A 110,255-nucleotide genomic window follows, 5' to 3' on the forward strand; every position below is an offset into this window, starting at 1 on the left:
TGCCTCCATGCAAATCACACGAATAGCAGAACCTCAAAAGCGTTCCGTGTAAACACTCCCCCCCTTGAGGGGGAGATGCCCGGCAGGGCAGAGGGGGGTAACCTGGGCTCCGACCCATCCCTACCGCCGCAAACTCCCCAAAATCCCGCGCACCAGCGCCCTCCCAAGCGACGACGCCACGGTCCGCGCGACGGACTTCATCGCCGCCTCCGCCACCGTTTCGCGCTGATAGCCGGTGCGGCCCTTCGGCTGCTTCGGGGCGGACTGCGCCGCCGGTTCCTCGTCGCCGAAGCCGGGCAATGTCCAGCGGCTGCCGCCGGCGGGTTTTTCCTCGGGCTGGGCGTCCGCCTGTTCCTGTGCGGCGGCCGAATCGGCGGCCTTCTTAGCGCGCGCCATCAGGATCTCGTAGGCCGACTCGCGGTCGAAATCCTCGTCATAGAGGCCGGCGACGGGGCTGACCTTCATGATGTCCTGCCGCTCGGCCTCCGTCACCGGGCCAAGGCGCGAGGCCGGCGGGCGGATGAGCGTGCGCTCGACCATCGAGGGCGCGCCCTTGCCTTCGAGCGTCGAGACCAGCGCCTCGCCGGTGCCGAGATTGGTGATGACCTCGGCGCAGTTGAAATCCGGATTGGGGCGGAAGGTGTCGGCGGCGGTCTTCACCGCCTTCTGTTCGCGCGGCGTATAGGCGCGCAGCGCATGCTGCACGCGGTTGCCGAGCTGGGCGAGCACGGTTTCCGGTACATCGAGCGGGTTCTGCGTGACGAAATAGACGCCCACACCCTTGGAGCGGATGAGGCGCACGACCTGCTCGACACGCTCTGTCAGCACCTTCGGCGCATCGTTGAACAGCAGGTGCGCCTCGTCGAAGAAGAAGACCAGCTTCGGCTTTTCCGGATCGCCCACTTCCGGCAGCACCTCGAAGAGCTCGGACAGCATCCAGAGCAGGAAGGTGCCGTAGAGGCGCGGGTTCATCATCAGCTTATCGGCGGCCAGCACCGAGATCGCGCCGCGCCCGTCATTGGTGGTGCGCATGATGTCGGAAATCTTCAGCGCCGGCTCGCCGAAGAACTGTTCGGCGCCCTGCTGTTCGAGGATCAGCAATTCGCGCTGGATCGAGCCGACGGAGGCCTTGGAGATGAAGCCGAACTGGTTGGAGAGCGTCGAGGCATTCTCGCCCATATAGTTGAGAAGCGCCTGGAAATCCTTGAGATCGAGCAGCGGCAGGCCGCCCTGGTCGGCGATCTTGAAGGCGATGTTGATCACACCTTCCTGCGCATCCGTGGCGTTCATCAGGCGCGACAGCAGCAGCGGCCCCATCTCGGAGATGGTGGTGCGCACCCGGTGGCCCTTCTCGCCGTAGAGATCCCAGAAGATCACCGGGAATTCCTGGAATTCATAAGGGGTGAGGCCGATCTGGTCGGCGCGCTTCTGGAGAAAATCCTTGGGCTCGCCGATGGCGCCGATGCCGGAAAGGTCGCCCTTCACGTCGGCGCAGAATACCGGCACGCCGGCATTGGAAAAGCCTTCCGCGAGGATCTGCAAGGTCACCGTCTTGCCGGTGCCGGTCGCGCCCGTCACGAGGCCGTGGCGGTTGCCGAATTTCAGGTCGAGATATTCCGGCTTGTTGTTCGTATCGTCCGGCTTGCGGCTGGTGCCGATATAGAGCTTTCCGTCCTGAAGAATCGATTCCGTCACGTTGAAACTCCCTGAAGCCATTCGACCCGGGTGGGGGCGGATTACCGCGCCATCCCAAGTTTTCATTGAATCGTCTCAGGCAGGTTATAAGGATAGTCCGGCACGGGAACAACACGCTTTCAAAGGGCTCCCCGCCCTGCCGTTGAAGGCCCGCGCGCCCGGCTTGAGTTTGCCGGAGAATTCATTTACCTTGACGTCAACGTCAATTTCCCTCGGAGGGTTTTCCATGAACGAACTCGTCACCCGCGTTGCCGATGCCGCCGGCATCGATGCGGCTCTCGCTGAAAAGGCCATCGGCATGATGCTCGGCTTCCTGCAGCGCGAAGCGGCCGACGGCCCGGTCGCCCGCATGATCGAAAGCATTCCCGGCGCCTCCGAGCTCGTCGCCCAGTACAATGGCGAAGGCACAGGCGGCGGCGGTCTGCTCGGCGGCCTGATGAGCGCGATCGGCGGCGGTGGCGTCATGGGCCTCGGCCAGCAGCTGATGAGCGAGGGCCTCGGCATGGGCGAAATCACCGGCCTTGCCAAGGAAACCATGGCGGTTGCCCGCGAACATGCCGGCGCCGACGTGGTCGACGAAGTCGTCGCCTCCGTGCCGGGCCTCAGCCAGTTCGTCTAAAAAGTTTCTAGAGCGAACGCCGCCGCGCGAACATCAGCGCGGCGGTGAACACCACGAGGATGAGGCCGACCGAGAGCGGTCCGGCCTTCGGGCCGCCGGCCTCCATGATCGCGCCTGTCATGCTCGATCCGGCACCGCTGCCGGCTGCATAGGCCAGCGCAAAGGCCGCACTTCCCGCCACCAGCATCGCGCCGTTGTAGCGCTCGCCGAGCATGGTGAGCGCGCAGGTATAGAGCGAGAAGGCCGCCGTTCCCATCAGCGCGAAGACCGACAGGATGGCGAGTTCCGATTCCATCGACGGCAGGATGAGATAGCTCCCCGCCGCCACGCTGACAGCGACCATGGCGACGCGCTCGCGCGGCAGGCGATCGAGCAGCATGCCGATAAACGGCTGGGCGATCGCCGTCGGTAGCGCCAGCACGGTCACGCTGATCGCGGCAAAAGCTTCCGTGTGCCCCATTTTCACGAAATAGACCGGCATGGCGGAGATCGCCGCAATATCGGCGAAACCGAAGACGAAGACCATGCCGACGAGCAGCGGTGCCGCCCGGAAGAAGCGGAAGACGTCGCCGGTCGACGACGGTTCCGGCACCGTGCGGGTGGAGAACATCAGCATGGCGGTGGCAAAGGCAACGATCGCCAGATAGACGGCCGTCAGCGCGAAGCCGAACCCGCCTTCGCTGCCGAGCAGCGGAATGGCGAGCGGCCCCGCGGCAAAACCGGCGCACATGCCGGCGCCATAGATGCCGGAGACGCGGCCGCGCAGCCGGTCCGGGCAGGCGGCGTTCAACCACGCCTCGCCGAGCATGAAGATGAGGCTGGCAAAAAAGCCGAGCAGGAAACGCGCGACGAACCACACGCCAAAGGAATCGAAGGCGGCAAAGGTGGCGAGGCAGAACGAGCAGCCGATGAGGCTCGCGACGATCAGCCGGTCGGCCCGCCAGCGCGCGGTGAGGCTGCCGAGCAGCAGCGTCGAAGCGGCGAGGCCGCCGGCGAAGGCCAGCGCATTGACGCCGATCAGCGCCGGCGAGAATCCGCGCGCCTCCAGCGTCAGCGAGATCAGCGGATAGGTGAGCCCCTGCGCCACGGAAAAGGCGGTGACGCCGAGGATGACGGCGGCAATGGCCGGCCAATCCGGCGCGAAGACGGTGGGGGACGAGGACGACATGGAGGGCTCCCTGCGCCGCATTTCGGCGCGCACCCTCCATATCGGATCGGACCCCTGATTGGGAAGAGGCCGCTCAGCCGATCACGCGCAGCAGCGCGCGCAGGATTTCGCCCATGCGGGCATGGGTGATGCCGTTGCGCACATCCGCCGCGCGGTGCACCACCACGAGATCGAGCGCTTCTATGACGATGACATACTGCCCGCCGGCACCGCTGGCATAGAAGATCGGCCATTCCGTGCTGAGGCTGTCGCCCGGCGCATTCGCCTCCGCCGTCCACCAGAGATAGCCGTAGCCCCGCCCGCCGCCAAGGTCGCTCCATGCCGTGGTGCTATCCCGGACCCATTGTTCGGGCAGGATCCGGCGCTGTTCCCAGAGGCCGCGCTTGAGGAAGAGATGGCCGACGCGGGCGAGGTCGCGGCCGGACAGGCGCATCTTGTAGACCGGATGAAGCGATTCCGGGCCAGGAACGTCGAAAATGTCCTCCGCTGCAAAATCCTGCATCTCCAGCGGTTCGGCGACGAATTTCTGGAAAGCCTCTGCAAGCGTGCGGCCAGTCTCCTGCCGGTAGATCGTGCCGAGCACGTTGAAATCCCAGTTGTTGTAGTACCAGAAGGTGCCGGGTGGGTGGCTGCTGCGCGCGGGTCTTCCCGGCTCCATGCCGTAGACGCAGGGGTGGTAGATGCCGGAGCGGGATTTCAGGAGGTCGGCGATGGTCGCCTGTTTTTCCACCGGCGTCAGTGGCGAGAGATCATCGATGCCGAGGTCTTCGAGCGTGGCATCGAGGTCGATTTCCCCCGCTTCGATGGCGATGCCGTACAGGATGCCGATCAACGATTTTCGCACCGAGGCGACGCTTGAGCGGTGGGCGTGATGGCCGCGCTCGAAGAGCACGCGGCCGTTGCGGACGGCAAGCAGGGCCGTAGAGCCGCCCGCGGCGAGCAGGGTATCGAGATCGTCCAACAGGGCCTCCTCGCGGGTGGAGAATCGGAGGCCAAGTCTGGCATTTCCGGGCATGAAAATCTCCCGCGGCCTGAACCGCGGGAGAGGGTTTGCAGGCGATCAGGCCGCCTGGTCCCAGGCCGGCGCAAGGCCATCCGGGCTGACGATGCGGCCGTCCGGGCGGGCGAGCCCGTGGATGCGCGCCATCTCGTCGGGCGTCAGCGCGAAGTCGAAGATCGCGAGGTTCTCGGCAAGCCGGCTTTCCGTCGCGGTCTTGGTCAGCGCCACGACATCCGGCTGCTGGATCAGCCAGCGCAGCACGACCTGCGCCGCCGATTTGCCATGCGCCGCGCCGATCTCCTTCAGCACCGCCTCTTTCGGCACCTTGCCGTCCGCCATGGCGTAGTAAGCGGTCAGCGCCATGCCGTGGGTCGCGGCCGCCTCCAGCACCTTCGTCTGGTCGAGATAGGGATGGTACTCGACCTGGTTGGTGGCGAGTGGCGCGGCGCTGAGACGAACGGCATCCGCCATCAACGCGCTGTTGAAATTGCTGACGCCGATATGTTTCGTCAGCCCGCGTTCGTGCACGGCGTTGAGTTCGCCGATCTGGTCTGCGAGCGGCACCGCGTCGTTCGGCCAGTGCAGCAGCAGGAGGTCGACATGGTCGGTCCTGAGCTTGGCGAGGCTTTCCTCAACGGAGGCGGCGAACTTGTCCTTGCCGTAATTCGCCACCCAGACCTTGGTGGTGAGGAAGATTTCGGAGCGGGCGACGCCCGAATTCTGGATGGCCTCGCCGACGGCTGCCTCGTTTTCATAGATCTGCGCGGTATCGACATGGCGGAAGCCGGTGGCGAGCGCCTTCGGCAGGATGGAGAGGACTTCGGCTTCCGGCATGCGGAACGTGCCGAAGCCGAGCTGGGGAATGTTTGCGCCATTGGCGTTGACGGTTTTCATGGGGGTTTCCTTTCGAGTGGATGAAAAATTCAGGCCGGCTGGCAGGCGGCGTCGGGCTGGCGGCTTTCGCGCCGGTCGAGTGCGCCGCTGGCGAGCGTCAGGCCGAGGGCGGCGGCGACCAGGATGGCGCCGACCCAGGGCGTGGCGCCGAGGCCCAGCGACGAGGCGACGACCAGCCCGCCGATCCAGGCACCGGCGGCGATGCCGAGGTTGAAGGCGGCGATGTTGAGCGCCGAGGCGACGTCGACGGCGGCCGGGCGGTGACGCTTGGCGATATCGACCACATAGAGCTGGAGGCCCGGCACGGTGGCGAAGGACAGGAAGCCGAGGGCAGCAAGCGTGACCAGCGCCAGAACCGGCGAAGGCGCGGTGAAGGTGAGCGCCACCAGCACGATGGCCTGGGCGACGAAGAGCACGGCGAGCGCCTTCACCGGATCGCGGTCCGCCACCTTGCCGCCGACGATATTGCCGAAGGCGATGGCTGCGCCATAAAGCACGAGCACGAGGCTGACCGTGTTGGCGCTGAAGCCGGTGATTTCCTGCAGCAGCGGCGAGAGGAAGGTGAAGGTGACGAAGGTGCCGCCATAACCGAGCGCCGTCATGGCGAAGACGATGAGCAGGCGGCCCGAGCCGAGCACGCGCACCTGTTCCAGGAGGCCCGCCGGCTTTTCACGACGCAGGTTCGAAGGCAGCAGCAGGGCGATGGCCGCAAAGGCGACGAGGCCGAGTGCAGCAACAGCCCAGAAGGTGGCGCGCCAGCCAAAGGTCTGGCCGATGAAGGTGCCGAGCGGCACGCCGGTGACGATGGCGACCGTCAGGCCCATGAACATCATGGCGATGGCGGAAGCCCGGCGGTCCGGCGCGACGAGATCGGCGGCAATGGTGGCGCCGACGGAGAAGAACACGCCGTGCGCGAAGGCGGAGAGCACCCGGCCGGCGAGCAGCATGCCATAGCTCGGCGCGAGCGCTGCCAGCACATTGCCGGCGATGAAGAGGGCCATGAGGCCGATGAGCAGCGGCTTGCGGCCGAGCTTGCCGGTGAGCGCCGTCAGGATAGGCGCGCCAAAGGTGACGCCGAGCGCGTAGACGGAGACGATGAGGCCGGCGAGCGGCAGGGTGATGTCGAGGTCGGTGGCGACGGTCGGCAGGAGGCCGACGATGACGAATTCGGTGGTGCCGATCGCGTAGGCCGCGACGGTCAGGGCAAAGAGGGCGAGTGGCATGGCGGTTCCCTGCGCGCGGTCTTGGGTCCGCGCGGCTTGGCTGGGTTGCGATGTTGGTTCGGGGAGGAATATGGGGCAAAGCCACTTGCCCGTGAATGAGGCATAGTGGATAAGCATATGTGAATTGGATTCAAAGGCGGGACATGGACAACCGGGCCGGCGAAATGGAGGTCTTCGTGCTGGCGGCGGAGCTGAAGAGCTTTTCCGCCGCGGGCCGCAAGCTGCGCCTGTCGCCCTCGGCGATCAGCAAGCTCGTCACCCGCATCGAGGATCGGCTCGGCGCGCGCCTCATCGTGCGCACGACGCGGCGGCTGGAGCTGACGCCGGAAGGCGAGGTCTATCTCGGCCGCGCACGCGCCATCCTCGCGGAAATCGCCGAGACGGAGCGCATCGTGGCGGAAGGTGCGCGCGTGGTGCCGCGCGGCGCGCTGCGGGTGAACGCCTCGGTCGGCTTCGGTGAGCGCTACATCCTGCCGCTCGTGCCGGATTTCCTGGCGCTCTATCCGGAAATCGAGCTCGACCTGACGCTGACCGACGGCGTCATCGACGTGATCGGCGAGCGCGCCGACGTCGCCATCCGCTCCGGCCCCTTGCGCGATTCATCCTTGAAGGCGCGAAAACTGCTCGAAAGCGGCAAGGCCGTCATCGCCGCCCCGGCATATCTCGAAAAGCATGGCACGCCGCAGCACCCATCCGAGCTCACGTCCCACAATTGCCTGCGCTTCAACTTCCGCCGCAGCATGGACGACTGGCCCTTCCTGTCGGCGGACGGCCAGACCGTGGAGGCCTATGACATTACCGGCAACATGCTGGTCTCCAGCGGCGCCATCCAGCGCCAGCTCTGCCTCGACGGCGTCGGCCTCGCCCGCATCGGCCGTTTTCATATCGAACCGGATATCGTGTCCGGCCGGCTGGTGCCGCTACTGGAAGCCTTCAACCCCGGCGACATCGAGGTCGTCCACGCCGTCTTCGCCGGCCACGAGCACCTCGCGGCCCGCATCCGGGCGTTCATCGATTTTCTGGTGGAGAAGATTTGAGGGGGCAGCGCCGTCGCACCCCCCTCTGCCCTGCCGGGCATCTCCCCCTCAAGGGGGGAGATTGGCAAGAGGCAAGCACATTGCACACCTTGCAACGTCACTGATGAGCGAAACGATGCTCCATCCGATCTCCCCCCTTGAGGGGGAGATGCCCGGCAGGGCAGAGGGGGGTGCGACGGCGCAGACACCAGACGTTTACTTCTTAACCGCCACAATAAAAAGCCGCGGAAACCGCAACAGCCGCCGCCCGTCCGCCATCGGCGCATAAGCCTTGGCGATGCGGCTCTCGTAGTCGGCGAGGAAGCCGTTGCGTTCCTCAGCCGGGATGCGATCGAGATAGGGGCGCAAGCCCGTGCTCTTGACCCATTCGACGATCGCTGCCGCATCCGCCATCGGGTGGTTGTAGGCGGTGTGCCAGACGTCGACGCGGGCCGCCTTCGGGCCGAGTGCGTCCATATAGACGGCGGGCGCGGGCAGTGGCTTTCGCCTTGGCGTGCCATTGGCAAAGTGGTTGCGCCAAGGGTCAGAAAACGCGCTTTCCTCCATCAGCATATGCGACGGTTCGGAAAGATTGTCCGGCATCTGCACGGCGAGCACGCCGCCGGGGCGCAGGCCGTCCATCAGGGTCGTCAGGACGGCTATATGATCGGGCAGCCACTGGAACACGGCATTGGCGAAGAGCAGGGCGGCCGGCTCGTGCGGCCGCCATTTCGCAAGGTCGCATTCGACGAAATCGACGCCCGGCAACCGCTCGCGCGCCGCCCGCAGCATGTCCGCCGCATTGTCGACGCCACGCACGCCGCGGCCGGGAAAGCGCTCTACCAGCAGTTCCGTCGAATTGCCGGGGCCGCAACCGAGGTCGTAGACCGTGCCGGCCACGAGATCGGCCGGCACCTGGTTGAGGAGGTCGCGGGCGGGCCGCGTGCGTTCGTCTTCGAATTTCAGGTATTGTGCCGCGGACCAGGCCATTCAGAGACTTTCGAGCGAGCGCAGGATCAGCGCCGGGCCGAGATCGAAATACTCGTCCGGCATGTCGTTGCGGTTGATCCAGACGGTGCGGAAGCCAAATTTCGTGGCGCCCGCAATGTCCCAGCGGTTGGAGGACTGGAAGGAGACGGCATCCGGATAGAGCCGGTAATTCGTCGTCACGAGATCGTAGACGGCGGGCGCCGTCTTGTAGGTCTTCAGCGCGTCGACGGAAAAGATGTCGTCGATGACGGTGTCGAGCGCGGCGTTCTTCACCGCGGAGGCGAGCATAGCGGGCGAACCGTTGGAGAGAATGGCGATATGCGCGCCGCGGCTCTTCAGCGCCTTCAGCACGGCCGGCACTTCCGGGTAGCAGTCGAGCTTCCAGTAGGCATCGAGCAGCTTCTGGCGCAGCGCCGGATCGACGCCACCGATGCGCTTGAACGTGAAGTCCAGCGCCTGTTCGGTGAGCTGCCAGAAATCGGCGTAAGAGCCCATCAGCGCCCGCGTCCAGGAATATTCCAGCTGCTTGGCGCGCCAGACCTCGGAAAAGCTCTGGTAGTTCGGCCCCACATCGCCCGCATGGCGGCGCACCGCCGCATGCACGTCGAACAACGTGCCATAGGCGTCGAAGACATAGGCGGCATGGGCCATGGGCGGCGATTCCTTATCAGCATTCTCACCGGCGATTGGCTGTCATCCGCTGGTGAATGTCAATTGTACAGCTTGCCCCTCATCCGCCTGCCGCGACCTTCACCCCGCAAGCGGGGCGAAGGGAAGGATGCGCCGTTTTCCCCAAACGGCAAGCGCCAGACTTGGGGAGAAGCCTATCCACATCTCCCTTCGTCCCGCTTGCGGGGAGAAGGTCGCGGCAGCGGGATGAGGGGCTTTGCGAGGCTGAGCCTCATAATCCCTCAGAACCGCGTAATCACGCTGATCCCGAGATCCGTCGCCTTGTCCATCGCCATCAGCGCCGGCACCGCCTCGTCGAGGCTGATATGGCGGCCGATCAGTTTTTGCGGGGCGAGCTTGCCGCCGGCGATCATTGCCAGCATGGCGTCGTAACGCCAGGCCTGCATGCCGTGGCTGCCATAGATTTCCAGCTCGTGGCCGATGACCTGCGCCATCGGGATCTGCGGCTTGGCATGGTCTGCGAGCATCAGGCCGACCTGCACATGCCGCCCGCGCCGGCGCAGGTTCTTGATCGAGTTGAAGCAGGTGACGGGCGAGCCCAGCGCATCCACCGAGGCATGCGCGCCCCCACCGGTGATCTCGCGCACCGCCTCCGCCACATCGGCGACGTCGCGGGCATTGACGGTCGCGACGGCCCCCATCTGCCTGGCAAAGGCCAGCTTCTCGTCGGAAATGTCGATGGCGATGGGGTTGGCGCCAAGGGCCGCCGCGATCATGATCGCCGACAGCCCCACGCCGCCGCAGCCATGCACCGCCACCCATTCGCCGCCCGTCACCCGCGCCTGGTCGACGATGGCGCGAAACGAGGTGGCGAAGCGGCAGCCGAGGCTCGCGGCCGTCGCATAGTCGATCGCGTCCGGCAGGTGCACGAGATTGTGGTCGGCATAGTCGATCGCGACATATTCGGCAAAGGAGCCCCAATGGGTGAAGCCCGGCTGGAACTGCTCTTCGCAAATCTGCTGGTTGCCCGAGCGGCACTCGCCGCAATGGCCGCAGCCGGAAACGAAGGGCACCGTGACCCGCTCGCCCACGCGAAAGCGGCTGACTGCGCTCCCCGTCGCCACCACCCGGCCGGCAAGTTCGTGGCCCGGCACATGCGGCAGGCGGATATCCGGATCATGCCCCATCCAGCCATGCCAGTCGCTGCGGCAAAGCCCGGTCGCCTCCACCTGGATCACCACGCCGCCGGGCGTGGGCGTCGGGTCCGGCAGGGTGCGGATCTCCGGTGTCGCCTCGAAGGCCTCGTAATACATCGCGCGCATGTCGGTTCTCCCTTTATGCTTGTATGGCATGCGCCCACCGGGCTCTCAACCGGCTGACCCATGACAAGCCCTGATACATCCATTCAACATCTTGAATGGACAAGTGCCGCGCGCTGTCGGAAGGCATTTGCGACTTGACCGGCCCGCCCGCTCGGGCCTTGATGGGCGAAAAGGAGTAGAAAAATGCCAGTCGATACCGCACCCCGCTCGACGACCTGGACCTTCGTGGATGGCGAATGGATTTCGGGCAACCCGCCGCTCATCGGCCCCACCTCGCATGCCATGTGGCTCGGCTCGACCGTCTTCGACGGCGCGCGCTGGTTCGACGGCATCGCGCCGGACCTCGATCTCCATTGCCAGCGCGTCAACCGCTCCGCCGAAGCGCTCGGGCTGAAGGCGGCGGTCGGCGCCGATGAGATCGAGGCGCTCGCCTGGGAGGGCGTGCAAAAGTTCGACGGCAAGACGGCGATCTACATCAAGCCGATGTACTGGGCCGAGCACGGCTCCCCCACCAGCGTCGTGGCGCCGGATCCGGACTCGACCCGCTTCGCGCTCTGCCTGTTCGAAGCCTCGATGGGCGATCCGAAGGCCGCATCCTCGCTCACGCTCTCGCCCTTCCGCCGCCCGACGGTCGAATGCATGCCGACGGATGCCAAGGCCGGCTGCCTCTATCCGAACAATGCCCGCATGCTGGTGGAGGCCCGCAAGCGCGGCTTCGACAATGCGCTGGTGCGCGACATGCTGGGCAATGTCGCCGAAACCGCCTCGTCCAACATCTTCATGGTGAAGGACGGCGTCGTCTTCACGCCGGCCGCCAACCGCACCTTCCTTGCCGGCATCACGCGCAGCCGCGTCATCGGCCTCTTGAAGGACGCCGGCTTCGAGGTGGTGGAAACCACGCTGACGCTCGCGGACTTCGAGACGGCCGACGAGATCTTCACCTCCGGCAATTATTCCAAGGTGGTGCCGGTGACGCGGCTCGACGACCGCAATCTCCAGCCCGGCCCGATCACCGCCAAGGCCCGCGACCTCTATTTCGACTGGGCGCATTCGAACGGCGACGCCTGAGACAAGAGAGCCGGCCGAAAGGCCGGCTTTTGCACATGCGCCCGTCTCAGATATATGCAAGCGCACTACCTCTCCTCCGTCATCCTCGGGCTCGACCCGAGGATCCATGCCACATGGACAGCGCGTGCCGTGGAGGTGGATCCTCGGGTCAAGCCCGAGGATGATGGAGGAGAGGGGCGTGGCGGCTTTAGAGCACGGGCGCCTGGTGAAGCTTAGCGTTCTATTCCTGCCCCGTCTCGTCCACCGTCTTGTTGTCGCCCGTCGCCGCGCGTTCTGCCGCGGCGGCCTCGCGCTCGCTTTCGCGCACCACATGCAGGAACTCGGCGGCGATGGCGGGTGTCACCTGCACCGTCTTCTTCTGCTTGTCGTAGACGCAGACATAGGTGACCTGGCTCTTCGATTCCGGCGAAAGGCCCTCGATCGCGGCAATGCCGAAGGATTCGGTGCCCGTCGGCTCGACGAAGACGGTCGGCGTGCCGAGCGCTTCCGGCAGGCTCGCCACGCAGCTCTTCTCCACGTCGGCGCGGAATTCCTCCCAGGCATCCGGCGACGAGGCGTGGGCGGCGGACGCGGCGAGCGAGAGGGCGAGGGCGGTAAGCGGAAGGACGCGCATGGGATGCTCCGGATTGGTGGGTGTCGGACAAAATGTCCCGAATCGGTTTTCGTTCCGCTTCGTCATTGATCTGACACGGAAAACCGGAAGGATTTTGTCCGATGTCAGGAAAATTTGGAACTTGGGCGGTTGCCTCTGCCGATTGCCGCTCCTATGTTCCGCTCACGGATTTCATTGAAAAAAATTTCCGTCGCCAGAGCAGTTCCAGCAAAAGTGCGGAACGCGGTTTTGCGTTCGGAATTGCGTCTAAACAAAGAGGAGACACCACGATGGCTTTCGAACTTCCGCCGCTTCCCTATGATTACGATGCGCTTGCGCCCTTCATGTCGCGCGAAACGCTCGAATATCACCACGACAAGCACCACAAGGCCTATGTCGACAACGGCAACAAGCTGGCGGAGGAAGCGGGCCTCGCGGACCTCTCCCTCGAAGAGATCGTCAAGAAGTCCTATGGCACCAACCAGGGCCTCTTCAACAATGCCGGCCAGCACTACAACCACGTCCATTTCTGGAAGTGGCTGAAGAAGGGCGGCGGCGGCAAGAGCCTGCCGGGCGCGCTCCAGACCGCGATCGACAGCGATCTCGGCGGCTACGACAAGTTCAAGGCCGATTTCATCGCCGCCGGTACCACGCAGTTCGGCTCCGGCTGGGCCTGGCTCTCCGTCAAGGACGGCAAGCTCGCCATCTCCAAGACCCCGAACGGCGAAAACCCGCTGGTCCATGGCGCAGAGCCGATCCTCGGCGTCGATGTCTGGGAACACTCCTATTACATCGACTACCGCAACGCCCGCCCGAAGTACCTCGAAGCCTTCGTCGACAGCCTGATCAACTGGGACTACGTCCTGGAGCGCTACGAAGCCGCGACGAAGTAAGCCGCTTCGCTTTTTTCGAATTTGTGGAAACCCCGGTCGGAAACGGCCGGGGTTTTTCTTTTGGGGTCGTTACGTTAGCATGTACGCATGGCCAGCACGACGATGACGATCCGCGTCAGCGCGGACCTTAGAGAAAAGCTCGACAGGCTGGCGGTGGACACGCGGCGCAGCCGATCCGTCCTCATAGCTGAGGCGGTTTCCGTCTATGTCGCCCGAGAACTCGCGATTGTCGACGGTGTCAACCAGGGTTTGGAAGACGTGCGCAGCGGGCGCACGATTTCCCATGAGAACGCCATGTCCGAACTCGACTCCGCTATCCTGAGGGCGTGATTGGCGAAGCGAGGAATGGCCGGAATAGCTGCCTCACCCCGCACTCCGCTGGTTCTCCGCCCAGCCTGAAATCCACGCCTGCCTCAGCCTGTCGCCTTCGCCGCGGAAATGCGCGCCCGTTGCCTCGCAGGCTTCCACGCGGTCGGCGCGGAAGTTGCGGATGGCTTTGCGCAATTCGCACCAAGCGACGATGTTGGCTGTTTCGGAATAGTAGATGAGGGCGATGGGGCGGATGGTGCGCTCGGTGCCGCGGGCATATTCGTCGCGGTAGTCGATCACCAGCTTTTCCTCGTCGCGGATCGCGCGGCGCACGGTGGCGAGGTCGATGCCCTCCGGCTGCGGCCGCGTCGTGCCCCAGGCGTGCAGCGCGCGGGCCGAAAGCGTCTGGCGCAGCGGCGGCGGCACGGCACCGGCGATCTTGTCGCCGACGCGGCGGGCGGCGGCGCGCAGCTCCGTATCGCCGGTACGCTCCAGCAGTGCCAGCGCCAGAACCACCGCCTCCGTCTCCTCGATGGAGAACATCAGCGGCGGCAGGTCGAAGCCGGGGCGCAGGATATAGCCGATGCCGCGCTCCCCCTCGACCGGCACGCGCATCGCCTGAAGGGCGGCGATGTCGCGGTAGATCGAGCGCACCGTCACCTCCAGCCGCTCGGCGATCTCGGCTCCGGTAACGGGCTTGCGGGCAAGCCGCAGGATCTGGATGATCTCGAACAGCCGCGAGGCCTTGCGCATGGTCGTCTCCATTACAACTGACACATCCCTGTCAGTTGGCCTTCGTTATAGCACGCTTCAAGCGCTTGAAACAAAAGGAAGCACGGCGCTTCCGAGCGGTTTATGGTAACGGACAACTGACATGACCTACGGCGAAAACCTCTGGCTCTTCTTCCTGCTGGTCTCCGGCATCATCATCGTGCCGGGCATGGACATGGTCTTCGTGCTCGCAAGCTCGCTTTCCGGCGGGCGCAAGGCCGGCTTGTCGGCGACCTTCGGCATCATGGCGGGCGGGCTCGTGCATACGCTCTATGCGGCGCTCGGCGTCGGCATGCTGCTGCATTTCGCGCCGAACCTGTTCAATATCCTGCTGGTGCTGGGCGCCGCCTATGTCGCCTGGATCGGCTGGCAGCTCTTCCGATCGTCGATCACCATCGATGCGGTCGACAGCCTCGACCGGCGGGGCATGCTGACCCGCTTCCGCCAGGGCGCGCTGACCAGCCTGATGAACCCGAAGGCCTATCTCTTCATGCTCGCCGTCTTCCCACAGTTCCTACGCCCGGAATTCGGCCCGCTGTGGCGGCAGGCGATGGTCATGCTGCTGATGATCTGGGTGACGCAGCTTGCGGTCTACGGCGGGCTGGCGCTTGCCGCCGCCCGCAGCCGCGATGCGCTGATCGGCAGCCCAGCGGCCACCCGCTTCATCGGCCGCGCGGCGGGCGTGCTGCTGGTGGCGATCGCGGCGTTTACATTGTGGCGGGGCTGGGGCGCCTTGTGAGACGCGGCAGCACGCCGTCGCGGCCAAGAAGGCCGAGCCAGGTCGCGAGGATGACGACGGGCGCGACCGGCCAGCCGAGGAGGCTGAGCAGGGGCATGACCAGCGGCACGAAGGCGAGGCAGACCAGGGCGAAGCGCAAGGCGAGGGACGACGGCCTGCGATCGATCCAGAGCACGGCGGATGCGACGAGCGCTACCAGATCGTAGCTCGCCAGATAGGGCATGACCATGGCGGTGGCAAAGACCGTGCTCGCCGCGCGCGCCTCCGGCTGGTCGAGGCGCAAAAGGCTGACGCCGAAGAGAAGGAGCGCCAGCACCGCAAAGGGCAGGTGGACGGCGAACGCCGTCGTCGCGCCAAAATCCAGGCTGCGGATCGCGCCGAAGACGGTGGGCATCATATGGAGGAACAGGCCCGTCAGTTCCTTCATGACATGCACCTGGTAGGGCGTGACATAGTGGAAGAACCCCGCCCAGGCCTCGATGCCGAACAGGGCGACGGAGAGCAGGAAGAGGGCCAGCGCCGTCACGACGGCGCTGGCAATGGCTGGCCACCGGCGCTCCCACAGCAAGAGCAGGGGAAGCAGCACGCCGAGCTGCGGCTTGACCGTCAAAAGCCCGAAGAAGATGCCCGCCAGCACCGGCCGGCTGTCGCGAAGCGCAAGGCCGGCGATCAGCAGCGCGCCAAGCAGGAAGCCGTTCTGCACCACGTAAGCGTTCGTAAGCGCGACCGGCAGCAGAAGGAGAAGCTGCCATCCCTTCATCTGCCGGGCGGCAAGGTGCAGCGCGCCGCACAGCAGGAGAAAGGTTACGGTCAGGAAGAGGATGAGGGCGGTCTTGTAGGCGAAAAGCCCGAGCGGCAGTATTAGCAGCAGGTAATGCGGCGGATAGCTCCAGGCGCGCCAGGGATAATCGGCACCGAACAGCGCCCGCAGATGCGCAAGATAGCTTTCATGCGGGCCGAAGACGTCGAGCGCGCGGCCTTCCAGCGCCAGCCGCGCCGCCATCCAGTAATTGGCGAAGTCCTTGTCCGTCCAGTGCAATGTCAGCGTGCCGGGGTCGATGACCAGCATCACGACGAAGACCGCGCCGACGATCGTGGCGAGAAGGGTGACGGAGAACAGGGGGGAGGCGGCTTTTCGCATGCGGGACCCCTCGGGGCGACACTTGCGAAAAACCTGCCACGCCGAGGTTAAGGAACGCTTCATGTAGCAGCGGTAAGGCGGCGCTTTCGCGACAGGTTCCATCAAAAAGATTTTACTGTCTGGAATCGTTCAAAATGCAATCATGCTCATGCATCGTTAAACCGGCGGCGCGGAAACAACCGGCCGCCAGCAATCGGGAGAACTTGATGAAGTTCAGGACATTGGCGGCCGCGGCCGTGCTTGCGGCCATCGGCGCCGGCGCGGTCATCGCGGCGGACGAACCGCAGGTCGTGCGCCAGGGCATGATGAAGAGTGTGGGCGGTGCCATGGGCGCGCTCGCCGGCATTGCCAAGGGCGAGAAGCCCTATGACGCGGAGATCGTCAAGGCATCGCTGACCACGATCAGCGAAGTCGGCAAGGCTTTCCCGGACCAGTTCCCGGCCGGCTCCGAGACGGGCCATGAAACCGAAGCGAGCCCGAAGATCTGGGAAGCGATGGACGACTTCAAGGCCAAGGCGGCGAAGCTCGGCGCGGATGCCGACACGGTGCTCGCCAGCATGCCCGCCGACCAGGCGGGCGTGGGTGCCGCCCTCGGCACGCTCGGCCCGAATTGCGGAGGCTGTCATGAGGTCTACCGCCTGAAGAACTAGGCGCGGTAGGCCGGCTCCACCCCAGAAAAACAAGCACTGTCCCGGCCTCCGTCCGGGGCGGTGCGTTGACGTTTCAATCCGCAAGGACAGGATCGCGCAGGCGGCGAGAGGGAATGGCTCATGGCACTGAAAAAACTCCTCGGCGGGATCGTCGTGCTGGGCGCGCTCGGCGCGGGCGCCTTTGTCTTCCTCACGGCGCCCGAGCGGCTGCCGGCGGAGACCTGGGCCGCAGCGGGCGAACCGGATCTCGCGAACGGTGAACGCATCTTCCATGCCGGCGGCTGTTCGAGCTGTCATGCGGCGCCGGGTGCGGCGGACGACCAGAAGCTGGTGCTGGCCGGCGGGCTGGCGCTGAAGAGCCCCTTCGGCACCTTCCACGCGCCGAACATTTCACCGGACGAGACGGCAGGCATCGGGGCGTGGACGCTGGCGCAATTCGGCGACGCCATGAAGCGCGGCACCGGCCGCGACGGCGAACATCTCTACCCGTCCTTCCCCTACGCCTCCTATGCGCGCATGACCGTGAAGGACATCAACGACCTTTACGGCTACCTCAAGACCCTGCCGAAGAGCACGAATGTCGCGCCCGGGCACGAGCTGCCGTTCCCGTTCAACATCCGCCTGGCGCTCGGCGGCTGGAAGTTCCTCTACCTGAACGAGGCGCCGCGCGTCGAACTGGCGAATGCCGACGAGACGGTCAAGCGCGGCCAGTATCTCGTCGAAGGCCCCGGCCATTGCGGCGAATGCCACACGCCGCGCGACATGCTGGGTGGGCTGAAGACCGACCAGTGGCTGGCCGGCGGGCCGAACCCGGAAGGCGAGGGTCGCGTGCCCAACATCACGCCGGCCGAGGGCGGCTTCGGCAGCTGGAGCGCCGGCGACATCGCCAACTACCTCGAAACCGGCTTCACCCCCGACTTCGACAGCGTCGGCGGCGCCATGGTTTCGGTGCAGAAGAACATGGCGCAACTCCCCAAGGAAGACCGCGACGCCATCGCCGCCTATCTGAAGGCGATTCCGGCGCGGTGAACCGGCATGATCAGGCCGATGCCTTTCGATGTTCGTCGCCGTACATGCCGAGATAGCCGAACAGTTCGTCCGAGCCGAGGCCGATGGCGTCGAGGATTTCTCGGGCAAAGCTGACGGGGGCGGCACCCGAGGCGGTGATGACGCCGCGGTCGCGCACGGCCTGCGGCTGGTTGCGGTAGAGCGCTTCGCCGCGATAGGCGGGGCCGACCTGTTTCATCTGCCCGGCGAAATTGCCGGTATGGGCGCGGTCGTCGAGGAGGCCGAGGCGGGCGAGTTCCAGCGTGGCGTCGCAGATCCCGGCGACGGGCTTGCCGGCGGCCACGAAACGCCCGACCGGAGCCGAAAGGTCGGGCGCGGCATCCGATTGCCAGATCGTGCCGCCGCAGAGCACCAGCACGTCGAAACCGTCGGGCGACACCGCTTCCACCGCCCCGGCTGAACTGATGGAGACGCCGCCGAGCGAGGTGACGCCGACGCCGCCGGGCGTCAGCACCACGGTTTCCGCCCCGCAGTCGCCGCGCGCCGTCGCCATCAGCAGCCCGCATTCCCAGTCGGCGTAACCCTCCGTCAGAACGATTGCCAGTCGCTTCGCCATGATGGCCTCCTCTTGTCGTGGCGCTTCAGCCCAGCGCCTGTACGTAGCGCATGCCGGTGACCGGGCCGGCGCGGAAATTCATCTGCTCGTAGAAGCGGTGCGCGCCGAAATTGCCGGTCGCGGCACTCACGGAAAGGTAGCCGCAGCCGGCAATGCGGGCGTGCTCGCGGGCGCGGGAAACGAGGTGGCGGCCGATGCCGTGGCCGCGATTGTCCTTGCGCACGAAGATCTGGTGCAGCTCCATGCCGCGCAGGCCTTCGAGCGCGCGGTAGAGCGGCACGAGCAGCGCGTAGCCGATCAGCCGGCCGCCGGCTTCGGCCACTAGGGCCGTAACCCAGGGATTGTTGCCGAACAGGTCGCGGTCGAGATCGGCGGCGGAGATCCTGGCGGTGTCGCCGTGGCATTCGGCATGCAGGGCGATCATGTCGAGGATCTGCTGCAGGTCGCCCGGGCGCGCGGCGCGGATGGTCAGCATCGGCGGGCGTTCGAGGGCGTTCGGTTCAAGCTTGATGACGGTATTGTGCATTTCGGGCTCCTTCGGTTTTCTGCCATCAGGTGCCTTAGAAACAACAAAGCCGCCTGACGGCGGCTTGTTGACATGATCAATCAGCCGCTCCTTATCGGAACAGCCAAAAATACGTTGCGGCGATGTGCGTGCTCTTGATCATGGACGCGATATTCTCCGTTTCGCGCCGTTTGTCAATTGGTCCACTGCAAGAAAGATGCGGGACAAAATTGGGATGAAAGCGGAGACTGGTCAGGCCTCCGCTTCCTCCGTGCCGGCGGCGGCTTGCCCTGCCGCCGTGCCTGCCTGCGGGTTCTCGTCGATGCCCAGCTGTTGCTTCATGGCGCGGCGGATCTCTTCCTCGATCGCGTCGCGCGCTTCCGGCGGAAGGGCCGCGAGGCTCTCCTCCGTCAGGCCCATCTCCTCCAGCATTTCCTTGCGCAGGCGCTCGGCCGGCGTCATCTTGGAAAGCTCCATGAATTCCGCGACGAGGCTGTCGCTGCCCTCGTCGGCCTTGTCGAGCTTGGCCTGCGTCAGCCACAGGGCGTTAGCGAAACCAGAGGAGATCGGCGCGGTGGGGCTGACGGTGGGGATGTTGCGGGCGGAAGAACCGCCGCCGCCCATGCCGCTGTAGAGGCTGTCGTCGCTGGTCGGGGTGCGCGGCTTGCCGAGCGTGTAGGCGGAAAGCATGCTGCCGTCGATCTTCATGCAAATGGCTCCCTGAAACAACTTTAGGGAACCCTAGCGGTTGCAGCTTTTGCGAGACTTGCCGGTCCTTACACCTCACTCTCGACGCGGCCCGCGCCGAGGCGGACGACATGGTCGGCGGGCGCGATGACGCTTTTGCGGTGGGTGACGGCAAGGATGGTGACGTCGCCGGCAAGGCCGCGGATATGCTGCATGATTCCCGCCTCCGTCGCCTCGTCCAGCGCGGAGCTCGCCTCGTCGAGAAAGAGGAATTCCGGATCGGCATAGAGCGCGCGGGCAATGGCGATGCGCTGCCGCTCGCCGCCCGAAAGCTTCATGCCGCGCTCGCCGACCATCGTCGCAAAACCTTCCGGCAGGCCCTCGATGGAGGGCAGAATTGCCGCTTTTTCGGCGGCACGCTTCAGCCGCGCCGCGTCCATTTCGCGGCCGAGCACGATGTTGACGGCGAGCGTGTCGTTGAGCAGCACCGCCTCCTGCGGCACGATGCCGACGGCGCCATACCAGTCGCGCTGGGAAACGCTGTCGAGATCGACGCCATCGACGGTGATGCGGCCGCTTGCAGGGCGGATCGATTTCAGCACGAGGCGCAGCAGCGTCGATTTGCCGGAGCCGGTCTCGCCGACGAGATAGGTGATGCGGCCGCGCTCGGCGGCAAAGCTGATATTCTCGATGCCGCGGCCGTTTTCATGGGCGTAGGAGACATCCTCGAAGGCGAGCCGGCCCTCGCCGGACGAGAAGCCGCCGCCGGTCGCCGCGTCCGGCTCCTCCGGTGCTGCCCAGATGCGGGCGAGCGGCAGCAGGTTTGCGCGGGCGCGCACCAAGTCGTCGATCGCATGGCCGATCATCTCGAAGGGCTGGTTGAGCTGCAAAAGCAGCGTGTTGAACAGCACGACATCGCCGACGCTGAACTCGCCTGCCCGGTAGCGCGGCAGGAGCAGCAGGAAGGTGACGACGAACTGCACGGCAAGCCCCGCGCCCATCAGCGACGAATAGCCGATGCGCCGGCGGCAGAAGGTGATCCAGTTGTCGCGCTCCTCTCCGGCCTTTTCGGAAAAGCGCGCCTGCATCCAGCCATGGCTGCCGAAATGGCGCAGCGTCTCCATCGCCGTCATGGCATTGCCGACGAATTTCGCGTTCTCCTGCCCGGCCTTGATCGCGTCGTCGAGATATTTGCGCGTGCGGTGGTTGGCGACGGCGGTGAGCGTGATGAAGGCGCCGCCATAGGCAAGAACGATCAGCACGACTTCGAGGTTGATCGTCGCGCCGAGCATGACGAGGGCGAGCGCAATCTGTGTGGCGCCGGGAATGAACACGATCAGGGCGAGCTGCGCGAGCGTCATCATCGCGCCTTCGCCGCGCTGCCCGGCGCTTTCGATCTCGGCGGGATTGTGCTCGGTGAAGAAGGCGGCGCTCTTCTTCAGCAGCCGTTCGAAGAGGCTCGTGCTGGCGATGAAGCTGAGGTTCTGCGCGCTCATGAAGGAGAGGTACTGCACCATGTTCTGAAGCGCGGCGGATGCGCCGATCAGCACGGCATAGAGCACGAACCCCGCCGCCAGCACCTCGGCGAAACGGTCGGCCGTCAATGTATCGACGAGGCGCGAGAACAGATAGGGCGCGGCCACGGAGGAGATCGCCGAGAGGAAGACGATCGCCGCGACGAGCGCCAGCAGGCCGCGCGACGAGCGCCAGTAATTGACGAGAACATGCTTTACCGGCGCGGCGATCAGCCGCCAGTCGTCCTTCATGGGCGAACCTCCAGGGGAGCGTAGAAAGGCCGGCGCGGGGAGGCAACCCGCGCCGGCTGAAGCAGACCGGCAGGCTGTTACGGCAGCGTATAGGCGATGACGTAGTCGCCGGGCTTGGTGCCGACGGAGCCGTGGCCGCCGGCGACGATCAGGACGTACTGCTTCTGGCCGACCGTGTAGGTCATCGGCGTCGCCTGGCCGCCGGCGGGAAGGCGGGCTTCCCACAGCTGGTTGCCGCTGGTCACGTCATAGGCGCGCAGGTAATCGTCGACCGCGGCGCCGAGGAAGGCGAGGCCGCCCTTGGTGATGATCGGGCCGCCGATGCCGGGCACGCCGACCTTGAAGGGCAGCGGCAGCGGCGTCATGTCCATGACCGTGCCGTTCTTGTGCTTGTAGGCGATCTTGCCGGTGGCAAGGTCGGCACCCGCGACATAGCCCCATGGCGGCGCCTGGCAGGGAATGCCGAGCGGCCCGAGGAACGGCCCCATGAAGACGCCGTAGGGCGCGCCGTCATTGCGGTTGAGGCCCTGTTCGGAGCCCTTCTCGTCCTGGCCCTTCGGCGGGATCTGGTCACGCGGCACGAGGCGGGAGGTGAAGGCGAGGTAGGTCGGCATGCCGAACATCACCTGCCGCTCCGGATCGACCGCGACGGAGCCCCAGTTGAACGTGCCAAAATTGCCCGGATAGACGATCGTGCCTTCCAGCGACGGCGGCGTGTAGCGGCCCTCGTATTTCATCGACAGGAAGTCGATGCGGCAGGCCAGCTGATCGAACATGGTGATGCCCCACATGTTCTTCTCGGTCAGCGGCGGGGGCGAGAAGGTGAGGTCGGAGATCGGCTGGGTGGGCGCGGTGAAATCCTCCGGGATGGCCCCGGTGGGCGCCGGTATTTCCTTGATCCCGATGATCGGCTCGCCTGTGCGCCGGTCGAGCACGTAGATGTCGCCCTGCTTGGTCGGGCCGACGAGGGCGGGAATGGTGGCGCCCTCGCGGGTGATGTCGATCAGCGCCGGCTGGGCCGGCACGTCCATGTCCCAGAGGTCATGATGCACCGTCTGGCGCACCCAGCGCATCGCGCCGGTCTTGATGTCGAGCGCGACGATGGAGGACGAATACTTCTCGACATGCTCGCTGCGGCCCATGCCGAGCTGGTCGGGCACGCGGTTGCCGAGCGGGATGTAGACGAGGCCGAGCGCCTCGTCATAGCTGAAGACCGACCAGGAATTCGGCGAGTTGACGGTATAGACTTGGCCTTCCGGCAGCGGCGTCGTGACGTCCGGATTGCCGGAATCCCAGTTCCAGACGAGCGCGCCGGAATTGACGTCGAAGGCGCGGATGACGCCCGATTGCGACTGGGTCGAATAGTTGTCGTTGACCGCGCCGCCGATGATGATCTTGCCGTCGGTGATGACCGGCGGCGAGGTGGAATAGTAGTAGCCGGCCGGGTTGAAAGGCATGCCCTGTTCGAGCTGCAGCACGCCGTTCTGGGCGAAGCTGGTGCAGACGTCGCCGGTCTCTGCGTCGAGCGCGATCAGGCGGGCATCCGAGGTGGGCAGGTAGACGCGGGTGGCGCAGGTCGTGCCGGCGGTGGCGGCCGGATCGGCATAATAGGTCACGCCGCGGCAGGTCTGGTGCTGGCGGTCCGGGTTCATGCCGGAGTTGGAATCGTATTTCCACTTCTCCTTGCCGGTCGACGCATCGAGCGCGATCGCCCAATTGTGCGGCGTGCACATGTAGAGCGTGTCGCCCACCTTCAGCGGCGTCACCTGGTAGGTGGTCTCGCCGACGTCGTCGGGCAGCTTCACGTCGCCGGTCTGGTATTGCCAGGCGACTTGCAGCGTCGAAACATTGTCCGTGTTGATCTGGTCGAGCGGCGAATAGCGCTGGCCATATTGCGTGCGGCCATACTGGTGCCACTCGCCGGCGGGCACATTGCCGCCGAGTGCAGGCGTGGCGTTGACGATATCGGTCGGCAGGTCGCCGGCCATGTCATGCGGGTCCTGCGTCAGCGAAAAGCCGGCAACGCCGATGGCGACGAGCACGGCGACGGCAAGCGGCAGGGCGGAGGCGGCATAGCTCGTGCCGGTGGGGCTGGCAAAACCGAGCGGCCGGCGGATGGCGGGCAGCATCAGCCACAGGCCGAGCAGCACGATGACGCCGCCGCGCGGGCCGAGCTGCCACCAGTCGAAGCCGACTTCCCAGATGCCCCAGCCGAGCGAGCCGAGAATGATCAGCGCATAGAGCCACAGCGCCGCGCTGGAGCGGCGCACAAGCAGGATGGCAGTGACGATGAAGGCAATGCCGGTGACGAGGTAATAGGGGCTGCCGCCGAGCGACAGCAGCCACCCGCCTCCGCCCGTCAGCACCAATCCGATGATGGCGAAGAGGGCGGCGGTCAGCGTGAGCAACATGGCAGTCTCCGTTAGCGATGCCGGCCGGGGGAGGAGGGGGCCGACATGACGTCCGGCTCAAGGAGGGACGTGGGAGAAATTAGGGCGGAGCCGGGATGCTTCAATGCTGCCGCATTTCTAGTTTTTGCGCAATCTCTACTTGTAAACCGCCTCACGTTCCGCAGAAGGTTGCCGTGATCTCCTCGCCCGGTTTGGGCGGTTCGCCATAGGCGGCGAAGGCCGGCTGGTCCTCGTAGGGCCTGGAAAGCAGGTCGTTCAGCGCCTCGAACAGCGAGAAATCGCCATGGTCGATCGCCGCATTCAGCGCCTCCTCGACCTTGTGGTTGCGCGGGATGAAGGCCGGGTTGACCTTGCGCATCGCCGCCGCGCGGTCCTGCGGCGCGGTGGCATCCTGCGACAACCGGTCGCGCCAGGCGGCAAGCCATGGCGTCAGTGCATTCGGATCCTCAAGCAATCTACCGAGTGCGGCATCCGCCGCGCCGTCTTCAGCGGCCTCGGCGAGGCGCCGGAAGGCGAGCGTATAGTCGGCCTTCTGCTCGTAGAGGATCACGAGAAGGTCGCGGATCAGCGCCTGGTCGATCTCCTGCTCGATGTCGCCGAGGCCGGTCTTGGCGCGGATCACCGCCTTCCAGTGCTCCTGGAACCGTTCCATGAAGCGGGTGACGGCGGCGTTCGCCGCTTCCAGCGCCTTGTCCTCGTTCTCGTCGAGGATCGCCAGCATCGCCTCTGCGAGCCGTGCGATGTTCCATTGGCCGATCGCCGGCTGGTTGCCGAAGGCGTAGCGCCCGTGCTGATCGATCGAGGAATAGACAGTGCGCGGGTCGTAGCGGTCCATGAAGGCGCAGGGGCCGAAGTCGATCGTCTCGCCCGAAATCGTCATGTTGTCCGTGTTCATCACGCCATGGATGAAGCCGACGCCGAGCCATTTGGCGATCAGCGCCGCCTGCCGGTCGGCCACCGCGTCGAGCAGCGCGAGATAGGGTTTTTCGGCGCCCTTGAGGTCCGGATAATGCCGGTCGATGACATGGTCGGCGAGCACGCGCACATTCTCGGTCTCGCCGCGCGCCGCAAAGAACTGGAAGGTGCCGACGCGGATATGGCTGGCGGCGACGCGGGTGAAGACGGCGCCCGGCAGCACCCGGTCGCGATAGACAGCCTGGCCGGTGGCGACGGCGGCGAGCGCCCGCGTCGTCGGGATGCCGAGCGCATGCATGGCCTCGCTGATGATATATTCGCGCAGCACCGGCCCGAGCGCCGCCCGCCCGTCGCCACGCCGCGAATAGGGCGTCTGGCCGGCGCCCTTCAACTGGATGTCGCGGCGCCTGCCGTTGCGGTCGATCGCTTCGGCAAGCAGGATGGCCCGGCCATCGCCGAGCCGCGGCACGAACTGGCCGAACTGGTGGCCGGCATAGGCCATGGCGAGCGGCAGTCCGCCGGGCAGGGCCACATTGCCGGAGAAATAGCCCGCGCCATGCCGCTCCAGCGCGTCGGCGTCGAGGCCGAGTTCCTGCGCCAGCGCCCGGTTGAACTTGATCACCCGCGGCGCTTCCACCGGCGTCGGATCGACGGGTGCGAAAAAGATGTCCGGCAGGCGTGCATAGCTGTTGTCGAAGGCGAATGCCTCGCGCATGGGCTTCGGGTTGCTTGCCTCGTTCATCACGTCCTCGTCCGGCTTTTTTCTCGTCTTCTATAGGTAGCGACTGGCGACAGGAATGAAAGGGTCTGTCCGCTTGTCGCCCTTTGGGCGGGGTGCTACCGTCTCGGGTGGAATTTGCCCGTCCGCCAATTTGGGGGTTTTGACAGGATGCGTTACCTCGCCCTCGTTTTCCTCTTCCCGTCGCTCGCCTTCGCCCAAAGCTGCGACCCCTGGAGCGCCGGCATGTCGGAGGAGGAAGAGGGGCGCATCATGATGGCCTCCGTCTGCCAGGCTGCCGGCGGCGAGACCTATGATCTCTTCCTGAAATGCGGCGCGGAAGGTGAGCTTTCCCTGCGCTTCCTCGTGCAGGCGGCGGATTTTCCGCCGGGCGACGGGCCGGAGTTTTTAAGCCCGCTGCGCCTCACCGTCGATGGCGAGGCCTTCGATCAGCCAGCGCACCACGAGGCAATGGACAATGCGATGGTCAGCGATTTCCCGATCAAGGGGCCGCTCGTCGCGCGCCTGAAGGCCGGCAAGACGCTCACCGTCGCCTATCCCGAAACGAAACTGCCGCCGGTCGACTTTCCGCTCAAGGGATCGAAGGCGGCGATCGACACGCTGGTGGCCGCCTGCACCGGCTCCTGACGGCAGATCCCCGTTTTGTCCCGCCGGGGCCTTGCGGGCCAAGCGAAGATCGAATTTCATAACCCACTGAATAAGCAGGCGGTGTCGTCCGTCCCTTTCTTCAGCATGTAATGGGTGAGCGAATTTCCGGTTGCCGGCGTACCGGCCGCCTCGGTCATGTCCTCAGGGAGGGTATCGTGCAGCGGACTATCCATCGGTTGATCGGGGCGCTTGCCGCCTGTCTGTTTTTCCTCGCAGCGCCCGCGGCCTTCGCCGCCGAACGCTACGCGCTCATCATCGGCAATGCGGAATACGAGGATGCCGAGCCGCTGGAAAACCCGTTGAACGACGTCGACCTCGTCGGCGAGGCGCTGGAGCGGGCGGATTTCTCCGTGACGCGCGTCACCGATGCCGACCATCTCGGCATGCTCTCGGCGCTCAACAACTTCACCCGGGTGGCCGAAAAGGTCGAAAACCCGGTGCTCTTCGTCTATTTCTCCGGTTATGCGGTGCAGATCGACGGCGACAACTACCTGCTGCCGACCGACGCCTCGGGCCGCACGCTGACGGGCCTGCGCAACCGCTCGCTCGCCGTTTCCGAGGTCACCGCGACGCTGCGCAAGCTCGGCACCGGCCTCAAGGTCGTGCTGTTCGATGCCGCGCATGACAACCCGTTCGTGCTGCTGCGCGACATCCAGGACGGCCTTGCCGAGCCGAAGAATGCCGACGGCATCCACTATGCCTATGCGTCGGCGCCCGGCACGACCTACGACTACGAGGGCACGCCGATCAGCCCCTTCGCCTCCGCCTTCGTCGATGCGATCAGCATTCCCGGCATCGTGCTGGAAGACGCCTTCCGCAAGGTCGGCGAGATCGTCAAGGAGCGCAGCAAGGGCAAGCAGGAGACCTGGCAGAGCGATGCCGACTACGGCAAGTTCGCGCTGAGCGCCAAGGACGCCAAGGTCGACGAGGCGGAAATCGCCTTCTACGAATTCGCCTCGCTCGCCGACAACCGCGAGGCCTATGACCGCTATCTCAGCCGCTATCCGGAAGGCGTCTTCGCCTATATCGCCCAGCGCAAGATCGACCTTCTCGGCCGCCGCTTCGAGGGCGACCACGAGGACACCGGCGAGATGCCCATTCTCTCGGTGTCCAACGACCGGCACGATCCCTGCGGTCGGCTCGAATTCGGCGGCAACCAGCGCGACCGCCGCCTCTCCGACGTCTACAAGGACGGCCAGCTCGTGCTGATCGATTTCAGCTTCTGGTATCCGCCGGAAAAGTGCGACTACCTCTCTTATTTCTCGACCGTCTATTCGCATGAGCGCCTGCGCAACATCATCACCTCGGCCAGCATTCCCGAGCGCCAGATCTATGTGGCGACCGAGGATGACCTGAGCCCCAGCGAGGAACGCGCGATCTACGACTATTTCGACGAGGACCGCCGCGGCTATTCGCAGTCGCTGATGTTCCGCGCGATCAACGAGGAGCGCCGCCACGGGCTCGGCATCGCGGTGAAGACGCCGGACGACAATGCCCGCGAATATGTCGATGAAGTCGAATGCGGCGACGGTTGCCTGCGCTTCCGCGGCCTCGTGCGCTTCCGCGACAACAGCGTGCGCTCGCTGGAGGACTACGAGTTCGAATTCGTCGACGTGCGCCGCCTCGGCTTCTACGACAAGTATCGTGATGCGCTGCGCGACTTCCCGCACGACGAACACGCGTCGAACGACAGCGCAAGCCATGACACCAAGACGGACAGCTACGACAGCGCCTCAAGCCATGAGACGAAGACGGACGCCTATGGCGAAAGCGCGTCGTCGAGCCACGACGACGGCTACGGTTCGGATGCCGACCCGTACCGGTCGTCGCGCTCGGTCGGCGGCTGGGATATCGTCGCGGACTTCTCCGACGACCGCCGCTTCCTGAACTGCCGCGCCATCCGCCGCAGCGGCGACGACCGCTATGCCGCCTTCCGCTGGTACGACGACGGCCACGTCACCTTCGGCTTCCAGGACACGTCCTACGACTATGCGGACGACTACACGAAGGACGCGAAATACTGGATCGACGACGGCCAGGGCTACGACGTCAGCGGCAAATCCTACGGCCAACGCGAAATCGCCTACGACCTCGGCAAGGACCGCTCGGTCATCGACGCCCTGAAACGCGGCAACCACATCCGGATCGGGGATGTGGAGACGAGCCTGAAGGGATCGAGCGCGATGCTGAACGACTTGCAGGAATGCGTGGGGGCGTTCCGGTAGGGAGCGCAAGATTTCACGGCGCGTTAAAGGGGACGGCTTATTGTCCCGATAGACTGGAGATCAAAGACAGACCTCCAGTCTATTCTCGATACGAAGCGTGGGATCCAGGCGATTGTTGTACCTGCTCTTTGGACTACTCATCCTGGGCGCCGTGATCGTCGTAAAATGGGATCTTACGGACCCGGTCACGCATCGCTTGAGAGAGTCGAACGAGGAAAACCGCGTTGGATACGCGCTGCTTACGCTCGTCTTCATCGCGGCTGCAGCCGCGATGGTTTTTGCCCACGCACTTCGATGATGGCTGGCTGAAAGGCCCTGAGCCTTCCAGCCCTTGATGCCAAATCCTACATCTTCCCCGCAACCTTGATCGCAAACGCATACTCGAACGCGATCTCCTCCAGCCGCTGGAAGCGCCCCGACGCGCCGCCGTGGCCGGCGCCCATGTTGGTCTTGAGGAGGATGGGTTCGTTGCCGGTGGTCTTTTCGCGCAGCTTGGCGACCCACTTGGTGGGCTCCCAGTAGGTGACGCGGGGGTCGGTGAGGCCGGAGAGCGCGAGGATGGCGGGGTAGGGTTTCGCCTCGACATTGTCGTAGGGCGAGTAGCTGGCCATCAGCTGGTAGAAATCCTTGCTGTCGATCGGGTTGCCCCATTCGGGCCATTCCGGCGGGGTCAGCGGCAGGGTGTCGTCGAGCATGGTGTTGAGCACGTCGACGAAGGGCACGGCGGCGATGATGCCGCCGAATTTCTCCGGCGCCATGTTGGCGATCGCCCCCATCAGCATGCCGCCGGCTGAGCCGCCCTCGGCGACGATCTTCGCGTAGGACGTGAACTTCTCTTGATTCAGATAGTCGGCGGCGGCGATGAAGTCCTTGAACGTGTTGGTCTTCCTGTCCATCTTGCCGTTTTCGTACCAGGCAAAACCCTTGTCCTTGCCGCCGCGGATATGGGCGATGGCATAGACGAAGCCGCGGTCGACGAGCGACAGGCAATTGGTGTTGAAGGACGCCGGAATGGTGATGCCGTAGGCGCCGTAGCCGTAGAGCAAGCAGGGCGCGGAGCCGTCGAGCGGCGTATCCTTGCGGTAGAGCAGGGTGACCGGCACCTGCTCGCCGTCGAAGGTGGGGGCGAAGACGCGGCGGGTAATATAGTCGTCCGGATTGTGGCCGGAGGGCACTTCCTGGGTCTTGAGCAACGTGCGCTCGCGCGTCGCCATGTTGTAGTCGAAGAGCTGCGAGGGCGTCGTCATCGAGGAATAGGAGAAGCGGATGACGTCCGTGTCGTATTCCGCAGCGCCCGAGAGGCCGAGCGAATAGGCTTCCTCCGCAAAGGCGATGGCGTGTTCCTCGCCGCTCTTGCGGTCGCGCACGACGATGCGCGGCAGGCCCTCGTGGCGCTCCAGCCAGATGAGGTGGCGGGCATAGGCCATGTGGTTGAGGATCAGCGTGCCGGCGCGATGGGGCACGACCTCCATCCAGTTCTCGCGACCCGGCGCCGTCACCGGCGTCTGCATGATCTTGAAGTCCTTGGCGCCGTCGGCATTGGTGAGGATGTAGAAGACGTCGCCGCCCTCCGTCATCGCATATTCGAGCCCGGTCTGGCGCGGTGTCACGATGACGGGCGTCGCGAGCAGATCCTTGGTCGAGAGCAGGCGGTATTCGCTCGTTTCGTGGTCATGGATGTCGATATAGATGTAATCGTCGATCAGCGAACCGCCGACCGACATGAAGAAGCCCGCATCCTTCTCCTCGTAGACCAGCCGATCGTTCTCCTGGCGCTCGCCGAGGATGTGGTGGAAGATTTTCGAGGGCCGGTGGTTCTCGTCCAGCGCGGTGTAGAAGAAGCTCTTCGCATCCGGCGCCCAGACGCCGTCGCCGCCGGTATTGTCGAGCGTGTCGGAACGGTCCTCGCCGGTCGCAAGATCGCGCACGCGCAGCGTGAAATATTCCGAGCCCTTGTCGTCATAACCCCAGATGCCGAGCGAATGGTCGGTGGAATGGCTGATGCCGGCAAGCCGGAAATAGTCCTTGCCGGAGGCTTCTTTGTCACCGTCCAGCAGCAGCTTGCGGTCGCCGCCCTCGCGCGGTTCGCGGAAGTAGCGCGGCTGCTCGCCGCCGGTGACATAGGACGTGCCATAGGCGAAGGGACCGTCCTTCATCGGCACGGAGCTGTCATCCTCCTTGATGCGGCCGCGCATCTCGGCAAACAGCACCTTCTGCAGCGCTTCCGTGTCGGCCATCGCCGCCGTCATATAGGCGTTCTCCGCCTCCAGATGGGTGCGGATTTCCGGCTGGAGGATGGTGGGATCCTTGAACATCGCCTGCCAGTTCTCGTCGCGGAACCAGGCATAATCGTCGGTGCGGGTGATGCCGTGACGGGTATCGGAGAGGGGCTTCTTGGCGGCGACGGGGGCGGCGGGCAGGTTTTGGAAGACGGACACAGTATCACTCCGGCAAATCGCTAGGCGGGATCAAACAGATAGTGAGCCCGGGCGCAGGCATCAAGCAAAGCTTTTGCGCGTCGGCGAGATACCCCCTCTGCCCTGCCGGGCATCTCCCCCTCAAGGGGTGAGATCGGCAAGACGCTGGAACATCGCTCAATCAGCAACGCTGGAGATAGGCGAAACGATGCCTCATCCGATCTCCCCCCTTGAGGGGGAGATGCCCGGCAGGGCAGAGGGGGGAGCCGCGGCGTCAACCCGGTAGGTTGCGCTTGTTGGCCTTGCGCTTGGCGGGGCGCAGTTCGTCGGCGATGGTCATGCCGATGATCGACAGCGGCAGGGCCAGCATCGCGCCGGCGGCGCCCCACATCCAGGTCCAGAAGATGATGGCGGTGAAGATGATGAAGGCGTTGACCTCCAGCCGCTTGCCCATCACCGCCGGCATGACGAGGTTTTCCATGGCAAGGTGCACGAGGAAGAAGGCGAGCGCCGGCATCAGACCCATCATCAGCGTCTCGTGCGTCAGCACGCCGGCGGTGGCGAGCGCGATCGTCATCAGCGTCACGCCGAGGAAGGGCACGAAGGAGGACAGGAACGCGAAGAGCCCCCAGAGCGCCGGCATGGCAAGCCCGCCACCCCAGGTGATCAGGGCGGTGACCACGCCGAGCGCGCCATAGACGAGGGCGGCGGTCGCGAAATAATAGCCGAGCGCGCTGTCGATGGCGTTCATGATGCGAATGGTGGTGAGCCGCTGGCCGCGGCGCGGGAAGGCCATGATGATCATCTGCCGAAGCTTCAGCCGTGCCGAGAGGAAGAGCACGAGGGCGGCGAAGAAGATCATGCCCTGCAGGAGAGCGGGCGTAAGGCTTGAGGACAGGATGCCGAGAATGCTGCCGGTGTTCTCCAGCACCTTCTCCATCGTCATCCCGCCGCTCTGAAAGGTTTCGTGGCTGATGTTTAGCCAGCCAAGGCGGGAAAACAGCGGCGTGATGCGGTCATAGGCGCCGCGCACGAGATCCGGCGCATTGGCGGCGAGCTGGGTGATAGGGTCGGCGAGTAGACCCACCAGGAAGAACAGGCCAAGCCCGAACAGGCCGGCGAGCAGCAGCGCCGTCGGCAGCGGCGGGATACCGAACTCGTTCAACTTCTCCGCGGCGACGCCGAAGATGAGACCAGTCACCACGGCGAGACAAAGCGGAATGAGGATCGGCGCCATCAGATAGACGACGGCCATCGCCATGATCGCGAAGATGCCGATCGCAGCCCAGGCGGCGGCGATGTCGAGGCCGTAACGGCGCGGCGCGTCCTCGCGAAGGTTCTTTTCGAGGTCGATGCTGCCCCGCAAGAGTCGCCGTTCAGCCGGTTTTCCTAGAATTTCGTGCATGTCACGTTCCCCGATCCGCGCCTGAAACGCCCGGGCAAGGTGGAAGTTCCATAAGAGGTCGCTTGAAACCGCTGGTGGGTTGTCATGTGTCGTGAAATGGCCATATTGCCCGCCGACCCCGAATTGAAGCGTCGCGAATGACGAGACCAAGAGGAGGCAGACAGGTGAAACGGCAGGCAATCGGGCTTCAAATCGCCCTTTGCACCTTGGTTCTTGCGCCGATGGCGGCATCGCCGGCTTTGGCGATCGATGCCCGGCTGCGCAGTCAACTCGAAAAGCTGACGCCGGAAGAGCGGCTGGAACAGCGCTGCGACATGGAGGCGATGGACCAGATCGGCGACGGCAAGGGCGGCTTTCGCCCGGACAAGGTGATCGCCTATGCGTTCGGCGACCCGAAGCTCGACGGCACCACCATCAAGACGCGCGGCGCGGTGTTCCGCAGCAAGGGCGAGTGGTATCGGCTGTCCTACAAATGCGAGGCGAGCGCCGACCGGCTGGAGGTCCACGCCTTCAAGTACAAGGTCGGCGACGTGGTGCCGCACGAGGACTGGGCGGCGCATTATCTCTACGACTGAGGGTCGGCCTGCGCGAAATGCGCCATCTGGCCGTCATGGGCGCGCTTGAAGGCAGGGCGCGCGCAGATGCGCTCGACATAGGCTCGTAGCGCCGGGAAATCGCCGGCCGCCTTGACCTTCGGCACGCGAAGCACGTCGGCCATCAGCAGATCGGCGACGGTAAACCGTCCGGCCGCGAGCCATTCGCGCTCCGCCAGCACGGCCTCCAGATGTGTCAGGCGCTGGAGCACCCAGCCTTCGAGCGGGTTGTCCGCGCCCTTGGACAGGCCGATGAACCACCACGGGACCGTCACCATCTCAATGGAATTGAGCGCCGCAATCGTCCATTCCAGCGTTTCCGCCTCGCCCTTGCGGTCGGTCGGCATCAGTGTTTCGCTTTTCCGGGCCAGATAGAGAAGACAGGCACCGCTTTCGAAGACATCGATATCGCCGTCCTCCAGGAACGGCACCTGGCCGAACGGCTGGCGGGCAAAATGCTCCGCGCCGCGGTGGTGAAACGAGACGGAGCGGACGTCATAGTCGAGGCCGGCTTCTTCGCAGGCCCAGCGCAGCCTGAGGTCGCGAACAAAACCGCGCGGACCGGATTTGCCGCCCGGCACCCAGTCATATGTCCAGATCGTCAATGGCTCGGTCATGCTGCCTCTCCCTTAGCTACGCCCAAAATCGACGAAAACGGCGTTTCCTGCAAAACACCGTTTTCACCGATCTGGTTCCGGGAAGGCAATGGCTATGCCGTCGTTCAGGCCGAGAGCTTGAGGCCGATGCCCCAGGGATCGACGAGAGAAACCGTGTCGCCGGAGCGCGTGGTGGCGATCGCCAGTTCATCGAGCTTCTTCAGGGCACCGTCCAGTTTCGCCGGATCGTTGAAGCGGATCGTGTAGTCGGCAAGGCCGGTCATGCCCGCCTGGCGCTTCGGCTGGCCGCTCGAATTCCAGACATTGGCCGCGACATGGTGGTGGTACTTGCCGGTGGCGAAGAAGCTCGCGCCCGGATAGGTCGTCATGATGTCGAGGCCGAGCACGTCGTGGAAGAAGGCGTTGGCTTCGGGGATGTTCGAGACCTGGAGGTGGATATGGCCGATCACCGTGCCGTTTTCCTGGCCCGTCCAGCCGTCCTTCGGCGCCTCGTCATAGAGCGCCTGCAAATCGAGCCGGTGCGTCGCCATCTTCACCGTGCCGTCGGCAACGTAGGTCCATTCGGTGCGGTCGCGGTCACGATAGATCTCGATGCCGTTGCCTTCGGGATCGTCGAGATAGATCGCCTCGCTGACGAGGTGGTCCGAGGCGCCGGTGAGCGGCACGTTGTTTTGCGCGGCATGCGCCAGCCAGCGGCCGAGCTCCTTGCGGTTCGGCACCAGGAAGGCGGTGTGGAAGAGGCCCGGCGCATTGCGCGGCGCGCGGGCGGCATTGCTGCCGGTCGTCAGCGTCAGGAGCGGCCGGCCGGCAACGCCGAGCGTTTCGCCTGAGGCGGATGTTTCGAGAACGGTCAGGCCCATCGCCTGCTGGTAGAAGGCCGACACCATCGGCAGGTCGACGACCGTCAGGTGCGAATGGTCGACGAAGGCCGGCATGGCGACGGCGTGGCTCGGCTGGGTGGTGGTGTCGGTCATGGTGGCGGTCTCCGCGCGAATGGGGCCGGCCTTGCTTGCGGCGATGCCCGCGGCGGCAGCGCCGAGGAATGTCCGTCTGTCGAGGTCCGTCATGGTCTGTTTCCCGTTTCGGTTTCCCCTGGAAACCGTTCTGTTGGAGCGGACTATGACGGAAGGACTGCGTTCACGAAAGCCGGCGGTTCGGCGATTTACTGTCAACATGGCGTTGACGATGGCATTCGGGAACTTGATTCCGATCAATGCCGTTTCCCCTGCGCGATGCCAATTTCGGCACCTGTTGAAACCAAGGGAGACCGGTATCGTGATGGATCTGGCGCAGTACAAGGACATTCTTCTCACCCGCAAGCGCGAGCTCCAGGGCCGGCTCGACAGGATCGAGAAGGACCTCGACACGCTGAAGAGCGGCGACAGCGCCGATCGCGCCATCGAACGCGAGAACGACGAGGTGCTGGAGGAATTCGGCACGAACGGCCTCAGGGAAATCGGGGCGATCGACGCAGCGCTCGACCGCTTTGCCGCCGGAACCTTCGGCAACTGCGCCAAATGCGGCGCGCCGATTTCGCCCGCGCGGCTGGCGGCAGTGCCGCATGCGGCGCTGTGCGAGGCCTGCATCGCCGAGCGGTGAAAAGGGCCTCCCCGTCACGCGGCAAAGTCACGCGGCAAATTTTTGTGATCCGCAGGCGCTTGCCCGTCCGTGCCAAACCCGCCACCATGGCGGAGGATGAATGCAGGACCAGCCGCAGTGGAAATCAAGGGCGTCAAGTGGAACTATGACCGGTACGAGGTGATCGCCGACGGCATCGTGCATGGTGTCGGCGTGGTCTTCGCGCTGATCGGCGTGACGGCCCTGATCTTCTATGCCACCGTCTGGGCCTCCAGCGGGCAGCTTGCGGCGGCCTGGGTCTATGGCGTCGGCCTCGTGCTCGCGCTCGCCACGTCCTTCGCCTACAATCTCTGGCCGGTCTCCAGGGTAAAATGGCACCTGCGCCGCTTCGACCATTCGGCGATCTTCGTGCTGATCGCCGCCACCTATACGCCCTTCCTCCAGCGCGGCATCGACGAGCCTTTCCTCGCCGGCATGCTCGTCTTCATGTGGGTGATGGCGGTGGCGGGCGTGGTCCTGAAATTCTTCTTTCCCGGCCGCTACGACCGGCTCGCGATCCTCATCTATCTCGGCATGGGCTGGAGCGGTGTCTTTGCCGCCGGTCCGCTCACGACGCACCTCTCGGCCGCCACGCTGATCCTGATCGTCGTGGGTGGCGTGCTCTATTCGGTCGGCGTCGTCTTCCACGTCTGGGAGAAGCTGCGCTTCCAGAACGCCATCTGGCACGGCTTCGTCGTGGCCGCCGCCGCCGTGCACTATTCGGCCGTCGTCACCAGCGTCGTCTCAGGCATCTGACTACTGCGCCGCGGGGGCTGTCCCTTGCGCATTGGTGCAGCCTTCCGCCGGATGCAGCGATTTCACCAGCCGCCCGACGAGCGGCGAAATCTCCGCCTTCATCGACTGCGGATAGTCCAGCACGAAGGTGGCGACCGCGTCGTCGCAGAGTGCGATGACCCGGTGGTAGAGGATGGAATCGACCAGCGTGCCGGAAAGGCTTGCCCAGCCCGCCGTCTGCCGGTCGTAGCTGAGATCCCAGCCCTCCTGCTGGTAGGTGGTGCGCCGGTCGGCGACCTCCTCCTCGAACGGGCCGGCCGTCAGGTAATGCGCCCAGACGCGCAGCTCCGCATCGCCATTCCTGTAAGTCCGTCCATCGCCATTGTCGGCCTCCTGGACGAGTGTGAAGCCCGGCGGGATTTCGACCGCAAAGCCGTAGCGCGCATTGACATAGGGCTCCCATTCCGCGGCAAGGGCGGAGGCGGGCAGGAGCAGAAGGAACAGAAAGAGGAAGCGTTGCACGTTCGATTACTCGCTGTGGACGTGATAAGCATAACGGACAAAGGCGGGCGTTTCATCGCCGAGCCGGCAATCAGGCTGGACAGGTTTCCCGCTCCTCCTGTAAGCCATGCAGGCAAAGCCGGGGGGACTATGGACATTACGATACGCGACGCCGCGGAGGCTGACCTCCCCGGCATTCTGGATATCTACAACGATGCCGTCGCCAACACCACGGCGATCTGGAACGAGGCCGAGGTCGACCTCGCCAATCGCAAGGCGTGGTTTGCCGCGCGGCGCGAGCAGGGCTTCCCGATCCTCGTCGCCGTGCGCGGCCGGCAGATCGTCGGCTACGCCTCCTACGGCGACTGGCGCGCCTTCGACGGCTTCCGCCACACGGTCGAACATTCCGTCTATGTGCGCGGCGACGCACGCGGCACGGGCACCGGAAAACGCCTGATGAAGGCGCTGGTCGACCGGGCGAGCTTCAACGGCATCCATGTCATGGTGGGCTGTATCGAGGCGGAGAACGCCGCCTCGATCAAACTGCACGAAAAGCTCGGTTTCCGCACCGTCGGGCGCTTCAGCGAGGTCGGCATCAAGTTCGGCCGCTGGTTGGACCTGACCTGTATGGAACTGAAAGTCCCCAAGCGTTGATCAGTCGGGATCGAAGCTGAGCGCGACCCCGTTCATGCAGTAGCGCAGGCCCGTTGGCGGCGGACCGTCGGGGAAGACGTGGCCGAGATGGGCGTCGCAATCCGTGCAGCGGATTTCCGTGCGCGTCATGCCATAGGAATGGTCCGAATGGTCGGCGACCGCGCCGGGCTCGATCGGCTGGTAGAAGCTCGGCCAGCCGGTGCCGGAATTGTATTTCGTTTCCGACCGGTAGAGCGCCCTGTTGCAACAGATGCAGCGATAGGTGCCCTTCTTCGACAGGTCGAAATCCGGGCTGGAAAAGGCCCGCTCCGTGCCGTGTTCGCGCGTGACGCGGAACTGTTCCGGCGTCAGGACCTGCCGCCACTCTTCCTTCGTCTTGTTGACCTTCAATGTCGTCGTGTCGCTCATGGCGTCCTCCTGTTGCCCCATAGATAGGACGCGAATTGCGGCAAGACAATTGGGCGGAGCGTCCCATTGCAAGACTCGCAATGGATAAGGTTTTGCGCTAAGGTAATACCGGTTTCGAAAATGGTATTACCGAGGTTTCCATGGGCACGACAGTAACGAGCAAGGGGCAAGTGACGATCCCCAAGGCCGTGCGCGATTTCCTGGGCATCGGCCCGGGCAGCAAGGTCGAGTTCCAGCGGGTCAAGGATGGCAGCGTGGTCGTCGTGCCGCTGGGGGAAGGGCGGCCCGAAAGCCGGTTCGCGCGGCTGCGCGGCCATGCCGGCGCGGGCATGACGACGGATGAGATCATGGCCCTGACGCGCGGCGACGACTGACATGTATCTGGTCGACACCAACGTGCTGCTCGACCTGGTGACGGAGGACCCCGCCTGGGCCGCCTGGTCGATGGCCGAGCTGGAGGCGTCGGCGCTTCTCGGTCCTCTCGCCATCAACGACGTGGTCTACGCCGAATTGTCCGTGCGCTATCGCGATATCGCCGATCTCGACGCGATGATCGCCCTTGCGGAACTGGATCACCTTGCCATTCCCCGGGAGGCGCTGTTCCTCGCCGGCAAGGCGTTCCAGGCCTATCGCAAGGCTGGCGGCAACCGCACCGGCGTGCTGCCGGATTTCTTCATCGGCGCCCATGCCGCCGTCGCGGGGCTGACGCTGATCACCCGCGATGCCGGGCGCTACCGCAGCTATTTCCCGAAGCTCGCACTTCGCACGCCGGACGGTGGCGACCATCAAGCTGGGTGAAAACGCCGCGCCCTTGCTGTTCAAGGGTGGTGATTTCACCAATACCGACGTAGAAACGGCGTTCTGACATATTCGAGAACGACGGGCGAAGCCCGCGCATGAAGGATGGGGATGACACCGGACACGATGGGCCTGACCTTCCTTGCCTTCTGTCTGCCGTTTCTCGGCGCGCTCGTCGCGCCGGCTCTGACAAGGGTGCTCGGCCACAAGGCCGCCTGGCCGCTGGCGCTCATCCCGCTTGCCATCTTCCTCCATTTCCTCGGGTTCAACGCGGAGGTCTCGCGCGGCGAAATCGTCACCGGCGGTTATGCCTGGGTGCCGGCCTATAATGTCAGCTTCTCCTGGCTGATTGACGGGCTGTCGCTCGCGTTCCTGCTGTTGATCTCCGGCATCGGCACGCTGATCGTGCTCTATTCCGGCGGCTACCTGAAGGGGCACAGGCACCAGGGCCGGTTCTTCTCCTTCATCCTGATGTTCATGGGCTCGATGCTGGGCCTCGTCGCCTCCGACAGCTTCCTGATGCTCTTCATCTTCTGGGAGCTGACCTCGATCACCTCCTTCCTGCTGATCGGTTTCGACCATGCGCGCGAAGCCTCGCGCCGTGCCGCCTTGCAGGCGCTGATCGTGACGGGCGGCGGCGGGTTGTTCCTGCTGGCGGGGCTGCTGCTCATCTGGAATGTCACGGATGTGACGCAGCTCTCGCTGCTGATGTCCTTTGGCGCTGAGGTGCGGGCGAGCCCGTTCTACCTGTCGATCCTGTTCCTCATCCTCGGCGGCGCCTTCACCAAGTCGGCGCAGTTCCCGTTCCATTTCTGGCTGCCGAACGCCATGGAGGCGCCGACCCCGGTCTCCGCCTACCTGCATTCCGCCACCATGGTGAAGGCCGGCGTCTATCTCCTGATGCGGCTCAATCCCGTCATGGGCGATACCGCCGCCTGGGAGACGATCCTGCCGGCTTTCGGCGGGCTCACCCTGCTCGTCGGCGCCGTGCTCGCCATCCGCCAGACCGACCTCAAGCTGATGCTTGCCTATACGACGGTCGCCTCGCTTGGCCTGCTGGTCATGCTGACCGGCTTCGGCTCGCAGCATGCGGTGGCCGCCGCCGCGCTCTATCTCGTGGCGCATTCGCTGTTCAAGGGCGCGCTGTTCATGGTCGCCGGCCTGATCGACCACGAGACCGGCACGCGCGACATCACCAAGCTCGGCGGCCTGCGGCGCGCCATGCCCGTCACCTTCCTCGCGGCGCTGCTGGCAGCGCTCTCGATGGGTGGCCTGCCGCCGTTCTTCGGCTTCCTCGCCAAGGAAGAAGTCTATGCCGCGCTCGCCGGCGGCAATATCCGGGCGATCGCCTATACGGCCGCCGCCATCATCGGCAACGGCCTGATGTTCGCCGTCGCCTTCGCCGTGGCGCTGAAACCCTTCCTCGGGCCGCCCGTCAAGACGCCGAAACAGGCCCATGAGGGGCCGGTGCTGCTGTGGATCGGCCCGATGCTGCTGGCGGTCAAAGGGCTGGTCATCGGCCTCTTCTCCGCCACCACCCATCTGCTGTTGACCTCACCGCTCGCCTCCGCCATCGCCGGCAAGCCGGAGACGATCAGCATTTCCGCCATGCCGCATTTCGGCGTGGCCTTCGTGCTGTCGCTCGCCACCATCACCGTCGGCGTCCTGGTCTTCCTCTCGCTGGACAAGGTGCGCGCGGCGGTGGACGGGCTGATCGAGGATATCGGCTGGGGGCCGGACAAGGGTTTTGACCAGGCGATGCGCGGCCTCGTGCGCCTGTCGTCCGCCGTCAGCCGCCTGGCCCAGCCGGGGCTGATGGAAATCTACATGACGGCGACCTTCATCGTCATCGCGCTCGCACTGCTCGTGCCGCCGTTCGTCTATGGCGAATGGCCGCGCCTGCCGGTCTGGCCGGCCAATGTGCCGTTCCATGAGCTGGCCGTCATGGCGCTCGCGGTCGTCGGCATCGGCGCGGTGCTGGCGGCGGAAAACCGCCTGACGGCCATCGTCGCGCTCGGCATCCAGGGCTTTTGCGTCGCCGTGCTTTTCCTGCTCTTCGGCGCGCCGGACCTCGCCTTCACCCAGTTCATGATCGAGACGCTGTCGGTCGTCATCCTCGCGCTGGTCATGACCCGGCTGAAGCTGACGCCGCGCGACCGCCGGCCGCTGCGCGAAAAAATCCCGGATGCGGTGATCGCCATCGCCTGCGGCCTCGGCTTCTCGCTCTATCTTTTGAAGGTCACGCAGGGCCGTTTCGACACGGCGCTCACCGATTTCTTCAACCTTTATTCCAAGACCATCGCCCACGGCGCGAATGTGGTGAACGTCATCATCGTCGATTTCCGCGGCACGGACACGCTGGGCGAGATCGCCGTCGTGATGGTGACGGGGCTGGCGATCCTGTCGATCATTCGCGTCAGGGCAGGGAGGAAGGCGTGATGGCAGGAGTTCGCCGTTACCCCCCTCTGGCCTGCCGGCCATCTCCCCCTCAAGGGGGGAGATCGGCAAGGGGCGGGCTCATTGCTTCCTTACAAGCGTCTCTGTTTGGCGATGCCTCTCCCCATCGATCTCCCCCCTTGAGGGGGAGATGGCCGGCAGGCCAGAGGGGGGTGCTGCGGCACGCCCGCGCCGGAGGATCGTGCCCATGAACACCCTCATCTTCCGGACCATCGCCCCCTTCCTCACCGCTCTCATGGTGCTCTTCTCGCTCTTCGTGCTCCTGCGCGGCCATAACGAGCCGGGCGGCGGGTTCATCGGCGGGCTGATCGCGGTGTCGGCCTTCGCGATCTACGGCATCGCCAACGGCGTTGCCGCCGTGCGCCAGGCGCTGTGGTTCCATCCGATGGCGATTGCGGCCTTCGGGCTGTTCACCGCCTGCATCGCCGGCCTGCTGTCCTTCGTCTTCGCCGTGCCCTTCATGACGGGGCTGTGGGCCTATCCGACGATCCTCGGCGTCGAGATCCCGCTGTCCAGCGTCATGCTGTTCGATGCCGGCGTCTATCTCGTCGTGGTCGGCTCGATCACCTCCATCGCGCTGGCGCTCGAAGCGGGGGACGACGCCTGATGGAGCTTCTGTTCGTCATCCTGATCGGCCTTTTCTTCGCCGCCGCCGTCTATCTGATGCTGTCGAAATTCCTCGTGCGCGTGCTGCTCGGCGTCGTGCTGCTCGGCAATGCGGTGAACCTCTCGCTCTTCACCAATGGCCGCATCCTGCGCGACGTGCCGCCGATCATCCCGGCCGGCCACGACGTGCCGGCGACGCTGACCGCCAATCCGCTGCCGCAGGCACTCATCCTGACGGCGATCGTCATTTCCTTCTCCTTCTTCGCCTTCCTGCTGGTGCTGGTTTACCGCGCCTATCAGGATCTCGGCACCGACAACGCCAACGAGATGCGCGTCGCCGAGCCGGAGAACGATCCCCTCCCGCCCACCGGCTACTGACAGGAACCGCCCCGCCAATGGCCGTCAATCCCGCCGATCTCTCCGCAGCCTTCGTCATGACCCCGGTCGCGCCCGCCGACTGGCTGGTCGTGCTGCCGCCTGCCTGGTGCATGCTCGCCGGCGCCGTGCTCTTGATGCTGCGCAAATCCGTTCGCCTGCAGGCGATGATCGCCATTCCGGCACTCGCCGTGCTGGTCCTTGTCGATGCGCTGCTGCTGGCGCATGTCTCGCAGAATGGTCCCGTCACCATGGTCATGGGCCGCTGGCTGCCGCCCTTCGGCATCGCGTTCACGGCAGACCTGACAGGCGTGCTCTTCGCGCTCACCGGCGCCGTCGTGGCACTGGCCGGCAGCGTGCATGCGCTCTCCGACATCGACGGCACGGGCCGGCGCTATGGTTTCTATCCGTTCCTGCTCCTGCTGATGGCCGGCGTTTCCGGCGCCTTCCTGACGGGCGATATCTTCAACCTCTACGTCTGGTTCGAGGTGCTGCTGATCTCGTCCTTCGGGCTCATCGTGCTCGGCTCGGAAGCCCGGCAGATCGACGGCGCGATCAAATACGCCTTCCTCAACCTCGTCGCGACGACACTGTTCCTCATCGCCACCGGCTATCTCTACGGCATCTTCGGCACGCTCAACATGGCCGATATCGCGACGAAGGCCGCCGCCGGCCGTGCTGACCTGCCGCTGATGACGCTCGCGACCCTCTACCTCGTCGCCTTCGGTATGAAGGCCGCCGCCTTCCCGGTGAATTTCTGGCTGCCGGCCTCCTATCACACGCCGCGCGTGGTGGTGTCGGCGCTGTTTGCCGGTCTTTTGACCAAGGTCGGCATCTATGCGCTGCTGCGCACGCTGATCATGCTGTTTCCGATCGAGCGCGAGGAACTGAGCTTCGTCATCGCGCTTGCCGGTGTCGCGACCATGCTTGTCGGCGCGCTCGGCGCACTTGGCCAGAGCGATATCCGCCGGCTGCTCGGTTACGTCGTCATCTCCGGCATCGGCGTCATGCTGGTCGGGCTTTCGCTCGGCAGCCCCGGCGGCGTCGGCGGCGCGATCTTCTACGCGCTGCATTCCATGGTGGTGATGACGGCGCTCTACATGGTGGCGGGCCTCGCCGGGCGTCTTACCGGCACGTTCGATCTCAATCGGCTCGGCGGGCTCCATACAAGGTCAGTGCTGTTTTCCACGCTGTCGCTGGCGCTGTTCTTCGCCGTCTCCGGCCTGCCGCCGTTTTCCGGTTTCTGGCCGAAGGTCATGGTGGCGAAGGCGGCGATGGACATCGGCGCGTGGTGGCTGGTGGCCGCGGTCTTCCTGACCGGCTTCCTGACGACCATCGCGCTCGGCCGCGTCTTCGCGCTCGCCTACTGGCGCCCCGCGGGCGAGGCGCTGCCGGACGCGGCCATTCCGGCCAGCGCTCTCCTGCCGCTTGTGGCGCTCACGGCGCTGACGGTGGGCTTCGGCCTGTTCCCGAACGCGCTGCTCGCGACCATCCAGCATGCCGCGCAGGGCCTTGCCGATCCGCGCGCCTATATCGGTTCCGTCTTTCCGGGGGTGAACTAGATGCGGCCCGCTGTCATCATTGCGGTGTTCACCGCCTTCTGGCTCGCCGTTTCCGGCAGTTTCACCATCCCAAACCTGCTGCTCGGCATCGCTGCCAGCGCGCTTTCGCTGGTGCTCATACGTGGCCGCGCCCGCTCGGAAGGCCGGCGTCTCCGGCCTTTGAAAGTGTTGTCGCTGCTGGTGCTGTTCATCAAGGAGCTGGCGCTGTCAGCCTGGAAGGTCGCCATCCTGGTGGCGAGCCCGAAGATGGCGCTGAAGCCCGGCATCTTCGCTTTTCCGCTGACGCTGGACCGCGATTTCGAGATCACGCTGCTCGCCAACCTCATCACGCTGACGCCGGGCACGCTCTCGGTCGATGTCTCCGAGGACCGCCGCGTGCTCTATGTGCACGCGCTCGACTGCTCCGATCCGGTCGCCACGCGGCGCGATATTGCCAACGGCTTCGAGAAGAAGATCATGGAGGCCTTCCGCTGATGGGTGCTCAAACCGTCATTTCCGTCGCCTCGACGATCGCGCTCTTCCTGATGTGCGCCGCCTTCTTCCTGACCGCCTGGCGCATCATCAAGGGGCCGACGCTGCCGGACCGGATCGTCGCGCTCGACATGCTGGTAGCGATCGCCATCGGCTTCATCGCCGTCATCGCCATCCGCACCGGCTTCAACCTCTATATCGACATCGCCATCGCGCTCGGCCTCGTCGGTTTTCTCGCCACCGTCGCCTTTGCGCGCTTCATCCTGAGCCAGGGCATGCAGCCGGGCGAGGCGGGCTCGCCGGATGGCGAGGTTTTGCGCAAGGGCCTACGGCACACCAAGCCCGGCAAGGCGAGGAGGGCACGCTGATGCTGGATCTCGTTGTCGCCCTCGTCGTCGCCGTCATGCTGGTCGCGGGCGGCATCTTCACCTTCCTGGCGGCCCTCGGCCTCGTGCGGCTGCCGGATGTCTATACGCGCATGCATGCCGCCTCGAAGGCGGGCACGGTCGGTTCGGGCCTCATGCTGCTCGCGGCCGGCCTGCATTCGCTCGATGTGGCGATCTTCACCCGAGCGCTGGCGGGCTTCGTGTTCTTCGTGCTGACGGCGCCGGTCGCCGCCCATCTCGTCGCCAAGGCGGCGCATGGCGCAGGCTATCGCCTGACACGCCACACGGTGATCGATGAAATGCGCGACGCACGCGAGCGAGCGGGAAAGAAGCGTTGACAAACGGTTGAAAGGACGACCCTTAAAATTTGTAGTATCTGCTAATTTTCTTGGGGATGATTTCTATATTAAAAGCTCTCGTTTTATTTCTGCAAAATAATACTGGACATTGAATTGAAGAATGATATTTCAGACCAAGTAAAGTATTCGGGTTGATTTAGCTTGCGCATGGTTTTCCTGTCTAGGTTGAGTTCGTGCGGTATTCATGCCGATTCGGTATATGTACCGGCAAGAGCTTCTGCGTGATGGGTCGCCGCCGTAGTCGAAAGTTATATTGACGGAAATGTCCCGTTTTCGGCGGGGTGAGCATTATTCTGCCATATGATCGCCCGACAAGCACGCTTTGCCGCAAATTTGATGTCCAGGCCGATGGATAGGGCCATCGACCTTCGTTTTGTCCGACAGGAGAAAGAAATGACCGAAACAACCCTTGGCGCCGGCTCCAATCTGCTCGTGGAACTGACTGCCGATATCGTCGCCGCCTATGTCGGCAACCATGTCGTGCCGGTTTCCGAGCTGCCGGGCCTGATCGCCGACGTGCATGCCGCGCTCAACAACACGACGCAGCCGGTTGCCGCCGTCGAAGCGCCTGTGGTCGCCGAAAAGCCGAAGCCGCCGGTGCCGGTGCGCAAGTCCGTGCAGAACGACTACATCATCTGCCTGGAAGACGGCCAGAAGTTCAAGTCGCTGAAGCGCCACCTGATGACCCATTACGGCATGACCCCGGAAGAATACCGCGAAAAGTGGGACCTGCCGGCCGACTACCCGATGGTCGCCCCGGCCTATGCCGAAGCGCGCTCGCGCCTCGCCAAGGAAATGGGCCTCGGCCAGCGCCGTAAGGGCAAATAAGCACCGCATTGTCGATGAGATTGCAAAGCCGGAGCCGCGAGGCCCCGGCTTTTTGCGTTCTGGAGCCTCGTCGCCCCATCGTGGAGGAATAAATCCCTAGATCGGGGATGCATGTCGCAAATTTATTAAGAAATTCAATGCATGGTTGTGGCTTTGGGCTTCATTCATCCCCGTCCGTCCTCTAGGGTGTATGAATAAATTCCTATAAACAGGAGTGGCCAGTCATGCACCAGTTCATCGTTCCCCAGCGGCGCCCGTCTCCCGAGGCGCAATCCTGCCCCGGTCCGGCACCGGAAAACAAGAGTGCGGGCGCTGGGCAGGGGGTGCCGCGCGCCCGCAAGGCCATGCGTGAGCCGGCGGTTCCCTCCGTCCCGCCCGGCATCGCCTGCCGGATCGTGCGCCAGCTTGTGCTGGAGATGACCGCCGTTGCCAGCGACCGGCCGCTCTGGCGCCGCGACAGCCGGCGCTCCACCTGCCATGTGCGCCAGATCGCCATGTATGTCTGCCACGTCGTGCTCAGCCTCTCGCTCTCCGATATCGGCGCCGCCTATGGCCGCGACCGCACGACGGTCGGCCATGCCTGCAACGTGGTGGAGGATCGCCGCGACGATATGGCCTTCGACGCCTTCGTCTCGGCAATCGAGCGCGTCGTGCTCTCGGTCTTCGGTCCGGCGGGGATCGGTAGCCATGAGTGAGGCGGGACGTAAGGTTGCCGATGATCTCGCGAGGCTCCTCCGCTTCGTGCTGGCGGCAGGCGAGGTGAACATCGCCGAAAGCGATGTGCTGGTGGCCGGCGACGGGCGCAGGCAGCCGCTACTGCCAGCCGTACTGGCGCAAGCGCTGCGGCTCGGCCTCGTCAGCCGCACCGGCGAAAAGCTTGCCGCAACGCCAGAGGCGCGTGCCCACCTGAAGCGCCGGCTCTGCGACGCGGAGACACCCTTTGCCGGCCAGCACCGCGACATGGAGGCGGTGGTGGTGATGCGTGATGGGGCGCGGGAGAAGGCCTTTGCCAACCGGCTCGAATCACCGCTCGCGGCGCTGGCGCGGCTGAAGGAGAAGACGGGCGATGCCTATTTGCCGGAAACCGCCATTGCCGCCGGCGAGCGGCTGCACGCCGATTTCACGCGCGGCGGCCTCCAGCCGCGTTTGACCATGTCCTGGGAGCCCCGCGTCGCCAGCCGCCAGAAGGGCGAAGCGGGGGCGGGGCGCGAACTGACCGACACGGCGCTCGCCGCCCGCCTGCGCGTCGCCCGCGCCATCGAGGCGATCGGCCCGGAGCTTTCCGGCGTGGCGCTCGATGTCTGCTGCTTCATGAAGGGGCTGGAGATGGTGGAACGCGAACGGCAATGGCCGGCCCGCTCGGCCAAGCTGATGCTGCGGGCCTCGCTGATGGCGCTTGCGCGGCATTATGCACCGGCGGCACCGGCTGCGCGGCGGGCGCATATGTGGGGGGCGGAGGGGTACCGGCCGGAGATTTCGGGGTGAGGGTATTTATTGGGGAATGAGACGTTCCAGCAATTCAATCTCCCCCCTTGTGGGGGAGATGCCCGGCAGGGCAGAGGGGGGTATGCGTCCCTCTCAAACGCCGATATGCCGCACCGCCGCCACCCCCCTCTGTCGCCTTCGGCGACATCTCCCTCACAAGGGGGGAGATCACTGGGAGTTTGCCGCGCCGTTTCGAAGATGAAGGCCGTTAAGCAGCCACTCGCATCGCCGCCTCTTCGCGGATGCGCTTCACCATGGACCGCAGCCCATTCGCCCGCTGCGACGACAGGTGCTCCACCAGCCCGATCTCGTTGAACGTATCGATCGCATCCAGCGCTGCGATCTCCGAGGCGTGTTTGCCGGAATAGATCGCGAGCACGATGGCCACGAGGCCGCGCACGATATGGGCGTCCGAATCGCCCTCGAAGGTCATCACCGGATCGGCGCCGTCGTCCGTATGGCTGACGAGCCAGACCTGGCTGGCGCAGCCCTGTACCTTGTTGGCGGCCGTGCGCTTGTCTTCGGAAATATCCGGCAATGCCTTGCCGAGCTCGATGACATAGCGGTAGCGGTCCTCCCATTCTTCAAGGTAGGCGAAGTCGTCGATGATCTGTTGAAGCGTGGCCATGTCGGTTCCGTCTGCGGCTTTGGCTTTCATATAGGGGAGGAAGCCCGGAATTTGAACCGGAATCCGTATCCACAAAAAGAAACGCCGCATGGAACGGATCCATACGGCGGTTGCAGGGGCAACGAGTCAGGCAGGCAGAAATTTTAAAGAGCAATTCCAGCAAAAGTGTCGTGCGGTTTTGCGTTCGGAATTGCGTGAAACAGAAGGGCGATCAGTTCAGCTCTTGTGGTCAGGGCGGCGCGTCGGAATGGCGATGGTGCCGGTGATCACCTCGTCGTCGGCGTCGATGGCGGCGACATCCGGCAGCGGCTGGTCGAGCGCTTCCTTGGCGACCGGGTCGGCCTTTGCGGTCGCGCTGCCCTCTTCGGCAAACTGGGTATCGAGGAACTGGTAGGCGATGCGGGCGCCTTCGCGGGCCCGGTGGCCGAGGGCGACGAAGGTTTCAGCACCCTTCTCGCAGACGTCCGGCTTCTCCAGGCACATGGCGGTGACGTAGTGCAGCGCCTCGCTTGCGGCATTGAAGGTATCGCCGATCTCGACGCTCGGACCCTTCTCCAGCTTCGCGGAGGATTCCGCGTCGATGAAGGGGAGCAGGACGAGAACCATGGAGAACCAGAACGTTCCCTTGATCAGAAACCACATCGCTTGCCATCCTTGTTATAGGGCCTCGGCTCTTTGCGGCCTTCGGCTTTCGTGTTGGTCCTTGGCGAACCGTTGATGCGAGAATAGGGGCCGGAAGGAAATTCCCCTTTTCAGGAATCACTCAGGTTTTGCCCAGATTTAAGTAAAATGCGACCTATCGGCAGCTTTACCGGCATTTGAGGCAGATTTTAGCGATTGCCGTTAAGGATGATGGCGGAGCGCACTGGCGGTGCGCCCCGGAATGCCGGGAAGGGGCGTTCCGCGATGTTGCCCCAGAGGTTAATACGAACAGAAAAATGCCGCAAAATGAGGCGCTTACGCCCCGTTAACCACGCCGGACGAATGGCCGGTGGATTGCCCCGAAATGGGACTTTTCGGGCTTTTCGGACCCTTTCAGGCCCCTGTCGTTTATTCTTTCCTTAAGTCGCCGATGCGATTTTGGGCTCACACAAAAGAACATAAACGGCAGGGTTTTGCATTGCGCCAATTGACCACCATCGCTGACAGAATGGCCGCCCGCCTGGGCGCCGTTGCGGGCGTTGCTGGCGCGCATGCCGCCGATGAACGCCCGTCCGCTTCCCTGCGCGCGACGACGCTCGCCCTTCTGGCCGCCGTGCCCGGCCTGCCGCTCGCCTTCTCCGCCGTCATGCCCGCGTCCACGGCGCTGCCGGCCGGCGTCGCGCTGGTGGGTGCCGGCGCGCTGCTTGCCGCCGCCGCGACCTCCGCCTGGCCGGTGAAGCCGACCCAGCCGAAGGTAACGCAGATTGACGACGCGCCTGTTACAGAGCCGGCGCCGACCTCTCCTTATGATCTCTTCGCGGGCCTCGTGACGCTGCATGATGCGCGCGGTTTCGTCACCGCCGTGCATGGCCGCGACCGCGCCGACATGCTGGCCTGGATGCGCGACCCGATGGGCCGCGGCTATCTCGACCAGATCCACGTTTCCGACCGCCTCGGTTTCATCGCCGCCATCGACCGCCTGCGCCAGGGCGGCGTGCGCGAGACGGTGGACGTGCGCATCGACCGCCCGCGCATGCAGGCGGATGCCGAACAGTTCACGCATATGCGCGTGGAAATGACGGCGCTGTGCGGCGCGGATGGCGCGCTTGCCGCCGTCGTTGCCCAGTCGCGCGACGTGTCCGACGAGGCCGTACTGCGCACCGAAAGCGCGCGCAAGACCGCGCAGGCCGAATCGGCCAACGATGCCAAGACCCGTTTCCTGGCGGCTGTCAGCCATGAGCTGCGCACGCCGCTCAACGCCATCCTCGGCTTCTCCGACATCCTGACCGGCGAATATTTCGGCAAGCTGGAAAACGACCGCCAGCGCGAATATGTGGCGCTGATCCACCAGTCGGGCTCGCACCTCCTGTCGGTGGTCAACACCATGCTGGACGTTTCGAAGATCGAGGCCGGCCGCTACGAGCTGCTGACGGAACCCTTCATCGTCGCCGACAGCGTCAAGGCCTGCGAGCAGATGCTCGGCCTCCAGGCGCGCGAAAAGGGCATCAAGCTGACGAGCCGCGTGCCGCGCGCCATCGGCGAGGCCGTGGCCGACCAGCGGGCGATCCAGCAGATCCTCATCAACCTCGTCGGCAATGCGATCAAGTTCACCGATCGCGGCGGCGTCGTCACCATCGATGCGGCGCGCGAGGGCAAGGACCTGCTCTTGACCGTCAGCGATACCGGCATCGGCATTCCGGCCGACAAGCTGGCGCTGATCGGCCAGCCCTTCATGCAGGTGCAGAACGAATATACCCGCAAATACGAGGGCACCGGTCTCGGCCTGTCGCTGGTCAAGGGTCTGGTCGCGCTGCATGGCGGCAGCTTCGTCATCCAGAGCCGGCCGGGCGAGGGTACGGTCATCACCATCCGCGTGCCGGCGGACGGCTCCGGCGTGGCGCGCGAAGGCGACCCGCGGCCGACCACGGCATCCACCGTCGATTTCCCGCCGCGCCTTGCGGCTGCCATTGAGACCGTTTACGAGCCGTCGCTGGATGGCAAGGACACGAACGATGAACGCGCACGTCAGAAGACAGCCTGAGCGGCGGCCGCAAGGCCAGGCCCGCAAGGGCCGATCCGGCACTCGCGCCGAGCCGCAGCGCAGGCCCAATATCGTCATCACCGGGCTCGCAGCACTAGGCGGCCTTGCCGCGCGCCATCCCAGCACTGTCGGCGGCACCTGCGCCTTCCTGGTCGTCTTCTCCTTCGTGGCGGCCAATGCGCTGTGGTACCAGCCGGGCGGCCATCCCGCACCTTTCCTGAAAATGCGCTCGGCCGACAATTCGCTGGGCTTCACCGCCACAAAGCCGGAACCGCACGACGTGACGACCTTCGTCATCGAGCGCGAGGGCGAAGCGCAGGACCTGCCGGAGGTCACCGACGTGACGCCCGCAGAGCGGCCGTTCGACGAGGTGGCGAAGGTCATCGAGAACAAGCCTGCGCGCACGCAGGCCGAGGAAGAGGTGGACCCCGTCGCCGCCGCCATCATGGAGGCGGAAGCCGATCCCGGCGTCACCTCCGCGGTGGCAAAGCCGGTGCCGAGCGAGCTGGTGATGAAGATCCAGAAGGGTCTGAGCAACATCGCCTATACGGATATCGCCGTCGACGGGCTGATCGGCGAGAAGACGCGCACCGCCATCCGCCACTTCGAGAAGCACTATCGCCTGCCGGTGACCGGCGAGCCGAACGAGCAGGTGCTGGCCAAGCTCAAGGATATCGGCGCGCTCTGAGCTTTCCTGCTTTTCGCAATGCGGGAATGCGACCAAAGTCGTACGCCTACGACAGGCTTTTCCGTAAAGCATCCATTAACCATGTCTGCCGGATGATCCTTCGATAATCTGGAGGATCGTCGAGCCATGTCCAACGCTGCCCTGCGTGAGACTGCGCATAACCCGGAAGAGGACATGCCGGAGCGGCAGGCGGATGCCGCGGTGCTGCGCCGCGTCGTGGGGGCGCTTGCCGCCGAGGCGTCGGACCTCGGCCTGCACCTCGTCGACATTGCCGGCTCCATCCAGGACACCGCCGCGCAATCACGCGAACATGCGACGCTCTTCACCCGGCTGACGCAATCGGCAACGGCGATCGCCAGCGCCAATGGCGGCATCGCCCGCGCGCTGGGCGAGACGGACCAGCTGGCCGCGAGTGCCCGAAAGGTGCTGGGCGAGCAGGCGGTGCAGCTCGACGGTTCGATTGCCGCCATCGACCACATGGTGACGGCCTCCAACGAGATCGGCACGGAGATTTCCGCCTTTGCCGTGGCGCTTGCCGATGTCGGGCGGCTGGCGGATGCGATCGGCACGATTGCGCGGCAGACCAACCTTCTAGCGCTCAATGCCGCCATCGAGGCGGCGCGGGCGGGCGATGCCGGCAAGGGTTTTGCCGTGGTGGCGGCGGAGGTGCGGGCGCTGTCGCTGGAAACATCGAATACGACCGCCTCCATCCAGAAGACATTGCAGGAACTGCGCGCGCGCATCGACCGGCTGGAAGCGGCGGGCGAGGGCGCGCGCGTTTCCGCCGAGGGCGTGAAGGCGACGGCCTCTGACGTGCAGGGCTCGTTTGCCGGCGTGGAAGAGGTCATGTCGAAGATCCTCGACAGCGCCTCGTCGTTGGCCGCGACGACGGGCGCGGTGGACAAGGAATGCAGCGAATTCGCCCGGTCGATCGGCGCGGCCTCGGCGGAAATCATCCGCTCCAACACGGTGCTGCAGGGCGCCTCCGGCAAGGTCGGCGAGGTCGTGACGATTTCCGAGCGCATCATCCAGGCGACGGCGAGTGCGGGCATCGAGACGCCGGACAGCCCCTATATCAACCTCGTCCAGGCGCTTGCCGACGAGGTTTCCGCGCGCTTTTCCGCGGCCGTGCTGAGCGGCGAGATCGGCATGGACGCGCTGTTTGACCGGCAGTACAGGCCGATCGCCGGCAGCGATCCGGTGCAGATGATGACGCGCTTTACCGATTTCACCGATCGCGTGCTGCCGGCCATCCAGGAACCGGCGGTGGCGACGGACGAGCGCATCGCCTTCTGCGCGGCGATCGACGACCAGGGCTACCTGCCGACGCACAACCGCAAATTCTCCGAGCCGCAGCGCTCCGGCGACCCCGCCTGGAACACCGCCAACTGCCGCAACCGCCGCATCTTCAACGACCGCGTCGGCCTCGCCGCCGGCCGCAACAAGGAACCCTTCCTCGTCCAGACCTACCGCCGCGACATGGGCGGCGGGCAGTTCGTGTTGATGAAGGACATTTCGGCGCCCATCACGGTCAACGGGCGGCACTGGGGTGGATTGCGGTTGGCGATCCGGGTTTAGAGGCTGCGGGTGTCCGCATCGTTTGGCGCTGCCCCTCATCCGCCTGCCGGCACCTTCTCCCCGCAAGCGGGGCGAAGGGAGTTGGGGCACTGTCCGCGCCTTGCCTCCACGGTCCTGTCTTTCGAAAGCGGATCGGCATATGCCTTCTCCCCGCTTGCGGGGAGAAGGTCGCGGCAGCGGGATGAGGGGCTTCCATTACCTCTCGCGATTGCCCCGCGGCTTCGCGCCGTGTAAGCCGCCACCATGCGTCTTCGCTCCGACATCTTCGTTTCCGCCCTGATGCGCCGCGTCTTTGCCCGCGGTGATTTTGCGGCTGTCGAGGTGAAGGGGGCGGAGGAGGCGGGGGCGGTGTTCGTGCGGCAGATGTTTCGCGACGGGCGGGAAAGCCTGCATGCGCCGGCGCCGCAGAGTTTTTTCGAGGCGGACGAGACGGGAATGCGGCTGTTCGAGACGCGGCTTACGCGTGTCGAGGCGCAGTTGGTGGCGGAGGCGATTGCGCGCGAGCGGCGTTTCGATGGCGATCTTTGGGTGGTTTCGGTCGAGACGGACGAACTGGGCGACCTGATCGACTTTGCGGTTGCCGAGCCGAAGGATGACGGGTTCTTCCGGCGTTAACCCTGTGGCCATGGGACGCGCCCGATTGCCCTGTTTTAAACGGATTTTTCGCCGAAGAGGCGCTAGAGCATTTCCAGCCGAAGCGGCATCGCTTCGGCGTCGGATAATGCGGCAAAAACAAAAACTGGAGCATGTCCGGTGAACCGGACATGCTCCAGGACATTGTCACGTCAATGATGGACGCCTGATTGCCATGAGCAAATACGACATTCTGGTCGACATGACATCGGCGCTCACCGCCCGCGAGGCCAACAGCCAGTGGATCGTCGCGCCCGGCGTTTCGATCTCCACGGCCGCCACGGCTGTCGATGCCGGCGGGGCTTTTGCCGGGCGCACGCTGGTGGTCGATGGCACGGTGAATTCTTCCGCGGGCAATGCGGTGGTGTTTGGCGCCGTCGCGCTCGCCGCCAATGCCGGCACCGTGGCGATCAAGGCGGATGGCGTGATCTCGGCGGCGCTTGTCGGGCTGAATGCGGCCGGCGGCGGGTTCGTCTTTTCCAACCAGGGCACGCTTTCAGGCGGCACGGCGGCGGGTGTCTTCAGCGGGGCGGGGCTCAACCTCACCAATCGCGGCTCGGTGCTGTCGTCCGGCGGCACGGGTATCAAGGCGACCGGCAGCGATGCGCTCGTCACCAACCATGGCACGGTGAAGAGTGCGGGCGATGCGGTGATCGTTTCCGGCACCAAGGCGATCATCACCAATTACGGTTTCATCCAGTCGACGGCGGATGACGGGATCAGGAGCATTGGCGCGACGGCGATCGTCACCAACAGCGGCACCATCGATGCGAAGCTCGATGCGGTGACCGTGACGGGTGCCGGCGGGGTCGTGACCAACAACGGCAAGATCGTCTCGCGTGCCGACGAGGGCGTGGTGATCACCGGTGCGAGCGCCGTGATGGCGAACAACGGCACGATCTCGGCCGTCAAGGATGGCGTGCGGCTGGATGGCGCGAAGGTCAATTTCGCCAATCACAAGGCAATCACCTCGACGTCGGGCGACGCCATCGATGTCGGCGGCGCCTATGCGCAGGTGATGAACAACGGCACGTTGAAAGGCGCCTCGGGCATCCATATCGACGGCGCCGGCGCGACGCTGACAAACAATGGTTCGGTGACGGCGACCACGGGCATCGCGGTAGCACTTCTCGGCAAGGGCACGAACAGTTTCGGCAACAACGGTACGCTGAAGGCGGGCGACCTGGCGCTGAAGGGTGGCAACGGCATCGAGGTGGTCATCAACAATGGCACGATCCGCGGCGATGTCGATCTCGGCGCCGGCAACGACACGTTTGACACACGCGGCGGCAAGGTTTTTGGCATGGTCGCGGGTGGTAAGGGCAACGACACCTACCTTGTAGCCGATGCCAAGCTGAAGCTCGTCGAAAAGGTCGGTGGCGGCACGGACACGGTGCAATCCACCGTGAGCTACACGCTGGGCGCCAATCTCGAAAAGCTCATCCTGCTCGGCACGGCGGGCATCAGCGGCACGGGCAACGCTCTATCGAACGTCATCATCGGCAACAGCGGCGGCAACACGCTGTCCGGCGGGGCCGGCAACGATATTCTCGACGGCGGCAAGGGCAATGATGCGCTGACCGGCGGGTCCGGGGCGGATGTCTTCATCTTCTCCAAGGGCCGCGACACGGTGACGGACTTCAAGCCGGGCACCGACCGGGTCGATCTCTCGGACGTGTCCGCCATCACCGGCTTTTCCGACCTGATGAAGAGCCACGCCGTGCAGAGCGGCGACGACGTGCTGATCCGCGCGGGCAGCGACGTGCTGGTGCTGAAACATGTCGACCTGTCGGATCTCCACAAGGGCGACTTCCTGTTCTGAGATCCTGTTCCCGCGGGAACATCGCGCGCGGCTCCATCATGGGAAAAGGGAGACACACAGGCAGCGGCCTGTGCCGAACCCCCTCAGGAGGAACGCCCCATGTTTATCGTGCTGCCTGCCCTTGCACTGCTGATTTCGGGAATGTTCGTCGCGACCACGCTGGCCGCCCTCTCCGCCGAGCGCAATGAAAGCGCTGCGGTACGTGTGCCGGCCAAGCGCCGGGTATTCTAATCAACTGATCAGCCGGCGGCGCGCTGCCGACCGGTTTCGGAGGACCTGTCATGGTGATCCTGCCCGTTCGACTGCGCGTCGTCAGCGTTGGCCGCCTTCGGCACGCCATCGCCATTCGTATAGCTGTCCGCCCGCTGCCAGCTCTCGACCCGGAGGGTCGCCTCGGCCGGATCTAGCGCCCAGAGCATCAGTTCGGCGCTGCCGCTCGCCAGGTGCGGGTAAATGCATGTGAGCACGAAAACGGTATCCGCGCTGGGCATGTCCAGCGCCACCAGCGTTTCGGCAAGCTGCCGCCCGGACACGTCGAGAAGGATGCGCTCGGACAGCCACTGGCTGGAACCGAGCGCGTCGGCGAGCGTCACGGCCAGCATGCCGACCTCGCCCGCGCGGGCAAAACGCACGAGAAGCGCCTGGTGCACCTCGCTTGCCGGCTCAAGCCTGGCGGGCTCCTCGACCGCGGGCGTCGCAGCGCGCACGAGGGCGCGCAACTCTTCGCGGATCCGCTCTTCCCGTCCCAGCCTTGCGGCCTCTTCCAGCGAAGCCTCGCGGTCTTCGCCGGTGCGGCGGCTGGCATGGTCCTGGTGGCTTCCCACCAGCGCCTCGATCATGACGGGCGAAAGATTGTCGCGCCGGCCGATGGCGCGGGCATGTTCCGGGCCGGTCGCGCGCAGGATGCGCATCAGCGTGACGTCGGGAATGGCTTTTGCGCCCATGAGGAAGATCGCGGCGACACCGATCGGCTGCGAGGCGATGAAAAGCGCGGTCTCGTCGGGGATCTGCGGGCAGCGAGAAAGGGCGGCGACGGCCTGGCGGCGTGCCTCCTCGGTAGAGGCATTATAGAGCGGCTCGAAGAGCTCGCCGAACTGGTGAAGATCGGAGCGCGACGGAAAACGCAGGCTCTCGAAGCTGGAAACCGTGGCCATCAGAACGATGTCCTTCGGCCGCCCTGCCTGCGGTCTCTCCAGTTCGCGAAACCTGTCCGCCACAAAACACCTGCTAAAGTCCCCGGAACGGCAGCCCCTTGCCGTCTCCACAATCGTTCATGAAAAGTAGAGGAAAAGCGTTAGCAACGCGTTAACCTTGCTCGCGCGGAAACCGCAATGTTTACAAGAGACTGCCGTCTGGGTTGCCGTGGGTGCCGCGGCGTTTGCGTGCCGGATCGGGACGCGCCCTTCTGGTCGGGCCGGCGGCGTGCTATCGCTCCGCCATGACCACCTCCACGCCAATCGTCGCCGGCCGATCCTGCGGAACCTGCACGCTCTGTTGCCGCCTGCCGGAGATCGACGAATTCGACAAGCCGGCGGATGCCTGGTGCAAACATTGCGTCGCGGGGCAGGGCTGTTCGATCTATGCCGATCGGCCATCGGTCTGCCGGGATTTCCTCTGCCTGTGGATGACGAGGGAGGACCTCGGCGCGGAGTGGGAGCCGGCGCGCTCCCACCTGATGATCTACGGGCAGGGGCCGCAGATCACGGTGCTCGCCGATCCCGACCAGCCGGACCTTTGGCGGCGCGAGCCCTATCATGGGCAACTGAAGGCGTGGGCGGGGGAAATGGCGCCGGCGGGCGGCTACGTCATCGTGTTCTGGCGCGATGAAGTGCACAAGATCTGACGGCGAGATTCCATTCGATATCGGGCATGGACATGGTATCGTCCGCACCTCGGCGACGATGGGCTGGCGCTATGAAGATCTGGCAATGCGCGATGTTTTCGACCCTGTTCGCATGGTCCCCGCAGCCGTGCATGGCCGAAGCTTGGGAATTGGCCCAGGCCGATACGGCGCCGGTCGACAATTTGCACAAGAACCGCACGCCCGGAGGCAGCCCGCCGACCGGCAGCGCATTGCCCGAAGCCGGCGCGAAAACGGTGGACGCGGCCGACATGCCCCGCACGGTCGACGAGATGCTGTCGCGGCTTCTGTCGATGAACATCACCTATAGCGTGCCGGAGAGCCAGTTGCGGGAATGGCTGGCGAACGCGGAATACACGCCCTATCCGGCGATCGCGGCGGGGCTCGTCAGCCTGTTGCAGGGGCGGCGGCTGAAAAACGCGCTCGACCTGGATGTCATTGTTTATGATTATGAAAATTCGCCGGGTGCGCAGTCCCCGCGCAGGAACGAGGATGTCGATCAGGCCATCCTGACCGCCGCCATTATCAAGGGCTACAACGCCCGCCACGCCACCTCGGCGACCGCGCTTTCCGAGGTCACCGAATAAGCAGGTCCGCCCGACCGTTTCTCTTCACAGGTGCAGCCGGTTTTTTACGACGGGACCGGCCGATTTGGGAACAGGGGTCACCCTGTTCCATGCGGAACAGCACGATGCAGGGCGATGGCATAGGATTAACAGCATGTTAACCCGATAGTCGCTAGTTTTAGGGACATGGATCGGCTCGTCTATTGCGATGGACGTGTTATGATTCGATCATGTGAACGGTGGATACCCCGAAGGTGCCACCGTTCCGCGAGGGAAAGGTGCGATGGTCCGGATACCGGGCGGTCACCAGACAAATTCCCGTGAATGGGAAACTTCTGGACCCGTATCGCCGTTTTCTTCCCGTAAGCGACAGGGACGACATCGACTCATGTCGCAGCCGGGGTGACGGAACCGGATGCACCGGCCCGTAAAACGGGCAGGGTGAGAATGTAGAAGTGCTTCATCCGTCTCGGTTCTTCTTTTTGGAGGCGAGAATGGCAGACGTAGTACGATTGAAGGAATGGCTCGCGCGAACACCAAGACGCGACACCATTCGCCGTGAGGCTCCGGCCCAGATACTGCTTTTTACCGGCGTGCGTTATGAGCGCCTGACGCCGGCTATGCTTGCTGCGCGCAGCAAGGCGGGCAAACACGGCGCCCCGGACACGGCCCGCCGGCCCTAAACCTTTCCCGTCGCCGCTGGAGCGGCGACTGGCGTGCGCGTGCGGCCGCTGCGCATTGTCTATCGCGGGCAGACCGCGTCCCGTCGCTCGTCGTCGAGCGCGCTTTCCTATTGTTCCGCCGTGAAGGGTTCGCAGCTTGCATCCGCTAGGAAGTCGGTTGCCGCTTCCTGCCGGCTTTCGGTGGGCACGAAGATGCGCAGCACGGCGTAACCTTCCTCGCCGCGCATTTCCACCAGGATCGACTGTTCCAGCTCGGCCGGCACGGCCTTGCGGATGGCGATGAGCTGGATGGGGGTGGCGATCAGCGTGTCGAGCGCGCCCGAGACCGAGGTGCGGTCGTTCATGCTGAACACCTCGTTGGACGCGCCGTCATAGACCGCGAGCGACCAGAAGGGCACGTCGCCATCGGCAAACAGCCGAATGGGACCGTTTTCGACGGAAAAGGCGCAGACGGCGGTCTTCATCGCCGGGTCGTCGTTGATCGGCGCCAGCGTATCGCCGGAATTCGCAAGCGGGAAGAAGCGGTTCGCCTCGCCGAAGGTCTGCACGCGCGTATAGGCATCGCGGCCGGTGAAACTCGGCAGCGAGAGGATGATGACGATGTGCAGCAGCGCAGCGCCGACAAGGCCGATGGCGATGGCATAGACGAAACTACGCATCGGCGCAGTCCAGCCGCGTGATGCCCGGCATGGCGAGGTCGATGACGCCGGAGCTGCCGGCGGTCGGCGTGTCGAGCAGCGTCATGACCAGCAGGAACGGCGCCTTGCCCTCCGGAACCGCCAGCCAGTTGCCGGGTGTCGCCGCGGAGGCGATGCGGATGGCGAAGCTGCTGTCGGGCGTGCGCAGCACCGACCAGGCGTTGATGCCGACCGGCAGGCCGGGGCGGCTGCCGGCGAGCGGGTTGCCGTTGGTGTCGGCCGCATGCAGCGTCCACAGGCGGGCAGGGGGTGTGATGCCCTCTATTTCGTAGCGGCAGTTTTCGACCAGCGTGCGCCCGCCGCTATCGGTGGCGGCGGTGAAGGCGAGGCCCTCGGCGCCGCCGAGCAGCAGCTTGCCGTCGCGCGCGCGGTGCGCTTTCGCATAGGGGTCGGCATCGACGGTCTGGGCGGTGGGGAAGGCGGTCCACGGCCCGAGCGCGATGGCGCCGAAGCCGACGGTCGCGCGCAGCGCATAGATCGAACTCAGGATGCCGAGCCCGAAGGCGACGGCGAGCGCTGTGGCGATAACGAGGGGCGTGCGGAACAAGGGCGAAGCGGCTTTGCGTCCGGAATTGCGTCGAAACGAAGAGATAGAGCGTTTTTGCGATTCGGAGAAACGCGGAAACGCTCTATCCGTTACTCTGTCCGGTTGGCGCCGGTGCCGTCAAGCGCGGCCACGCGGCCATCGGCCTTCAAAGGCTTGGCCTCGTTGAACTGCCGGGCGACATCTTTCAGGAGCTTCGTGACGTCGGCCGAGAGCGAACGCGGACGAACGAGGGCGGGAAGCGCATTCTCATCGGTCGAGGTGGCAGCGACTTCGCTCGCCTTCTTGCCGTCGGGCAGCGGGTTCTCGATGCCGGGAATGGGGCGCAGCTCGATGCCCTGGTGGGCATAGTCCATCAGGCGCTTGAAGGTCATGGCGGGGAGCGAGCCGCCGGTCATGTTGTTGGTTGACGTATAGTCGTCGTTGCCGAACCAGACGGCCGTCGTGTAATTGCCGGTGAAGCCGACATACCAGGCGTCGCGATAGGCCTGCGTCGTGCCCGTCTTGCCGCCCGATACGATGCCGCGGTCGAGCGCGCCGCGCCGCGCCGTGCCGCTCACCGGAATGGTGACGAGGATGCGGTTCATCGACGAATCCGCCTGTTCGGAGAGAACGTGTTTTGCCGGCGGCTCGTCGCGGCCGAAATCGTAGAGGATGTCGCCGTCGTAATTGATCATCTGGCTGATGCCGTGGCGGCGCGACTGGAGGCCGCCGGCCGGGAAGACCGCATAGGCCGTCGCCTGGTCGAGCACGGTGACTTCCGAGGTGCCGAGCGGCATGGTCTTGTCGGTCCGGATGGGCGTCTCGACGCCCATTGCCTTCGCCATTTCCGCGATGCGCTTGGTGCCGAGCTTGTCCTTGGCAAGGCGGACGGGAACGGTGTTGATGGACTTCGCCATGGCGGTCATCAGCGTCATGCGGCCGGCATAGGAGCGGCCATAGTTCTGCGGCGACCAGCCGCCCCAGCTGATCGGCGCGTCGACGATGGTCGTCTCGGGCGTCATGCCGGATTCCATGGCCGCGGCGTAGGTATAGGCCTTGAAGGACGAGCCCGGCTGGCGCAACGCCCTCGTGGCGCGGTTGAACTGGCTTTCGCCATAGTCCCGGCCGCCGACCATGGCGCGCACGGCGCCGCCGTTCTCGATCATCACCATGGCGCCCTGCTTGACGCGGTAGCTCTCGCCGTACTGGCGCAGCCCGCTTTCCACGGCCTCTTCGGCGGCGGCCTGCAGGCCCATGTCGATGGTGGTGCGCACGATCAGCGAATGCTGGGCGAAGGGTTTTGCGATGCGCTGCACCTCCTCGAAGGCCCAGTCGAGGAAGAAATCGGGCGCTGTCTTCTCGTTGCGGTCGATGATGGTGGCGGGGTTGCGCCTTGCGGCGATCACCTGGCCCTCGGTCATCAGCCCGCCCTGCACGAGGTTGGTCAGCACCTCGTTGGCGCGGGCGCGGGCGGCGGGCAGGTTGATATGCGGGGCGTAGCGGGCCGGCGCCTTGAACAGGCCGGCAAGCATGGCAGATTCGGCGAGGTTCACGTCGGTGACGTTCTTGCCGAAATAGAACTGCGCCGCCGCCGCCGCGCCAAAGGTGCCGCCGCCCATATAGGCGCGGTCGAGATAGAGGCGCAGGATTTCCTTCTTGGAGAGATTGGCTTCCAGCCACAGCGCGAGGAAGGCCTCCTTGATCTTGCGCTCGATGGTGCGCTCGTTCGAGAGGAACAGGTTTTTCGCGAGCTGCTGCGTGAGCGTGGAACCGCCCTGCACGACGCCGCCGGCGCGCGCATTCTCGTTCATGGCGCGGGCGAGGCCCAGGAAATCGATGCCGAAATGGCTGAAGAAGCGGCGGTCTTCCGTCGCCAGCACCGCCTTGATCAGGTGGTCCGGCAGTTCGTCGATCGGCACGGAATCCTCGTGGATGATGCCGCGATGGCCGATCTCGTTGCCGTAGCGGTCGAGGAAGGTGACGGCGAAGTCGCTCTGCGCGCGCCAGTTGCCCGTCGTCTCCTCGAAGGCGGGCAGCGCCAGGGCGAGCAGCAGCACGAAGCCGGCCGTGCCGAGGTTCATGCCTTCGCCAGCGACCTCGAAGACCGCCTTCTTCCAGCCCTTGGCATGGAAGCGGCGGGAGAAGATGGTGATCTCCTCCCAGATTTCGGCGAGGCGAAAGCCGGCATTCCAGACCGTGGAATCGATCCAGGAATCGAGGCGCAGGAAGAAGTGCCGCTTGCGGCGGCGCGGTTTTGGGGGCTTCTGGCTGTCGTCTTCCACGTTTCGCTTACCTTTGCCGGCGGATGCGGGCCGCAGCCTGCCCGCCTCTGGTTAACGTCCTGTGACCACCGGTTTATTCAGGCACGATAGCAGTCTTTTGAGACGAGCAGAACGGGATTTGCGCGAAAGGGTTAGCAGCCGCGCTCTTGACCTTTGGCGCCAAGGGGTTCAGGGGTCGGGCATGACGAAGATGAAGCACAGGGGCGCCGCCGCGCCGGCCGAGGCCGGAAGCGCGGACGTGCTGCCGTTCTGGAAGACCAAGACGCTGGCCGAAATGAACGACGTGGAGTGGGAAAGCCTCTGCGACGGCTGCGGCCTCTGTTGTCTCAACAAGCTGGAAGACTGGGAGACGGCCGAGATCGCCTGGACCTCGATCCGTTGCGTGCTGCTCGACGGCGAAAGCTGTCGCTGCTCGGACTACGAGAACCGTCAGGCGACCGTGCCAGACTGCATTCGCCTGACCGTGGAGAGCGTGTCGGAAATCTCCTGGCTGCCGCCGACCTGCGGCTATCGCCTCGTGCGCGACGGCGAAGACCTCTACTGGTGGCACCCGCTGGTCTCCGGCGATCCCGAGACCGTGCACCAGGCCGGCATTTCCGCCCGCGGCCGCACGGTGAGCGAGGAGGGCCTCGATGTCGAGGACTACGAGGATTACCTCGTGACCTGGCCGCTGGAAGTGGGCAGGGGGAACTAGTCTCTCAGTTCAGGCTCGCCGCGACCAGTTTCTTCGGCGCCACGTTGCGCCAGGCGGTGCCGATCAAGTCGCGCACCCGCTCGTCATCCGCGCCGTCGAAATAGACCGACGTCCAGCCCTTCAGCCCCCAGCCGCCCGGCACCGGCGCGCAAAGCCCCGGATCGGTCTCGACCACCATCGCCTGCTGGCCCGGCGTCAGCTTCAAGACGGCCCGGCCGGCCTGCGGCAGCGACATGAAGATCTTCTCACCCACCCGGAAGTCCCGCTTCCCGAAATGAGCACTCTCCCGCGCCTCCGGCATGCCGAGCGCGATCGCGATGAGATCGTCGGATGTCATGGGAGGAGGGTAGCATTGTTTGATGGCGCGTAAAAGTTTTTGGATGAAATAGGAAAATAGTCCTTGACGGCGTCACGGTGGTTTGATAGGGTTATGGCATAGTCGGAAAGGTGCGGGCGGAGAGTTCGCCGGGCTTTTCGGAGGCTGGATGGTTTGGCGGTTTTCGCCCGCGGTCGGCTTGATGGGAATTTATTGACAGGCGCTCGTTCCAATCGGACCGGGCGCCTTTTCATTTTCGGGTGTGGCGATGGACAGCGGTTTGACGGTGGATCTCGGGCTTTTCGGCATCTCGCCGGACATGGCGGCTTATGACGGGCTGGCGGGGCAGCGGGCGGATCTTGCGGGCGGGGCGGCGCCGGTGCTCGATATCAAGGCGGAAGCGCCGCTCGATCCGTTTCTCGACATGCAGGCGATGCTTCTGGAAATGACGAAGGAGCTGCGCGAGCGGTTCCAGCGCTTCCAGAGCCAGCGGGTCTTTGCCGAGCGGGATGCCGATGCGGCCGAGGACGAGGCTTCGCGCAAGCTGGCGCAAACCGATGCCAAGGCGGCGATCGAGGCGGTGTCGCTGATCGTGCGCACGCTGGAAAAGATCGACAGCCTGCAGCGCACGCTGATCAACGAACGGGCAGAGGCGGAAGCTGCGCCGGGCGAGCCGGATGACGGCGAGGCGCTGGCGGCGGAGTTCGACCGGCTGGTCGAAGAGCGCGTGAAGGACCGGTTGAATGCCGCGAGGGAAGACTGGATGCGGCAAAACGGGCCTGGCGGCGATGCTGCCGCGCGCGCGGAAAGCGGGCCGTAGGGACCGGCTCGCCCTTCGGGCGGCCGGGCGGAAGATCGATGCGGATATGACGGCGGCGGCAGCGGGCTTGCGGATGATCGAGGATGAACGGGCGCGGACGGCTTTTCGGATTGCGGCCGATGGGCTGGAGGCGGGGCTTGGGCGGCGGGGTGAGACGGTCGAGACTGCGAGTTGCCCCTCATCCCCCTGCCGGGACCTTCTCCCCGCAGGCGGGGAGAAGGGGGGCGAGGAAGCGCCTTGTTTCCAAGCTGCTACCGATGGGGAGCAAATTTTGGTCCCATGCCCTTCGCCCTGCTTGAACGGCGATGGGGATGCTGGCGGGCGGGATGGCGATCGCCAGCCCCGGTTTCGCAGCCGGGAGGAATCCCGAAAATGGTACTTTCAATCGCGCCTGGCCCAGATGCCGCCCAAGGGCGACTGGCGGGTCTGGCTGCTGATGGGCGGGCGCGGCTCGGGCAAGACGCGGGCGGGCGCGGAATGGGTGCATGCGATGGCGCTGGCGCGGCCGGACAGCCGCATCGCGCTGGTGGCGGAGACGCTCGGTGATGCGCGCGAGGTGATGATCGACGGGGTCTCTGGCATCTGCCGGATCGCCGGGCGGTCGCGGCCGGAATTCGAGGCCTCGCGCCGGCGGCTGGTCTGGCCGAACGGGTCGATCGGGCAGATCTTTTCGTCGGAAGACCCGGAGAGCCTGCGCGGACCGCAGTTTCATCTCGCCTGGTGCGACGAGTTCGGCAAATGGAAACATGCGCAGGAGACCTGGGACATGCTGCAATTCGGCCTGCGTCTCGGCGACGATCCGCGCGTGCTGGTGACGACGACGCCGCGGCCGGTGCCGCTTTTGCGGGCGCTGGCGGCGGATGGAAAGACGGCGGTCCGGCGCATCCGGACGGAAGACAATGCCAGGAATCTTTCGCCGCGCTTTCTCGATGCCATGGCGGACCGCTATGGCGGCACGCGGCTCGGGCGGCAGGAGCTGGATGGCGAGCTGATCACCGACCGCGCGGATGCGCTGTGGAGCCGGGCGCGGCTGGAGGCGATCCGGCTGCGCAATCCGGGGCCGCTCTCGCGCATCGTCGTGGCGGTCGATCCGCCGGCGACGGCGTCCGCGGCTTCGGTCTGCGGCATCGTTGTGGCCGGTCTCGATGCTGGCGGGCGGGCGGTGGTGCTGGCGGATTGTTCGGTGACGGGTGCCAGCCCGGCCGGCTGGGCGGGCGCGGTGGTGCGGGCCTTTCGACGCTTCGATGCGGACCGGGTGGTGGCCGAGGTCAACCAGGGCGGCGACATGGTGACGGCGATGCTTCGCAGTGTCGACGCCAATCTGCCGATCGCGACGGTGCGGGCGACGCGCGGCAAATTTTTGCGGGCGGAGCCGGTGGCAGCGCTCTACGAGCAGGGGCGGGTGGCCCATGCGGGTGCCTTTGCCGAGTTGGAAGACCAGATGTGTGATTTCGGGCCGGATGGGCTGTCCGCCGGCCGCTCGCCGGACCGGCTGGATGCGCTCGTCTGGGCGCTGACGGCGCTGGTGCTCGACCGGCTGGGCGAACCGCGGGTGCGAGGGGTTTGAGATGGTGATCGATCGCAAGGCGTTTTTCGACCAGGTGCGAGGGCCGCTTTATGGCGGTCGGCTGGGGCAGGGGCAGGTCGCGGGTTTGACGGCGCTACTCGACCGGTTCGAGCAGGGCGGCGACACGCGCGACCGGCGCTTCCTCGCCTATATGCTGGCGACCGCGCATCATGAGACGGGCGGGCGCATGCAGCCCGTGCGCGAGACCTTTGCCGCGACGGATGCGGCGGCGATCGGCGTGCTCGACCGGGCCTTTGCCGCCGGTCGTCTGCCACAGGTTTCCGCACCCTATTGGCGGCGGGATGCGGACGGCAAAAGCTGGCTCGGGCGCGGGCTCGTGCAGATCACGCACCGGCGCAACTATGAGCGCCTGGCGGAATTGACCGGCATCGACCTCGTGGCGCGGCCGGAGCGGGCGATGGAGATGGCGGTGTCGGTCGAAATCCTCTTCGTCGGCATGCTGCGCGGCGCCTTCACGGGGCGGCGGCTGGCCGATCATTTTGCCGCCGGGCGCGCCGACTGGGTGGGCGCGCGGCGCATCATCAACGGGCTCGACCGGGCCGAGCGGGTGGCGAGTTACGGGCAGGCGTTTTTTGTGGCGCTGGGTGGGTAGCGGCGGTGGTGCCGTGTGGATACTCGGGTCGAGCCCGAGGATGACGGAGAGGAGGAGAGGCCTCTGCTTCCCTGAACGGTGCGGCACGTTGAACCCTGGCGATGACGATGCGCGCTCTCTTCTTTGGTCATCCTCGGGCTCGACCCGAGGATCCACGGCCGCACCCACAGCATCATTGGCAAATTCAAACAACCGAGGGCATCATGAAGCTACCTTCCTTCCTTTCGCGGCGGCCAAAGGCGGCGGCGGAGACCAAGGCGTCGGGCTTTTTCGCGCTGACGGCCGAGGGCCGGGCGCATTGGACGAGCCGCAGCTATGCGTCGCTGTCGCGCGAGGGGTTCATGAAGAACCCGGTGGCGCACCGGGCGGTGCGGATGATCGCGGAGGCGGCGGCCTCGGTGCCCTGGCTTGCCTATGCGGGCGAAGCGGAGCGGCCGGATGAGCCACTGCTGGCACTGATTGCGCGCCCGAACGGGCGCATGGCGGGCACGGACTTCTTCGAGACGCTCTATGGGCACCTGATGCTCTCCGGCAATGCCTTCGTCGAGGGCGTGCGGGTGGGCGATGAACTGCGCGAACTGCATCTCCTGCGGCCGGACCGGATGCGTGTGATCGAGGGGCGGGATGGTTGGCCGGAGGCCTATGAATACCGGGCGGGCAGCCATGTCCGCCGGCATATAGCCGGCGAGGGGCAGGCGATCCTGCATCTCAGGCTGTTTCATCCGCTCGACGACCAGGTGGGCTTTGCGCCGCTGGAGGCGGCCTCCATGGCGCTCGATCTTTCCAATGCGGCGGCGATCTGGAACAAGGCGCTGCTCGACAATTCGGCGCGGCCTTCCGGCGCCCTCGTCTACCAGCCGAAGGAGGGCGGCAACCTGACGCCCGACCAGTACGACCGGCTGAAGAGCGAGCTGGAGGAGGGCTATTCCGGCCCGGCGCGGGCCGGGCGGCCGATGCTGCTGGAAGGCGGGCTCGACTGGAAGGCGATGGGGCTTAGCCCGCGCGAGATGGATTTCGTGGAAGCGAAGAACGGCGCCGCGCGCGACATCGCGCTCGCCTTCGGCGTGCCGCCCATGCTGGTCGGCATCCCGGGGGATGCGACCTATGCCAATTACCAGGAGGCCAACCGGGCCTTCTGGCGGTTGACGGTGCTACCGCTGGTGCAGCGTACGGCTGCCTCCTTTGCCGCGTGGTTTTCCGAGGATCGGGAGACGGGGTTGCGGCTGGTGCCGGATCTCGACCAGGTGAGCGGGCTTGCGGCGGAGCGCTCGGAGCTTTGGGCGCGCGTGGGGGCGGCGGCGTTTTTGACGGACGAGGAGAAGCGGCGGGCTGTGGGGTATTGAGGGGCGGCTCGTAATTGGAGGCGAACAGGGCCGGGATGCTGACGGGGCCCTCGGTGCTGTTACAGATGCAAAGGAGGGGAGCAATTGCCCCCTCTCTTCATGCTTTCAATTCTCCGAAATCAGAGAATGAAGTTTGCATCGGTAAGCTGGGCTTCGGTAACACCGAACAGGGTGATCGTGCTGTCAGCGTCGAGCGTGATGATCGTATTGGCGCCACCGGCATCATCGACTGTGCCGTTGGCTTTCAGATCGGCAAGCCCGCCGGCCAGATTGTAAGCCGAGATGTCGAGCACATCCCCTTGCGCTCCGGTTCGGAACAGAAGGATCGTGTCGTCGCCACTGCCCGGCTGGAAGCCGAAGACATCCGAATCCGCTACGGTAGAATTGACGAAGACGCTTCCGAGAAGATTATCGTCGCCTTCACCGCCCCAGATTTCATCGTGGCCTCTGTCACCATCAATGACATCATCACCTTCGCCGCCAAAAATAGTGTCGTTGCCTTGATCGTTCAGAGGCTCGCCGTCGAGGCGGTAGCCATTGATTTCATCGTCGCCGGCACCTCCATAGATGACATCGTCACCATGACCGCCGTCGATCGTATCGGAGCCATCACCGCCGCCGACGGTATCGTCGCCGGCGCTGCCGTAAGCAACATCATTACCAACACCAGCCCAGGCCGTGTCGCCGCTTGAATCGTCGTTTGCTGTCAGCCGGATCGTAGGTTCAGCGCTGCCCAGGAAGATCTGGTCGTCGCCTGCGCCGCCATAGAGGGTGTCCTTGCCGTCGCCGCCGACAATCCAGTCGCTCCCGCCGCCTCCGCCGATAACATCATCGCCGACGCCGCCCTGGACACTATCATTGCCCTGATCATTCGCCCCGGCCCATACGGTGTCGTTTCCCGAGCCGCCGTCAATATCGTCGAGCCCGTCTCCGCCGACGATGTAGTCATTGCCGCCCAGACCCAAGATGTTGTCGTTCCCGGCATCGCCTTGGAGAATATCATTGCCGGCTGTTCCAGTAAGAGTAGCCATGACGAGCTTCCTTCTGTCGATTGTTCAGTCGCAAAGTTTGCTGGCACCCAACGACAACGCTCGAAAAGGCGGGGATATTCGAAAAAATGTATCCTGATTGCGGCTCGGCACCCGATTTTTTGATCGGATTGTCATCAATATACGCAGCCGTTCTACCCCCCGATAAGGAATGGAACGGAAGCTGCTGCAATGCCGCGGCGTTGGTTGAAGAACCAACGAAATTAGTCTCTTGCCGAAGCGAGTTGAATCGTTTTGCCGCTGTCCGGACTCAATCCGTGAAGGCGTTGAATCGACCTTCGAGTAAAGCCGCATAAGCGATTCAAAAGACTCAGCGTTTTTCACCGCCTGACTCTGCGCGAGGCAGGACGCTTTCGGCCGCCTGTGGCCGTATCGTTTGGATTTCATAATAAACTGAAAGGCTTAACAATGGCTGACATCGGAAACGATGGCGGGCTGTGGACGGCTCGTCTGGTTGGGGCTTCGGCGGGTGCTGCCGTTTCGCTCATTTATCTCTTGCCAAAAAGCCGTCGCGAGGCGGGTTGCCGGTTCTTTACCGGGCTTGCCTGCGGGCTCGTCTTCGGCGGGCCGGCGGGGCTTTGGATCGCGGTTCGGCTTGGCATCGCGACCTATCTCGGGCCGGCGGAGGTGCTGCTGACCGGGTCGGCGGCGGCGAGCCTTTCGGCCTGGTGGGGGCTCGGCGTGCTGGCGCGCGTGGCGGAGCGGATGAGGGGCGGTGAATAGGGAATAGCGAAGAGCGAATTGGGATTGGCGCCATTCGCCACCGAAACGGCCGCCCTTTCTATTCGCTACTCCCTATTAGCTATTCGCCTCCATTCGATTTCCAAATCATCGGAGCAAATCATGATCACCGACGACCTGCCGGTCTGGCGGACGAAGAAATATGCCGATCTGACGCTTGCCGGCGTCGCCAGTGACGGGGTGTTTTCCGGCTATGCGAGCCTGTTTGGCGAGGTGGACCTCGGCAAGGACGCGATTGCGCCCGGCGCCTTCGTGCGCTCGCTGGAAAAGCGCGGGCCTGCGGGCGTGCGCATGCTGTTCCAGCACGATCCGGCCGAGCCGCTCGGGCGCTGGCGCACCATCCGCGAGGATGCCCGCGGGCTCTATGTCGAGGGCGTGCTTTCGCCCGGTGTGGCCCGCGCCCGCGAGGTGCTGAACCTCATGAAGTCCGGCGCGCTGGATGGCCTTTCCATCGGCTTCCAGACGGTGCGCTCGAAGACCGACCGGGCAAGCGGCGTGCGCCGCATCCTGGAGGCGGACCTTTGGGAAATCTCGATCGTCACCTTTCCCATGCTGCCTTCGGCGCGGGTGTCGAACGTGAAGAATGCGCGGTGGTTCCGCGACAGGGAAACGGAGCTCGTTCGCATCATGCGCCGGGCGGCCCGGATGATGAAACGCTAACAACCGAAGAGGTAGACATGACGGAGATCCACAAGACCGCGCCGGAAATCAAGGCCGTGCCGGAAACGATGACCGCCGCCTTCGACGACTTCATGGAGGCCTTCGAGGCCTTCAAGGAAACCAACGACCGCCGGCTCGGCGAGATCGAGCAGAAACTGACGGCCGACGTGGTGACGCGCGACAAGGTGGACCGCATCAACCGCGCCATCGACGAGCAGAAGCGCGTGCTCGACCATCTCGCGCTGAAGAAGGCGCGCCCGGCGCTCGGCGGCAGCGGCGAGGGCAGCCTGGAAGCGGCCGAGCACAAGGCGGCCTTCTCCGCCTATATGCGCCGGGGCGACGAGAATGCGCTGAGGGCGCTGGAGGGCAAGGCCATGTCGGTCGGCTCCGCGGCCGATGGCGGTTATCTCGTGCCGCCGGAAACGGATACGGAAATCGGCCGCAGGCTTTCCGTCGCCTCGCCGATCCGGGCGCTGGCGACCGTGCGCCAGGTCTCGGGTTCGGTGCTGAAGAAGCCGTTTGCCACTTCCGGCATGGCGGCCGGCTGGGTGGCGGAGACGGCCGCGCGGCCGCAGACCGGCAATGCGCAGCTCGCCGAACTCTCCTTCCCGACCATGGAACTCTACGCCATGCCGGCGGCGACGGCGGCGCTGCTCGACGACGCGGCGGTGGATGTCGAGGGCTGGATCGCCTCCGAGGTCGACATCGTCTTCGCCGAGCAGGAAGGCACCGCCTTCGTCTCCGGCGACGGCACCAACAAGCCGAAGGGCTTTCTGAGCTACACGAACGTCGCCGACGCGAGCTGGAGCTGGGGCAATATCGGCTATATCGCGACGGGTGCTGCGGGCGCCTTCAAGGCGTCGAGCCCCTCCGACACGCTGTTCGACACGGTCTATTCGCTGAAGGCGGGGCACCGGCAGAACGGCACCTTCGTGATGAACCGCAAGACGCAAGGCACTATCCGCAAGTTCAAGGATGCGGACGGGAACTATCTCTGGCGCCCGCCGGCATCGGCCGGCCAGGCGGCCTCGCTGCTGGGCTTTGCCATCGCGGAGGCCGAGGACATGCCGGATGTTGGGGCCGACAGCTTCTCCATCGCCTTCGGCGACTTCCGCTCCGGCTATCTCGTCGTCGACCGTACGGGGGTGCGCGTGCTGCGTGATCCCTATTCGGCCAAGCCCTACGTGCTGTTTTACACGACCAAGCGCGTCGGCGGCGGGGTGCAGAATTTCGAGGCAATCAAGCTGGTGAAGTTCGCGGCGAGCTGAGCGACGTCATCCAATAGCGCCGTCATGGTCGGGCTTGACCCGACCATCCACCCGCCGTCGCATGGCTGTGGATCCTCGGGTCAAGCCCGAGGATGACGGAGAGAGTGCACCGGCGGTCGTCCCCTGACGCCGGTGCTGGCGGGCGCGGTTTCCTCCCGGCCGCGCCCGCCGTTCCTCCAGACCGGACAGGACCCCATGACCATTGCCGAACTGATGCCGCCGGCCGCGGAGCCGATAACGCTTGCCGAAGTGAAGGCGCATCTGCGCCTCGATGCCTCCGATGAAGACACCCTGCTTGCGGGCCTGATGTGCGCCGCGCGGGAACACCTGGAGGGACAGACGGGGCTGGCGCTGATCGCCCGCACCTTTCGCCTCTATCTCGACGACTGGCCCGAGGCCCGCGTGATTCACATTGCCAGGGGGCCGGTGCAAACCATTGAAACAGTGACGGTTTACGACGCCTCCGGTGCGCCGGTCGAGGTCGATGCGACGGGCTATGTGCTGGACGGCACGGCGCGGCCGGCGCGGCTGGTACTGCCAGCGCGTCCGGCGACGGAACGCGCGCTGAACGGCATCGAGATCGATTTCACCGCCGGTTTCGGCGAGAGCGGCGCGGAGGTGCCGGACACGCTGAAGCGGGCGCTGCTGCTGCATGTCGCGGCGATGTACGAGCTGCGCGGCGTGCTTTCGCTGGACGACCAGCCGGGCGCGGTGCCGCAGGGTTACGACCGGCTTGTCGCGCCTTATGCCATGCGGAGGCTCTGATGGCCTTCGACGGAACCATCGATCCCGGCGCCTTCACGGCGCGGCTGGTGCTGGAACAGCCGGTGGAAACGCCGGATGGGCAAGGGGGCGTGGAGCGCACATTTTCCGCGCTGGCGACGCTCTGGGCGCGCATCGAGCCGACCGTCGCGAAGGCGGACGAGGCGGCGGGAACGCTGCCGGTGACGGTGACGCACCGCATCTGGATGCGGCGGCGAGAAAGCCTGGCGGGCGGCATGCGGCTGCGCAAGGGCGCACGGCTCTTTGCCATCCGCGCTTTTCGCGATCCGGATGAGACGGGGCGCTACACGCTTGCCGACTGCGAGGAGATCAAGCCATGAGCGCGGCATCGGCCCTGCAGAAGGCGATTTTTGCTCGGCTTTCGGGTGACACGGCGCTTACGGCGCTGGTCGGCGCCAACGGCATCACGGACCGGCGGCTCACCGAGCCCGCCTCGCCGCTGGTGGTGATCGCCGGCATCGACAGCGCGGACCATTCGACGGCGAGCGAGACCGGCGAGGAGCACACGGTGACGCTGGAGGCCTGGTCGGAAGCGGCGGGGCACCGGCAGGTGCAGGCGATCGCGGCGGCGGTGCGCGCGGCGCTCGACGACGCGGCGCTGGCGCTCTCCGGTCATCATCTCGTGCTGCTGTTTCATCGCGATACGCGGCTCAGGCGCGACGGCAAATCCCGCTTTCACCGTGCGGAAATGCGCTTCCGGGCGGTGACGGAACCGGACGCTTAACCCCATTTTTCGAAGAGGAACCTTGCCATGGTGGCACAGAAGGGGCGGGACCTGCTGCTCAAGATCGATAACGGCGCGGGTTTTGCGACGGTTGCGGGGCTGCGCTCCAAACGTTTGTCGTTCAATGCGCAGCTCGTCGACGTGACGGATGCGGAATCGGCGGGGCGTTGGCGCGAGCTTCTGGGCGGTGCCGGCGTGCAGCGTGCGGCGGTCAGCGGCAGCGGGATTTTCAAGGACCAGGCGTCGGATGCGACGGTGCGCGCGCTGTTCTTCGGCAGCACGATCGTCCACTGGCAGGTCGTCATTCCGGATTTCGGCACGGTCGAAGGGCCGTTCCAGATTGCGGCGCTGGAATATTCCGGCGCGCATGATGGCGAGATCGTCTTCGAGATCGCGCTGGAATCGGCCGGCGTGCTGACCTTCGGGGCGCTCTGATGGGCGCGCGGGCGAACCGGCATCGCGGCGAGATCGAGGCCGTCTTCGATGGCGAACGGCGGGTGTTGTGCCTGACGCTGGGGGCGCTGGCCGAGCTGGAGACGGCCTTTGCCGTCGACAGCCTGACAGGGCTCGCCGAGCGTTTTTCCTCCGGCCGGCTGAAGGCGGATGACCTGATCCGCATCATCGCCGCCGGGCTGCGCGGCGGCGGCAATCTCTTCAGCGACGAGGATGTGGCTTCGATGGCGGTTGCGGATGGGCTTGCGGGTTTTGCGCGCATCGCCGCGGAGCTATTGCAGGCGACGTTTGGGTCAGGTGCCGAAAACCCTCCGGGGCCGCATCCGGCGTGAGCGGCGAGAGGGCCGCCTTCCCCTGGGAGGCGGTGCTCCATGCCGGGCTCTGCCGCATGCGGCTTTCCGCGAAGGACTTTTGGGCGATGACGCCGCGCGAGCTCGGCTTTGCGCTCGGCGTGCTGCGGCCCTTGCCGGCGGTGCCGGGGCGCCAGACGCTTGCGGCGCTGATGCAGGCCTTTCCCGACAACAAGGAGTGAACCATGGCGGACGACAATCCTCTCTCCGGCACGCTGGACGATGCCGGCGCGCTTTCGACGATCTTCGACGACCTGGAGGCGCGCTCGCGCTCCTTCGGATCGGCGCTGACCAGTGCGCTGAAGGGCGCCGTCGTGGATGGCAAGGGGCTGGAAAGCGTGCTGCGCGGACTGGCGCTGCGCATGAGCGATATCGCGCTTTCCGTCGGCCTGAAGCCGCTGGAGGGGCTGTTGTCCTCCGGGCTTTCCGGCCTGCTTGGCGGGGCAACGCCCTTTGCCAAGGGCGGCGTGGTGGCCGCGCCCACCTATTTCGGCAGCGGCGGCGGCCTTGGGCTAATGGGCGAGGCGGGGGCGGAGGCGATCCTGCCCTTGAAGCGCGGGCCGGACGGGGCGCTGGGTGTTGCGACCGAAGGCGGCGGCGCGCGGATCGTCTTCAATGTGACGGCGCAGGATGCGGCGAGTTTTCGCAAATCCGAAGGGCAGATCGCGGCCATGCTGACGCGTGCGGTGGGGCGTGGGCAGCGGAGTTTGTAGGATTAGGGGCAGGCCCCGCAGGCGAGGATAGAGACATGGCAGGATTTCATGAGGTGCGGTTTCCGTTGCGGGTGGCGCTCGGCACCAGCGGCGGGCCGGTGCGGCGGACGGATATCGTCAGCCTGTCCAACGGGCGCGAGAACCGCAACCGGCGCTGGCAGGATGCACGGCGGCGATACGATGCGGGATCGGGCGTGCGCTCGGTCGAGGATCTTTATGCGGTGCTCGCCTTTTTTGAGGCGCGGGCGGGGCAGTTTTACGGGTTTCGCTTTCATGACCCGGTGGATCATACGTCCTGCGCGCCGGGTGGGACGGTTAGCGCGAGCGACCAGCAGATCGGCACCGGCGATGGGGTGACGGCGGGGTTTCAGCTTGTGAAGCGCTATGCGGATGCGGGTGGCGAGACGGTGCGGACCATCGACAAGCCGGTGGCGGGCACGGTGGTGGTTTCCGTTGCGGGCGGTGTTCGGCCGGTGGGCGATTACACAGTGAATTCCGCGACGGGCGTCGTGACCTTCAAGCCGGGGAAAATTCCGGCTTCGGGCGTCATCCGGGCCGGCTACGAATTCGATGTGCCAGTGCGCTTCGACACGGACCGCATCGATATCGATCTCGCGCAGTTCAATGCCGGGCGCATTCCTTCCATTCCGCTTCTGGAGATCAAGCCATGAGGACGATCCCGAGCGGGCTTCAGGCCCATCTCGACGGGGAGGTGACGACGCTCTGCCATGCCTGGCGGGTGACGCGGCGCGACGGCGTGGTGATGGGCTTTACCGATCACGACCGCGATCTTTCGTTCGGCGGACTGGACTATCTGGCGGCGAGCGGTTTCGAGGCGAGCGAGGCGGAGGACGGCAACGGGCTTTCCGCCGAGGGCGGCGATGTTTCGGGCGGGTTCTCCGCCGAGGCGGTCCGCGCGGAGGACCTTTCTGCGGGGCGGTATGACGGGGCGAAGGTCGAGGTCTATACGGTCAACTGGCAGGACCCTTCGCAGCGGTTGCTGCTGCGCACGGCAGAGCTTGGCGAGGTGCGGCGCGAGGGCGGGCTTTTTCGCGTGGAACTGCGGCGGCTGACGCATCGGCTGGACCAGGTGCATGGCCGCATCTACGGGCATCGCTGCGATGCGGTGCTCGGCGACAACCGTTGCGGGAAGGATGTTTTGACATCGGCATTCCAAGCGACGGCGACGGTGAGCGCGGTGCTGGACGACATGCGGCTGCGGGTGAGCGGGCTTTCGGGCTTTGCCGACCGGTTCTTTCGCTATGGCGTGCTGACGTTTACCAGCGGCGCGGCCGAGGGGCTGACGGCGGATATCGAGGACCAGCGCAAGGCGGGCGGGGAACTGACCTTCTGGCAGCCGGTGCCGGCGGGTGTTCTCGTCGGTGACACGATGTTGGTGACGGCAGGGTGTGACAAGCGCTTTTCCACCTGCAAGGCGAAGTTTGCCAATGCGCTGAATTTTCGTGGTTTTCCGCATATGCCGGGCAGCGATTTCACCTATGGCTATGCCGATGGCGAGACCGTGCATGACGGGAGGCCGCTTTATGAGTGACGGCCAGTTGAAACCCCCTCATCCGGCCTGTCGGCCACCTTCTCCCCGTGGGGGAGAAGGGGATTCGCTGGTGCCGTCAGTTTCCGCTTTATGCGTTGCGGAGACGCAGAATGCTTCCATCCCTTCTCCCCCACGGGGAGAAGGTGCCCGAAGGGCGGATGAGGGGGTGGGCGAGCGCGTCGTCGAAATCGCGCGCGGCTTTATCGGCACGCCGTATCGGCACCAGGGATCGTTGAAGGATGTCGGGTGCGACTGTCTTGGGCTGGTTCGCGGCGTTTGGCGAGAGCTTTATGGGGCGGAGCCGGAGGTGCCGGGGCCTTATGCGGCGGACTGGGCGGAGCGGGCGGGGGAGGAGCGGCTGCTTGAGGCGGCGGCGCGGCATTGTGGCGGCGTGCTTCCGGTTTCGGCGCTTCGGCCGGGGGATCTTCTTATCTTTCGCTGGCGGGCGGGGGTGGCGGCGAAACATGCCGGCATCGCGGCGCCCGATGAGCGTTTCATCCATGCCTACGAGCAGGGGGCGGTGATCTCTTCGCCGCTCGTGCCTTCCTGGCGACGGCGCATTGCCGGCGTCTTCCGCTTTCCGGAGATTGGCTGAGCCATGGCGACACTTCTTTTCCAGGCGGCCGGTGCTGCACTCGGCGGCATTTTCGGGCCGTTCGGGGCAATCCTTGGGCGGGCAGTGGGCGCGCTTGCGGGATCGGCGGTCGACCGGTCGCTGATCAACGGCATGACGACGATTTCCGGTGCGCGGCTGAACGACGGGCGCGTGCCGGGGGCCGAGGAGGGCACGGCGATGAGCCGCGTCTATGGCACGGCGCGTGTCGGCGGCACGCTGCTCTGGGCGACGCGGTTCGAGGAGGAGGTCTCCGTCGAGCGCACAGGCGGCAAGGCGACGGGGCCGCGGGTCGAGACCTATAGTTACTTTGCGAATTTCGCCGTTGGGGTGTGCGAGGGGCCGATTGCCGGCATCCGGCGTGTGTTTGCGGACGGGCGGGAGATCGACCTGACGGGCATCGAGATGCGCTTGCATCGCGGCACGGCGAGCCAGGCGCCCGATCCGCTGATCGAGGCGAAGCAGGGGGCGGGCAATACGCCGGCCTATCGGGGGCTCGCCTATGTCGTTTTCGAGCGGCTGCCGCTCGATATGTTCGGCAACCGCATTCCCATCCTGCAATTCGAGGTGCTGCGGCCGGTGGGTTCGCTGGAAAGCAAGATCCGGGCGGTGACGGTCATTCCGGGGTCGAGCGAGCATGGTTACGATCCGCGGCTGGTGACGGAGAAGATCGCATCCGGCAAAGGGCGCAACATCAACCGCAACACGCTGGTCGCGGCGACCGACTGGGTGGCGTCGATCGACGAGTTGCAGGCGCTTTGCCCGAATCTGGAGCGGGTCGGGTTGGTGGTCGCCTGGTTCGGCACGGATCTGAGGGCCGGGCAGTGCCGGATCGTGCCGGGCGTGGAGGTTTCCGCGCGGCAGGACGAGAGCCGGCCCTGGAAAGTCTCCGGCATTGCGCGTGAGGATGCCTATGTCGTCACCCGCGTCAACGACCGGCCGGCCTATGGCGGCACGCCGTCGGATGCGAGCGTGATCGCGGCGATCCGGGACCTGAAGGCGCGCGGCATCGAGGTCTATCTCTATCCGTTCCTGATGATGGACGTGCCGATCGACAACGATCTGCCCGATCCCTATGGCGAGGCGCAGCAGGCGCCCTATCCCTGGCGCGGCCGCATCACCTGCCATCCGCCGTCCACCAACAAGACGGCGTCGGCGCGGGGGCAGGTGGAGGCTTTTGTCGGCAATGCTGATGCGGGCGACTTTGCCGTTTCGGGCGAGGCGATCACCGGGCCGCTCGGCGACGAGGGGTTTCGGCGGCTGGTGCTGCATTATGCGCTGCTGGCGGAAGCGGCGGGCGGGGTGGACGGGTTCCTGATCGGCTCGGAAATGCGGGGCTTGAGCTGGCTGCGCGACGGCAGCGGCGATTTTCCCTTCGTCGAGGCGCTGGTCGATCTGGCGGCGGATGTGCGGGCGATCGTCGGCGGCGGCACGAAGATCACCTATGCGGCGGACTGGAGCGAGTATTTCGGGCACCAGCCGGGCGATGGCAGTGGCGAGGTGCGCTATCATCTCGACCCGCTCTGGGCCTCGTCGGCCATCGATGCGGTTGGCATCGACAATTATATGCCGCTCTCCGACTGGCAGGATGCGGATACGCTCGCCGGCAATCCGGACGGTTTTCGCCATTCGGAGGACATGGCGGCGATGCGGGCGATGATCGCCTCCGGCGAGGGGTTCGACTGGTATTACCCCGATATGGACGCGCGCCGGGCGCGTGAACGCGCGCCGATTTCGGACGGCATGGCGGGCAAGCCCTGGGTGTTTCGCTACAAGGACCTCGAAAACTGGTGGGGCAACCGGCATTACGAGCGCGGCCCGGGCGGCGCGGAGCTGCCGGGCCATACGGCCTGGTTGCCGCGCTCCAAGCCGATCTGGTTTACCGAACTCGGCTGCCCGGCCACCGACAAGGGGGCGAACCAGCCGAACGTTTTCGTCGACCCGAAAAGCTCGGAGAACGCGCTGCCCTATCATTCCGGCGGCGCGCGCAACGATGCGGTGCAACGGCGCTTTCTCGATGCGCACCATGGCTGGTGGCAGGGCAGCGGGCCGGAGGCGGGCATGGTCGATCCCGATCATATCTTCATCTGGACCTGGGACGCGCGGCCCTATCCGGCCTTTCCGGAGGATACGGCGCTGTGGTCGGACGGGCTCAACTGGCAGCGCGGACATTGGCTGAACGCGCGGCTGGGGGCGGGCACGATTGCGGATGTGATTGCCGCCGTGCTGAAGGATCACGGGTTTACGGATTTCGACGTCTCGGGTGTCGCGGGCGATCTCTCGGGCTTCGTGCAGGCCGACCAGACGTCGGCGCGCGGGCTGATCGAGCCGCTGATGGAGGCCTTCCAAATCGATGCGCTGGAGGCGAACGGCAAGCTCGTGTTCCGTTCCAGGCTGAAATCGGCCCTGCTGCCGACCGAGCTCGCGATCCTCGCCGAGCGGCCGGACGAGGCGCTGTTCGAGGAGAGCCGGGGGCATATCAGCGATTTTGCCGGCGAGGCGATCCTCGACCATTTCGACGGGGCGGGCAGCTATTCGCGGGTGACGGCGCGCTCGCGCCGCATGGCGGGCGGAAACGATCGCGTGCTGCGGCTGGCGCTGCCGGCGGTGCTGCATGCGGGGGCTGCGGCGGCCAGCGTCGAGACGGCGCTGCGCGACCAGCGGGCGGGGCAGCGGCGGGTGGCGTTTCGCCTGCCGCCGACGGCGCTTGCCGTGACGCCGGGCGATATCGTGCGCCTCGCCGATGGGCCGGAAGGACGGTTCCTGATTACGGGCATCACCGATGGGCTGGTGCGCGAGGTGGAGGCGCGGGCGATCGCCGCGGGGGAAAGCCCGGCGCCGCTGCTCATCGAGGGCGCGAGCCGTCCTTCGAGCGGGGCGGGGCCGGGGGATGCGTTTACGCCGGAGGTCGTGTTCCTCGATCTGCCGATCCTGGGCTCCGGGGCGGCGCAGGATTTTGCGCGGGTTGCCGCCTATGCGCAGCCCTGGCGCTCCATGGTCGTTTCGAGCTCCGAGGGCAGCGAAGGGTTTCGCAGCCGTGTGCGGCTGGAGCGGCCGGCGCGGATCGGGCGGCTTGTCGATCCGCTCGCCGTGGGCGTTGTCGGGCGGTTCGACCCGGATCGGGCGGTGGTGCTGGATCTTGCGGGCGGCGGGCTCGCCTCGGCGGAGACGCTTGCCATGCTGAACGGCGCCAACCGCATTGCGGTTCGCGGCGGGAACGGGGCTTGGGAGATCATCGGCTTCACCGGGGCGAGCGAGATCGCGCCGGGGCGCTGGCGGTTGACCGATCTGTTGCGGGCGCTTCATGGCACCGATGATGCGATGGCCTCCGGCCATGCGGCCGGGGCCGTGGTCGTGGTGCTGGACGATGCGGTCCGGCCGCTTGGGCTGGATGTCGAGGAGGTGGGGCGGCTTTCCAACTGGCTTGTCGAGGCGGTCGGCGGTTCGGGCGGGCAGGCGGGGCCGTTTGCCTTTGCCGGCGGCGAGCGGGCGCTGACGCCGCTGGCGCCGGTGCATCTGCGCGGCCGGCGCGGGGCCGATGGCGTGGTGCGGCTGTCCTGGGTCAGGCGGGGGCGGATCGATTCGGATACCTGGCTTTCCGCCGAGATCCCGCTCGACGAGCCGAGCGAGGCCTATCGCCTTGATATTCTCTCCGGCGAGACGGTGGTGCGCCGCGTCGAGACCGCGGTTCCTGCTTTCACCTATGCCGCCGTCGCGGAACTTGCCGATTTCGGGGCGCCGCAGACGAGCATGAGCATTCGCGTGCGCCAGCTTGGCCGCGCGGTGCCGCTCGGCCTGCCGGCGCGCGCCACCATCACCCTTTGAACGAAAGGAAAAAGCGATGAACGACGATCTGAAGGCCTGGTATCAGTCGCGCACCGTCTGGGGCGCGCTGATCGCGATTCTCGCCTCGCTTGCCAACGCCGCGGGCCTTGAGGTGACGGCGGGCGACGAGGGGGAATTGGCCGATCTCGTGGTGTCTGCGGTCGGCACGATCGGCGGCCTGATTGCGCTCTACGGGCGGATTTCGGCGCGCCGGCGGGTGCGGTGATGGCGGCCGGATCGTCCACAGGGCATTCATTTGCCATTCAGCGAGGATCGTTTATTGCTTGCATCACAATGATCCGCACCTGAAAGTATGTTCATGGCATCGCCACTTCTCATAACCGCGCTTGCGGCCAGCCTGCTCCTTCCGGGGCCCGTCGAGACGGGAACCGCGCGGGATGTCGTTGCGGTGGCCGGCGATTGCAGCGCCGCTGCGGCGCAGGTGGTGGAGCAGACCGGAGGCGAGCTTCTCTCGGCGCAGCCGAAGGGCGACACCTGCGTGGTGACGGTGCTCGTGCCCGGCAAGGGCAATGCCCGGCCGCGCAAGGTGACCGTGCGCGTACCGATGTAAGGCCTCCAGCAGCCTTTCACGATGGAATGAGATAGGAAAGAGGCCGAATGCGCATCCTGGTGGTCGAGGACGACGTCAACCTGAGCCGGCAGCTCAGCGAAGCCCTGAAGGAATCCGGCTACGTGGTGGATCAGGCCTTCGACGGCGAGGAAGGCCACTATCTCGGCGATACCGAGCCCTATGACGCCATCATCCTCGATATCGGTCTGCCGGAAATGGACGGTATTACCGTCCTCGAAAAATGGCGTGCCGACGGGAAAACCATGCCCGTCCTCATCCTCACCGCCCGCGACCGCTGGAGCGACAAGGTCTCCGGTATCGATGCGGGCGCCGACGACTATGTGGCCAAGCCCTTCCATGTCGAGGAAGTTTTGGCCCGAATTCGCGCGCTCATCCGCCGGGCGGCGGGGCATGCGAGCCCGGACATCGTCTGCGGGCCGGTGCGGCTCGACACCAAGGGCTCCAAGGCGACGGTCAACGGCGAGACGCTGAAGCTGACCTCGCATGAATATCGGCTGCTCTCCTACCTCATGCACCATATGGGCGAGGTGGTGTCGCGCACGGAGTTGGTCGAGCACATGTACGACCAGGATTTCGATCGTGATTCCAACACGATCGAGGTTTTCGTCGGGCGCCTGCGCAAGAAGATCGGCGTCGACCTGATCGAGACCGTGCGCGGCCTCGGCTACCGGATGCAAGCCCCCGCCAATGGCAAATAACGCCAGGCGCTCCCGCTCGCTCACCTTCCGCGTTCTGCTTCTCGCCTCGCTCTGGGCGGCGGTCGCCCTTATCGTGATTGCCGTCGTCATCTCGACGCTCTACCGCCAGAGCGCGGAGAAGAGCTTTCGCGATCTTTTGCGCGCGCAGCTCTACAATGTCATCAATTCCGTTTCGACGGACGAGAATACCCGGCTTTCCGGCGCGCCGCAGCTTGGCGACCTGCGCTTCTTCCAGCCGCAATCGGGCTGGTACTGGATCGTCGAGCCGATTGGTGGCGCGCTGGCGACGGAGACGCTGACGTCGTCCTCGCTCGGCATCGGCAGCATTCCGATCCCCGATACGGACAGCATTCCCTTCGATACGCGCTACGAGCGCTTCTACACGACCATCGATTCCTTCGGGAACGAGGTGGAAGTGGGGGAGACGGAAGTGGTGCTGGACGACGAGGGGCGCACGGCGCGCTTTCGCGTCGTCGGCAACCGCGATGTGCTGGAGGCCGACATCGACGACTTTTCCGGCAGCCTCTACCTGGCGCTTGCCGGTTTCGGTTTCGGCAGCCTGCTGCTCAACGCGGCGGCGATCCTCATCGGCCTGAAACCGCTGGACCGGGCGCGCAAGGCGCTGGAAAAGATCCGGGCTGGCGAGAGCGAGCAGCTCGACGGCGATTTTCCTCGTGAAATCCTGCCCTTGGCGAGCGAAGTGAATGCGCTGATCGACAGCAACCGGCGCATCGTCGAGCGGGCGCGCATGCAGGTGGGCAACCTTGCCCATTCGCTGAAGACGCCGATTGCGGTGCTGCTCAACGAAGCGCGCCTGCTGGCGGCCCCGCAAGGAGATCTCGTGCGCACGCAGGCGGAAGCCATGCAGAGCCAGGTGCAATCCTATCTCAACCGGGCGCGCATCGCCGCGCAGCGCGAATCCGTGCTCGCCCGTACCGAGACGCTGCCGGTGCTGGAACGGCTGGTGCGCGTGATGCGGCGCCTCAACGTCGACAAGCAGTTTCCGCTCGGCGTCGATCCGCCTAACCTGGTGTTGGCGATGGAGCAGCAGGACGTCGAGGAAACCGTCGGCAACCTTCTGGAAAACGCTGCGCGTTATGCCCGTACCACCGTGGAGATCCGTGCCTTCGTCGCACCGGCGGAGGTGCGTGGCAGCGACGACGCGCGCAAGAGCTGGATCGTCATCGAGGTGGAGGACGACGGGCCGGGGCTGGAGCCGGGCGAAATCCGCGAGGCTATGAAGCGCGGGAAAAGGCTCGATGAAAGCAAGCCGGGTACAGGTCTCGGCCTTTCGATCGTCAGCGAAATTGCGTCGGAGTACCAGGGAACCTTCGGGCTTTCGCGGGGTTCCGGCGGCGGTTTGCTGGCGCGCCTCGTGTTGCCGGCTGTCACAAAGGATGTTGCCTGAGGCGGCGGACAATGCAACAAGGGAGGGGCTCGCGAATATGAGGATCGCGGGATGGACGAATTGCCGGGCGGCGTGCCGCCCCATGCGTGAAGAGAGACGGTTCCAGCGGATGAAGACGGGTTTGCGCGGCGCCTTTTTCCCTTTCCTTCTGGCAGCAGCGACGGTTTCGGGATGTACGACCACATCGGGTGGCAAGACGCAGACCCGCGGCACGGTGCCGGCGGGCGCGGGCGTGTATATCACCGCGCTGCAGGGCGGGCTCGTCAGCCGCAATGCCGCAGCCGGGCTTTCCAAGGCCGACATGCAGCGGGCGCTCGAAGCGGAATACCGTGCGCTTGAAGCTGCACCCGGCGGACAGCCGGTCGTCTGGCAGGGCAAGGGCGTCAGCGGATCGGTGGTGGCGGCAGCGCCCTACCAGGTCGGCTCGCAGAACTGCCGGCAGTACAGCCACACGCTGACCGTCGACGGCCGCGATACCGCGACGCGCGGTGCGGCCTGCCGCAATGCGGACGGGGCCTGGACGCCGCTTTCCTGACAACGCTTTGACGGTTGCGGCGAAACGCCTCAAATTTGCGTCATTGTTCCCTGGGGAATTGGAAATGCCGGCGCGTTCCAGTATTTGATCTGTCATGCTTTTCTGGATTCTTGTCGCCATCCTGACGGCCGCGGTCGCCGCCGTCCTGCTCCTTCCCCTGCTGCGCCGCCCCGTGGCGGCTGCGGGCGACGACAGCCATGACGTGGAAGTCTATCGCGACCAGCTGGAAGAATTGAAGCGCGACCAGGCGACGGGCCTGATCGGTGCGACCGAGGCGGAGCTTGCGCGGGCGGAAGTGGCGCGCCGGCTGATCGCCGCCAGCAAGGCCGAGGCGAAGGACCGGGCAAGCCCGGCCGAGCGCCGCAACCTGATGGCGCAGATCTTCGTCATCGTGATGCTGCCCGCCATCGGGCTCTGTCTTTACATCGCGGGCGGGCGGCCGGATCTTCCGGCCCAGCCGCTCGCAGAGCGCCTGGCAAACCCCGGCAACGACATCAACATGCTGATCGCGCGCGCCGAAAACCATCTGGCACGCAATCCGCAGGATGGGGCGGGGTGGGACCTGCTGGCGCCGATCTATTATCGCGGCGGGCGCATGGAGGACGCGGCGAACGCCTTCTCCCAGGCAATCCGCCTGCTGGGCGCCACCCCCGAGCGGCTGGACGGCCATGCGGAAACGCTGATCGCGCTCGCGAACGGCATCGTGACCGCCGAGGCGCGCGTACAGCTCGAACAATCGCTGAAGCTGAAGGCGGACAATCCGCGCGCAAAATATTACCTCGCGCTGGCGCTGGAGCAGGAAGGCAAGAAGCCGGAAGCCCGCGCCGCCTTCGAGGCTCTGGCCAAGGAAGCGCCGGCGGATGCGCCGTGGCTGCCGCTGGTCAACCGGCACATCGCATCCCTGGGGGAAAACCAGCTCGGCAATCCGACGGCAGACGATGTCGCGGCGGCCGAAGGCATGGCGACGGGCGACCGGCAGCAGATGATTGCCGGCATGGTCGAAAGCCTTGCGTCGAAACTTCAGGAAAATCCCGACAATTTCGAAGGATGGATGCGCATCATCCGTTCCTATGTTGTGCTGGATCAAAGGCCGAAGGCCGAGGCTGCTCTACAGACGGCGCTCAAAACCTTCCCGGCGGCGAGCGAGAACGGCAAACAGCTTCTGGCGCTGGCCAAGGACCTATCGATTTCGGCTGAGGGCGGCGGACAATGACACGCAAACAGAAACGCTTGGCGGTGATCGGCGGCGGGGTGGCCTTCCTGGTCGCGGCGGTGCTGCTCGTCATGTTCGCCTTCAGCCAGTCGATCGCCTATTTCTATGTGCCGGGCGATCTCGCCAAGACCAATGTGCCGCCCGGCACGCGCATCCGGCTCGGCGGCCTCGTCGAGAACGGCACGGTGAAGCGCGGCGAGGGCTCGACCATCACCTTCACGGTGACGGACACGCTCTCCACGGTGCCGGTGACCTATACCGGCATCCTGCCCGACCTGTTTCGCGAGGGGCAGGGCGTGGTGGCGGAAGGCGCCTTCGGCACGGACGGGCTGTTCGTCGCCGACACGGTGCTCGCCAAGCATGACGAGACCTATATGCCCAAGGACGTGGCGGACCGGCTGAAGGCGCAGGGCGTGGAACTCTCCGGCAAGGAAACGATCAAATGATCATCGAGCTTGGACACTATGCCTTGGTTCTGGCGCTGGCGACGGTGATCGTCCAGTCCGTGCTGCCGCTGATCGGCACCATCCGGGGCGACCGTTCGCTGATGGCGGTGGCGCCCGCCGCGGCCCTCGCCGGCTTCCTGCTGGTACTCTTCTCCTTCTCGGTGCTCACCTTCGCCTATGTCGTCTCCGATTTTTCGGTGGCGAATGTCTGGGAGAATTCGCATTCGCTGAAGCCGATGATCTACAAGATCTCCGGCGTGTGGGGGAACCATGAGGGCTCGATGCTGCTCTGGCTGCTCATCCTCGTCTTCTTCAGTGCGCTAGTCGCGACCTTCGGCGCCAACCTGCCCGAGCGGCTGCGTGCCAATGTGCTGGCGGTGCAGGGTCTGATTTCGACGGCGTTCGCGCTGTTCATCCTTTTGACGTCCAATCCGTTTCTCCGGCTTTCGCCGGCGCCGGCCGAAGGCAAGGACCTCAATCCGGTGCTGCAGGATATCGGCCTCGCCATTCATCCGCCGCTGCTCTATCTCGGTTATGTCGGCTTTTCCGTCTGTTTCTCCTTCGCCATCGCGGCGCTGATCGACGGGCGGATCGATGCCGCCTGGGCGCGCTGGGTTCGTCCGTGGACGCTCGCCGCCTGGAGCTTCCTGACGGCCGGCATCGCGATGGGCTCCTACTGGGCCTATTACGAACTCGGCTGGGGCGGCTGGTGGTTCTGGGATCCGGTGGAGAATGCCTCGTTCATTCCCTGGCTTGCCGGCACCGCGCTGCTGCATTCGGCGCTCGTCATGGAAAAGCGCGAGGCGCTGAAGATCTGGACGGTGCTGCTCGCCATCCTCACCTTCTCCATGTCGCTGCTCGGCACCTTCCTCGTGCGCTCCGGCGTGCTCACCTCGGTGCATGCCTTCGCGACCGATCCGACGCGCGGCGTGTTCATTCTTGCCATCCTCGTCTTCTTCATCGGCGGCGCGCTGTCGCTCTTCGCCTTCCGGGCCGCGACGCTGAAGGCCGGCGGGCTTTTTGCGCCGATCTCGCGCGAGGGTGCGCTCGTCCTCAACAACTTGATCCTGACAACCGCGGCGGCGACCGTTTTGACCGGCACGCTCTATCCGCTGGTGCTGGAAGCGCTGACGGGCGAGAAGATTTCTGTCGGCCCACCCTTCTTTAACCTGACCTTCGGCTTGCTGATGCTGCCGCTCCTGCTGGCGGTGCCGTTCGGGCCGCTGCTCGCGTGGAAGCGCGGCGACGTGCTTGCGGCCGGCCAGCGGCTGTTTGCGGCGGTCGGCGTCGGCCTTCTGCTGGCGGCGGCCGTGGTCTACGCGCAGAACGGCGGGCCGGTGCTGGCCTATTTCGGGCTTGCCATCGGCTTCTACATGATCACCGGGGCGATCACTGATCTCTGGCTGCGCTCCGGCCTCGGCAAGGTGGCGCGCAACGTCGCCTTCCGCCGCTTCATCGGCCTGCCGGGCTCGGCCTTCGGGGCCGCACTCGCCCATATGGGTGTCGGCGTGATGGTGATCGGCGTCATCGCGGTGACGGCCTTCGAGACGGAACATGTCGTGGAGATGAAGCCGGGCATGCAGGTGGAGGCGGGCGGCTATGTGCTGACCTTCGACGGTATGCGCCGTGGGCAGGGGCCGAACTATTCCGAAGAATCGGGCCACTTCACGGTGGCGCGCGGCGGCGTGACGGTGACCGACGTCTGGTCCTCCAAGCGCCTCTACACCGCGCGCCGCATGCCGACGACCGAGGCGGGCATCCGCACCTTCGGCTTCAGCCAGCTCTATGTGTCGCTCGGCGATGCGATGGCGGATGGCGGCATCGTCGTGCGCGTCTGGTGGAAGCCGATGATCCTGTGCATCTGGCTCGGCGCGCTGATCATGATGGCGGGCGGCGTCGTTTCGCTCTGCGACCGGCGCCTGCGCGTCGGGGCGCCGCAGAAGGTGCGCAAGGTGAAGCCGGTGCTGGAGGCGGCGGAATGATGCGTCGCCTGCTGCTTGCCGTGGCTTTTGTGCTTGCCGCATTCCCGGCCTTTGCCGTCAATCCGGACGAGGTGCTCGCCGATCCGGCGCTGGAGGCGCGTGCACGGGCGCTGTCGTCGCAGCTTCGCTGCATGGTGTGCCAGAATCAGTCGATCGACGATTCGAATGCCGAGCTCGCCCGCGACCTCAGGCTTCTTGTGCGCGAGCGGCTGAAGGACGGCGACAGCGACGAGGCGGTGATAAACTATGTCGTCTCGCGCTACGGTGAATTCGTGCTGCTGAACCCGCGCCTGCGCGGCGAGACGCTGCTGCTCTGGGGCGCGCCGATCGTGCTGTTCCTTGCAGGGGCGGCGGCCATGGTGCTTTTCGTGCGCAAACGCGGCGGCAAGCCGACCGGAACGCCACTTTCAGAAGCGGAAAAGGCCGAACTCGAAAGCGCGCTAAAGCGCGACTGACCCGGAATTCTCCAACATTACGAAAAATTCATGCTGCGGATAGTGCGCCGTAATGTGCGCGAGCCTATCTCTTCTCCATCGGCTGCTGAACGCGGCCATGAAGTGAGAGAAAAGGTGCAAAGAATGTCCAAGATTTCAGCATTCCGTCCCAACCTCAAGACCGTACTGAAGACGACCACCGTCGCCGGACTTGCGGCCGTTATGCTCGCGACCGGCATTCCCGCGCGTGTTACCGAGAGTTTTGCAGAGGCCGTTTCCGTCCAGGCGCCGCAGGTCGCGAGCTTCGCCGACGTCGTCCAGGCCGTCTCGCCGGCCGTGGTTTCCGTTCGCGTCCAGTCCGATATCAAGCCGGCTTCCGATGAGGGCGGCAACAACTTCAGCTTCAATTTCGGCGGTCGCGATCTCGACGAGCTGCCGGACAACCACCCGCTGAAGCGCTTCTTCCGCGAGTTCGGCGGCCAGGACGGCTTCCGCGGCGACCGCGGCCCGGATCGCCGCTTCGGCGATCGCCGTGACCGCAAGCCGCACCTGCGCCCGACCTCGCAGGGTTCCGGCTTCTTCATCTCCGAAGACGGCTACATCGTTACCAACAACCACGTCGTCAATGACGGTTCGGCCTTCACCGTCGTCATGAACGACGGCACCGAACTCGATGCCAAGCTGATCGGCAAGGACAGCCGCACCGACCTCGCCGTGCTGAAGGTCGACGACAAGGACAAGCGCAAGTTCACCTATGTGAGCTTCGCCGATGACAGCCAGATCCGCGTCGGCGACTGGGTCGTCGCCGTCGGCAACCCCTTCGGCCTCGGCGGCACGGTGACGGCCGGCATCATCTCGGCCCGCGGCCGCGATATCGGCTCCGGCCCCTATGACGATTACCTCCAGGTGGACGCTGCCGTGAACCGCGGCAATTCGGGCGGCCCGACCTTCAACCTCAACGGCCAGGTCGTCGGCATCAACACCGCGATCTTCTCGCCGTCAGGCGGCAATGTTGGCATCGCCTTCGCCATTCCGGCTTCTGTTGCCAAGGGCGTCGTCGCCGACCTGATGAAGGACGGCAAGGTCGACCGCGGCTGGCTCGGCGTGCAGATCCAGCCGGTGAGCCGCGACATCGCCGACTCGCTCGGCCTTGCGGATGCCGCCGGTGCGCTCGTCGTGGAGCCGCAGACGGACTCGCCCGGCGCCAAGGCCGGCATCCAGAAGGGCGACGTGATCACGGCGCTCGATGGCGAGCCGGTCAAGGACCCGCGTGACCTCGCCCGCCGTGTCGCCGACATGTCGCCCGGCACCAAGGTCGACGTTTCGGTCTGGCGTGACGGCAAGGCGCAAAACGTCTCGGTCGAGATCGGCACGCTTGCCGGCGAGCAGATCCAGGCCGCCACGGGCACCACCGAGGAAGCCGAACCGGAAGCCCCCGCCAGCGAGCAGGCGCTTGCCGATCTCGGCATCACGGTCACCCCGGACGACAAGGGCCTGACGGTCTCTGCCGTCGACCCGGACTCCGACGCCAGCGACCGCGGCCTGAAGGAAGGCGACCGCATCACCTCCGTCAACAACCAGGCTGTGAAGTCTGCCGACGACGTGGTGAAGGTCATCAACAACGCCCGCAAGGACGGTCGCTCCAAGGCGCTGTTCCAGATCGAGACCAACGACGGCAGCCGCTTCCTGGCACTGCCGATCGAACAGGGCTGAACGGCTCCGTAACCTCGCTCCACGGCGCCGCGAAATCGAAGGGTTTCGCGGCGCTGCCGCATCGGGGTTTCGCGCGTCTAGCCAAGTCCCGCTGAACATGCTGTAAGGTCCGGACGATGAAGATATTGATTGTGGAAGACGATCTGGAGGCGGCCGCCTATCTCTCGAAGGCCTTTCGCGAGGCGGGCATCGTGCTCGACCATGCGAGCGACGGCGAAAGCGGCCTCTTCCTCGCCACCGAGAACAGCTATGACGTGCTGGTCATCGACCGCATGCTGCCGCGCCGTGACGGCCTGTCGGTGATCTCCGAGCTGCGCCGCCGCAACATCCACACGCCCGTGCTGATCCTCTCGGCGCTTGGCCAGGTCGACGATCGGGTGACCGGGCTTCGCGCCGGCGGCGACGATTATCTGCCGAAACCCTACGCGTTCAGCGAGCTTCTGGCCCGCGTCGAGGTGCTCGGGCGTCGCAAGGGCACGCCGGAGCAGGACATGGTCTACCGCGTCGGCGATCTGGAACTCGACCGGCTGTCCCACACCGTCAAGCGCGCCGGCAAGGAGATCCTGCTCCAGCCGCGGGAATTCCGCCTGCTCGAATATCTGATGAAGAATGCCGGCCAGGTGGTGACGCGCACCATGCTGCTGGAAAACGTCTGGGATTATCATTTCGACCCGCAGACCAATGTCATCGACGTTCATGTCTCGCGGCTGCGCTCGAAGATCGAAAAGGATTTCGACCAGCCGCTGCTGCGCACCGTGCGCGGCGCCGGATACATGATGAAGGACGAGGCGGCGGGCTGACCTCATGCATCGGATGCTCGGCCGGCTGACCGCTCTCTACCGAACCACGGCGGTGCGCCTTTCCGCGGTCTATCTGCTGCTGTTTGCCACCTGCGCGGCCTTCCTCGTTTTCTACGTCTCCTCCATGTCGGAAAACCTGCTGCAGCAGCAGATGCGCGAGGCGGTGGCGCAGGAGACCGAGCAGATCGAGCGCGTCTTCGACAACAATGGCATGAACGGCCTGCTGCGCACGCTGGAGCGGCGCTCGCGCCAGCCCGGCGCCAATCTCTACGTCATCGCCAGCCCGACCGGCGAGGTGCTGGCCGGCAACGTGGCCTCGCTGCAACCCGGCGTGCTGGACACCGAGGGCTGGACGGAGACGCCGTTCCGTTATCAGCGCTACCAGGAAGAGGCGCGCGGCAACAACCGCCCCATGGCCTATGCGCAGGTGAGCGTGCTGTCCAACGGGCTGCGCGTGCTCGTCGGCCGCGATCTCGGCGAGCCGGAGAATTTCCGCAACCTGGTGCGCCAGGCGCTGATGGTGGCGCTCGGCGTCATGGGCGTCGGCGCGCTCGCCATCTGGTATCTCATCGGCCGCAATGCGCTGAAGCGCATGGACCGCATGTCCGGCGCCAGCCAGCGCATCATGGCGGGCGACCTTTCGCAGCGCCTGCCGACGAGCGGCTCCGGCGACGAGTTCGACCGGCTGTCCGAATCGCTCAACACCATGCTCGGCCGCATCGAGAAGCTGAACGAGGGCCTGAAGCAGGTCTCCGACAATATCGCGCACGACCTGAAGACACCGCTGACGCGGCTGCGCAACAAGGCGGAGGCGGCGCTTGCCGGCGGCGAAAAGACCGATCACCGCACGGCGCTGGAGGAGATGATCACCGAATCCGACCAGCTCATCCGCACCTTCAATGCGCTCTTGATGATCTCCCGCGTCGAGGCCGGCCAGGCGCCGGCGGAAATGAGCGCGATCGACATCAGCGGCATCGCGCATGACAGCGCCGAGCTCTACGAGCCGGTGGCCGAGGATTGCGGGCTGAAGCTCGTGACTGACATCGCCGACGGCATCGAGATCACGGGCAATCGCGAGCTCGTCGGCCAGGCGCTCGGCAACCTCATCGACAATGCGGTGAAATATGCCGAGGGCAGCGGCGGCGAGCCGGAAATCCGCATTTCGCTTGCGCTCCGGGAGGGCGACGTCGTGCTCTCGGTTTCCGATAGCGGTCCCGGCGTGCCGGAGGAAAAGCGCGACGACGTGGTGAAGCGCTTCGTGCGCCTCGATGCCAGCCGCTCCAAGCCCGGCACAGGCCTCGGCCTGTCGCTCGCCGTCGCCGTCATGGAGATGCATCACGGTCGGCTGGAGCTCGATTCCACCCATCCGGAACGGGAAAACAATCGGGGGCTGACGGTCCGCATGGTTTTCCCCGTCGTTGTGGACTGATACAGCTCTTCGGCAACGAGCGAGCAAAAGCTCTTGCTGAGGAGACATCATGAGCGCAACGGAAACGACGCGGTTTTCCGATCTTTCGACGAGCCCGATCCGGCCTTTGAGCCAGGCGGAGGTCAAGTCGGTGCTCTCCGATCTCAAGGATTGGGGCAGGGACCACGCCGCCATCGCCAAGCTCCTCGGTGAGGACGGGCCGCTCAGGGACTTCATCGTCGCGGCCTTTTCCCTCTCGCCCTATCTGCGCGACACCGCGCGCATCGACCCCGGCCTGCTCGTCCGCGCGCTCGAAGAGCCGATCCTGCCCGCCATCGAGGCCGCGATCGACCGTGCGCGAAACGCCTGGCAACCGGCCGGCGAGGTGACGGAGGCCATGCTGATGACCCGGCTGCGCGTCGCCAAGCGCGAGGTCGCCTTCCTCACCGCGCTCGCCGACCTTGCCCGGATTTTTGACGCGCGCCGGACCACTGCGCTGCTGACCGACCTTGCGACCGCCGCGACCTCCGCCGCCATCGACCATCTCCTCCTCTCGGCGCATGACAGCGGCAAGCTGAAACTGCCCGATCCCGCGCATCCGAGCGACAGGTCGGGCCTCATCGTGCTCGGCATGGGCAAGCTCGGCGCCTCGGAACTCAACTATTCCTCCGATATCGACCTCGTCATCTTCTTCGATCCGATGGCGCAGATCGCGGTCGATGCAAACGAAGCCGTCGAGACCTTTTCCCGCCTCGTGCGCCGGCTGATCCGCATCATGCAGGAGCGCACCGGCGACGGTTATGTCTTCCGCACCGACCTGCGCCTCCGGCCCGATCCGGGCGCCACGCCGCTTGCCATCTCGGTCGATTCGGCCATGCTCTATTACGAGGGCAGGGGGCAGAACTGGGAGCGCGCCGCCTTCATCAAGGCGCGGCCGATCGCCGGCGACATCAAGGCCGGTGAGGCTTTCCTGAAGGACCTCATCCCCTTCGTCTTCCGCAAATATCTCGATTATGCGGCGATCGCCGACATCCATTCGATCAAGCGGCAGATCCATGTGCACAAGGGCCATGGCGAGATCGCGGTCAAGGGCCACAACGTCAAGCTCGGCCGTGGCGGCATCCGCGAGATCGAGTTTTTCGTGCAGACCCAGCAATTGATCGCCGGTGGCCGCGTGCCGGCGCTCAGGCTGCGTGCCACCGAGCCGATGCTTTCGGAACTCGCGAAGGCCAACTGGATCGACGCGGCGACGGCCGGGGAATTGACTGAAGCCTACTGGTTCCTGCGCGATGTCGAGCATCGCATCCAGATGGTGCGCGACGAGCAGACCCATCTTCTGCCGGAAACGGAAGCCGAGCTGAAGCGCATTGCCTTCATGCTGGGTTTCGAGGACACGGCCGGCTTTTCCGCCAAACTGGTTTCGGTGCTGAAGACCGTCGAGCGGCGTTATGCGGCGCTGTTCGAGCAGGAGGCGAAACTCTCGTCGGAGACCGGCAATCTCGTCTTCACCGGCCAGAAGGACGATCCGGATACGTTGGAAACGCTGAAGCGCCTCGGCTTCGAGCGCCCCGCCGACATTTCCCGCACCATCCGCACCTGGCATTACGGCCGCTACCGCGCCACGCAATCCGTCGAGGCGCGCGAGCGGCTGACGGAGCTGACGCCGCAGCTTCTCAGCGTCTTCGGCGAGAGCAAGCGGGCGGACGAGGCGCTGCTGCGCTTCGACAGTTTCATCTCCGGCCTGCCGGCGGGCATCCAGCTCTTCTCGCTGCTCGGCAACAATCCCGCACTGCTGTCCCTCATCGTCAACATCATGTCGTCCGCGCCGCGGCTTGCCGAGGTGATCGCGGCAAAACCCCATGTCTTCGACGGCATGCTCGACCCGAGCCTGCTCGCCGAACTGCCGACGCGCGCCTACCTCTCCGAGCGCATCGATGGTTTCGTCTCCGGCGCCCGGCACTATGAGGAAATCCTCGACCGCCTGCGCATCATCGCCGCCGAACAGCGCTTCTTGATCGGCATCCGGCTCCTGACCGGCGCCATCACCGGCAAGCAGGCCGCCCGCGCCTTGACCCATGTCGCGGACCTCATCGTCGCCGCCGCGCTGAAGGCGGTGCTGGAGGAGATCGAGGCGGCGCATGGCAAATTCCCCGGCGGGCGCGTGGCGCTGGTCGGCATGGGCAAGCTCGGCAGTTTCGAGCTGACCGCCGGCTCCGACATCGACCTCATCCTGCTCTACGACCACGACGCCGACGCGTTCGAATCGGATGGCGCCAAGCCGCTCGACAACATCAAATATTTCACCCGAATCACGCAGCGGCTGATCGCGGCACTCTCCGCCCCGACCGCCGAAGGCGTGCTCTACGAGGTCGACATGCGCCTGCGCCCCTCCGGCAACAAAGGCCCGGTCGCGACCCGCATCACCTCCTTTGCGAAGTACCAGATGGAGGAGGCGTGGACCTGGGAACACATGGCGCTGACCCGCGCCCGCGTGCTCTCAGGCGACGAGAGCCTTGCGGCGGAGGCGCAGGCGATTTTCGCCTCCGTGCTCGGGCGCAAGCGCGAGGTCGGCAAGATCGCCAAGGACGTCGCCGAAATGCGAACGCTCATCGACCAGGAAAAGCCGCCGAAGGACATCTGGGACCTGAAGCTCATTGCCGGCGGGCTGATCGACATCGAGTTCATCGCCCAGTTCCTGGCGCTCGTGGCGCCGGCGAAGGGGGCGGCGCAGCCGGACAAGGTGCTGCCGACGGCCGACGCGCTGGCGCTGTTGGGTGCCGAAATGATGGACCCGAACGACCTCGACACGGTGCAGAAGGCGCTGACGCTCTATACGGAGATTTCGCAGATCGTGCGTCTCTGCATCGACGGCGGTTTCGACCCCAAGGAGGCCCCCGCCGGCCTTATCGACCTCGTCTGCCGCGCTGGAGACTGCCCGGACCTGCGCACGCTGGAAGCCGAAATCCGCCGGCTGTCCAAGGCCGTGCGCAAGATTTTCCAGGCGACGGTCAAGGGCTGACCGTCGCGGTCTTCACGCCGCCACGAGATGCAGCGCCGCCAGCCGTTCCCGGTCGGGAATGCGCACGGAGATGATCGTGCCCTTGCCTTCCAGCGAGCGGATGCGCATGGCGCCGCCGTGCAGGTGGGCGAGGGAGCGGGAGATGGCGAGGCCGAGGCCGGAGCCGCCCTTGCTCTTGGCATATTGGCTCTGCACCTGCTCGAAGGGCTGGCCGATCTTCTGGAGGGCGGATTTCGGGATGCCGATGCCGGTATCGGCGATGGTGAGCGTCACCGCGCCATCCACCCGGCGCGCCCGCACTTCCACCTCGCCGCCGGCATTGGTGAACTTCATGGCGTTCGACAGGAGGTTCAGCAAGATCTGCTTCATGGCGCGCCGATCGGCAACCGTCAGCAGATTGTCCGGATAGGCCTGGCGCACCTGAATGTGCTTCTTCTCCGCCTGCAACATGGTGAGCCGCAGCGTCTCCTCGATCAACGGCGCCAGATCGATCGTCTCGCAGCTCACGCGCATATGGCCGGCCTCGATCTTCGACATGTCGAGGATATCGCTGATGACGTTCAGGAGGTGTTTGCCGCTCTCGTGGATGTCGCGGGAATATTCGCGGTACTTGTCCGAGCCGATCGGGCCGAACATCTGGTTTTGCAGGATTTCGGAGAAGCCCAAGATGGCGTTGAGCGGCGTGCGCAGCTCATGCGACATGTTGGCGAGGAATTCGGATTTTGCGCGGTTCGCCGCCTCGGCGCGTTCCTTTTCCGCCTGGTAATTGGCGTTGGCGACCGAGAGTTCCGATTTCTGCCGCTCCAGCTTGGCGCGGGACGCCGAAAGGTCGCCGATGGTTGCCATCAGCCGGCGCTCGGATTCGCGCAGGCGCACCTGGTGGCGCTTCATCATGGTGATGTCGGTGCCGACGGAGACGAGGCCGCCGTCACGGGTGCGCCGCTCGTTGATCTGCAGCCAGCGCTCGTCGGCAAGCTGCACTTCGCTGGTCTGCGAGGCGCCGGTGCCATCCGCATCGGCGATGCGCCGCTCGATGACCGGGCGGGCGGCCGCGGCATGCACCGCCGCGCGCTCGGTGCCGGGCACCAGCACGTCGTCAGGAAGGCCGTAGGCCTGCTGGTAATGCGCATTGCACATGACGAGCCGGTCGCTCTTGTCCCACAGCACGAAGGCCTCGGACGTGCATTCGATGGCGTCGGCAAGGCGCTGGTCGGCTTCCTGGTAGCGCTGGGCGAGCCGGTGCTGCTCGGTCACGTCCATGGCGATGCCGATCATGTGCATGCGGCCGGAGGCCATGCGGATGAGCTGGGCGCGGGCGCGCAGCCACACATAGTGCCCCTCGGCATGGCGCATACGAAACACCTGATCGACCTGCTTGGCCTCGCCGCGGGCGACGGCGCGTGCGACCTGGTAGATGCCGTCGTCGTCGGGGTGCATCAGGCGCGCCGCATCGCCGAAGGACAGCACGCTGTCGCGCGCCGGCATGCCGAGCATTTCGTACATGGAGCGCGACCAGAACAGCCGTCGGCTGGTGAGGTCGAAATCCCACAGGCCGCAGCGGCCGCGGGCGAGCGCCGTCTCGACGCGCAGGTTGGATTCCGCGAAGATCGCATCCGCATCGCGGGCGCGCTTCGCCTGGATATAATAGGCGTAGAGGATGACGAGCAGGATCGCCGAAATGCCGGAGAACAGCGTGACGTTCAGCGCCACCTCGTCGCGCCAGAACACCGCGAGCTGCCCCAGCGGATTGGCGACGATGATGAAGCCGCCCTTCTTGGGCATCTGCACGAGCGAGGCGTAATATTCCTCGCCGCCGACGCGGGCGCGGAAGACGCCGGCCTGCTCGCCGAAATACTGGCTGGCCGCCAGCTCGGGCGAGAAGCGCGCAAGCGACTGGCCGACATACTGCGCCGCCGCAAGCGACGCGCCGAAGACGTGCCCCTTCTCCTCGACGAAAAGCACCAGCCCGCCCGGCTGCATGCGGTCCTGCGGCAGGTTGAGGGTGAGCGCCGCCTCGACCGCCATGCGGTCGGATTTCGCGAGGCTGTCGGCCATGCGGCCGGAGAAGACGGCGCCAACGGCCAGTGCCGTCAACGAGGTCGTGTCGCGTACGCTCGTGTCCATCCGGTCGTGCTCGACCAGGATACCGACCATGCGCGAGATGGCCACCACGAACAGGAAGGCGATGATCAGGATCGGTATCGACCGCTTCAGCACGGGCTCGGCCCGTGTCAGATGCCGTGCGGCAGGTCCGGCGAATATCTTCGCCTGTCCCGTCAGTTCATCTTCCCAGGCCGCCATTCCCGGAAATTTGAGACGAGTCCACCCGCCGGCTGCGCGTCCTCGTTGCGCGTCCGCCATAGTCTTAAACCTTGTACCTTTTCGTGATTCGGCGCGCCGCTCGCCCGAATCTACCCTAATGAATCAATTGTGATTCCGCTTGTCCAGAGGAAAGGGTTAAAGTTTTTTAACCATTTCTTATGGTTGGGATTTTGCATTTGCCGACGGGGTGTCCGTGCCGGGTTCGGCTCCGATCGGACGACGCGGACCGGCCTCCGTCTCCTTCCATTCCTTCAGCATCGCCGCGCGCCGGCGCGGAAAACGCTCTTCAAGCATGGCGAGCGCCAGCATCCGCTCCGTGCGAAAATGCCTGTAGCCCTGCCGCGATTCGCACCAGGCGACCAGCATCCTCGTGTCCTCGAAATAGCCGAGCGCCACGGGCCAGATGGTTCGTTCCGAAAGCGCGCCGACACTGTCGGCATAGGAGAGCCGCAGCTTTCGCTCCCGTCGGATCGCCGTGCGGATCAGGGCGAGATCGACGATTTCGCTGTCGACGATGCGCCGCGGCCCGACAAGCAGCGCCGTATTCTCCAGCTCCTCGCGCAGTTCCGCCGGCAGCACCGCGGAAATCTTGGCAAGGGCGTCCGTCGCGGCCTTCGTCACGGGGGCGTCGGCGAATTTCTGCACCCAGCGGAAACCGAGCATCAAGGCTTCCAGCTCCCCCTGCGAGAACATCAGGGGCGGGAGCATGAAGCCGGGGCGCAGGATGTAGCCGACGCCGGGCTCCCCCTCGATATCGGCGCCCTGCGCCTGTAGCGAGGCGATGTCGCGGTAGAGCGTCCGGATGCTGATGCCGAGCTCGCCGGCAAGCGTGGCGCCGCTCACCGCATGGCGGTGGCGTCTCAGGACCTGGAGGAGAGCGAGTAGTCTTTCGGATCGGGCCATGGCAACATACTGCCAGTTTTTGGCAGCGGTGTCGCCTAAAGATCATCCCGTCAACGCAAACAAAGGACGATCCCCATGACGGCTCCCAATCTCCTCATTCTCTACGTCGAAGACGCGGCAGCGAGCGGCCTGTTTTACGAAAAGCTGTTTGCCCATGCGCCGGTGGCGCAGTCCCCGGGCTTTGTCGCATTCCGGTTCGAGAACGGCCTTGGCCTCGGCCTGTGGTCGACCAGCTCCTCGGAATTCGTCTCCTCGGGCACCGGGCACCGTAGCGAAATCGCCATCGTCGCGGAGGACAATGCGTCCATCGACCGGCTTCACGATGAATGGCGCGCGGCCGATGTCGCGATCGAGCAGCCGCCGTTCAACGCGGTCTTCGGCCGCACCTTCGTCGCGCTCGATCCGGATGGCCACCGCATCCGCGTCTGCCCACCGGCCAATTAACCGAGGGGGCTAGAACAATTCCGGTAAACCCGGAATTGTTCTAGGATATTGTTGTACCGCATTATCCGACGCCGAAGCGATTCCGCTTCGGCTGGAAATGCTCTAGCCCTTCAGCATGCGCTCCACGATGTCCGACACGTCGGACGACAGCTTTTCGCCCGCGGCGATGCTGCGCAACGCGTTGCGGGCGTGGTCGGAGCGCACTTCCTCCAGCGCGCGCCAGGAGCGCATGGAGGTGAGGATGCGGGCGGCGAGCTGCGGGTTCTTCGGGTCGATTTCCAGGATCTGCTCGGCAAGGAACCGGTAGCCTGCGCCGTCCGCCCGGTTGAAGCCGGTCGGGTTGGAGAAGGCGAAGGTGCCGACGAGCGCGCGCATGCGGTTCGGGTTCGTCTTGTTGAAAAGCGGGCTTTCCATCAGCGCCTTGATGCGCTCCAGCGCGCCATCGCCCGGAATGGTCGACTGGATGGAGAACCACTTGTCGATGACCAGCGCATTGTCGGCAAAGCGCGCGCGGAAGGTTTCGAGCGCTGCCGCCGTCTCCGGCGCATCGGGGAAGCGGTGGGCGAGCACGGTGAGTGCCGCGCTGAGGTCCGTCATGTTGTCGGCCGCCGCGAAAGCTTCCACGGCGCGGGCCGGCGTGCCGTCGGCGACGGCGAGATAGGCAAGCGCCGCATTGCGCAACGCCCGGTGGCCGGCGCCTTCCGCATCCGGCGTAAAGGCACCTTCGATGCGGTGACGGTCGAACAGGTCTGCGAAGACGGCGGGGTTGCGGTTCGCCACGAAAGCGAGCACGGCCTCGCGGCCGGTGCGGATGGCGTCAGGATCATTGTTGCTGCCGAGCTCGCGCGCGACGTCGGATTCGGACGGTAGCGCGAGCGCCTGTGCCCGGAAGGCGGGCTCCAGCGTCTCGTCGCCGGCAATGGCGATCAGCGTATCGGCAAGCACCGGGTTCGTCTCGACCGACGTGCCGGCGCGCGCCTTGCGTGCCGCATCCACGAGATTGGGAAGCGCCAGGTCGTTCAGCGCCTGCCAGCGGGCGAAGAGATCGCTGTCATGGCGCGCGATATGGGCGAGGTCGGCCGGGGCCTGCTCGAAATGCAGGTTGATCGGTGCCGAAAAACTGCGGTTGAGCGAAACGACCGGACGCGAGGTAACGCCGGAGAAGGTCACCGTCTGGCGGCGCTCCTTGAGGTGCAGCACGTCGCCGGTCACCTCGGCGCCGCTCGTGGCGGGCGTCACCTCCGAGCCGTCGGCGGAGATCAGGCCGAAGCGCAGCGGAATGTGCATCGGCTCCTTCGTGCTCTGGCCCGGCGTCGGCGGGATCATCTGTTCCAGCGACAGCGTGAATTCGCCCTTGCCCTGGTCGTAGCTCGACGAGACGCTGACCAGCGGCGTGCCGGCCTGATGGTACCAGAGCGCGAACTGTGCGAGGTCGACGCCGTTCGCCTCCTCGAAGCATTTGACGAAATCCTCGATCGTCGCGGCATCGCCGTCATGACGCTCGAAATAGAGGTCCATGCCCTTCTTGAAACCGTCCCGGCCGACGATGGTCGCGATCATGCGCGTCACCTCGGAGCCCTTTTCGTAGACGGTCGTCGTGTAGAAGTTGTTGATTTCGCGGTATTTCGTCGGGCGAACGGGATGGGCGAGGGGGCCGGCATCTTCCGGAAACTGTTCCGACTTCAGGTGCCGCACCTCGGCGATGCGCTTGACGGCGCGCGAGCGCTGGTCGGCGGAGAATTCGTGGTCGCGATAGACCGTCAGGCCTTCCTTCAGGCACAGCTGGAACCAGTCGCGGCAGGTGACGCGGTTGCCCGTCCAGTTGTGGAAATATTCGTGCGCGATGATCGCCTCGATATTCGCATAGTCCTGGTCGGTCGCGATTTCCGGGTCGGCGAGCACGTATTTGTCGTTGAAGACGTTGAGCCCCTTGTTCTCCATGGCGCCCATGTTGAAGTCGGAGACGGCGACGATCATGAAGATGTCGAGGTCGTATTCGCGGCCGAACACCTCCTCGTCCCACTTCATCGAGCGCTTCAGCGCGTCCATGGCATAGGCCGCGCGCGGCTCCTTGCCGTGCTCGACATAGATCTTCAGCGTGACCTCGCGGCCGGACAGCGTGGTGAACGTGTCTTCCACGACGCCGAGATCGCCGGCGACCAGCGCGAAGAGGTACGAGGGCTTCGGATGCGGATCGAACCAGGCGGCGAAATGCTTGCCTTCGCCGTAACCCGCGCCGCCCAAAAAGTTGCCGTTGGACAAGAGCAGCGGGCAGCTCGCCTTGTCGGCAATGATGTTGACCGTGTAGACGGCCAGCACGTCCGGCCGATCGGGGAAATAGGTGATGCGGCGGAAACCTTCCGCTTCGCACTGCGTGCAGTAAACGCCGTTCGTGCGGTAGAGGCCCATCAGCTGGGTGTTGGCCTCCGGATTGATCATCGTGGTGATGGTGATCTCGAAGGGCTCGGTCGCCGGCAGCTCGCGGATGGTCAGGCTGTCCGGCGTCGCATCGTAGCGCGCGGCATCAAGCTCCATCTGGTCGAAGAGCAGGCCGGTCATGACGAGCTCGTCGCCGTCAAGAACCAGCGGTGCCGCAAGATCGGCACCTTCGCGGCGATGGAAGATCAGCCGCGCCTCGACCTTCGTCTCCGTCGGATCCAGTTCGAAGGTCAAATCGACGCGCTCGAGAACAAAGTCGGTCTGGCGATAATCTGCCAGATGAATGATCCGGCCGTTCTCTGTCCGCATGGATATGTCCTGCATTTTTGCCGTCCGGCCCGAATCGTTCTGTGCAACGCTATGGGCTACAAGGACGGTCTGCCCCCAGTTCCATGGATAGATATGCTTATTCGCTTAACATCTCATTTCCAGCCGACCCCCATTCACAATTTTGTGCCTTGTTGGCACAGAAGGTCCGGCTGGCGCCTGATCGCCAGGTTCCGATCAAAAATATCCGCGACGCATCACCAGAATTGATCCCATCCGGCGGTCAATCCCGCTAGACTTGCAATCCTCTGTATCGGTTCTCCGGTCTCTCTCAACGCCTGATGCCACGGCCAGCCGGTCGTGACGAGTTCCCCATGGACATGCCATACCCGAACCCCATGCGGGGCATTTTCCTCAAGGTTGCCTCCGTGGTGATCTTCCTCTGCATGTCCACGCTCATCAAGGCGGCCGGCAAGGATCTTCCGGCCGGGCAGATCACCTTCCTGCGCTCCGCCTTCGCCATGGTGCCGATCATCGTCTTCCTGGCAGCGCAGGGCCAGTTGCGCGGCGCGTTTCGCACCAACGACATTTTCGGTCATTTCAAGCGCGGCATCATCGGCATCCTCTCCATGGGCTTCGGCTTCTACGGCCTCGTGCACCTGCCGCTGCCGGAATCGATCGCGCTCGGTTATGCGCTGCCGCTCGTCACCGTGGTCATCGCCGCCGTCTTCCTCAAGGAGAAGGTCGGCATCTATCGCTGGTCAGCCGTTCTCGTAGGGCTGGTGGGTGTGGCCATCATCAGCTGGCCGCGCCTGACGCTGTTTCGCGATGGCGGCTTCGGCTCGTCGGAGGCGATGGGCGCGCTGGCCATGCTGGCCTTCGCTGTGCTCGGCTCCATCGCCATGGTGCTGGTGCGCAAGCTCGTGCAGACCGAACGCACGCCGACCATCGTGCTCTATTTCTCGCTCTTCGCGTCGATCTTCTCGCTCGGCACGCTGCCGTTCGGCTGGGCCGAGCTGAGCTGGCAGGCGCTTGGCCTGATGGCGCTTGCCGGCTTCTGCGGTGGCATCGCACAGATCATGCTGACGCAGAGCTATCGTTATGCGGATGTCTCCACCATCGCGCCGTTCGAATATACCTCGATCGTGCTCGGCCTGATCATCGGCTATTTCCTGTTCGGCGACGTGCCGACCGGAACCATGCTGACCGGCACCGCCATCGTCGTGGTCGCCGGCATCTTCGTCATCCTGCGCGAGCACCAGCTCGACCTCAAGCGCCGCGCGGCGCTGAAACACCAGACCCCTCAGGGCTGACGCCAGTCCGGCGTGGTCGTGTCCTCCAGGCGCTCCTCCGTGACCGCATCCGGCTGAAGGGCGCCGGCGGCGGCATCCGCACCCAGCGGCTGCGCGGTCATCGCCTGGAAATCCGTCTTGGCGACAAGGCCGTCATTCGCCTCCCGCCGGCTGATGCGCCAGGCGGCATAGGCGCAATAAAGCAGGAAATAGACCGCCAGCACGACGAAGAGGGAGCCCGGCCCGAAGCGGTCCATGATCGGCCCGACCATCAGCGGTCCGGAAATTGTCCCGACCCCATAGACGATCATCATGCCGGAGGAGACCTCGACATATTCGTCCGGCTGCGCGCGGTCGTTCGCGTGCGCGACGTTGAGCGCATAGATCGGAAAGATGACCGAGCCGACGAAGGCGGCGACGATGTAGAGCAGCACGGGCGACCCGCCGGCGACGAAAGCCATGGCAAGGCAGGAGAGCGTGCCGACGAGGCCGCAGGCGACCATGACGAGGCGGCGGTCCATGCGGTCGGAGGCGCGGCCGATCGGGATCTGCGCGATGGCGCTGCCGAGCAGCACGCAGGCGAGCAGCGTGGCGCCCTCGGCCGTCGAAAGGCCGATGCGCTGGGTGAACACGCCGCCGAGGTTCAGCCAGGCGCCGGAGAGCGCACCGGCAAGAAAGGCGCCGACGACGGCGACGGGCGAGCGCCGGTAGAGTTTTGCCACGTCGAACCGCGCCTGCGTCGGCGGTGCCGGCAGCGGCGAGGAGGTGAGCGCCGTCGGCAGCAGCGCCACGGAGAAGATGATACCGCAGAGAATGAAGAGTGAGGTGTTGGACGGGTCGCCGAGCGGTACGAGATATTGCCCGCCGATCGTGCCGACCATGGTGGTGATCAGGTAGACGGAAAAGATCGAGCCGCGGTTCTCATTGGTCACCCGCTCGTTCAGCCAGCTTTCGATGATGAGATAGCTGCCGGAAATGGCAAAACCCGACATGGCACGAAACAGCATCCAGGCGCGCCAGTCGACCACGAGCGCGCAGAGCAGGATGCCGATGGCGAGCAGCGTGATCAGCGCCACGAAGACGCGCACATGGCCGACAAGCAGCACGAATTTCGGCGTGACGATGCAGGAGAGCGTGAAACCGATCGTGTAGCCGGTGGCGATCATCGAGATCGTTTGCGTCGACCATCCCTCCGCGACCGCGCGCACCGGCACGACATAACTTTGCAGCCCGAAGGCCACCATCATCAGCAGGGTGGACAGCATCAGGCTGAGAATGGAGACGAGGCTCGCCAGCATGGGGGCTCCGCAGGAGTGGCGCCGCGCGGCGCGTTCAGTGTGCGAGTGTCGCTCTATTGCGGACGCGTTGCGCTGTCCACTGCGACAGCGGCTGACGTAAAAAACAGGAAGATCGTCGGGAAGGTTCAGGAGGGGCGCGAATTCCCGGCACGGTTGTGCTAAAGGGAACTGTCGAGGCGAAAGCCTCGGCACATTGAAAGGAGGTGAGACGCTTGAAATTCCGGCTTACGGTTGTCGTCAGGGTGTTCGGTTGGCGCCTGACACTGACGATGACTCGCTAAGAAAAGGAGATCGGGCTTCGGCCCGGTCTCCACCGGAGGCAAAGACGTCTCACCTCCTCACGAGGGAAACATTACCACAGTGCCGGCGGCTTTCAAAGCCGCAGTCGGCCGTCAGTTGGGCAGGAAGGCCTTGAGCGGGTCGCGGCGCTGCGCCGCATCGCGCGGCAGCGAGGCCAGCACGGAATATTCCCGGGCGGCGTTCACGGCGGCGCGGATGTCGGCAATGTCGGACATCAACTTGCGAAAGGCGGCCATGGTTTGCTCCTGGGTTCGGGTTGCATCGGGCGGCGCCGTGTGGCGCAGCACCCGCGTATCAGCGCTGGATGAACTCGGAGAAGAGCTGAACGGGGCGGTTGATACGGGCGAAGCCGGTGGCCGTGAGCTGCTCGTTGGCCGGGGCAGCGATGCCGCCGAAACCATGGCCGGCGCGAAGACCGGAGTGGCGGAGCGTCTCGAAGCTCGAATGGATGGGCCGAAAGCGGGCGGCGGTCATAGGTCTGTTCCTTAAATCCTGTCCTCCCGTGCTCTTATATTGCGCCGCAACATGAATTTTGCAATGCGACATTCTGCCCGGCAGATATGTGCAATTCGCATGGCTGTTGAAACAATTTGTTCATGCTTGAGGCAGAATCGCGACCCATTCCGGGACGACCCGCAGGTGCCGATCGCCAAGTCATTGAAAAGACTGAGGGAGGCCGTCTATCTAGCCGCTGAGCCCTGCACGAAAAGCGAGCAGATCCTGCCAGGCGAGGCGCTTGCTGATCGGCGCCGTCGCCAGATCCTGCGGGTGCAAAGTCGCAAAAGCCGGGATATTTCGGCCGGAAATCGTGATCTCCCGCCATTCGCCGCGCAATTGATGGATCGTATCGTTCGAGCGGAACAGGAATCGCGCGGCAAAATTGCCGAGCACGAGCAGATGATTCGGCTCGGCGAGCGCGATCTGCCGCTCGATGAAGGGGCGGCAGATATCCGCCTCGCGCTGCGACGGCGGCCGGTTGCCCGGCGGCCGCCAGGGCACGACATTGGTGATGAGAAGGTCGGCGCGGGCGAGCCCGATGCCGGCGAGCATGCGGTCGAGCATCGCGCCCTGCCGGCCGGAGAAGGGCTGGCCGTCGCGGTCGTCCTCGGCATTTGGCATGGCGCCGATCACCATGACGGCGGGTTTGGCCTTGCCCTCGGCAAAGACGAGGCAGCGGGCGCTGGTCTTGAGGTTGCAGCCGTTGAAGGCCTCCATTGCGGTGCGCAGTTCATCGAGTGAGCGCGCGCTGCTGGCGGCAAGCTCGGCTTCGGCCACCGCCTGACCGTCCGGGATCGCGACATTCGGCAGGGGAGCGGCCGCCGCGGGTCGCGGCTGTTCCTGCCGCGCGGGCGCCTGCCGGGCCGGTGCTTGCGGCGCGGGCGCTGCCTCGCGCTGCGGGACTACGCCGCGCGCAGCGCGCATCGCCTCGAATTCGGCGATGCGATCGACCGCCTCTTCTTCCAGCAGCCATTCCACGCCCGCATCCGCATAGAAATGCAGGAGCGATCGAAGCTGGTCGGGGTTGAGGTCTCGCGCGGTGTTCATGCCCTGCACCTTAGCGAAGCGAACCCGGCGAGGAAAGCGCCGCGCTCACGCCGCCCATTCGGCGACGTCGTCGCTTTCGCCGATCAACGCCAGGCCGTGGGCGATGGAGAGCAGTTCGCCGCCGCTCTCGATCTTGCCCTCATCGAAGCGGCGGGTGAAGATGCGCCGCACGGCCGGCACGAAGGATGTGCCGCCGGTGAGAAACACCTTGTCGATGGCATCAGGCGCCGTGTTGGTCTTCTCCAGCACCTCGTCGAGCGCGCCTTCGATGCGGGCGAGGTCTGGCGCAATCCACTCTTCGAAATCGGCGCGCTTGACCGTCTTGTGGCCGGCGCTGCCGAGCGGCGGGAAATGGAATTCCGCCTCGTCCGCCCCGGAAAGCGCCATCTTGGTCGCCGAAATCGCCTGGTAGAGCGGATAGCCCTCGTCATGCTCGACGAGATCGATGAAGAGCTCCAGCTTTTCCGGCTCGATCGCCGAGCGGACCAGCGACTTGAGATCGGTGAACTCGCGCGTCGTCTTGAAGATAGACAGCTGGTTCCAGCGGGCGAAGTTGGCGTAGTAGCCGGAGGGCACCTCCAAGAGCTTGTCGAAGCTTTTGAAATAGGTGCCCTTGCCGATTTCCGGCGCCACGAGATGGCTGATCATCCTCGAATCGAAATGGTCGCCCGCAATGCCGACACCCGAATGGCCGATCGGCGTTGCCGACAACTGGCCTGCCTTGCGCTCGAAGCGGATCAGCGAATAGTCCGTCGTGCCGCCGCCGAAATCGGCGACCAGCACGGTGGCATCGCTCTTCAGCGTTTGCGCGAAATAATAGGCGGCCGCGACGGGCTCGTAGACATAGTGGATTTCCGGAAAGCCGAGCCGGGTCAGCGCCGCATTGTAGCGTTCGAGCGCCAGTGCCGGGTCCGGGCTTGCGCCGGCGAACTGCACCGGCCGCCCGGCAATCACCCGCGACACGTTCCCCGGCCATTCGTCGCCCGCATAGGTTTTCAGCCGGCGTAGGAAGATTTCCATCAGGTCGTCGAAGGCGTGCCGGCGTGCGAAGATCAGCGTGCCCTGGAACAGCGCGCTTGCCGCAAAAGTCTTGATCGATTGCAGGAAGCGGCAATCGCCGGGATTGTCGATGAACTGGCGGATCGCCGCCTGGCCCGCCTCGACCTTTAGCGCCTGCGCGCCGACCACCGGGTCTTTCATGAAGGAAAGCGCCGTGCGCATCGTGTCGGTGACGCCGACGCTGCTGGTGAAGGTCATCGATTGCGTGTCGCTGCCACCCGTCGCAAGCGCCATGACCGTGTTCGTGGTGCCGAAATCAAGCCCGAGTGCCCGTGCCATCGCCGTGCCCCTATGATCGTCGAATTGTCTTGAAGCGAGGCGTGACGCCCGCGCGCGAAAAGGGCGCGTCAGCGCGCGCCCGGAATTGGGAGAGGGCGCCAGATGGCACAGGCCGGCGCAGTTGGCAAGCGCTTAGGACAAATCGACATTCAGTCCATGCCGGCCTGCAAATGGCGATCTTCCGCGCTTCCGGTGCTCACGTACCGAAAGTACGCTGCGCTCCGGATCACGGAAACTCCCCATTTTCGGCACGGCCTGAACTGAATGGCGATTGGTCCTAGACCGAGCGCGCCGCGCCGCCATCGCAGCGAACGAGGCTGCCGGTGACATAACTTGCCGGCGCGCTGCACAGGAAGGCGGCGGTGGCGGCGAATTCCTCCACGGTGCCGTAGCGCCGGGCGGGAATGGCCTTTTCCGAGGCCGCGCGCACGTCGTCGACGCTTTTCCCGCTGCGTTCGGCGGCGGCTGCGTCCAGGCTCTTCAGCCGATCGGTCATGATGCTACCGGGCAGCAGCATGTTGCTGGTGATGCCGTGTTGCGCAACTTCTGTCGCCAGCGTCTTCGACCAGCCGGCAAGCGCCGGGCGCAAGGTGTTGGAAAGCGCGAGGCCTGAGATCGGCTCGATGACGCCGGAGGAGGCGACCGTCAGGATGCGGCCCCAGCCTTGCTGCTTCATGCCGGGCAGCAGCCGGTTGGTGAGGGTGATGATCCTCAGCACCATCGAATTGAAGTAGGTGACGAGCTTTTCCTCGCTCATATCCTCGGTCGAGCCCGGCGTCGGTCCGCCGGAATTGTTGATGAGGATGTCGACGCCACCGAGCTTTTCAGCAACGCCCTTCACGATGGTCTCGACAAAGTTGTCGTCGCTCAAATCCGCCTGCACCCAGTCCGCGCGGCCAATACCGTCCGCATTGATCGCGTCGCAATTGGCCTGGAGCGTCTCGGCGCTGCGGCCGCAGAGCAGCACATGCGCGCCCTCGCGCGCGAGCGCCACGGCGATGCCCTTGCCGAGGCCGCGCGAGGAGGCGAGGATGAGGGCGCGTTTGCCGGTTATACCGAGATCCATGGTGATGTCCTTTGTTTCAGTCGGCGCGGTAGGGCACCTTGCCCGGATTGAACAGGTTTTTGGGGTCGAGCGCCGCCTTGATCGCCTGCGCCACGGCGCGGCGGGCGGGGTTGCCATAGGTCAGATAGGCACGGCGCTTCTCGGTTCCCACCCCGTGCTCGGCGGAAAAGCTGCCGCCGAATTCCGCGACGCCGGTATAGACTGCATCCTCAATCAGTGCCTTCAGCGCCGGAGCCGTGACGCCCTCGCCGATGACGGAAAGGTGCAGGTTGCCGTCGGCGATATGGCCGTAAACATAGGCGTCGAAGCCGGGGTCGATGGCCTTCAGCCGTGCCCGCAGGCCGGCGACATAGTCGTCGAGCGAGCCGGGCGGCACGGAGACGTCGTAAGAAGGGGCGGCCGGAAAATGCCGGTACATGAAGTCGCCGTCCTCGCGCAGCGCCCAGAAGCGGCGCGCCTGGTCGAGCGAGGCGGCGACGATGCCGCTCGTCAGCCCGTGTTCCTCCCAGAGGCCCGCAAGACCCTCTTCCAGCGCCTCGCGCGCCTGCTCTTCGCTTTCGGCGGAAACCTCCATCAGCAGGATCGCCGGCGTGTCGTCCTCCAGCCAGCCGAGATCGAAACCCTTGTCGCCCGCGCTGTCGCGCAGATAGCGCTGCCACATCAGTTCCGCGCCTTCGAGCTGCAAGGCCGGCTGGGCGCGGAAATGGGCGATAAGGGAAAGCGCGGAATTCGCATCGCGCAGGCCGACAAGCGCCGTGGCGCGCATCGGGTTGAAACTTTCGAGCTTCAGCACGGCCCGGGTGACGAAGCCGTAGGCGCCCTCCGAGCCGATGAGGAGCTGCTTGATGTCCGGCCCGGCGCTGACCTTCAGCACGCGCGTCAGGTCGCTGAACAGCGTGCCGTCCGGCATCACGGCCTCGATGCCGAGCACCTGGTGTCGCATCACGCCGTTGCGGAAGGCGAGGATGCCGCCGGCATTGGTGGCGATCATGCCGCCGATCGTGGCGCTGCCGCGCGCCGCAAGGTCGATGCCGGGAATGAGGTCGACCTCGGCCGTCGCCTCCTGAAGCGCCTGCAAGGTGACGCCGGCGCCGACGGTGACGGTGCGGGCGAGGGGATCGATCGCCTCGATGCGGTTGAGCCGTGCTGTGGAGAGAATCAGTTCGCCCGGCCGGCTGATGCCGCCGCCGACAAGCCCGGTGCGGCCGCCCTGCGGCACGATCGGAACGTCCTTTTCGAGGCACCAGCGCACCACAGCGGCAGCCGCTTCGGGCGTTGCCGGTTCCGCCAGGGCGCCTGCACCAAAATTGTCGCGATGCTCGCCGGGATGCCGGTTTGCCAGCCGCTCGCTTCCGACAAGGTGAAGATCCTCGCCGAAATCGTTCAAGTCGCGTTGCAGCGATCGGATAATCTCGGTCATGGCAAGGGTCCCTCTGGCCTGGTGGCTGGCCGCAAATGCCTAGTCGGATGATGATCCGGAATCAAGCGAGCACGGGCACGCGGGAGCGACAATCGATTGACGTTTACGTTAAAGTCAATAAACTTCCGGCCCTGTCATGAAGTCATGCGCAAATGCAGGGAAAGTCTGTCGCAGAACGGCTCGACAAGGCTTGCGTCATTTGCCATGACAGGTGCCGACATGAGGCCGACCCGAGGGAATACCGTGGCTTTTGATGGGTTGCGGGGTGGAGAAGACGGATGAGCGAAGAAATGGAACTCCCCGAACGCGAGAGCATGGAATTCGACGTTGTGATCGTGGGGGCGGGGCCGGCAGGCCTGGCAGCGGCGATCCGGCTGAAGCAGGTCAATCCTGACCTCACCGTCGTCGTGCTCGAAAAGGGCTCGGAAGTCGGCGCGCATATTCTTTCCGGCGCCGTCGTCGACCCGATCGGCATCGACCGCCTGCTGCCCGATTGGCGTGCCGATGACAGCCATCCCTTCAAGACCGAAGTGACGGACGACCATTTCCTGCTGCTCGGCCCGGCCGGCTCCGTGCGCCTGCCGAATTTCGCCATGCCGCCGCTGATGAACAACCACGGCAACTACATCGTCTCGCTCGGCAATGTCTGTCGGTGGCTGGCGACGAAGGCGGAAGAGCTCGGCGTCGAGATCTATCCGGGCTTTGCCGCCACCGAAGTGCTCTACAATGACCAGGGCGCCGTGATCGGTGTGGCCACCGGCGACATGGGCATCGAGCGCAATGGCGAGCCCGGCCCGAACTATACCCGCGGCATGGAGCTGCTCGGCAAATATACGCTGATCGGCGAAGGCGTGCGCGGCTCGCTCGCCAAGCAGCTCATCTCCAAATTCGATCTCCAGAAGGATCGCGAACCCCAGAAATTCGGCATCGGCCTGAAGGAACTCTGGCAGGTCAAGCCGGAGAACCACAGGCCCGGCCTGGTGCAGCACTCCTTCGGCTGGCCGCTCGGCATGAAGACCGGCGGCGGTTCCTTCCTCTATCACCTGGAAGACAACCTCGTCGCCGTCGGCTTCGTGGTGCACCTCAACTACAAGAACCCCTATCTCTTCCCCTTCGAGGAGTTCCAGCGCTTCAAGACGCATCCGGCCATTCGCGGCACGTTCGAGGGCGGCAAGCGGCTTTCCTATGGCGCGCGCGCCATCACCGAGGGCGGTTACCAGTCGGTGCCGAAGCTGTCATTCCCCGGCGGCGCGCTGATCGGCTGCTCGGCCGGCTTCGTCAACGTGCCGCGCATCAAGGGCAGCCACAATGCGGTGCTCTCCGGCATTCTCGCGGCCGAAAAGCTGGCGGATGCCATCGCCCATGGCCGCGCCAATGACGAGCCGATCGAGATCGAGCAGGGCTGGCGCGACAGCGCCATCGGCTCGGACCTGCGCAAGGTCAGGAACGTCAAGCCGCTGTGGTCGAAGCTCGGCACAGCGCTTGGCGTGGCACTCGGCGGCCTCGACATGTGGACGAACACGCTGTTCGGCGGTTCGATCTTCGGCACGCTGAAACACGGCAAGACGGATGCGCAGAGCCTCGAACCGGCGGCAAAACACAAGCGCATCGACTATCCGAAGCCGGACGGTGTCCTCACCTTCGACCGCCTCTCCTCGGTCTTCCTGTCGAACACCAACCACGAGGAAGACCAGCCGGTCCACCTGCAGGTGAAGAACCCGGAGCTGCAGAAGACCTCGGAACTCGACGTCTATGCCGGCCCGTCCACCCGCTACTGTCCCGCCGGGGTCTACGAATGGGTGGAGAAGGACGGCAAGGACGTCTTCGTCATCAACGCGCAGAACTGCGTGCACTGCAAGACCTGCGACATCAAGGACCCCAACCAGAACATCAACTGGGTGCCGCCGCAGGGTGGTGAGGGGCCGGTTTATCCCAATATGTGATGTCCCGGAGGTGGCAGCTTCAAGTTGCCGCCTCTGCCTGTATAATCCCTCCTGAACCGGGCAGGGAACCGACATGCAAGCCGAACCAGCATTCGGGAAGACGAGGCGGAGATGGCGCGGGGGCGTGCTTGCCATCGTCGGCGCCGTCTTTCTCGTCGTGGGCGTTCTGGCTGCCTGGGGGCTC

Annotated in this window: 112 protein-coding genes (1 of these 112 running past the window's edge); 71 read left to right on the forward strand and 41 right to left on the reverse strand. The window is 65.3% G+C overall.

Features of this window, described 5'->3' with window-relative positions; translation table 11 throughout:
• Positions 1-120: 120 nt before the first annotated feature.
• Positions 121-1,683, reverse strand: coding sequence for a helicase HerA-like C-terminal domain-containing protein (locus tag AC1RWL_RS27255; RefSeq protein ID WP_435269677.1), 1,563 nt, complete (start codon positions 1,681-1,683; stop codon positions 121-123).
• Positions 1,684-1,921: 238 nt separating this feature from the next.
• Here AC1RWL_RS27255 and AC1RWL_RS27260 point away from each other — a divergent pair, with 238 nt between their 5' ends.
• A complete protein-coding gene (locus AC1RWL_RS27260) occupies positions 1,922-2,314 on the forward strand; it encodes a hypothetical protein (protein ID WP_493096637.1) in 393 nt (130 codons plus the stop codon).
• A 7-nt stretch (positions 2,315-2,321) separates the two neighbouring features.
• Here the strand turns inward: AC1RWL_RS27260 and AC1RWL_RS27265 are convergent, their stop codons facing one another.
• The 4 genes from AC1RWL_RS27265 to AC1RWL_RS27280 all read right to left on the reverse strand — a co-directional run bounded on the left by AC1RWL_RS27265 (position 2,322) and on the right by AC1RWL_RS27280 (position 6,599).
• Positions 2,322-3,482 carry an MFS transporter gene (locus AC1RWL_RS27265; RefSeq protein WP_493096638.1) on the reverse strand — a complete coding sequence of 387 codons (1,161 nt, stop codon included), beginning with the start codon at positions 3,480-3,482 and terminating at the stop codon, positions 2,322-2,324.
• A gap of 73 nt (positions 3,483-3,555) precedes the next feature.
• Complete coding sequence (locus AC1RWL_RS27270; RefSeq protein ID WP_493096639.1) at positions 3,556-4,443, reverse strand: serine hydrolase domain-containing protein; 888 nt, start codon at positions 4,441-4,443, stop codon at positions 3,556-3,558.
• A 99-nt stretch (positions 4,444-4,542) separates the two neighbouring features.
• A complete protein-coding gene (locus AC1RWL_RS27275; protein ID WP_493096640.1) occupies positions 4,543-5,376 on the reverse strand; it encodes an aldo/keto reductase in 834 nt (277 codons plus the stop codon).
• A 29-nt stretch (positions 5,377-5,405) separates the two neighbouring features.
• Positions 5,406-6,599: an MFS transporter gene (locus AC1RWL_RS27280; RefSeq protein ID WP_493096641.1), complete on the reverse strand. Its 1,194-nt coding sequence runs from the start codon at positions 6,597-6,599 to the stop codon at positions 5,406-5,408.
• Between the two features lie 143 nt (positions 6,600-6,742).
• Between AC1RWL_RS27280 and AC1RWL_RS27285 the strand changes: the two genes are divergently transcribed.
• Positions 6,743-7,636 (forward strand): LysR family transcriptional regulator, encoded by an 894-nt coding sequence (locus AC1RWL_RS27285; RefSeq protein ID WP_493096642.1) that lies wholly within the window; start codon positions 6,743-6,745, stop codon positions 7,634-7,636.
• A 195-nt stretch (positions 7,637-7,831) separates the two neighbouring features.
• Here the strand turns inward: AC1RWL_RS27285 and tam are convergent, their stop codons facing one another.
• The 3 genes from tam to AC1RWL_RS27300 all read right to left on the reverse strand — a co-directional run bounded on the left by tam (position 7,832) and on the right by AC1RWL_RS27300 (position 10,557).
• Positions 7,832-8,605 (reverse strand): trans-aconitate 2-methyltransferase, encoded by a 774-nt coding sequence (tam, locus tag AC1RWL_RS27290; protein ID WP_493096643.1) that lies wholly within the window; start codon positions 8,603-8,605, stop codon positions 7,832-7,834.
• Positions 8,606-9,256: a haloacid dehalogenase type II gene (locus tag AC1RWL_RS27295; RefSeq protein ID WP_256120786.1), complete on the reverse strand. Its 651-nt coding sequence runs from the start codon at positions 9,254-9,256 to the stop codon at positions 8,606-8,608. It lies immediately after the preceding gene.
• Between the two features lie 260 nt (positions 9,257-9,516).
• Positions 9,517-10,557, reverse strand: a complete 1,041-nt coding sequence (locus tag AC1RWL_RS27300) for a zinc-dependent alcohol dehydrogenase family protein (RefSeq protein ID WP_493096644.1) — start codon at positions 10,555-10,557, stop codon at positions 9,517-9,519.
• 183 nt (positions 10,558-10,740) lie between these two features.
• On the opposite strand from AC1RWL_RS27300, the gene AC1RWL_RS27305 reads away from it, so the two are divergent.
• Complete coding sequence (locus AC1RWL_RS27305; protein WP_493096645.1) at positions 10,741-11,625, forward strand: branched-chain amino acid aminotransferase; 885 nt, start codon at positions 10,741-10,743, stop codon at positions 11,623-11,625.
• A 220-nt stretch (positions 11,626-11,845) separates the two neighbouring features.
• Here the strand turns inward: AC1RWL_RS27305 and AC1RWL_RS27310 are convergent, their stop codons facing one another.
• Entirely contained in the window at positions 11,846-12,238 is a 393-nt protein-coding gene (locus AC1RWL_RS27310; protein ID WP_439618440.1) for a hypothetical protein, read from the reverse strand.
• A 269-nt stretch (positions 12,239-12,507) separates the two neighbouring features.
• Between AC1RWL_RS27310 and AC1RWL_RS27315 the strand changes: the two genes are divergently transcribed.
• Together AC1RWL_RS27315 and AC1RWL_RS27320 are read left to right on the forward strand one after the other, a co-directional pair.
• Positions 12,508-13,110 (forward strand): superoxide dismutase, encoded by a 603-nt coding sequence (locus tag AC1RWL_RS27315; protein WP_435269668.1) that lies wholly within the window; start codon positions 12,508-12,510, stop codon positions 13,108-13,110.
• A gap of 87 nt (positions 13,111-13,197) precedes the next feature.
• Positions 13,198-13,440, forward strand: coding sequence for a CopG family ribbon-helix-helix protein (locus AC1RWL_RS27320; protein ID WP_493096646.1), 243 nt, complete (start codon positions 13,198-13,200; stop codon positions 13,438-13,440).
• A 33-nt stretch (positions 13,441-13,473) separates the two neighbouring features.
• On the opposite strand, the gene AC1RWL_RS27325 is transcribed toward AC1RWL_RS27320, so the two are convergent.
• Positions 13,474-14,172: a helix-turn-helix transcriptional regulator gene (locus tag AC1RWL_RS27325; RefSeq protein ID WP_493096647.1), complete on the reverse strand. Its 699-nt coding sequence runs from the start codon at positions 14,170-14,172 to the stop codon at positions 13,474-13,476.
• Between the two features lie 121 nt (positions 14,173-14,293).
• Between AC1RWL_RS27325 and AC1RWL_RS27330 the strand changes: the two genes are divergently transcribed.
• Positions 14,294-14,929, forward strand: a complete 636-nt coding sequence (locus AC1RWL_RS27330; RefSeq protein WP_493096648.1) for a LysE family translocator — start codon at positions 14,294-14,296, stop codon at positions 14,927-14,929.
• Here AC1RWL_RS27330 and AC1RWL_RS27335 read toward each other — a convergent pair.
• Positions 14,898-16,070: a glycosyltransferase family 87 protein gene (locus tag AC1RWL_RS27335; protein ID WP_493096649.1), complete on the reverse strand. Its 1,173-nt coding sequence runs from the start codon at positions 16,068-16,070 to the stop codon at positions 14,898-14,900. The genes AC1RWL_RS27330 and AC1RWL_RS27335 overlap by 32 nt on opposite strands.
• Before the next feature lie 206 nt (positions 16,071-16,276).
• On the opposite strand from AC1RWL_RS27335, the gene AC1RWL_RS27340 reads away from it, so the two are divergent.
• Both AC1RWL_RS27340 and AC1RWL_RS27345 read left to right on the forward strand, forming a co-directional pair.
• Positions 16,277-16,720 (forward strand): c-type cytochrome, encoded by a 444-nt coding sequence (locus AC1RWL_RS27340; protein ID WP_492650599.1) that lies wholly within the window; start codon positions 16,277-16,279, stop codon positions 16,718-16,720.
• A gap of 120 nt (positions 16,721-16,840) precedes the next feature.
• Positions 16,841-17,749, forward strand: a complete 909-nt coding sequence (locus AC1RWL_RS27345) for a c-type cytochrome (RefSeq protein ID WP_493096650.1) — start codon at positions 16,841-16,843, stop codon at positions 17,747-17,749.
• 10 nt (positions 17,750-17,759) lie between these two features.
• On the opposite strand, the gene AC1RWL_RS27350 is transcribed toward AC1RWL_RS27345, so the two are convergent.
• The 6 genes from AC1RWL_RS27350 to AC1RWL_RS27375 all read right to left on the reverse strand — a co-directional run bounded on the left by AC1RWL_RS27350 (position 17,760) and on the right by AC1RWL_RS27375 (position 25,370).
• Positions 17,760-18,344 (reverse strand): DJ-1/PfpI family protein, encoded by a 585-nt coding sequence (locus tag AC1RWL_RS27350; protein ID WP_493096651.1) that lies wholly within the window; start codon positions 18,342-18,344, stop codon positions 17,760-17,762.
• Positions 18,345-18,369: 25 nt separating this feature from the next.
• The gene (locus AC1RWL_RS27355; protein WP_256120799.1) at positions 18,370-18,870 is read right to left on the reverse strand and encodes a GNAT family N-acetyltransferase; all 501 of its coding nucleotides are present in this window, start codon (positions 18,868-18,870) and stop codon (positions 18,370-18,372) included.
• A gap of 231 nt (positions 18,871-19,101) precedes the next feature.
• Positions 19,102-19,557 (reverse strand): hypothetical protein, encoded by a 456-nt coding sequence (locus AC1RWL_RS27360; RefSeq protein WP_493096652.1) that lies wholly within the window; start codon positions 19,555-19,557, stop codon positions 19,102-19,104.
• Between the two features lie 68 nt (positions 19,558-19,625).
• On the reverse strand, positions 19,626-21,302 hold the full coding sequence (locus tag AC1RWL_RS27365) for an ABC transporter ATP-binding protein (RefSeq protein ID WP_493096653.1): 1,677 nt from the start codon (positions 21,300-21,302) through the stop codon (positions 19,626-19,628).
• 77 nt (positions 21,303-21,379) lie between these two features.
• Positions 21,380-23,713 carry a glucose/quinate/shikimate family membrane-bound PQQ-dependent dehydrogenase gene (locus tag AC1RWL_RS27370; RefSeq protein WP_493096654.1) on the reverse strand — a complete coding sequence of 778 codons (2,334 nt, stop codon included), beginning with the start codon at positions 23,711-23,713 and terminating at the stop codon, positions 21,380-21,382.
• Between the two features lie 151 nt (positions 23,714-23,864).
• On the reverse strand, positions 23,865-25,370 hold the full coding sequence (locus AC1RWL_RS27375; RefSeq protein WP_493096655.1) for a protein adenylyltransferase SelO: 1,506 nt from the start codon (positions 25,368-25,370) through the stop codon (positions 23,865-23,867).
• A gap of 147 nt (positions 25,371-25,517) precedes the next feature.
• Here AC1RWL_RS27375 and AC1RWL_RS27380 point away from each other — a divergent pair, with 147 nt between their 5' ends.
• Positions 25,518-25,994, forward strand: a complete 477-nt coding sequence (locus tag AC1RWL_RS27380; protein ID WP_493096656.1) for a hypothetical protein — start codon at positions 25,518-25,520, stop codon at positions 25,992-25,994.
• Positions 25,995-26,170: 176 nt separating this feature from the next.
• Positions 26,171-28,240: a caspase family protein gene (locus tag AC1RWL_RS27385; protein WP_493096657.1), complete on the forward strand. Its 2,070-nt coding sequence runs from the start codon at positions 26,171-26,173 to the stop codon at positions 28,238-28,240.
• A 344-nt stretch (positions 28,241-28,584) separates the two neighbouring features.
• On the opposite strand, the gene AC1RWL_RS27390 is transcribed toward AC1RWL_RS27385, so the two are convergent.
• Positions 28,585-30,678, reverse strand: coding sequence for a S9 family peptidase (locus AC1RWL_RS27390; protein WP_493096658.1), 2,094 nt, complete (start codon positions 30,676-30,678; stop codon positions 28,585-28,587).
• Positions 30,679-30,931: 253 nt separating this feature from the next.
• On the reverse strand, positions 30,932-32,023 hold the full coding sequence (locus AC1RWL_RS27395; protein ID WP_493158538.1) for an AI-2E family transporter: 1,092 nt from the start codon (positions 32,021-32,023) through the stop codon (positions 30,932-30,934).
• A gap of 260 nt (positions 32,024-32,283) precedes the next feature.
• Here AC1RWL_RS27395 and AC1RWL_RS27400 point away from each other — a divergent pair, with 260 nt between their 5' ends.
• Positions 32,284-32,637 carry a DUF930 domain-containing protein gene (locus AC1RWL_RS27400; RefSeq protein ID WP_256120910.1) on the forward strand — a complete coding sequence of 118 codons (354 nt, stop codon included), beginning with the start codon at positions 32,284-32,286 and terminating at the stop codon, positions 32,635-32,637.
• Here the strand turns inward: AC1RWL_RS27400 and AC1RWL_RS27405 are convergent.
• Together AC1RWL_RS27405 and AC1RWL_RS27410 are read right to left on the reverse strand one after the other, a co-directional pair.
• Positions 32,628-33,272, reverse strand: a complete 645-nt coding sequence (locus AC1RWL_RS27405) for a glutathione S-transferase family protein (protein WP_493096659.1) — start codon at positions 33,270-33,272, stop codon at positions 32,628-32,630. The genes AC1RWL_RS27400 and AC1RWL_RS27405 overlap by 10 nt on opposite strands.
• A 104-nt stretch (positions 33,273-33,376) precedes the next feature.
• Positions 33,377-34,246 (reverse strand): VOC family protein, encoded by an 870-nt coding sequence (locus AC1RWL_RS27410; protein WP_493096876.1) that lies wholly within the window; start codon positions 34,244-34,246, stop codon positions 33,377-33,379.
• A 304-nt stretch (positions 34,247-34,550) separates the two neighbouring features.
• Between AC1RWL_RS27410 and AC1RWL_RS27415 the strand changes: the two genes are divergently transcribed.
• Together AC1RWL_RS27415 and trhA are read left to right on the forward strand one after the other, a co-directional pair.
• The gene (locus AC1RWL_RS27415; protein WP_493096877.1) at positions 34,551-34,871 is read left to right on the forward strand and encodes a TraR/DksA family transcriptional regulator; all 321 of its coding nucleotides are present in this window, start codon (positions 34,551-34,553) and stop codon (positions 34,869-34,871) included.
• Positions 34,872-34,988: 117 nt separating this feature from the next.
• Positions 34,989-35,645 carry a PAQR family membrane homeostasis protein TrhA gene (gene trhA / locus AC1RWL_RS27420; RefSeq protein ID WP_493096660.1) on the forward strand — a complete coding sequence of 219 codons (657 nt, stop codon included), beginning with the start codon at positions 34,989-34,991 and terminating at the stop codon, positions 35,643-35,645.
• Here the strand turns inward: trhA and AC1RWL_RS27425 are convergent, their stop codons facing one another.
• Positions 35,646-36,146 (reverse strand): hypothetical protein, encoded by a 501-nt coding sequence (locus AC1RWL_RS27425; RefSeq protein ID WP_493096661.1) that lies wholly within the window; start codon positions 36,144-36,146, stop codon positions 35,646-35,648.
• A gap of 129 nt (positions 36,147-36,275) precedes the next feature.
• Between AC1RWL_RS27425 and AC1RWL_RS27430 the strand changes: the two genes are divergently transcribed.
• A complete protein-coding gene (locus tag AC1RWL_RS27430; RefSeq protein ID WP_493096662.1) occupies positions 36,276-36,779 on the forward strand; it encodes a GNAT family N-acetyltransferase in 504 nt (167 codons plus the stop codon).
• Here AC1RWL_RS27430 and msrB read toward each other — a convergent pair whose 3' ends face one another.
• Positions 36,780-37,187 carry a peptide-methionine (R)-S-oxide reductase MsrB gene (gene msrB / locus AC1RWL_RS27435; RefSeq protein WP_493096663.1) on the reverse strand — a complete coding sequence of 136 codons (408 nt, stop codon included), beginning with the start codon at positions 37,185-37,187 and terminating at the stop codon, positions 36,780-36,782.
• 140 nt (positions 37,188-37,327) lie between these two features.
• On the opposite strand from msrB, the gene AC1RWL_RS27440 reads away from it, so the two are divergent.
• The 12 genes from AC1RWL_RS27440 to AC1RWL_RS27495 all read left to right on the forward strand — a co-directional run bounded on the left by AC1RWL_RS27440 (position 37,328) and on the right by AC1RWL_RS27495 (position 46,514).
• Complete coding sequence (locus AC1RWL_RS27440) at positions 37,328-37,561, forward strand: AbrB/MazE/SpoVT family DNA-binding domain-containing protein (RefSeq protein WP_493096664.1); 234 nt, start codon at positions 37,328-37,330, stop codon at positions 37,559-37,561.
• 1 nt (position 37,562) lies between these two features.
• On the forward strand, positions 37,563-37,985 hold the full coding sequence (locus AC1RWL_RS27445) for a type II toxin-antitoxin system VapC family toxin (protein WP_439631505.1): 423 nt from the start codon (positions 37,563-37,565) through the stop codon (positions 37,983-37,985).
• Between the two features lie 111 nt (positions 37,986-38,096).
• Positions 38,097-40,424 carry a putative monovalent cation/H+ antiporter subunit A gene (locus AC1RWL_RS27450; RefSeq protein ID WP_493096665.1) on the forward strand — a complete coding sequence of 776 codons (2,328 nt, stop codon included), beginning with the start codon at positions 38,097-38,099 and terminating at the stop codon, positions 40,422-40,424.
• Between the two features lie 205 nt (positions 40,425-40,629).
• Positions 40,630-41,049, forward strand: a complete 420-nt coding sequence (locus AC1RWL_RS27455; protein ID WP_493096666.1) for a Na(+)/H(+) antiporter subunit B — start codon at positions 40,630-40,632, stop codon at positions 41,047-41,049.
• Positions 41,049-41,426 (forward strand): Na+/H+ antiporter subunit C, encoded by a 378-nt coding sequence (locus AC1RWL_RS27460; protein ID WP_439631499.1) that lies wholly within the window; start codon positions 41,049-41,051, stop codon positions 41,424-41,426. Before AC1RWL_RS27455 ends, AC1RWL_RS27460 begins: the two co-directional genes overlap by 1 nt.
• A gap of 17 nt (positions 41,427-41,443) precedes the next feature.
• Positions 41,444-42,985 (forward strand): Na+/H+ antiporter subunit D, encoded by a 1,542-nt coding sequence (locus AC1RWL_RS27465; protein WP_493096667.1) that lies wholly within the window; start codon positions 41,444-41,446, stop codon positions 42,983-42,985.
• Complete coding sequence (locus tag AC1RWL_RS27470; RefSeq protein WP_493096668.1) at positions 42,986-43,459, forward strand: Na+/H+ antiporter subunit E; 474 nt, start codon at positions 42,986-42,988, stop codon at positions 43,457-43,459.
• A complete protein-coding gene (locus tag AC1RWL_RS27475; protein ID WP_493096669.1) occupies positions 43,459-43,824 on the forward strand; it encodes a cation:proton antiporter in 366 nt (121 codons plus the stop codon). Before AC1RWL_RS27470 ends, AC1RWL_RS27475 begins: the two co-directional genes overlap by 1 nt.
• A complete protein-coding gene (gene mnhG, locus AC1RWL_RS27480; RefSeq protein ID WP_493096670.1) occupies positions 43,824-44,180 on the forward strand; it encodes a monovalent cation/H(+) antiporter subunit G in 357 nt (118 codons plus the stop codon). The genes AC1RWL_RS27475 and mnhG overlap by 1 nt, the downstream gene beginning before the upstream one ends.
• Before the next feature lie 414 nt (positions 44,181-44,594).
• Positions 44,595-45,029 (forward strand): Ros/MucR family transcriptional regulator, encoded by a 435-nt coding sequence (locus tag AC1RWL_RS27485; RefSeq protein WP_256120821.1) that lies wholly within the window; start codon positions 44,595-44,597, stop codon positions 45,027-45,029.
• Between the two features lie 224 nt (positions 45,030-45,253).
• Complete coding sequence (locus AC1RWL_RS27490; RefSeq protein ID WP_493096671.1) at positions 45,254-45,724, forward strand: helix-turn-helix domain-containing protein; 471 nt, start codon at positions 45,254-45,256, stop codon at positions 45,722-45,724.
• On the forward strand, positions 45,717-46,514 hold the full coding sequence (locus AC1RWL_RS27495; protein ID WP_493096672.1) for a DUF6456 domain-containing protein: 798 nt from the start codon (positions 45,717-45,719) through the stop codon (positions 46,512-46,514). The genes AC1RWL_RS27490 and AC1RWL_RS27495 overlap by 8 nt, the downstream gene beginning before the upstream one ends.
• Positions 46,515-46,722: 208 nt before the next feature.
• Here AC1RWL_RS27495 and AC1RWL_RS27500 read toward each other — a convergent pair whose 3' ends face one another.
• Complete coding sequence (locus AC1RWL_RS27500; protein WP_493096673.1) at positions 46,723-47,142, reverse strand: SufE family protein; 420 nt, start codon at positions 47,140-47,142, stop codon at positions 46,723-46,725.
• A gap of 216 nt (positions 47,143-47,358) precedes the next feature.
• Entirely contained in the window at positions 47,359-47,784 is a 426-nt protein-coding gene (locus tag AC1RWL_RS27505) for a DUF5330 domain-containing protein (RefSeq protein WP_493096674.1), read from the reverse strand.
• 508 nt (positions 47,785-48,292) lie between these two features.
• Here AC1RWL_RS27505 and AC1RWL_RS27510 point away from each other — a divergent pair.
• The 6 genes from AC1RWL_RS27510 to AC1RWL_RS27535 all read left to right on the forward strand — a co-directional run bounded on the left by AC1RWL_RS27510 (position 48,293) and on the right by AC1RWL_RS27535 (position 54,777).
• Positions 48,293-49,825 (forward strand): sensor histidine kinase, encoded by a 1,533-nt coding sequence (locus tag AC1RWL_RS27510; protein ID WP_493158540.1) that lies wholly within the window; start codon positions 48,293-48,295, stop codon positions 49,823-49,825.
• On the forward strand, positions 49,797-50,513 hold the full coding sequence (locus AC1RWL_RS27515; protein WP_493096676.1) for a peptidoglycan-binding domain-containing protein: 717 nt from the start codon (positions 49,797-49,799) through the stop codon (positions 50,511-50,513). Before AC1RWL_RS27510 ends, AC1RWL_RS27515 begins: the two co-directional genes overlap by 29 nt.
• A 126-nt stretch (positions 50,514-50,639) precedes the next feature.
• Complete coding sequence (locus AC1RWL_RS27520; protein ID WP_493096677.1) at positions 50,640-52,091, forward strand: methyl-accepting chemotaxis protein; 1,452 nt, start codon at positions 50,640-50,642, stop codon at positions 52,089-52,091.
• A 243-nt stretch (positions 52,092-52,334) separates the two neighbouring features.
• Positions 52,335-52,706: a DUF1491 family protein gene (locus AC1RWL_RS27525; RefSeq protein WP_493096678.1), complete on the forward strand. Its 372-nt coding sequence runs from the start codon at positions 52,335-52,337 to the stop codon at positions 52,704-52,706.
• A gap of 193 nt (positions 52,707-52,899) precedes the next feature.
• Positions 52,900-54,546: a hypothetical protein gene (locus AC1RWL_RS27530; RefSeq protein ID WP_493096679.1), complete on the forward strand. Its 1,647-nt coding sequence runs from the start codon at positions 52,900-52,902 to the stop codon at positions 54,544-54,546.
• Positions 54,547-54,645: 99 nt separating this feature from the next.
• Complete coding sequence (locus AC1RWL_RS27535) at positions 54,646-54,777, forward strand: hypothetical protein (protein ID WP_256120830.1); 132 nt, start codon at positions 54,646-54,648, stop codon at positions 54,775-54,777.
• 8 nt (positions 54,778-54,785) lie between these two features.
• On the opposite strand, the gene AC1RWL_RS27540 is transcribed toward AC1RWL_RS27535, so the two are convergent.
• A complete protein-coding gene (locus tag AC1RWL_RS27540) occupies positions 54,786-55,700 on the reverse strand; it encodes a DUF2336 domain-containing protein (RefSeq protein ID WP_493096680.1) in 915 nt (304 codons plus the stop codon).
• 284 nt (positions 55,701-55,984) lie between these two features.
• Here AC1RWL_RS27540 and AC1RWL_RS27545 point away from each other — a divergent pair, with 284 nt between their 5' ends.
• The 3 genes from AC1RWL_RS27545 (at position 55,985) to AC1RWL_RS27555 (ending at position 57,656) form a co-directional block, all read left to right on the forward strand.
• The gene (locus AC1RWL_RS27545; protein WP_493096681.1) at positions 55,985-56,389 is read left to right on the forward strand and encodes a YkgJ family cysteine cluster protein; all 405 of its coding nucleotides are present in this window, start codon (positions 55,985-55,987) and stop codon (positions 56,387-56,389) included.
• 92 nt (positions 56,390-56,481) lie between these two features.
• The gene (locus AC1RWL_RS27550) at positions 56,482-56,994 is read left to right on the forward strand and encodes a hypothetical protein (RefSeq protein ID WP_493158542.1); all 513 of its coding nucleotides are present in this window, start codon (positions 56,482-56,484) and stop codon (positions 56,992-56,994) included.
• Between the two features lie 473 nt (positions 56,995-57,467).
• On the forward strand, positions 57,468-57,656 hold the full coding sequence (locus tag AC1RWL_RS27555; protein WP_256120834.1) for a hypothetical protein: 189 nt from the start codon (positions 57,468-57,470) through the stop codon (positions 57,654-57,656).
• A 107-nt stretch (positions 57,657-57,763) separates the two neighbouring features.
• Here the strand turns inward: AC1RWL_RS27555 and AC1RWL_RS27560 are convergent, their stop codons facing one another.
• The 3 genes from AC1RWL_RS27560 to AC1RWL_RS27570 all read right to left on the reverse strand — a co-directional run bounded on the left by AC1RWL_RS27560 (position 57,764) and on the right by AC1RWL_RS27570 (position 61,162).
• A complete protein-coding gene (locus tag AC1RWL_RS27560; RefSeq protein WP_435265074.1) occupies positions 57,764-58,315 on the reverse strand; it encodes a DUF1254 domain-containing protein in 552 nt (183 codons plus the stop codon).
• Positions 58,308-58,901, reverse strand: coding sequence for a DUF1214 domain-containing protein (locus tag AC1RWL_RS27565; protein WP_493096683.1), 594 nt, complete (start codon positions 58,899-58,901; stop codon positions 58,308-58,310). The genes AC1RWL_RS27560 and AC1RWL_RS27565 overlap by 8 nt, the downstream gene beginning before the upstream one ends.
• 89 nt (positions 58,902-58,990) lie before the next feature.
• The gene (locus AC1RWL_RS27570) at positions 58,991-61,162 is read right to left on the reverse strand and encodes a transglycosylase domain-containing protein (RefSeq protein ID WP_493096684.1); all 2,172 of its coding nucleotides are present in this window, start codon (positions 61,160-61,162) and stop codon (positions 58,991-58,993) included.
• A gap of 190 nt (positions 61,163-61,352) precedes the next feature.
• Between AC1RWL_RS27570 and AC1RWL_RS27575 the strand changes: the two genes are divergently transcribed.
• Positions 61,353-61,856 (forward strand): YcgN family cysteine cluster protein, encoded by a 504-nt coding sequence (locus AC1RWL_RS27575; protein WP_435265510.1) that lies wholly within the window; start codon positions 61,353-61,355, stop codon positions 61,854-61,856.
• A gap of 4 nt (positions 61,857-61,860) precedes the next feature.
• On the opposite strand, the gene AC1RWL_RS27580 is transcribed toward AC1RWL_RS27575, so the two are convergent.
• Positions 61,861-62,193, reverse strand: a complete 333-nt coding sequence (locus AC1RWL_RS27580; RefSeq protein ID WP_435265076.1) for an MmcQ/YjbR family DNA-binding protein — start codon at positions 62,191-62,193, stop codon at positions 61,861-61,863.
• A gap of 247 nt (positions 62,194-62,440) precedes the next feature.
• Here AC1RWL_RS27580 and AC1RWL_RS27585 point away from each other — a divergent pair, with 247 nt between their 5' ends.
• The 4 genes from AC1RWL_RS27585 to AC1RWL_RS27600 all read left to right on the forward strand — a co-directional run bounded on the left by AC1RWL_RS27585 (position 62,441) and on the right by AC1RWL_RS27600 (position 66,515).
• Complete coding sequence (locus tag AC1RWL_RS27585; RefSeq protein WP_493096685.1) at positions 62,441-62,992, forward strand: hypothetical protein; 552 nt, start codon at positions 62,441-62,443, stop codon at positions 62,990-62,992.
• Positions 62,993-63,287: 295 nt separating this feature from the next.
• Positions 63,288-64,559: a DNA-packaging protein gene (locus AC1RWL_RS27590; RefSeq protein ID WP_493096686.1), complete on the forward strand. Its 1,272-nt coding sequence runs from the start codon at positions 63,288-63,290 to the stop codon at positions 64,557-64,559.
• Between the two features lies 1 nt (position 64,560).
• A complete protein-coding gene (locus tag AC1RWL_RS27595) occupies positions 64,561-65,172 on the forward strand; it encodes a glycoside hydrolase family 19 protein (protein ID WP_493096687.1) in 612 nt (203 codons plus the stop codon).
• A 203-nt stretch (positions 65,173-65,375) separates the two neighbouring features.
• Entirely contained in the window at positions 65,376-66,515 is a 1,140-nt protein-coding gene (locus AC1RWL_RS27600) for a phage portal protein (protein WP_493096688.1), read from the forward strand.
• 119 nt (positions 66,516-66,634) lie between these two features.
• Here the strand turns inward: AC1RWL_RS27600 and AC1RWL_RS27605 are convergent, their stop codons facing one another.
• Complete coding sequence (locus tag AC1RWL_RS27605) at positions 66,635-67,546, reverse strand: calcium-binding protein (RefSeq protein WP_493096689.1); 912 nt, start codon at positions 67,544-67,546, stop codon at positions 66,635-66,637.
• Between the two features lie 426 nt (positions 67,547-67,972).
• On the opposite strand from AC1RWL_RS27605, the gene AC1RWL_RS27610 reads away from it, so the two are divergent.
• The 27 genes from AC1RWL_RS27610 to AC1RWL_RS27740 all read left to right on the forward strand — a co-directional run bounded on the left by AC1RWL_RS27610 (position 67,973) and on the right by AC1RWL_RS27740 (position 93,494).
• Positions 67,973-68,287: a DUF6107 family protein gene (locus AC1RWL_RS27610; protein WP_493096690.1), complete on the forward strand. Its 315-nt coding sequence runs from the start codon at positions 67,973-67,975 to the stop codon at positions 68,285-68,287.
• Positions 68,288-68,407: 120 nt separating this feature from the next.
• Entirely contained in the window at positions 68,408-68,965 is a 558-nt protein-coding gene (locus AC1RWL_RS27615) for an HK97 family phage prohead protease (protein WP_439618400.1), read from the forward strand.
• Positions 68,966-68,982: 17 nt separating this feature from the next.
• Positions 68,983-70,233, forward strand: coding sequence for a phage major capsid protein (locus tag AC1RWL_RS27620; protein ID WP_493096691.1), 1,251 nt, complete (start codon positions 68,983-68,985; stop codon positions 70,231-70,233).
• A gap of 195 nt (positions 70,234-70,428) precedes the next feature.
• Positions 70,429-70,998: a head-tail connector protein gene (locus AC1RWL_RS27625; protein WP_493096692.1), complete on the forward strand. Its 570-nt coding sequence runs from the start codon at positions 70,429-70,431 to the stop codon at positions 70,996-70,998.
• Positions 70,998-71,336, forward strand: a complete 339-nt coding sequence (locus tag AC1RWL_RS27630; RefSeq protein WP_493096693.1) for a phage head closure protein — start codon at positions 70,998-71,000, stop codon at positions 71,334-71,336. The genes AC1RWL_RS27625 and AC1RWL_RS27630 overlap by 1 nt, the downstream gene beginning before the upstream one ends.
• Positions 71,333-71,740 (forward strand): DUF3168 domain-containing protein, encoded by a 408-nt coding sequence (locus AC1RWL_RS27635; protein ID WP_493096694.1) that lies wholly within the window; start codon positions 71,333-71,335, stop codon positions 71,738-71,740. Before AC1RWL_RS27630 ends, AC1RWL_RS27635 begins: the two co-directional genes overlap by 4 nt.
• A 27-nt stretch (positions 71,741-71,767) precedes the next feature.
• Positions 71,768-72,175: a phage major tail protein, TP901-1 family gene (locus tag AC1RWL_RS27640; protein ID WP_493096695.1), complete on the forward strand. Its 408-nt coding sequence runs from the start codon at positions 71,768-71,770 to the stop codon at positions 72,173-72,175.
• Positions 72,175-72,525 carry a gene transfer agent family protein gene (locus AC1RWL_RS27645; protein ID WP_493096696.1) on the forward strand — a complete coding sequence of 117 codons (351 nt, stop codon included), beginning with the start codon at positions 72,175-72,177 and terminating at the stop codon, positions 72,523-72,525. Before AC1RWL_RS27640 ends, AC1RWL_RS27645 begins: the two co-directional genes overlap by 1 nt.
• Positions 72,522-72,725, forward strand: a complete 204-nt coding sequence (locus AC1RWL_RS27650) for a rcc01693 family protein (protein WP_493096697.1) — start codon at positions 72,522-72,524, stop codon at positions 72,723-72,725. Before AC1RWL_RS27645 ends, AC1RWL_RS27650 begins: the two co-directional genes overlap by 4 nt.
• A 3-nt stretch (positions 72,726-72,728) precedes the next feature.
• The gene (locus tag AC1RWL_RS27655; RefSeq protein WP_493096698.1) at positions 72,729-73,256 is read left to right on the forward strand and encodes a phage tail tape measure protein; all 528 of its coding nucleotides are present in this window, start codon (positions 72,729-72,731) and stop codon (positions 73,254-73,256) included.
• Positions 73,257-73,291: 35 nt separating this feature from the next.
• A complete protein-coding gene (locus AC1RWL_RS27660; RefSeq protein WP_493096699.1) occupies positions 73,292-73,927 on the forward strand; it encodes a phage distal tail protein, Rcc01695 family in 636 nt (211 codons plus the stop codon).
• A complete protein-coding gene (locus AC1RWL_RS27665) occupies positions 73,924-74,808 on the forward strand; it encodes a phage/gene transfer agent baseplate hub protein (RefSeq protein WP_493096700.1) in 885 nt (294 codons plus the stop codon). The genes AC1RWL_RS27660 and AC1RWL_RS27665 overlap by 4 nt, the downstream gene beginning before the upstream one ends.
• Before the next feature lie 166 nt (positions 74,809-74,974).
• The gene (locus tag AC1RWL_RS27670) at positions 74,975-75,403 is read left to right on the forward strand and encodes an NlpC/P60 family protein (protein ID WP_493096701.1); all 429 of its coding nucleotides are present in this window, start codon (positions 74,975-74,977) and stop codon (positions 75,401-75,403) included.
• Between the two features lie 3 nt (positions 75,404-75,406).
• Positions 75,407-79,246: a baseplate multidomain protein megatron gene (locus tag AC1RWL_RS27675; RefSeq protein ID WP_493096702.1), complete on the forward strand. Its 3,840-nt coding sequence runs from the start codon at positions 75,407-75,409 to the stop codon at positions 79,244-79,246.
• 16 nt (positions 79,247-79,262) lie between these two features.
• Positions 79,263-79,472: a hypothetical protein gene (locus AC1RWL_RS27680; RefSeq protein ID WP_493096703.1), complete on the forward strand. Its 210-nt coding sequence runs from the start codon at positions 79,263-79,265 to the stop codon at positions 79,470-79,472.
• 93 nt (positions 79,473-79,565) lie between these two features.
• On the forward strand, positions 79,566-79,817 hold the full coding sequence (locus AC1RWL_RS27685; protein WP_256120858.1) for a hypothetical protein: 252 nt from the start codon (positions 79,566-79,568) through the stop codon (positions 79,815-79,817).
• Positions 79,818-79,864: 47 nt separating this feature from the next.
• Positions 79,865-80,536, forward strand: a complete 672-nt coding sequence (locus AC1RWL_RS27690) for a response regulator transcription factor (RefSeq protein ID WP_256120859.1) — start codon at positions 79,865-79,867, stop codon at positions 80,534-80,536.
• The gene (locus AC1RWL_RS27695; RefSeq protein WP_493096704.1) at positions 80,526-81,944 is read left to right on the forward strand and encodes an ATP-binding protein; all 1,419 of its coding nucleotides are present in this window, start codon (positions 80,526-80,528) and stop codon (positions 81,942-81,944) included. The genes AC1RWL_RS27690 and AC1RWL_RS27695 overlap by 11 nt, the downstream gene beginning before the upstream one ends.
• A 109-nt stretch (positions 81,945-82,053) precedes the next feature.
• Positions 82,054-82,479: an RT0821/Lpp0805 family surface protein gene (locus AC1RWL_RS27700; protein WP_493096878.1), complete on the forward strand. Its 426-nt coding sequence runs from the start codon at positions 82,054-82,056 to the stop codon at positions 82,477-82,479.
• A 94-nt stretch (positions 82,480-82,573) separates the two neighbouring features.
• The gene (ccmI, locus tag AC1RWL_RS27705; protein ID WP_493096705.1) at positions 82,574-83,692 is read left to right on the forward strand and encodes a c-type cytochrome biogenesis protein CcmI; all 1,119 of its coding nucleotides are present in this window, start codon (positions 82,574-82,576) and stop codon (positions 83,690-83,692) included.
• Entirely contained in the window at positions 83,689-84,138 is a 450-nt protein-coding gene (ccmE, locus tag AC1RWL_RS27710) for a cytochrome c maturation protein CcmE (RefSeq protein ID WP_493096706.1), read from the forward strand. The genes ccmI and ccmE overlap by 4 nt, the downstream gene beginning before the upstream one ends.
• Entirely contained in the window at positions 84,135-86,120 is a 1,986-nt protein-coding gene (locus tag AC1RWL_RS27715) for a heme lyase CcmF/NrfE family subunit (RefSeq protein ID WP_493096707.1), read from the forward strand. Before ccmE ends, AC1RWL_RS27715 begins: the two co-directional genes overlap by 4 nt.
• Positions 86,117-86,575: a cytochrome c-type biogenesis protein gene (locus AC1RWL_RS27720; RefSeq protein WP_493096708.1), complete on the forward strand. Its 459-nt coding sequence runs from the start codon at positions 86,117-86,119 to the stop codon at positions 86,573-86,575. Before AC1RWL_RS27715 ends, AC1RWL_RS27720 begins: the two co-directional genes overlap by 4 nt.
• 123 nt (positions 86,576-86,698) lie before the next feature.
• Positions 86,699-88,267: a Do family serine endopeptidase gene (locus AC1RWL_RS27725; protein ID WP_492648860.1), complete on the forward strand. Its 1,569-nt coding sequence runs from the start codon at positions 86,699-86,701 to the stop codon at positions 88,265-88,267.
• A gap of 116 nt (positions 88,268-88,383) precedes the next feature.
• Positions 88,384-89,067 (forward strand): response regulator transcription factor, encoded by a 684-nt coding sequence (locus AC1RWL_RS27730; RefSeq protein WP_439618385.1) that lies wholly within the window; start codon positions 88,384-88,386, stop codon positions 89,065-89,067.
• 13 nt (positions 89,068-89,080) lie between these two features.
• Positions 89,081-90,496, forward strand: coding sequence for a sensor histidine kinase (locus AC1RWL_RS27735; RefSeq protein ID WP_493096879.1), 1,416 nt, complete (start codon positions 89,081-89,083; stop codon positions 90,494-90,496).
• A 49-nt stretch (positions 90,497-90,545) separates the two neighbouring features.
• The gene (locus tag AC1RWL_RS27740; RefSeq protein WP_493096709.1) at positions 90,546-93,494 is read left to right on the forward strand and encodes a bifunctional [glutamine synthetase] adenylyltransferase/[glutamine synthetase]-adenylyl-L-tyrosine phosphorylase; all 2,949 of its coding nucleotides are present in this window, start codon (positions 90,546-90,548) and stop codon (positions 93,492-93,494) included.
• 12 nt (positions 93,495-93,506) lie between these two features.
• Here the strand turns inward: AC1RWL_RS27740 and AC1RWL_RS27745 are convergent, their stop codons facing one another.
• Positions 93,507-95,855: a PAS domain-containing sensor histidine kinase gene (locus AC1RWL_RS27745; protein ID WP_493096710.1), complete on the reverse strand. Its 2,349-nt coding sequence runs from the start codon at positions 95,853-95,855 to the stop codon at positions 93,507-93,509.
• A 117-nt stretch (positions 95,856-95,972) separates the two neighbouring features.
• Positions 95,973-96,719 carry a helix-turn-helix transcriptional regulator gene (locus AC1RWL_RS27750; protein WP_493096711.1) on the reverse strand — a complete coding sequence of 249 codons (747 nt, stop codon included), beginning with the start codon at positions 96,717-96,719 and terminating at the stop codon, positions 95,973-95,975.
• A gap of 75 nt (positions 96,720-96,794) precedes the next feature.
• On the opposite strand from AC1RWL_RS27750, the gene AC1RWL_RS27755 reads away from it, so the two are divergent.
• Entirely contained in the window at positions 96,795-97,163 is a 369-nt protein-coding gene (locus AC1RWL_RS27755; RefSeq protein WP_256120870.1) for a VOC family protein, read from the forward strand.
• A 102-nt stretch (positions 97,164-97,265) separates the two neighbouring features.
• On the opposite strand, the gene pepN is transcribed toward AC1RWL_RS27755, so the two are convergent.
• Positions 97,266-99,911: an aminopeptidase N gene (pepN, locus tag AC1RWL_RS27760; protein WP_493096712.1), complete on the reverse strand. Its 2,646-nt coding sequence runs from the start codon at positions 99,909-99,911 to the stop codon at positions 97,266-97,268.
• 332 nt (positions 99,912-100,243) lie between these two features.
• On the opposite strand from pepN, the gene AC1RWL_RS27765 reads away from it, so the two are divergent.
• Complete coding sequence (locus tag AC1RWL_RS27765) at positions 100,244-101,182, forward strand: DMT family transporter (RefSeq protein WP_493096713.1); 939 nt, start codon at positions 100,244-100,246, stop codon at positions 101,180-101,182.
• Here AC1RWL_RS27765 and AC1RWL_RS27770 read toward each other — a convergent pair.
• The 7 genes from AC1RWL_RS27770 to AC1RWL_RS27800 all read right to left on the reverse strand — a co-directional run bounded on the left by AC1RWL_RS27770 (position 101,173) and on the right by AC1RWL_RS27800 (position 108,128).
• Entirely contained in the window at positions 101,173-102,459 is a 1,287-nt protein-coding gene (locus tag AC1RWL_RS27770) for an MFS transporter (protein ID WP_435265109.1), read from the reverse strand. The two genes, AC1RWL_RS27765 and AC1RWL_RS27770, sit on opposite strands and share 10 nt — an antisense overlap.
• Positions 102,460-102,851: 392 nt before the next feature.
• Positions 102,852-102,995, reverse strand: coding sequence for a hypothetical protein (locus tag AC1RWL_RS27775; RefSeq protein ID WP_256120874.1), 144 nt, complete (start codon positions 102,993-102,995; stop codon positions 102,852-102,854).
• A 58-nt stretch (positions 102,996-103,053) separates the two neighbouring features.
• Complete coding sequence (locus tag AC1RWL_RS27780; protein WP_256120875.1) at positions 103,054-103,233, reverse strand: hypothetical protein; 180 nt, start codon at positions 103,231-103,233, stop codon at positions 103,054-103,056.
• A gap of 210 nt (positions 103,234-103,443) precedes the next feature.
• Positions 103,444-104,304, reverse strand: a complete 861-nt coding sequence (locus AC1RWL_RS27785; RefSeq protein ID WP_493096714.1) for a uracil-DNA glycosylase — start codon at positions 104,302-104,304, stop codon at positions 103,444-103,446.
• Positions 104,305-104,349: 45 nt separating this feature from the next.
• Entirely contained in the window at positions 104,350-105,642 is a 1,293-nt protein-coding gene (locus AC1RWL_RS27790; RefSeq protein WP_493096715.1) for an Hsp70 family protein, read from the reverse strand.
• 277 nt (positions 105,643-105,919) lie between these two features.
• Positions 105,920-106,708 carry an SDR family oxidoreductase gene (locus AC1RWL_RS27795; protein WP_493096716.1) on the reverse strand — a complete coding sequence of 263 codons (789 nt, stop codon included), beginning with the start codon at positions 106,706-106,708 and terminating at the stop codon, positions 105,920-105,922.
• A 16-nt stretch (positions 106,709-106,724) separates the two neighbouring features.
• Positions 106,725-108,128 (reverse strand): FAD-binding oxidoreductase, encoded by a 1,404-nt coding sequence (locus AC1RWL_RS27800; RefSeq protein WP_493096717.1) that lies wholly within the window; start codon positions 108,126-108,128, stop codon positions 106,725-106,727.
• 278 nt (positions 108,129-108,406) lie between these two features.
• Here AC1RWL_RS27800 and AC1RWL_RS27805 point away from each other — a divergent pair, with 278 nt between their 5' ends.
• Positions 108,407-110,071, forward strand: a complete 1,665-nt coding sequence (locus tag AC1RWL_RS27805; RefSeq protein ID WP_493096718.1) for an electron transfer flavoprotein-ubiquinone oxidoreductase — start codon at positions 108,407-108,409, stop codon at positions 110,069-110,071.
• Positions 110,072-110,195: 124 nt separating this feature from the next.
• Positions 110,196-110,255, forward strand: partial view of a DUF3592 domain-containing protein gene (locus AC1RWL_RS27810; protein ID WP_493096719.1) — the start only. It continues 372 nt past the right edge of the window; the window shows 60 of its 432 coding nt (coding positions 1-60); its start codon is at positions 110,196-110,198; the stop codon falls past the right edge of the window.

The organism is Shinella sp. GW821-FHT10F02, assembly GCF_058809275.1.

What these genes read in the sequence shown, in the direction of transcription:
- tam (WP_493096643.1), bottom strand. Translation starts at nt 8,605, where the DNA reads ATGGCCTGGTCCGCGGCACAATACCTGAAATTCGAAGACGAACGCACG.
- AC1RWL_RS27615 (WP_439618400.1), top strand. Translation starts at nt 68,408, where the DNA reads ATGATCACCGACGACCTGCCGGTCTGGCGGACGAAGAAATATGCCGAT.
- AC1RWL_RS27470 (WP_493096668.1), top strand. Translation starts at nt 42,986, where the DNA reads ATGCGGCCCGCTGTCATCATTGCGGTGTTCACCGCCTTCTGGCTCGCC.
- AC1RWL_RS27740 (WP_493096709.1), top strand. Translation starts at nt 90,546, where the DNA reads ATGAGCGCAACGGAAACGACGCGGTTTTCCGATCTTTCGACGAGCCCG.
- AC1RWL_RS27765 (WP_493096713.1), top strand. Translation starts at nt 100,244, where the DNA reads ATGGACATGCCATACCCGAACCCCATGCGGGGCATTTTCCTCAAGGTT.
- AC1RWL_RS27520 (WP_493096677.1), top strand. Translation starts at nt 50,640, where the DNA reads ATGTCCAACGCTGCCCTGCGTGAGACTGCGCATAACCCGGAAGAGGAC.
- AC1RWL_RS27510 (WP_493158540.1), top strand. Translation starts at nt 48,293, where the DNA reads ATGGCCGCCCGCCTGGGCGCCGTTGCGGGCGTTGCTGGCGCGCATGCC.
- AC1RWL_RS27730 (WP_439618385.1), top strand. Translation starts at nt 88,384, where the DNA reads ATGAAGATATTGATTGTGGAAGACGATCTGGAGGCGGCCGCCTATCTC.
- AC1RWL_RS27770 (WP_435265109.1), bottom strand. Translation starts at nt 102,459, where the DNA reads ATGCTGGCGAGCCTCGTCTCCATTCTCAGCCTGATGCTGTCCACCCTG.
- AC1RWL_RS27675 (WP_493096702.1), top strand. Translation starts at nt 75,407, where the DNA reads ATGGCGACACTTCTTTTCCAGGCGGCCGGTGCTGCACTCGGCGGCATT.
- AC1RWL_RS27380 (WP_493096656.1), top strand. Translation starts at nt 25,518, where the DNA reads ATGCGTTACCTCGCCCTCGTTTTCCTCTTCCCGTCGCTCGCCTTCGCC.
- AC1RWL_RS27635 (WP_493096694.1), top strand. Translation starts at nt 71,333, where the DNA reads ATGAGCGCGGCATCGGCCCTGCAGAAGGCGATTTTTGCTCGGCTTTCG.
- AC1RWL_RS27605 (WP_493096689.1), bottom strand. Translation starts at nt 67,546, where the DNA reads ATGGCTACTCTTACTGGAACAGCCGGCAATGATATTCTCCAAGGCGAT.
- AC1RWL_RS27690 (WP_256120859.1), top strand. Translation starts at nt 79,865, where the DNA reads ATGCGCATCCTGGTGGTCGAGGACGACGTCAACCTGAGCCGGCAGCTC.
- AC1RWL_RS27265 (WP_493096638.1), bottom strand. Translation starts at nt 3,482, where the DNA reads ATGTCGTCCTCGTCCCCCACCGTCTTCGCGCCGGATTGGCCGGCCATT.
- AC1RWL_RS27560 (WP_435265074.1), bottom strand. Translation starts at nt 58,315, where the DNA reads ATGCGTAGTTTCGTCTATGCCATCGCCATCGGCCTTGTCGGCGCTGCG.
- AC1RWL_RS27315 (WP_435269668.1), top strand. Translation starts at nt 12,508, where the DNA reads ATGGCTTTCGAACTTCCGCCGCTTCCCTATGATTACGATGCGCTTGCG.
- AC1RWL_RS27410 (WP_493096876.1), bottom strand. Translation starts at nt 34,246, where the DNA reads ATGACCGACACCACCACCCAGCCGAGCCACGCCGTCGCCATGCCGGCC.
- pepN (WP_493096712.1), bottom strand. Translation starts at nt 99,911, where the DNA reads ATGCGGACAGAGAACGGCCGGATCATTCATCTGGCAGATTATCGCCAG.
- AC1RWL_RS27795 (WP_493096716.1), bottom strand. Translation starts at nt 106,708, where the DNA reads ATGGATCTCGGTATAACCGGCAAACGCGCCCTCATCCTCGCCTCCTCG.
- AC1RWL_RS27745 (WP_493096710.1), bottom strand. Translation starts at nt 95,855, where the DNA reads ATGGCGGACGCGCAACGAGGACGCGCAGCCGGCGGGTGGACTCGTCTC.
- AC1RWL_RS27440 (WP_493096664.1), top strand. Translation starts at nt 37,328, where the DNA reads ATGGGCACGACAGTAACGAGCAAGGGGCAAGTGACGATCCCCAAGGCC.
- AC1RWL_RS27345 (WP_493096650.1), top strand. Translation starts at nt 16,841, where the DNA reads ATGGCACTGAAAAAACTCCTCGGCGGGATCGTCGTGCTGGGCGCGCTC.
- AC1RWL_RS27490 (WP_493096671.1), top strand. Translation starts at nt 45,254, where the DNA reads ATGCACCAGTTCATCGTTCCCCAGCGGCGCCCGTCTCCCGAGGCGCAA.
- AC1RWL_RS27405 (WP_493096659.1), bottom strand. Translation starts at nt 33,272, where the DNA reads ATGACCGAGCCATTGACGATCTGGACATATGACTGGGTGCCGGGCGGC.
- ccmE (WP_493096706.1), top strand. Translation starts at nt 83,689, where the DNA reads ATGACACGCAAACAGAAACGCTTGGCGGTGATCGGCGGCGGGGTGGCC.
- AC1RWL_RS27455 (WP_493096666.1), top strand. Translation starts at nt 40,630, where the DNA reads ATGAACACCCTCATCTTCCGGACCATCGCCCCCTTCCTCACCGCTCTC.
- AC1RWL_RS27495 (WP_493096672.1), top strand. Translation starts at nt 45,717, where the DNA reads ATGAGTGAGGCGGGACGTAAGGTTGCCGATGATCTCGCGAGGCTCCTC.
- AC1RWL_RS27550 (WP_493158542.1), top strand. Translation starts at nt 56,482, where the DNA reads ATGTTTTCGACCCTGTTCGCATGGTCCCCGCAGCCGTGCATGGCCGAA.
- AC1RWL_RS27775 (WP_256120874.1), bottom strand. Translation starts at nt 102,995, where the DNA reads ATGGCCGCCTTTCGCAAGTTGATGTCCGACATTGCCGACATCCGCGCC.
- AC1RWL_RS27580 (WP_435265076.1), bottom strand. Translation starts at nt 62,193, where the DNA reads ATGACATCCGACGATCTCATCGCGATCGCGCTCGGCATGCCGGAGGCG.
- AC1RWL_RS27540 (WP_493096680.1), bottom strand. Translation starts at nt 55,700, where the DNA reads ATGGCCACGGTTTCCAGCTTCGAGAGCCTGCGTTTTCCGTCGCGCTCC.
- AC1RWL_RS27620 (WP_493096691.1), top strand. Translation starts at nt 68,983, where the DNA reads ATGACGGAGATCCACAAGACCGCGCCGGAAATCAAGGCCGTGCCGGAA.
- AC1RWL_RS27805 (WP_493096718.1), top strand. Translation starts at nt 108,407, where the DNA reads ATGAGCGAAGAAATGGAACTCCCCGAACGCGAGAGCATGGAATTCGAC.
- AC1RWL_RS27725 (WP_492648860.1), top strand. Translation starts at nt 86,699, where the DNA reads ATGTCCAAGATTTCAGCATTCCGTCCCAACCTCAAGACCGTACTGAAG.
- AC1RWL_RS27515 (WP_493096676.1), top strand. Translation starts at nt 49,797, where the DNA reads ATGAACGCGCACGTCAGAAGACAGCCTGAGCGGCGGCCGCAAGGCCAG.
- AC1RWL_RS27750 (WP_493096711.1), bottom strand. Translation starts at nt 96,719, where the DNA reads ATGGCCCGATCCGAAAGACTACTCGCTCTCCTCCAGGTCCTGAGACGC.
- AC1RWL_RS27715 (WP_493096707.1), top strand. Translation starts at nt 84,135, where the DNA reads ATGATCATCGAGCTTGGACACTATGCCTTGGTTCTGGCGCTGGCGACG.
- AC1RWL_RS27575 (WP_435265510.1), top strand. Translation starts at nt 61,353, where the DNA reads ATGAAGCACAGGGGCGCCGCCGCGCCGGCCGAGGCCGGAAGCGCGGAC.
- AC1RWL_RS27365 (WP_493096653.1), bottom strand. Translation starts at nt 21,302, where the DNA reads ATGAAGGACGACTGGCGGCTGATCGCCGCGCCGGTAAAGCATGTTCTC.
- AC1RWL_RS27785 (WP_493096714.1), bottom strand. Translation starts at nt 104,304, where the DNA reads ATGAACACCGCGCGAGACCTCAACCCCGACCAGCTTCGATCGCTCCTG.
- AC1RWL_RS27375 (WP_493096655.1), bottom strand. Translation starts at nt 25,370, where the DNA reads ATGAACGAGGCAAGCAACCCGAAGCCCATGCGCGAGGCATTCGCCTTC.
- AC1RWL_RS27695 (WP_493096704.1), top strand. Translation starts at nt 80,526, where the DNA reads ATGGCAAATAACGCCAGGCGCTCCCGCTCGCTCACCTTCCGCGTTCTG.
- AC1RWL_RS27350 (WP_493096651.1), bottom strand. Translation starts at nt 18,344, where the DNA reads ATGGCGAAGCGACTGGCAATCGTTCTGACGGAGGGTTACGCCGACTGG.
- AC1RWL_RS27320 (WP_493096646.1), top strand. Translation starts at nt 13,198, where the DNA reads ATGGCCAGCACGACGATGACGATCCGCGTCAGCGCGGACCTTAGAGAA.
- AC1RWL_RS27305 (WP_493096645.1), top strand. Translation starts at nt 10,741, where the DNA reads ATGCCAGTCGATACCGCACCCCGCTCGACGACCTGGACCTTCGTGGAT.
- AC1RWL_RS27630 (WP_493096693.1), top strand. Translation starts at nt 70,998, where the DNA reads ATGGCCTTCGACGGAACCATCGATCCCGGCGCCTTCACGGCGCGGCTG.
- AC1RWL_RS27260 (WP_493096637.1), top strand. Translation starts at nt 1,922, where the DNA reads ATGAACGAACTCGTCACCCGCGTTGCCGATGCCGCCGGCATCGATGCG.
- AC1RWL_RS27530 (WP_493096679.1), top strand. Translation starts at nt 52,900, where the DNA reads ATGAGCAAATACGACATTCTGGTCGACATGACATCGGCGCTCACCGCC.
- AC1RWL_RS27370 (WP_493096654.1), bottom strand. Translation starts at nt 23,713, where the DNA reads ATGTTGCTCACGCTGACCGCCGCCCTCTTCGCCATCATCGGATTGGTG.
- AC1RWL_RS27625 (WP_493096692.1), top strand. Translation starts at nt 70,429, where the DNA reads ATGACCATTGCCGAACTGATGCCGCCGGCCGCGGAGCCGATAACGCTT.
- AC1RWL_RS27460 (WP_439631499.1), top strand. Translation starts at nt 41,049, where the DNA reads ATGGAGCTTCTGTTCGTCATCCTGATCGGCCTTTTCTTCGCCGCCGCC.
- mnhG (WP_493096670.1), top strand. Translation starts at nt 43,824, where the DNA reads ATGCTGGATCTCGTTGTCGCCCTCGTCGTCGCCGTCATGCTGGTCGCG.
- AC1RWL_RS27665 (WP_493096700.1), top strand. Translation starts at nt 73,924, where the DNA reads ATGAGGACGATCCCGAGCGGGCTTCAGGCCCATCTCGACGGGGAGGTG.
- AC1RWL_RS27735 (WP_493096879.1), top strand. Translation starts at nt 89,081, where the DNA reads ATGCTCGGCCGGCTGACCGCTCTCTACCGAACCACGGCGGTGCGCCTT.
- AC1RWL_RS27400 (WP_256120910.1), top strand. Translation starts at nt 32,284, where the DNA reads ATGGCGGCATCGCCGGCTTTGGCGATCGATGCCCGGCTGCGCAGTCAA.
- AC1RWL_RS27535 (WP_256120830.1), top strand. Translation starts at nt 54,646, where the DNA reads ATGTTTATCGTGCTGCCTGCCCTTGCACTGCTGATTTCGGGAATGTTC.
- AC1RWL_RS27525 (WP_493096678.1), top strand. Translation starts at nt 52,335, where the DNA reads ATGCGTCTTCGCTCCGACATCTTCGTTTCCGCCCTGATGCGCCGCGTC.
- AC1RWL_RS27445 (WP_439631505.1), top strand. Translation starts at nt 37,563, where the DNA reads ATGTATCTGGTCGACACCAACGTGCTGCTCGACCTGGTGACGGAGGAC.
- AC1RWL_RS27555 (WP_256120834.1), top strand. Translation starts at nt 57,468, where the DNA reads ATGGCAGACGTAGTACGATTGAAGGAATGGCTCGCGCGAACACCAAGA.
- AC1RWL_RS27330 (WP_493096648.1), top strand. Translation starts at nt 14,294, where the DNA reads ATGACCTACGGCGAAAACCTCTGGCTCTTCTTCCTGCTGGTCTCCGGC.
- AC1RWL_RS27275 (WP_493096640.1), bottom strand. Translation starts at nt 5,376, where the DNA reads ATGAAAACCGTCAACGCCAATGGCGCAAACATTCCCCAGCTCGGCTTC.
- AC1RWL_RS27685 (WP_256120858.1), top strand. Translation starts at nt 79,566, where the DNA reads ATGGCATCGCCACTTCTCATAACCGCGCTTGCGGCCAGCCTGCTCCTT.
- AC1RWL_RS27600 (WP_493096688.1), top strand. Translation starts at nt 65,376, where the DNA reads ATGAAGCTACCTTCCTTCCTTTCGCGGCGGCCAAAGGCGGCGGCGGAG.
- AC1RWL_RS27595 (WP_493096687.1), top strand. Translation starts at nt 64,561, where the DNA reads ATGGTGATCGATCGCAAGGCGTTTTTCGACCAGGTGCGAGGGCCGCTT.
- AC1RWL_RS27485 (WP_256120821.1), top strand. Translation starts at nt 44,595, where the DNA reads ATGACCGAAACAACCCTTGGCGCCGGCTCCAATCTGCTCGTGGAACTG.
- AC1RWL_RS27295 (WP_256120786.1), bottom strand. Translation starts at nt 9,256, where the DNA reads ATGGCCCATGCCGCCTATGTCTTCGACGCCTATGGCACGTTGTTCGAC.
- AC1RWL_RS27800 (WP_493096717.1), bottom strand. Translation starts at nt 108,128, where the DNA reads ATGACCGAGATTATCCGATCGCTGCAACGCGACTTGAACGATTTCGGC.
- AC1RWL_RS27585 (WP_493096685.1), top strand. Translation starts at nt 62,441, where the DNA reads ATGGACAGCGGTTTGACGGTGGATCTCGGGCTTTTCGGCATCTCGCCG.
- AC1RWL_RS27475 (WP_493096669.1), top strand. Translation starts at nt 43,459, where the DNA reads ATGGGTGCTCAAACCGTCATTTCCGTCGCCTCGACGATCGCGCTCTTC.
- AC1RWL_RS27790 (WP_493096715.1), bottom strand. Translation starts at nt 105,642, where the DNA reads ATGGCACGGGCACTCGGGCTTGATTTCGGCACCACGAACACGGTCATG.
- AC1RWL_RS27545 (WP_493096681.1), top strand. Translation starts at nt 55,985, where the DNA reads ATGACCACCTCCACGCCAATCGTCGCCGGCCGATCCTGCGGAACCTGC.
- AC1RWL_RS27680 (WP_493096703.1), top strand. Translation starts at nt 79,263, where the DNA reads ATGAACGACGATCTGAAGGCCTGGTATCAGTCGCGCACCGTCTGGGGC.
- AC1RWL_RS27640 (WP_493096695.1), top strand. Translation starts at nt 71,768, where the DNA reads ATGGTGGCACAGAAGGGGCGGGACCTGCTGCTCAAGATCGATAACGGC.
- AC1RWL_RS27285 (WP_493096642.1), top strand. Translation starts at nt 6,743, where the DNA reads ATGGACAACCGGGCCGGCGAAATGGAGGTCTTCGTGCTGGCGGCGGAG.
- AC1RWL_RS27415 (WP_493096877.1), top strand. Translation starts at nt 34,551, where the DNA reads ATGGATCTGGCGCAGTACAAGGACATTCTTCTCACCCGCAAGCGCGAG.
- AC1RWL_RS27700 (WP_493096878.1), top strand. Translation starts at nt 82,054, where the DNA reads ATGAAGACGGGTTTGCGCGGCGCCTTTTTCCCTTTCCTTCTGGCAGCA.
- AC1RWL_RS27360 (WP_493096652.1), bottom strand. Translation starts at nt 19,557, where the DNA reads ATGAAGATCGACGGCAGCATGCTTTCCGCCTACACGCTCGGCAAGCCG.
- AC1RWL_RS27340 (WP_492650599.1), top strand. Translation starts at nt 16,277, where the DNA reads ATGAAGTTCAGGACATTGGCGGCCGCGGCCGTGCTTGCGGCCATCGGC.
- AC1RWL_RS27655 (WP_493096698.1), top strand. Translation starts at nt 72,729, where the DNA reads ATGGCGGACGACAATCCTCTCTCCGGCACGCTGGACGATGCCGGCGCG.
- AC1RWL_RS27610 (WP_493096690.1), top strand. Translation starts at nt 67,973, where the DNA reads ATGGCTGACATCGGAAACGATGGCGGGCTGTGGACGGCTCGTCTGGTT.
- AC1RWL_RS27645 (WP_493096696.1), top strand. Translation starts at nt 72,175, where the DNA reads ATGGGCGCGCGGGCGAACCGGCATCGCGGCGAGATCGAGGCCGTCTTC.
- AC1RWL_RS27335 (WP_493096649.1), bottom strand. Translation starts at nt 16,070, where the DNA reads ATGCGAAAAGCCGCCTCCCCCCTGTTCTCCGTCACCCTTCTCGCCACG.
- AC1RWL_RS27300 (WP_493096644.1), bottom strand. Translation starts at nt 10,557, where the DNA reads ATGCGCGCGATGTATTACGAGGCCTTCGAGGCGACACCGGAGATCCGC.
- AC1RWL_RS27660 (WP_493096699.1), top strand. Translation starts at nt 73,292, where the DNA reads ATGGCAGGATTTCATGAGGTGCGGTTTCCGTTGCGGGTGGCGCTCGGC.
- AC1RWL_RS27505 (WP_493096674.1), bottom strand. Translation starts at nt 47,784, where the DNA reads ATGTGGTTTCTGATCAAGGGAACGTTCTGGTTCTCCATGGTTCTCGTC.
- AC1RWL_RS27310 (WP_439618440.1), bottom strand. Translation starts at nt 12,238, where the DNA reads ATGCGCGTCCTTCCGCTTACCGCCCTCGCCCTCTCGCTCGCCGCGTCC.
- AC1RWL_RS27325 (WP_493096647.1), bottom strand. Translation starts at nt 14,172, where the DNA reads ATGCGCAAGGCCTCGCGGCTGTTCGAGATCATCCAGATCCTGCGGCTT.
- AC1RWL_RS27280 (WP_493096641.1), bottom strand. Translation starts at nt 6,599, where the DNA reads ATGCCACTCGCCCTCTTTGCCCTGACCGTCGCGGCCTACGCGATCGGC.
- AC1RWL_RS27450 (WP_493096665.1), top strand. Translation starts at nt 38,097, where the DNA reads ATGACACCGGACACGATGGGCCTGACCTTCCTTGCCTTCTGTCTGCCG.
- ccmI (WP_493096705.1), top strand. Translation starts at nt 82,574, where the DNA reads ATGCTTTTCTGGATTCTTGTCGCCATCCTGACGGCCGCGGTCGCCGCC.
- AC1RWL_RS27430 (WP_493096662.1), top strand. Translation starts at nt 36,276, where the DNA reads ATGGACATTACGATACGCGACGCCGCGGAGGCTGACCTCCCCGGCATT.
- AC1RWL_RS27355 (WP_256120799.1), bottom strand. Translation starts at nt 18,870, where the DNA reads ATGCACAATACCGTCATCAAGCTTGAACCGAACGCCCTCGAACGCCCG.
- AC1RWL_RS27465 (WP_493096667.1), top strand. Translation starts at nt 41,444, where the DNA reads ATGGCCGTCAATCCCGCCGATCTCTCCGCAGCCTTCGTCATGACCCCG.
- AC1RWL_RS27755 (WP_256120870.1), top strand. Translation starts at nt 96,795, where the DNA reads ATGACGGCTCCCAATCTCCTCATTCTCTACGTCGAAGACGCGGCAGCG.
- AC1RWL_RS27780 (WP_256120875.1), bottom strand. Translation starts at nt 103,233, where the DNA reads ATGACCGCCGCCCGCTTTCGGCCCATCCATTCGAGCTTCGAGACGCTC.
- AC1RWL_RS27500 (WP_493096673.1), bottom strand. Translation starts at nt 47,142, where the DNA reads ATGGCCACGCTTCAACAGATCATCGACGACTTCGCCTACCTTGAAGAA.
- AC1RWL_RS27720 (WP_493096708.1), top strand. Translation starts at nt 86,117, where the DNA reads ATGATGCGTCGCCTGCTGCTTGCCGTGGCTTTTGTGCTTGCCGCATTC.
- msrB (WP_493096663.1), bottom strand. Translation starts at nt 37,187, where the DNA reads ATGAGCGACACGACGACATTGAAGGTCAACAAGACGAAGGAAGAGTGG.